Raw genomic sequence first — 115,343 nt, 5'->3', positions numbered from 1 at the left:
GCGCCTGGTCGAGCGATTCGCCCCACAGCGCATACACGTCGGCGTACTTGCCGGCCACGGGAATGGCGGCCTCCGATGCCCCGCCAAAATACACCGGCACGTGCGGCTTGCCATTGCGCGTCTGCACCGGCTTCACTTCGGAGAATGCATTCTGGAAGCGGTAGTGCGCGCCCTCGTGATCGAAGGGCTTCTCGCTGGTCCACACCTTGTGCAGCACCTCCAGGTATTCATCGGTGCGCGCGTAGCGCTGGTCGTGGTCGAGCCAGTCGCCGTCGCGGCGCTGCTCTTCGTCGGAGCCGCCCGAGATGTAGTGCACGCCGAGCCGGCCGCCGCTGAACTGGTCGAGCGACGCAAACTGCCGCGCGGCCAGCGTGGGCGCAACAAAGCCGGGGCGATGCGCCAGCATGAAGTGGATGCGCTCGGTGACCGAGGCGGCGTAGGCCACCGTCAGCGTGGCGTCGGGACTGGTGGAATGGTGCGGCACCAGCACGCGGTCGAAGCCCGCGTTCTCGTGCGCCTGTGCAAAGGCGCGCACATAGTCGCGGTCGATGGCCGGGCCCTTGGCGGCATGGATCTCCGAGACCTTCTGGCCCTGGATCATGCCGATGAATTCAACGTCGTTCTGGCTCATGGTGTCCTCGTTTTTTCAGGTGGATGCGGGTTGTTCAGGCGGCAGGCGGGCGCAGCACGTTCTCGAAGCTGCGGTCCCACAGGGGCTTCACGTCGGCGGGGCCGTCGAGCACGCCGATCTTCAGGAAGGTGTCGGCCACTTCCTGGTGGCTGCGCACCACCGCATCGGTCACGGGGCCCAGGCTGTAGTCGCCGCTGCGGCCGTTGAAGAGCTCGACCAGGTCGCCGATGGGCACACGCGTCTCGGCCGACTGCGCACGCGCATAGGCCAGGAAGTTGCCGTTGATCCACGCGAACGAACGCTGCAGGCGCTGCAGCAGGTCGCTCAATGCCGCGCGGCGCAGCGCGTCATCGAGCGCACGCGGGTTGGCGTAGATTGGAAAGTTGCCTGAGAGATAGCCCACGCCGGTCTTGATGGTGCGTGCGCCGTACTGCGTGCGCGCAAGCTGGCCGTTGTAGCCGTAGATGGCCCACGCATCGAGATCGCCGCGCGCAAAGGCCGACAGCCCATCCGCCGGCGTGAGGCTCACGGCCTGTATGTCGCTGAACGAGAGCCCCGCCTCTGCCAGCTGCCTGGCCAGGTAATAGTGCGAGGTGGTGGCGCGCACATAGCCCACGCGCTTGCCCTTGAAGTCGGCAATGCTGCGGATCGGCGAATCCTTGCGCGCCAGCGTGGCCTGGTTGTTCAGGTCTTCATGCGTTACGGCGACCAGCTTCACGCTCGATTTCTGGCGCGCCGCAAACACTGGCGGAATCTCGCTGCCCGAGCCCAGGTCGAGAGCATCGCCGTTGATGGCTTCGATGTGCAGCACGCCGTTGTTCAACTCGCGCCAGTCGATCTTGTAGGGTGTGCTGGCCTGGCCCGAAGCGTGCAGCAGCGGCCGCCAGAGGCCCTTGTAGGTGCCCACGCGCAGAGTCACGCCGGAGAGGTCGCGTGCCGGTGCCGCGGCCCGCGAAGCGCCGGTTGCAGCGGCCATGGCGCTCCAGGCCGCGGCGGCCTGCAGCAGGCGGCGCCTGTCGAGTGGCAATTCAGGTTTCATGCCCCGGACCGTACCGGCGCACACAACAAAAGCGAACGCAGAAAAACGAGTTTGCATATGCGGGATGCGTCGTTTCCGCCTTGGCACGGGGCCGGTACTGTGCGCAACCATGAGTGCACTTCCCTTGCGCCGCCCGCCGGCCACCAACGAAATTCCCGCGCCTGGCACCGCTTCGGCCGCAGTCGACAGCGCCCTTCTCGCGCGCCTGTCGGCCCGGTTCGCGGCCACGGCAGCCGACCACGATCGCAGCGGCGCCTTTCCGCGCCAGAACTTCGAGGCGCTGCAATCGCATGGCCTCGTCGGCCTGGTGGCCCCCGCGGCGTACGGCGGTGCCGGCGCCAGCCTGGCCACTGCGCGGCGCGTGATCGCGGCAGTGGCGCGCGGTGAACCTGCCACTGCGTTGATCCTCACGATGACCTACCTGCAGCACCACGCGCTTGCGCGCAGCGACAGCCGCTGGCCGCTGCACCTGCGCGAACGCGTGCTGCGCGATGCGGTGGAGCGCGGCGCGCTCATCAATGCGCTGCGCGTGGAGCCCGCACTAGGCTCACCGGCGCGTGGCGGGCTACCCGCAACCATTGCCCGCCGTGAAGGCAACGGCTGGAAGATCGACGGCCACAAGCTCTACACGACCGGCATCGAAGGGCTCTCGTGGCTTGCCGTATGGGCACGCACCGACGAAGCCGCGCCGCGCACAGGCGTGTTCCTGGTGCCGCGCCATGCGCCCGGCGTTCGCGTGATTGCAAGCTGGGACCACCTGGGCCTGCGAGCCTCCGGCAGCCATGAAGTGGTGTTCGAGGGCGTGGCGATCGACCTCGACCATGCGGTCGACCTGCGCGCCCCGGCCGACTGGGCGCCCGACGCGGGCAGCCAGACGGACATCGACGCGCACGCCACGCAGCAGGCCTGGATGACCGTGCTGCTTGGCAGCCTCTACGACGCAGTGGCACAGGCCGCGAACGACTGGTTGACCAGCTTCCTGAACCGGCGTGCGCCCGGCAGCCTGGGCGCGCCGCTTGCGAGCCTGCCGCGCGTGCAAGAGCACGTGGGAGAAATTGCCGCGCTGCTGCGCACCAACCGCGTGCTGCTCGACGACGCGGCCCGCGCGGTCGACCAGGGCCACGCGCAGCCTGCCACCGAGAGCGGTCTGCTCAAGTACACCGTGACGGGCAACGCGGTGCGCGCGGTCGAAATTGCGCTGCAGCTGAGCGGCAACCACGGCCTTGCGCGGCAGAACCCGCTGGAGCGGCATCACCGCGACGTGCTGTGCAGCCGCATCCATACGCCGCAGAACGACGCCATACTGATTGCGGCGGGCGCTCGCGCATTGCAGGCATCGGGAGTTGCCGCATGACCAGCCTGCTCCTGTCCAAGGCCTCGCGCCGCAGTTGGCTCCAGCATGGCACCGCACTCGCACTGGCGGCTGCCGTCCCCATGCGCGGCTTCGCGCAGCAGCCGCAGACCACACTGGTGCTCGGCGACCAGGCCGGAGGCCTGCGCGCACTCTTCGAGGCATCGAAGGCGCTAGAGGGCGTGCCCTTCGCCTATCGCTGGGCCAACTTCCAGGGCGCGGCGCCGCTGTTCGAAGCGCAACGCAGTGCGGCGGTCGATACCGCGGTGGCCGGCGACTTGCCGGTGCTCGCCGCGGCAGTCGGCCGCACGCCGCTGAAGATCGTCGCCACGCGCGTCGGCAAGGCCGATGCGCTGGGCATTGTGGTGCAACCCGAATCGCCGCTGCGCAATGTGGCCGACCTGCGCGGCAAGACCGTCATCGTTTCATCGGCCCGCGGCAGCATTTCGCAATACCAGCTGTATGGCGCGCTCGAGGAAGCCGGCGTACCGCGCAGCGAGGTCACGGTGAAGTTCGTGCTGCCGACGGATGCGGCCGCAGCCTTTGCCTCGAAGCAGATCGACGCGTGGGCCGTCTTCGACCCCTACTACACGATTGCACTGCAGCAGGGCGGGCGCATCTTGCGCGATGGACGCGGCATCAACACCGCGTTGGGCTTCATTACTGCAAGCGAGCCTTCGCTGGCGGACCCCGCCAAACGCATTGCCATCGTCCAGTTTCTGGACCGGCTGGCGCGGGCGGGCGAATGGGCGCTTGCCAACCCTGAGGCCTATGCGCAGGCCTACAGCCAACTCACACGGTTGCCCATCGAGTCGGCCCGCATCATCACCGCGCGGGCGTCGGTCACGGGCCGTCCGGTGGCCGAAGCCGACATCGTTGCCTTGCAGGCGGTGGCCGACCGTTCCGCGCGCGACGGCATCCTGCCGGTGCGCGTGGACGTGCGCGCGATTACCGATGCGCAACTCTGGAAACGGCCTGCATGACGGCACCCGAGGTTGCCGCTATCGCGCCGCTGCGCGATTTCGTGGGCGCGTTCGGCCGGCTGCTCGACAGCGCGCCCGATGAGCCGCGCATTCTTCTTGAAGGTCGCGCGCTGCTTCGCAAGCTGGTCGCGCAAGACGGCTGGCTGCCCCAAGCCTTCGCGCAGCCCGACCCTGTGCACTACCGGCAGTTTCTGCTGCATGCCGACAGCACCGAGCGCTTTTCTGTCGTGAGCTTTGTGTGGGGACCGGGCCAGGCGACGCCAGTGCACGACCACACCGTGTGGGGCCTGATCGGCATGCTGCGCGGCGCCGAATACAGCCAGGGCTATGCGGTGGGCAGCGATGGGCGGGCCCGGCCGCAAGGCGAGGCGGTGCGGCTCGACGCCGGTGCCGTGGAGGCGGTGTCGCCCACCGTGGGCGACCTGCACCGCGTGCACAACGCGCACGATGACCGTGTCTCCATCAGCATCCACGTGTACGGCGCCAACATCGGGGCCGTGCGGCGGCATACTTACCCGGCCGAGGGCGGACGCAAGCCCTTTGTTTCGGGTTATTCCAACACGCTTCTTCCCAACCTGTGGGACCGCTCCGCCGAACTCCGATCGACATCCGCATGACGACCACCACTGCCTTTCCCCTGCTGCCCTTTGCCGCCGTGCGCGCACGCCTGCTTGCACGCGAAGAAACCGCGCTGCTCGACGTGCGCGAAGAAGATCCCTTTGCGCAGGAGCATCCGCTGTGGGCCGCGAACCTGCCGCTCTCGCGCATCGAGATCGAAGCCTGGCGGCGCATTCCGCGGCCAAGCACCTTCATCGTGCTCTATGGCGCGCATGACGACGTCGACCTGGCGCCGCTCGCCGCGCAGACGCTGGCCGCGCTGGGCTACACCAACGTGCATCTGCTCGAAGGCGGCCTCGAGGGTTGGCGCGCGGCCGGCGGAGAACTGTTCCGCGACGTGAACGTGCCGAGCAAGTCTTTCGGCGAACTGGTGGAGCACGAGCGGCATACGCCATCTCTCTCCGCGCCTGAAGTTAAGGCGCTGGTCGAAGCCAAGGCGAACGTGGTGGTGCTCGATGCGCGCCGCTTCGACGAATACCAGACCATGAGCATTCCCTCGGCCACCAGCGTGCCCGGCGCGGAGCTGGTGCTGCGCGTGCGGGAGCTCGCACCCGACCCGGCCACACAGGTGATCGTCAATTGCGCGGGCCGCACGCGCAGCATCATCGGCACGCAATCGCTGGTGAACGCGGGCATTCCCAACCCGGTGGCGGCGCTGCGCAACGGCACCATCGGCTGGAAGCTTGCGGGGCAGGTGCTCGACCACGGGGCGAGCCGCCGCGCGCCCGGCGCGGTGACCGATGCGCACCGCGCGCAAGCCCAGGCCGATGCCCGCCGCGTGGCCGACAAGGCCGGCGTGCGGCGCATTGCGCTCGATGCGCTGCACACGCTCGAAGCCCCGGAGCGCACGCTCTACCGCTTCGACGTTCGCACACCCGAGGAATACGAGGCCGGCCACCTGCCGGGCTTTGCAAGTGCCCCCGGCGGGCAGCTGGTGCAGGAAACCGATCATCAGGTGCCAGTGCGCGGCGCGCGCATCGTGCTGGCGGACGACGACGGCGTGCGCGCATCCATGAGCGCATCGTGGCTCGCGCAGATGGGCTGGGAGGTGTATGTGCCCGATGCGGTGCCCGCGGCTTCATCGCTCACCGAGACAGGGTCGCCTGCGCCTGTCTATCCGCCCATTGCCGCTGCCGTCGCCCAGATCGAGCCCAAGGCGCTGGCAGCGCTGCTGGCACAGCCCGGCACTGCGGTGATCGACGTGACCACCAGCGCCAACTATGTGAAGCGGCACATTCCCGGTGCCTGGTACGCCATTCGCGCGCAACTGGCACAGGCCATAGGCACTGCAATCCCACCATCGCGGCGCTACGTGCTTACCTGCGGCAGCAGCCTGCTCGCGCGCTATGCCGCGGCCGATTTGCGCGCGTTGCTCGATGCGCGCGGCCAGGGCGATGCGGAAGTGCTGGTGCTGGCTGGCGGCAACGCGGCGTGGTTTGCTGCGGGCCTTGAGGCCGAATCGGGCGAGACGCGGCTGGCCACGCCGCGCACAGATCGCTACCGCCGCCCCTACGAAGGTACGGACGCGCCGGCCGAAGCGATGCAGGCGTATCTGGATTGGGAGTTCGGGCTGGTCGCACAACTGGCGCGCGACGGAACGCATCACTTCAACGTGATCTGAGCCTTTTTGCGCGGCACGGGGCCCAAACAAAAAAGCCGGCATTCGCCGGCTTTTTGTGAGCGAAGCCGTGCCGAAGCAGGCCTCTGGGCACGTCAGTTCGTCTCGGCGCTCTTGAACAGCGCGGCAACCTTGCGCTTGGTCTTGATGTTGCTCGAGATGCCGCGCGCGGGCGCGGCCTTGGCGGCGGCCTCCCAGTCGGGAGCGGCTTCGCGCTCGCCCGGCTCATAGGGCTTATCGAAGAACGGATCGCGCGGCGCGGCGGGGGCACGATGCGGGCGTCCGCCGCCGCGGCGCGCATCGGCACCGATGCTGCTGCGCTCGCGCGGCTGGTCGAGCACGTCGCGTGCGTCGCCGGCTTCGCCCTCTTCGCGCCAGTGCCGGCGTCCGTCGTTGATGCGGCCGCGCGGCTTGTCTTCTTCGAACTCGACGGGTTCGAGTTCGATCTTCTTCTTGATCAGCTTCTCGATGTCGGCCACCAACCGCGCATCGTTGCCGCCGCTGGCAAAGCTCACGGCCAGGCCCGAGGCGCCGGCACGGCCGGTGCGGCCGATGCGGTGAACGTAGTCTTCGGCGTTGAACGGAATGTCGAAGTTGAAGACCGCAGGCACGTCCTTGATGTCGAGCCCGCGGGCCGCGACGTCGGTACACACCAACAGGTCGACCTCGCCGGCCTTGAACGAGGCAAGCGCTTTCAGGCGTTCGTCCTGGCTCTTGTCGCCGTGCAGTGCGGTGGTGCGAAGGCCGTCGCGCTCGAGCGAGCGCGCGAGGCGTGCGCAGCCGAGCTTGCTGTTGACGAACACAAAGGCCTGCGTAATGCCGCGCTGCTTGACGATCTGCTTGAGCGCACGGCGCTTGTCGTCGTCGGACACGCTGTAGAAGTGCTGCTCGACTGTGGAGGCCGTTTCGTTCGGGCGCGCCACCTCGATGGTGACCGGGTTCTGCAGGTAGCTGCTGGCAAGGCGCTTGATTTCGGGCGAGAAGGTGGCCGAGAACAGAAGCGTGGTGCGCTGCTTGGGCAGGTAGCTCAGGATGCGCTGCAGGTCGGGCAGAAAGCCGATGTCCAGCATGCGGTCGGCCTCGTCGAGCACCACGTACTCAACCTGGTTGAGCACCGCGTTCTTGGCTTCGATGTGGTCGAGCAGCCGGCCGGGCGTTGCCACCAGCACTTCGACGCCCTTCTTGAGCTCGAGTGTTTGCGGCTTCATGTCGATGCCGCCGAACACCACCGTGCTGCGCAGGTTGGTGTACTTGGCGTACAGCTTGACCTGCTGGGCCACCTGGTCGGCCAGTTCGCGCGTGGGCAGCAGCACAAGTGCACGCACCGGGTGCCGCGCGGGCGAGGTGGACGCGTTCTCGTGCTTGAGCATGCGCTGCAGCAACGGCAGCGAAAAAGCCGCGGTCTTGCCGGTGCCGGTCTGCGCGGCGCCCATCACGTCCTGCCCCGAAAGCACGACCGGAATGGCCTGCTCCTGGATGGGAGTCATGGTCTCGTAGCCCATTTCGGCTACGGCGCGCGCCAGCGGTTCCGCCAGCGATAGATTGGAGAAGGAGCTTGTCATTAAGCCTTCTATTGTCGCATTGCCGCAAAAAATGGCAGTGACGGCGCCGTGACAACGTCCGCGCCGGTCGTATTGCTATTTATTTAATAGCATCATGCTCAATGTTTGCGCGCCCTGCGGCGCACAAGCGGTCAAAGGCTGCGTGCGCTGAAGGTGTCGCAAGACTTGATATCGCCGCTCTGGTACCCCGCGCCGAACCAGCGTTGGCGCTGTGCGCTGGAGCCGTGGGTAAAGCTGTCGGGCACCACGGCCCGGCCCGCAGAACGCTGCAATGCGTCGTCGCCGATCTTCTGCGCGGCGTTCATGGCGGCCTCGATGTCGCCCGGCTCGAGCCACTTCTTCGACTCTTGCGAATGGTGCGCCCAGATGCCGGCAAAACAGTCGGCCTGCAGCTCGACTCGAACGCTCAGCGCATTGTTCTGCGACTGGCTCAGCCGGCCACGCATGCCGTCCACCTTGGCGGTAACGCCGAGTTCGTCCTGCACATGGTGGCCGACCTCGTGCGCAATGACATAGGCCTGCGCAAACTCGCCCGGCGCGCCGAGCTGGTTCTTGAGCGTGTCGTAGAAGCCGAGGTCGATGTACACCTTCTTGTCGCCGGGGCAATAGAACGGCCCCATGGCCGACTGACCGGTGCCGCAGGCCGTGGGCGTGGCACCGCGAAACAGCACGAGCCGGGGCGGCTGGTAGCTGCCGCCGTTCTGGCGAAAGATGTTCGTCCAGACCACTTCGGTGTTCTTGAGCACTGTCGAGACGAATGCCGCCTCGCGGTCGCTCGATGGCGGCTTGGGTGCGGGCCCTTGTTGCTGCTGCACCTGGGCGGGGTCTCCGCCGCCGCTCAGCAGGCTGAGCACCGTGAGCGGATTGATGCCGAAGATCCAGCCGGCAACCAGCGCAACCGCAATGGTGCCAATGCCGATGCCGCGGCCGCCGATGAAGCCACCACCGCCGCCGCCCTCACTGCGGCGGTCCTCGACGTTGTCCGATTGTTCGTTGCCTTCCCATCTCATCGCAGTCTCCTTGCCGGGCGGTTGTGCCGGAGCGTCGCTGGATGGTACTTTGTCCGCGCGGGTGCCTTGTAAGCAAAACAGGCATTTGCATGCCTGTGGTGACGCCGTCGAAAGCGGGAGCCCCTCAGGTCTTGGGGAGCGTAACGCCGCGCTGGCCCTGGTACTTGCCGCCGCGGTCCTTGTAGCTGGTTTCGCAGACCTCGTCGCTCTCGAAGAACAGCACTTGTGCACAGCCCTCGCCCGCGTAGATCTTGGCGGGCAGCGGCGTGGTGTTGCTGAACTCGAGCGTCACGTAGCCTTCCCATTCGGGCTCGAACGGCGTCACGTTGACGATGATGCCGCAGCGCGCATAGGTGCTCTTGCCCAGGCAGATGGTGAGCACGTTGCGCGGGATGCGAAAGTACTCGACCGTGCGCGCCAGCGCAAAGCTGTTGGGCGGAATGATGCAGTAGTCGCCGTGCATGTCGACGAAGCTCTTCTCGTCGAAGTTCTTCGGGTCGACCACGGTGCTGTGGATGTTGGTGAAAACCTTGAATTCAGGCGCGCACCGGATGTCGTAGCCATAGCTCGAAGTGCCGTAGCTGATGATCTTGTGGCCGGCGGCCTCGCGCACCTGGCCGGGCTCGAAAGGCTCGATCATGCCGTTCTGCTCGGCCATGCGCCGGATCCATTTGTCGCTCTTGATGCTCATATGCGGTCGCTGATGCTGCTGCGGGGGAGGAATGGCACGAATTGTGGCATGTGCCATGCCCCGCCCTTCCCGCCTGCGGCTATTCCGCCTGCGAGATCACCGTGCGCTCGATCAGCCGGTCGTCGCCCAGCACGATCATCGAGAACAGCAGCTCCTCCAGGTTGTTGGCGCGGGCGGCCTTGCGCGCCATCAAAGGCGTTGCCTGGGGGTTGAGCACCAGAAAGTCGGCCTCGCAGCCCGGCTGCAGGTTGCCGATGACGCCTTCGAGCCCCAGCGCGCGCGCCGCGCCGCCGGTGTGGCGCCACCAGAGCTGCGAGGGCGCGATGCTCAGGCCGGTCTTGGTTTGCCCCTCGCGGCCCACGTAGTAGGCCGCCATCATCGTGTGGAAGGGGCTGAAGCTGGTGCCGCCGCCCACGTCGCTGGCCAGCCCGTAGGGATAGCCGACACGGTCCGCCGCACCAAAGTCGAAGAAGCCGCTGCCCAGGAACAGGTTGCTGGTGGGGCTTACGGCGGCGGCCGTCCGGGTGTCGCGCAGCAGCTCGCGGTCGGTGTCGTCCAGGTAGATGCAATGCGCATACACGGCGCGTTCGCGCATCAGCCCGAAGCCGGCATACACGTCGAGGTAGGAACGCGCCTGCGGATACAGCTCGCGCACCCACGCCACCTCGTCGCGGTTTTCGGCCACGTGCGACTGGATCCACGTGTCCGCATACTTTGCGGCCAGCTCGCCGGCACCGCGCATCTGCGCGTCGGTGCTCGCGGGTGCAAAACGCGGGGTAATGGCGTAGCCCAGGCGGCCGGTGTTGTGCCACTTGCGAATCAGCGCCTCGGAGTCGATGAGGCTCTGCTCGGTTTCGTCGCGCACGCCGTCGGGCGAGTGCCGGTCCTGCAGCACCTTGCCGCTGATCATGCGCAGGCCCCGGCGCTGGGCGCCTTCAAAAAAGGCATCGACCGACGCCACATGCGAAGTGGCAAAGGTGAGCGCCGTGGTAACGCCGTTGCGCAGCAGCTCGTCGAAAAACACGTCTGCCACTTCGTTCGAATGCGACGGGTCGATGAACTTGGCCTCTGCCGGGAAGGTGTAGTTCTCGAGCCAGGGCAGGAGCCCCGGCGAGGGCGAGCCGATGATGTCGGTCTGAGGAAAGTGGATGTGCATGTCCACGAAGCCCGGCGCAAGGATGCGGCCCGGCAGGTGGGTCAACCCGGCATCGGCGTGGCGCGGCGACAGCGCTGCGTAGCTGCCGGCATCGACGACGCGCTGGCGGCCGGCGCTGTCGGGTGCGACGACCAGGAGGCCGTCTTCATCGAAAACGGGCAGTCCGGCGTCGTCGAATCGCAGGAGGGAGGCGCGGTAGGCTTTTTTCATCGTGGTTGCAAAGGTTAATGCAGCAGCGCAGTGCCGCAATTTCCATGCGCATATGAGTGCTATATGCCAATGCCCAACCAGGCGCGGCCCGCCCGGCTACCGCGCCACGCGCCCTTGCACGCCTTCGGCCAGCCAGTTCATCTTCAGGATCTGCTCGTCGTTCAGCTGCGCACCTTTGGCAATGACGACATGGCCTTCGTTGTCGCGCAGGTCAGCGGCCACCGCGCGAAACGGCTGCAGCTTGCCCGCGGCAATGTCCTGCTGGCGGGCCAGCACCTCTTGCTGAACGGCCTTGGGCACCCTGGTGCCGAAGTCGCCGACGCGGATCATTCCTTCTTTCACGCCGCCCCAGATGTTGCCGCTCTTCCAGCTGCCGTCGAGCACCGCCTGTGCACGCTGCGTGTAGTAGCCGCCCCACTGGTGGGTGACCGCGACGATCTGCGCATCGGGCGCAATCTTGCGCATGTCGGAGTGATAGGCCACGGCCATCTTGCCGCGCTCCTGCGCCGCGGCCATGACCGCGGTGGAGCCGGTGTGAAAGGCCACGACGTCGGCGTTCTGGTTGAACAGCGCCATGGCCGCATCGCGCTCCTTCGGCGGATCGAACCACTCGTTGAGCCAAACCACCACCACCTTCGCATTCGGGTTGACCGAGCGCATGCCAAGCGTGAAGGCGTTGATGCCCTGCAGCACCTCGGGAATGGGAAAGCCCGCCACGTAGCCCGCCACGTTGGTCTTTGTCATGCGGCCGGCCGCAATGCCCGCGAGGTAGCGGCCTTCGTAGTAGCGCGCATTGGCCGTCGCCACGTTGGGCGCGGCCTTGTAGCCCGTGATCGATTCGAACTTCACATCGGGAAAGTCGCGCGCGACCTTGAGCGTCGGCTCCATGTAGCCGAAGCTGGGCGTAAAGATCAGCCGGTTGCCCTGCTGCGCAAGGTCGCGGATCACGCGCTCTGCATCGGCGCCCTCGGGCACGTTTTCGACGAAGGTGGTCTTGACCTTGCTGCCGAGTGCCGCATCGACGGCTTTGCGGCCCTCTTCATGCTGGCGCACCCAGCCGGCATCGGTGACCGGCGTCACGTAGACGAAGCCGATCTTCAGCGGCTCCCTGGGAGCCTGCGGTTGCGAAAAAGCGGGAGATAAAAAACAGGCGGCTGCCCACGCCAGAACGGCGCGGCCCGCGAGGTTTTTGTACATGGTGGTCCTCTACATGGCCCCGGAAAAGCAAAAACCCGCAGCCGGCCGGGACGCCCTGCTGCGGGGTGCGGATTCTACCGGGGCCGCTTTTAGCGGGCCTTCAGTGCAGCTGCGCGGGCTCCGGCTGCACATGCTGGCGCACCGCCTCCAGCAGCAGCGTTGCGAGCCGCCCCACCGGCGCCTCGGCCGTGGCCTGCGCGCGGTAGAGCATGAGCGACATCTGCGGCAGCGCCGGAAGACCCACCGCCGTGCGATCGATGGCGCGCACATGCGCAGGCAACCCGAAAGGCGTGCGCACCGAAAGCCCGAGCCCCGCCGACGTGGCCGCCCACAGCGCTGCAAGGCTGGCGCTGGTGAACGCATGCCGCCAAGGCGTGCCTGCGCGGTCGAGCGCTGCCGTGACTATTTCGCGCAGCGGGCACGGCGCATCGAGCAGTACCAGCGGCAGCGGTTCCCTGGTCTTACCGGCGCGGCCGCGGCGCTCGCGCTCTTTCCACCAGGGCGCATCGAGCGCATCGGGCGCACGGGGGCCGATCCATTGCAGCGGCAGCCGCGCCACGCGCTCGCCATGCGGCGTCATCTGCTCTCCGGTGTCCCACACCAGCGCAAGGTCGAGCTGCCGAAGCTCGAGCCGCTCACGCAGCTCGGCACTGCGCGCCACGCACGCTTCGATGCGCACCTTGGGGTGCGCGCGCGAAAACCGGCCGAGCACGGCGGGCAGCAGCGTCTCGCCAAAGTCTTCCTGCAGGCCGAGCCGCACCCAGCCCTGCAGGTCGGCCCCGCGCATGGCGGCACCGGCTTCTTCGTTGAGCTCGAGCATGCGGTGGGCATACGCGAGCAGTGTTTCGCCCGCATCGGTGAGCTCCAGCCCACGGCCCGCCTTGCGGAAAAGCGCCGTGCCGGCCTGCGCCTCGAGCTTCTTGAGCTGCGCGCTCACCGCCGATGTGGAGCGGCCCAGCCGGTCGGCCGCGCGCGCATAGCTGCCGAGTGCAATGCCGGTGGAAAAACTGCGCAGCACATCAAGATCGAACATCACCTGGGACATGGATTCACCCTTCAACGATCGTCCTGTTTTTTCGAACGGTTGGCTCATTATTTTCTGATTTTCAAAACCTTTGCAACGGCGGACACTGCACCGCCATGACTGCTTCAACCCCCTCTTCGTTCCCGCCCAGCCACCGCTGGAAGGTGCTGTCCGCGGGCGTGGCCGCCAACGCGGCCTTCTCCGTGGCTTTCAGCGGTATTCCAATGACCGCGGTGCTCATGCGCACCGGCTACCAACTCGACAACGCGACGCTCGGCCTGGTGCTGGGCCTGATGGGCCTGGGCATTGCGGTGAGCGAGCTGCCCTGGGGCCTCTTGACCGACCGCTGGGGTGACAGGCCCGTGCTGTTGACCGGGCTGGGCAGCACCGCCATTGCACTGCTGGCCATGGCGCTCTGGGCTGCCCCCAGCGCACAGCACATTCCCGGCCTGGGCTGGCTGGGAGCGGGCCTGCTGCTGGTGGGCCTGCTCGGCGGCAGCGTCAACGGTGCGAGCGGCCGGGCGGTGATGACCTGGTTCGACGCCGGCGAGCGCGGTCTTGCCATGAGCATCCGCCAGACCGCCGTGCCGCTGGGCGGCGGCATCGGTGCGCTGGTGTTGCCCTTTGTGGCGTTGCACTTCGGCTTTGCCGCGCTCTATGGGCTATTGGCGGCGCTGTGCATGCTGAGCGCGGCAATGAGCTGGGCCTGGGTGCACGAGCCGCCCATTGCGCCGCGAACAACGGCCAGCGTTGCGCAGGCTTCTGCCCCGCCACAGAGCGGCCCGCTGCGCGACGCGCGCGTGTGGCGCATCGTGGCCGGCATCGGCATCTTGTGTGCGCCGCAGTTCGCGGTGCTGTCTTTCGGCACGGTGTTCCTCAACGACTTCGGCCATGCGGGGCTCGCAACCATCACCGCCACGATGGTGTTCGTGCAGATCGGCGCGATGGTCATGCGCGTATGGAGCGGCCGCTGGACCGACCGCCGCCGAAACCGCCCCGCCTATCTGCGTGCCTGCAGCGCACTGAGCGTGCTGCTGTTTGCGGGCCTTGCCGGGCTGGTGGTGGCGGCCGGCACGCACACGGCCGACTCGGCGGCGCTGCGCATTGCGCTGGTGGTGCTGCTGTTGGCAAGCGGTGTGTGCGTATCGGCCTGGCATGGCGTGGCCTACACCGAGCTGGCTACGCTGGCCGGTGCGGCCCGCGCCGGCACCGCACTGGGCATGGCCAACACCAGCGTGTTCCTCGTGTGCTTTGTCACGCCCTTCTCCATTCCGCATCTGCTCACGCTGCACGGCTGGGCGCTGGTGTGGCTTGCGGCCAGCGCCTGCGCACTGGTGGCGATGCCGCTCCTGGCTCCGCGGCAACCTGCCGCGGGGGACGCCGGTCAGAAAGTTGCGAAGACGGCGTTGAGCCGGTCGACATAAGCGCGCTTGGCGCTGGCGTCGATGAAGCTGCCCTCGAAGCTGTTGGCCGCCAGCTGCCAGGCCTGCCGCGCATCGAGGCCGGTGGCCGCAAAGGTCTGCGTGAAGTTCTGGTTCATGTAGCCGCCAAAGTAGGCCGGGTCGTCCGAATTGACGGTGGCAACCAGGCCCGCATCGAGCAGCGCGCCGAGGTTGTGCTGCGCCAAATCGGGGAACACGCAGAGCTTGAGGTTCGACAGCGGGCACACCGTAAGCGGAATGCGTTCTTGCGCAAGCCGCTTCATCAGCGCCGGGTCTTTGGCGCTCTGCACGCCGTGGTCGACGCGCTCTACCTTCAGCACGTCGAGCGCGCTCCACACGTACTCTGGCGGCCCCTCCTCGCCAGCATGCGCGACAAGGTGAAAGCCCAGTTCGCGGCAGCGCGCGAACACGCGCGCAAACTTTTCGGGCGGATGGCCCACTTCGCTCGAATCGAGCCCCACGCCGATGAACTTGTCGCGGTAAGGCAGGGCCTGCTCCAGGGTTTCAAAAGCTTCCTCTTCGCTCAGGTGGCGCAAGAAGCACAGGATGAGAGCGGCGCTCACGCCCAGCTTGGGCAGCGCGTCGACGCAGGCCCGGTGCAGTCCGTTGACCACCACCTCCATCGGCACGCCGCGCGCGGTGTGCGTCTGCGGGTCGAAGAACATCTCGGTGTGCACCACGTTGTCGGCCGCCGCGCGCTCCAGGTAGGCCCAGGCCATGTCGTAGAAGTCTTGCTCCTTCAGCAGCACGCTGGCGCCGGCGTAGTAGATGTCCAGAAAGCTCTGCAGGTTGGTGAAGGCGTAGGCGCGGCGCAGGTCTTCCACGCTCGCGTAGGGAATGCTCACGCCGTTGCGCTGCGCGAGCGCAAAGATCAGCTCGGGTTCGAGCGAGCCCTCGATGTGCATGTGCAGCTCGGCCTTGGGCATGGCGCGCAGCAGCTCTGGCAGGCGCTCGGCGGCAATGCCGCCGAAGCTCTTGTCGAAGACGGGACGGAAATCGGTCATGGTGGGCAAATCTGGCGTTGTGATTGCGCACAGCATAAGCGCAGCCGTGCCTGTACGCGAGGCCGCCGCGGCCCGGATAATCGGGCCTCCACCCGCATGAGGATTCCATGAGAACCATTGCGCCTGTTGCAGCCCTGCTCCTGGCCGCCTGCTCGGCGGCCGCCGTGTCTTCCGCGTTTGCCCAGGCCCCCTACGGCGGCCCGCTCTTCGACACGCACCTTCACTACAACCAGGAAGCCTGGGACGGCAATACCGGGCCGTATCCCCCGCCCGAGGCGCTCGCGCGCATGCAGCGCAACAACGTGAAGGCGATCATTGCCAACTCGCGGCCCAACGCAGGCACGCAAACCCTGGCCGCAGCGCGCGAAACCCGCGAGGCGGGCGTCGCCGTGGTGCCCTTCGTGCGCCTGTACCGCAACCGCGACGACTACAGCAACTGGTTCCGCGACGAGAGCATCCACGAAATGGTGCAGGCCGAACTGGCGCGCGGCACCGCAAGCGGCCCCTACCGCGGCATCGGCGAGTTCCACCTGTACGAGAGCGCCAATGCCAACGGACCGGTCGCCAAGAAACTCATTGCGCTGGCAGAGCGGCAGAAGCTCGCCGTGCTTGCGCATGTGGACGACGTGGCAATCGACCTGCTGATGGCCAACGCCCCGTCGAAGGGCCAATCGCTGCGCCTCATCTGGGCGCACACAGGCATCGGCGGCGCGCCCATCGAGCGGGTGCAGGCGCTGCTGGAGCGCTATCCGCTGCTGATGGGCGAACTCTCCTACCGACCCGGTCTCACCTGCGAGGGCGGCAAGCTGTGCCCCGAATGGCGGACCCTTCTGCTCAAGTACCCCGAGCGTTTTGTCGTCGGCTCCGACACCTGGGTCAACCAGCGCTGGAGTGCCTACGACGAGATCATGCGCGGCTATCGCACCTGGCTTGGCGACCTGCCGCCCGATGTGGCGCAGCGCATTGCCTGGGGCAACGCGGCCGCGCTGTTCAACCTGCGCTGAGCGGGGCTGCTGCCTTCGTCTCTACCGGCAACTCGAGCGTGAACGCCGCTCCGGTGCCGGGCCCGTCGCTGTGGGCGGTGAGCGTGCCGCCCATTTCATGCGCGGCAATCACGGCGCTGTGCAGGCCGAAGCCATGGCCGGTTTTCTTGGTGGTGAAGCCGTGCACGAACACCTGGGTCAGCGTGTGCGAATCGATGCCTACCCCGTTGTCTGCAACGCAAATGCGAAGCCGCTGGCCAGGCGTCAGGTCTACCCGCAACGTGAGCTTCGGCTCGCGGTCGGCCAGGCCGTCCATCGCCTGCTCGGCGTTGCTGACGAGGTTCACCAGGATCTGAAGTATTCGTCCGTGGTCGAGCATCAGTTCGGGAACATCGGCAATCTCTTTTTCGACAACCATCCGGCGCCGTTTCAATGCCTCTTCATTGATGCGCAGTGCATCGTCGACCAGGTCGCGGATCTGCACCTTCTCCAGCAGCCTGGAAGCCCCGGCATGGGCCTGTTGCGCGGCGATGATCTCCTTGATGTGTTCCACGTTCTTGCCCAGCGCCGCAAGCTCCCTGATGGCGTCGTTCTGCTCTGCCTCCAGCGCCGATGCCAGCTGGCGCAAATAGCCGGGCAGCATCTTGCCCTTGGGGTCCGAAGCAAGGAACGCACCCAGGTCGTCCGCATGGTCGTCCAGCAGCTGCACCGCGCGCGACAACCCCGTCACCTTGGATGCACGAACGCGAGAAAGAATGAGCGCCGCCGAGACGTTCACGCTGTTGAGCACATTGCCCACGTTGTGCAGCACGTTGGTGGCAATCCGGGCCATGCCCGCCAGGTGCGAGGCTTCGACCAGTTGCTTGTGAACCTCGGCAATCTGGCGCTCGGCTTCCTTCAGGTCGGAGATATTCTTGGTGATGCCGAAGGTTCCGACGATCTCGCCCGCGCGGTTGCGCAGCGGCATCTTCGTGGTCAGGGCCCAGGTGTCGGGCCGGCCGTCGATCCAGGTCTCTCTTTCGACTTTGCCGATCATCGGCACGCCGGTGCGAATGATCTCCTGCTCGTCTTCATAGGCCGGCCTCGCGTGGTCTTCCGAAAAGACATCGAAATCGGACTTGCCGACCAGCCCTTCGGGCGTATCCATTCCAAACTCGAGCGCCTGGGCTGTGCTGGTCTTGATGAAGCGCGACTGCGCATCCTTGAAGTAGATATGGTCCGGGGAGTTGTCCAGCAGCGCGCGAAGAAGCTCGCGCTCGTTGGCCAGCATTTGCTCTTCGTGGTTGCGTCGGGTCACGTCGAACAAGACGCCCTGGCTGCCGATCATTTCGCCGCCAGGCCCCAGCACTGCCGACTCGACAACCTGCCAGGTCTGCGGTTGCCCGCCCTCGCCTGACGAGACTTCTTCCCGCTCGACCTGCTCGCCCGTTCGCATGATGTGCGCATGCCGCCGGTCTTCTTCTTCGGCAAGTTCCGGCCGCCACATCGAGCCCGGCTCCTGTGCCGATTCGAAGGCGATCTCGGCGGCAGTGCGGCCCAGCATGCGCCCCGCGGAAGTGCCCTTGAGTTCGCAGAACCGGGCATTCACGAAGACGAATCGCCCCGCGGTGTCCTTGCGAAAAATGCCGACGGGCAACTGCTCGACGATGGGCGCCGCGTCCTGCACGAGCGGCGTGCTTGCAATCGGGTCGGCTTGGCTTTGCATGGCGATGCGGCTCCCTGAAAATCGTTTTATAGCCCGTGCCGCAGGCGGACACCAGCCTTGGTTCGTTGGCCTGCGTGCTGCGGTACGTCACATATATGAACATCGTATAAACTTGAACGACGTTCATTTTTATAGATGCAGCTTGGCAGATCCGGAACTCCCGGGCAGGCGCGAACGGCGCCGCGCCCAAACGCTCGACAGCGTGGCAACCATAGCCATGCAGCTCTTCGAAGCCAACGGCTACAACGCGACCACCATGGAGCAGATCGCGCTGCAGGCGGACGTGGCCAAGGGCACGCTCTACAACCACTTTCCAACCAAGGAGGCGATCCTTGCGCACTGGGTGCACATGGAGTTGGCCGCCGACACGCAACGCCTGGGCCGCCTGATCGAGAAGCCCGGCAGCTTCGAAGCGCGGCTCATGCAGCTGCTCGAAGCGTCGGCCGAATGGTCGGAGCGCTACCGGGCCTACCTGCTCGACTACTTCCGTTTTCGATTTCTCAACATCGAAGATGAGCTCGACACCGCCAGGGCCCGAGAGGGACCGCGCGATCTCGCAGGGCTCTTTGCACTGCTGATCGAACAGGCGCAGCAAGACGGAACGCTGCGCACAGACCTGCCTGCCGGGCATCTGGCCTCGCTGCTGCACCACCTGTACTTCGGCGCGCTGATGAGATGGCTCACGCAACCTGGCCTGGTGCTCGGCGACGAGTTTGCGGCCATCGTCGAAATCTTTGTCAGCGGCGCCCGTGCCGCCGGCAAACCACTGCGGAGAAAGCGCGCATGAAGATCGCCGTCGTTACCTATGGCACCGAGGGCGATACCCGTCCGCTCGCGGCGCTGTGCCATGCACTCGACAAGGCAGGCCATGCATCGGTGCTGCTGGCGGATGCATCGACGCTGGGCACCGCAGAGCGGCTCGGCGTGCGCGCACACGCATTGGCGGGCGACATTCGCGGTGCGCTGGGCACGGGCGGCGCCATCGCCAACGTGGTGGCGCAGAGCCACCGGCCCGGCGCAGCTGCCAAGGCGCTCGCCGACATTGCCAACACCCAGGCAACGGCCTGGCTACGGCAGACGGTCGAAACCGCTCGCGGCTGCGATGCCATCGTGTGCTCGGGGCTCGCGGCCTTCGTGGGCCTCTCGGCGGCCGAGGCGCTCGGCCTGCCGCCCATCGGCGCAGGAATGTTTCCGCTCACCCCGACCCGCGAGTTCGCATCGTCCTTTCTGCCGCCTTCACGCGTGCCGCGCTTCCTGAACCGCGCGAGCCACCACCTGGTCACCGCCATGCTGTGGCGGGCATTCCGGCCCGCACTGAACGCGGCGCGCGCCAAGGTGTGCAGCCTGCCGCCGCGCCGGCGCATGTGGACCACGCACCCGGCGCTCTACGGCTTTTCGCCAAGCCTCGTGCCACGGCCGGCCGACTGGCCCGCCAACGCAGCTGTGTGCGGCCAGTGGATTCCACCGGCCACCGATTGGCAACCGCCGCAGTCGCTGAGTGCCTTCCTGGCGGCAGGCGACGCACCCGTCTACATCGGCTTCGGCAGCATGACCGGATTCGACGCTGGCCGGATGCGCCAGGTGGTGGTCGATGGCGTCGCGGGCCGGCGCGCCGTGTTCAACCCCGGCTGGAGCGGCATCGACGTGCAGCAGCTTCCGGCCAACTTTCATGTGGTGGGCGACACGCCGCACGACTGGCTGTTTCCGCGAATGTCAGTCGTGGTGCATCACGGCGGCTCGGGCACCACGCATTCGGCCGCGCGCGCAGGAGTGCCGTCGGTGGTGGTGCCCTTCGCTGGCGACCAGTTCTTCTGGGCGCACCGGCTGGCGCTGCTGGGCGTCGCACCCAGTGCCGTGGCGGGCGACCGCCTGGCCGCAGACGACCTGGCGCGCGCCATTGCATTTGCAGATCGCCAGGAGGTGCGTGGCAAGGCGCGTGCATTGGGCGAGCAGATGCGCGCGGAAGATGGCCTGGCGCGGGCCGTGGAGGCCATCGAGAAGATCGTGGCTACCGCGGCCTGACCCGGTGGTTGCCGCTAGTCCGCGGCCCGGCCTTGCACCTGGGCCTTGAAGCCGCGGTTGTTCTCGAACGCCACGTTCAGCTTGGCGCCATCGAAACGCAGCAGATACATCGACACATCGCCATCGCTCAGCGAGCGCGAAAAAATACGAAAGGCCTGCGGTTCGATCCACTCGCCTCTTACCGCAACCGGCGCGTCGGCCACCTTCTCGCTGATGCGGTAGTAGCCGTCGAGCCCCAGCGGCCCTGTAAAAGGCTCGGCGTCGGCGCGTCCGTTGTCGAAGAGTATCTGGTAGCTTGGGCTGGCCGCGGTCAAGTCGAGCATCAGCCGCTTCACGCCCAGAACATTGCGGTCGAACTGCCAGACCTTGCCGGAAACTACAGCCGCAAGGTCGGGCGCGGGCGCCACCGGGCCTTGCTTTTCAATGGACGCAGCCCGAATGCGATCGGCCAGCAGGGCCTGGGCAGTGCCGTCTTCGGGCAGCGGCGCGGCGGAGCGGGCAGCGGCCGTGATCATGTCGATGAATGGAGGCAACAGGTAGTTGCGCCTTCCGGTCACCACCGCAACCACGTCGATTTCGGGCAGCACGATGATGAGCTGCCGGTTCATGCCCGCGGCAATGTAGGCGCGCTTTTCCGGAATGGTCCACCAGCCATTCGCATACCGGAACACAGGCCCATCGCGAAACTCCATGTTCACCGAGGCGTTGAACACCTGGTCGACCCATGCGGCGGGCAGCAACTGGCGCCCTTCCCATCGGCCCTTACGCAAGTAGAGATAGCCGATCTTCGCCATGTCGCGCGGGTACAGGTAAAGGCCGAAGCCGCCGGTCTCGATGCCTTGCGGATCTTTGCGCCAGCGTACGTCGCCGATGCCCAGCGGCTGGAACAGCCTGCGCTGCGCATAGGCCAATGTGCTGCCCCCTGTTTTCCTGGCAAGAATGGCGGACAACAGGTGCGTGTTGCCGCTGTTGTAGTTGAAGCCGCTGCCGGGCGGCTGCGCCATCGGGCGGTCAAGCACAAAGCCCTGCCAGTCGCGACTGCGTCCGAACTGCAGGGCTGTCTCGGGCACCGAGTTGTCGAGCTTTTCCTTCCAGTCGATGCCCGAGGTCATGTCGAGCAGGTGCCCGATGGTCATCGTCTTCTTGGCAGCATCGAGATTTGCAATGGTGCGCTCGGGAAAGAAGTCGATCACCGCCTGGTCTCGCGAGGCGAGCAGCCCGTCCTGGATAGCCATGCCGGTGAGCGTTCCGACGACGGCCTTGGTGGTGGAGTTCACCGCATGCTTGAGATTGGCGCGGTACGGCGCGTAATAGGCCTCGGCAACCAGCCTGCCGTGGCGCGTGACAAGCAGGCTGTCCATCGCGTTTGCGGCGCCAAAATCGACCAGCCTGGCGACCGCGGCTGAATCCATGCCCTGCGCCTCGGGGGTGGTCGCCGCCCATCCGGCGGTCGGCCAAACGGCCGGTTCGTCCACGGGCGCGGCACCGAGCGGCAAGGCTGCAAGAAGCAGCGACGCCGCCATGCTGGCCAGGAGGCTTGTCTTGCGGTGCGCACGCATACCGGTCTCCCAGTGAGTTTGGCGCAGATCATATCGGCGTTGCTTCAATCGCCGAAGGCCCGCAGCATGGCCTTGCGCAACCACGACTCCGCCGAGTCCTTGTCGGTCACGGCGCGCCAGGCCAGCTTGATCTGGTAGCTCGGGCTTTCGAACGGCAGGGCCTCGTAGCGAAGGCCGCCCTGCGCCGACAGCGCCTGCGCCACGTGTTCAGGCACCGTGGCCAGCAGCTCGGTGCCGGCCAGCACTGCGGGCAGGCTGCCGAACTGCGGCACCGAGAAGGCCACGTCGCGCTGCCTGCCGATCTTGTGCAGGGTTTCGTCGACAGTGCCGCAGAGGTCGCCCGCATAGGTCACGAGCACATGCCGGCGGCGGCAGTAGTCGTCCATCGTGAGCCTTCCGGCGGCGGTGTCGGCGCGGAGCAGCGCAAAACGCGCCGAACGAACCTTGCGTACCTTCGCACCCGCGGGCAGGTCTTTCAGGAAGCTCATCACCGCGCTGACCTGCCCGTCGTCCAGATGCTGCGCAGCGTTGCGGTAGCAGACCGTGAGCGTAACCAGCCTGGCGCGCGGCGCCTCGGCACCGAGAGCCCGAAGCAGCCGCGGCAGCATGGCAATCTGCAGGTCGTCGGTGAGCCCGATGCGAAACACCGGCGCGGCGCGCTCTGGCACGAACTCCGCCTGCGCGCGGAAGGTTGCCTCGATCTGCTCGAGCGCCGGCCCTAGCCCTTGCATCAGCGCCAGCGCGCGTTCGGTCGGCTCCATGACCCGCCCTTGGCGCACGAGCAGCGGATCGCCCGTGAGATCGCGCAGCCTTGCGAGCGCGTGGCTCACTGCGGGTTGCCCCAGGTTCAGGCGCTCGGCGGCGCGGCTCACGTGCCGCTCGCGCATGAGCGCTGCCAACACGGTGAGCAGGTTCAAGTCGATTCGGCTGAGTTCGATGGGTTTCATCCAGGCGCTTTCAAGCTATCGATTGCGTGCATACCGAATATCGTATGAATCGATTTCCTTGATTGTCCAGTGGCCACTAGATTGGACTGGCCGGTTGCTCCGGTGTTGCAACCCCCGTTCTTTCAAGGAGTGTTTTTGTATGAGCAAGATGGTTCGCTTTCACGAGTTCGGCGGTGCCGAGGTGCTGAAGCTCGAGCAAGTGGCAACGCCACAGCCCGGCGCCGGAGAGGTTCGCATTGCGGTGCAGGCAATTGGCCTTAACTGGGCCGATGCGCTCTGGCGGCAGAACTCGTACATCGAAGACGCGACCCTGCCGGCAAGCCTGGGCAACGAGGCGGCCGGCGTCGTCGACGCGGTGGGCGCAGGTGTCGGCGGCTTCTCCATCGGCGACCGCGTTGCGGTTTTGCCCGGTGCCAACCAGGGCCGCTACCCTACCTACGGAGAAAGCATTCTTTTTCCAGCGACGCACGTGGTCCGCTACCCTGAAAGGCTCTCGCCCGAGCAAGCTGCCGGCGCCTACATGGCCTACCTGACGGGCTACTTTCCCATGTTCGAAATGGCGCGGCTGCAGCGCGGGCAGACGATGCTCATCACGGGCGCTTCATCGGGCACAGGCATTGCGGCACTGCAAATGGCGCGAGCGGCCGGCATCGTTGCCATTGCAACCACCCGCACGGCGGCCAAGCGACAAGCGCTCTTCGATGCGGGTGCGGCGCACGTGGTGGTAACGCAAGACGAAGACGTGGCCCGACGTGTGCTGGCGCTGACTGACGGCCGCGGCGTCGACCTGGTGTACGACGGCGTGGGTGGTGCGCAGCTGGAGCGGCTGGGCGATGCAGTCGCGCAGCGCGGCTGGTACGTGCTGTACGGGCTCTCCGGCGGAGCCGAGCTCAGGTACCCGGCCCTCGCGCAGTTTCGCAAGAGCTGGCGCTTCCATGTCTACACGGTGCTGGAGTTCATCGGCTCGCCCACCATGGGCCTGCCGCGCGACGAAGGCGCGTTCGGCCGCGCGCTGTGCTTCGTCGACGAGGGCCTTGCCAGCGGCGCCTTGCAGATGCGCATCGACCGCAGCTTTGCGCTCGACGATGTGGTGCAAGCGCACCAGTATCTCGAGCGCGCGGGCCACGTCGGCAAGGTCGTTCTCACGGTCTGAGCTACCAGGCCGCCTCTCCGCCCTGCAGCGCCCGGTGCGCAAGCAGGAAGGTAGCGGCGTTCCAGCTTTGCCCGGCCATGCCCATCGGCACCAGGGTGCGGCCGTGGAACCACTCGGTAAAGCGCCAGTCGCCGAGCTGGTTCACATGCGCCAGGCGCGCAAGCTCGGGCCAGGCCTGGTCATGCAGGCCCATGTGTGCAAGCGCCATCACCCAGAAGCCGCCCACAAAGGGCCAAATGCCGCCGTTGTGATACTGGTGCACCACGTTCTGCTGGTGGCGGGCCATGTATGGCCGCCACAGCGCATGCTCCCGCGTGAGCGGATGCAGCACCACGCGTACCGGGTAGGGATCGCAGGCACGCGCCGCCGCAATGGTCTTGACGATGCGGCGCGCCATGGAAGCGTCGGCCAGCCCGCTCTGTATGGCCAGCACGTTGCCGAACACATCGCCCTCGTTGCCCACGAACGAAAGATTGACGAAGCTGAGATACAGGCCCGGGTCGTCCCGGCCGCGTCGCGCGTAATGGCGAAGCAAGCGCGCGCGGTGGTATTCGGGCAGGTCTTGCTGGAAGGGGTTGAACAGGTGATTGAAGTGGTGCTCGGTGGCTTCGGCGTGCTCCAGCGCGAAGCGGCGCTTCACGTCGTACCAGAGCGCGTTGGTGTACAGCACGTAGCCCGAGCGGGGCATGATGTCGGCCCAGTCGCTGGCCTCGTTCTGCTGCAGCAGCCGAAAGTGCTGGTGCTCCTGCGCCAGCAGCCAGCCAATGGCGCGCTCCACCTCGCTGCCCCAGTGCGCGGCACCCACCTGGCCGTGGCGGCGCACGTGGTCCACCGCAATCAGCCACCACAGCGTGGCGTCGATGCAGCCCAGGTACCAGAAGTCGGCGTCGAGGCCTTCGGGGTCGACGTATTTGGGAATCTGCCCGTTGGCCGCCTGCTGCGCCGCCAGTGCATCGAGGCTGGCGACCGCGCCTTTCTCAAGCGCGGGCACGCCGCTGCCGCACATTGCCATCACGCAAATCGCGGCGTCGCGCCCGAAGATGCGCGTGTAGCGCCGCGCCACCGCAGCCTCCGTAGGGCTGGCGGCCAGAATGCCGTGCGGTGTGAGGTTGCGCTCCAGGAGCTGGGTCGAAGCCCGGGCGCAGTCGTCGATCAGCGCGAGGGCGGTAGCGTCAAGTTTGGTCATGGGTGCGATAGGCTTGCGGCGTGAGGCCGTGCTGCCGCGCGAATGCACGCTGCAGTGCATCCACCGACCCGAAGCCGCTGCGGCTTGCGATACGGTCTTGCGGCCACTGAGTCTGGCGCAGCAATTGCGCGGCGGCTGCCACGCGAATGTGTTCAACAAAGCGCGCCGGTGTGCGGCCGGTCTCGGCAGCAAAGGCACGCGCGAAATTTCTCGGGCTCATCTGCACACGATCGGCCAGCGCCTCCACAGAAAGATCGTCCTGCGGGTGCGTACCGATCCATGCGACGAGCTCGCGCAGCCGATGGCTGGCCGAGGCCTGCGCCTCGAGCGCCTGGCTCAGCTGCGGCTGCTCGGCGCCGCGCAGCATGGGCAGCGCCAGCGTGCGGGCAATCTCCATCGACACGGCATGGCCCAGGTCGTCCTCGACCAGCGCGAGCGCAAGCTCGATGCCGGTGGTGACGCCGGCCGATGTCCACACCGGCCCGTCGCGCACGTAGATGCGTTCGCGCTGCACCCGCACCTGCGGCCGCAGCGCTTGCAGCTGGTCGCAGGCGCGCCAATGCGTGGTGGCCTCCCGCCCATCGAGCAGGCCGGCGGCAGCAAGCGCGAACGCCCCGCTGCATACGCTGGCAACGCGGCGTATGCCGGGCGCAATCTCTGCAATCCATGCGCCGATGCCCTGTTCGACGATGGCTGCGCGCACGCCTGGCTCATCGCCACCTGCAATGACCAGCGTGTCGATTGAAGTGGGCAATTGCCGCAGGTTGCAAGTTCCGGCAAAGCTCAGGCCTCCGTTCGTCAGCACGTTGCCGCCCGAAGGCGACGCGATGCGCAGGCGGTAGCTGCCGGGGCGAAGCAGCTCGGCCTTGCTGAACACGCTGGCCGGGCCGGCGATATCGATCGCCTCTACGCCGTCGAACGCGACAAGCACCACATTGCTGGCAGAAACCGCGGCTTCTTCGTCCTTGTGGGTGGGGGTGGGTATTCGTAGGCTCAAGACATCACGGTCATCGAGGGACGGCATGTTTAGGTTACTACGAGTGCTGGCAGAGGCAAGTATTACAACGCTGGCCGTGCTGGCAGTAACAGCTTGCGTAAGCGCCACCCCGTTGCCGCCGCCACCGGCCGACGCGGCCATGTGGGAGCGCGGGCAGCAGGCCTTTGTCGATGCGCTCAAGCCCACTCGCGCGGGCAGGCCCGTGGTTGCCGTGCTCGCCTTGAACGAAGGCACCGAAATGACCGACCTGCTGCTGCCGCATGCGGTGCTCCGGCGTGCGGATGTGGCCGAGGTTCGGATCGTGGCGCCGCGGAGTGGACGGGTAAGCCTGTATCCCGCGCTGGAGATCGACGGTGCGCAGGACTTTGCGAGCTTCGACCGGCTTCATCCCTCGGGCGCCGACTACGTGATCGTGCCCGCGATGATCACCGACGACAACCCCGCGGTTGCCGCCTGGCTGAAGCGGCAGGCGGTGCGGGGTGCGCGCGTGATCGGTGTGTGTTCCGGCGCGCGCGTCGTCGGCCAGGCAGGGTTGCTTGACGGGCGGCGATTTGCGGGCCACTGGTATGACCGCGGCACGTTGCTCGAGCGCCACGCGGGCGCTACCTACGTGCCGCACCAGCGCTACGTGATGGACCGCGGCGTGGCCACGACCACGGGCATTACCGCCTCGGTGCCGACGATGCTCGCGCTGGTCGAAGCGATTGGCGGGCAGGCAAAGGCGAAAACACTCGCCGCCGAACTCGGAGTTGCATCGTGGAGCCCCGCGCACGACAGCTCTCCGTTCTATCTGGACACCGGCCGCAGGGCAAGTTTCCTGCTCAACAAGGCGGCGTTCTGGCGCCACGAACGCCGGAGCATCGACGTGCAGCACGGCACCGACGACATCGCGCTGGCGCTGGTGGCCGATGCGTGGTCGCGCACCGGCCGCACAAGCGTAGAAGCGGTGTCTGCTTCGGGCCCGGTAACGCTGCGCAGCGGGCTCGTGCTCATGGCCCGCACCTCCAGCGATAGGGCGGCAACACCCTTGCCGCTTTCAGCGGCTCTCAAGCCCGCGCAGCAACTGGACCGCACGCTGTGCGAGATCGGCGAGCGCTACGGGGCGTCCCGGCGCGAGTGGGTCGTTCTGGAGATGGAGTACCCCGCACCGGCGAGCGGCTGCCCAAGCTAATCTTCAGCCGCGCAAAAACAAAAAAAGGCCGCCCGGAGGCAGCCTTTTCTGAGATGCAAGTCGAAGAAGCGATTACTTCTTGTCGCCGCCCGGCACCTTGCCTTCGACGCCCTTGACGTAGAAGTTCACGCCAGAGAGAAACTTGTCGTCGGCCACTGCATCCTTGGCAACCACTTCCTTGCCGTCCTGGCCGAGGATCGGGCCCTTCCAGATCACGAAGCTGCCGTCCTTCAGGCCCTTCTTCACTTCTTCGACCTTGGCCTTGGTTTCGGCCGGCACGTCTTCAGCGATGGAGACGATGTCGATGGCGCCTTCCTTCACACCCCACCAGCTTTGGCCGGTAGCCCACTTGCCGTCGAGCGCATCTTGCGTGGCCTTGATGTAGTACGGCGCCCAGTTGATGGTGGCCGAGGCCAGGTGGGCCTTGGGGCCGTAGGCGGTCATGTCCGAATCCCAGCCGAAGGCGCGCTTGCCTTTTTCCTGTGCGGTCTTGAGCACGGCCGGCGAGTCGGTGTTCTGGAACAGCACGTCGGCGCCGCCGTTGATGAGGGCGGTGGCGGCTTCGGTTTCCTTGGGCGGGCTGAACCATTCGTTCACCCACACCACCTTGGTGGTGATCTTCGGGTTGACCGACTGGGCGCCGAGCGTAAAGCTGTTGATGTTGCGCAGCACCTCTGGAATGGGCACCGAGCCGACCACGCCGAGCGTGTTGGTCTTGGTCATGGCGCCGGCAATCACGCCGGCCATGTAGGCGCCTTCGTAGGTGCGGCTGTCGTAGGTGCGCATGTTCTCGGCGGTCTTGTAGCCGGTGGCATGCTCGAACTTCACCTCTTTGCTGTCGGCGGCCACCTTGAGCATGGGCTCCATGTAGCCGAAGGTGGTGCCGAAGATCAGCTTGTTGCCTTGCCCGACCATGTCGCGGAACACACGTTCGGCGTCGGCGCCTTCGGGCACGCTCTCGACGAAGGTGGTCTTGATCTTGTCGCCGAATTCCTTTTCGAGCGCCTTGCGGCCGTTGTCGTGTGCGAAGGTCCAGCCGCCGTCTCCCACCGGGCCGATGTATGCGAATGCGATGTTGAGCGGCGCGGCCGGGGCCGGTGCGGCGGCAGCGGGCGCCGGGGCTGGCGCGGGGGCTGCAGCGGGTGCGGCCGCCTCTTCTTTCTTGCCGCAGCCGATCAGGGCTGCCGAAGCCACCGCGGTGAGGGCGGCGAGCTTGAGCAGGGAAGAGCGCTTGTTCAGATCATTCATTGTCGGAAATCCTCAAAAAGGACAGGTTGGCGGAACACGAAAAAACGAGATTATGAGCCGGGGTAGAACGGCTTTCCGATGGATGCCGGCATGTTGATGCGAATGAACGCCGGGTTGCGCGAAATGAGCGCCAATACGACGATGGGCGCGATGTACTGCAGCATGCTGAGAAACTGCGGCGGCACGTCGACACCGCTGCTCTGCAGATGAAAGCCCAGCATCGAGACGCCGCCGAAGAGGTAGGCCCCCAGGAGCACGCGAATGGGCCGCCAGGTGGCAAAGGTGGTAAGCGCCAGCGCGATCCAGCCGCGGCCCGCGACCATGCCTTCGACCCACAGCGGGGTGTAGACGGTCGAGAGGTATGCACCCGCCAGCCCGCACAGCGCGCCGCCCGCAATCACCGCCATGAAGCGGATGCGCCGCACCGGGTAGCCGAGCGCATGCGCCGATTCGGGCGACTCGCCCACCGAGCGCAGCACCAGGCCGGCGCGGGTGCGGTACAGGAACCAGACCAGGCCGAAGGTCAGGATGACCGCGAAATACACCATGGGGTGGTGCCGGAACAGCGCGGGCCCGACGAGCGGAATGTCGCTGAGCACCGGTATGGCGTACGACACGCTTTCGGGCAGCTTTGCTTGCACGAAGTTGATGCCCGCAAAAGCGGAGAAGCCGACGCCGAAGAGGCTGAGGGCGAGCCCGGTGGCGTACTGGTTGGTGTTGAGCCAGATCACCAGCACACCGAAGAACGCTGCAAGCAAGGCGCCAGCCGCCATGCCGGCCAGGAAACCGAGCCACGGGTTGTGCGTGATGACCACGGTTGCAAAGCCGGCGATTGCGGCGCAGAGCATCATGCCCTCGGCGCCCAGGTTGACGATGCCGGCTTTCTCGTTGATCAGAAGGCCCAGTGCCGCGATGGCGAGCACGGTGCCGGCGCTGAGGGTGGAACCCAGCAGGAGTGCGTAGCTGTCCATGTCAGAGGGCTCCTTCGGTCGACCGCGCGGGCGGGGCCGTGAGCGGCGTGCTGGCTTGCAGCGAGCTCGTGGTGTGGGTAGCGGCCTTGGCGGCTGCCTTGCGGCGGATGCGGTAGGCAATGAGCGTGTCGCAGGCCAGGAGCGTGAAGAGCAAGAGGCCCTGAAACACGCCGGTGAGCGACTTGGGCAGGCCGAGGCGCGATTGCGCAAGCTCGCCGCCGATGTAGAACATGCTCATGAGGATGGCCGAGAACACCATGCCCACGGGATGCAGCCGGCCGACGAAGGCCACGATGATGGCCGCGAACCCGTAGCCTGCCGGCACATAGGGCGTGAGCTGGCCGAGGGGGCCGGCCACTTCGAGGGCACCTGCCAGGCCTGCCGCGCCGCCCGAGGTGAGCAGCGCGACCCAGATTGCGCGCCGGGCCGAGAAGCCCGCATAGCGCGCCGCGGCCGGCGCAAGCCCACCCACCTGCTGCGCAAAGCCTGCGCGGGTGCGAAAGAGAAACACCCACAGCGCGCCCACGCCGAGCAGCGCGATGATCAGGCCGATGCTCACGCGCGAGCCCTTGAAAAGCCGCGGGATCTGCGTCACGGCCTCGAAGGTCTTGGACTGCGGAAAGTTGTAGCCCTGCGGATCTTTCCAGGGGCCGAAAACCATGTAGCCGAGCAGCAGCGTGGCCACGTACACCAGCATCAGGCTCACCAGGATTTCGTTGGCGTTGAACTTGTCGCGCAAGAACGCCACGATGCCGGCCCACACCATTCCGCCAAGGGTGCCCGCAACAAGAATGGCCCCCACGATCCACGAGCCAGTGGTCTTGTCGGCCATGAGCGCAACGCCGCCCGCGGCAATGGCGCCGAACACGAACTGGCCCTCGGCACCGATGTTCCACACATTGGAGCGAAAGCACACCGCCAGGCCGAGCGCGATGATGAGCAGCGGCGTTGCCTTGATGGTGAGCTCGCCGATGGCGTAGCCGCTCTTGATGGGTTCGTAGAAGAACACCAGCAGGCCCTTGACCGGGTCTTTGCCCAAGGCGGCGAAAAGCGCCACGCCGATCAGCACGGTAATCAGCAGCGCCAGGATCGGCGAGGCGAAGGTCCAGAAGCGCGAAAGCTCCGGGCGGGGTGCGAGCTTAAGCATGGGCCGCCTCCTTGTTGTTGTTCTTCTTGTCCCAAAGGCCGCTCATCCACTCGCCGATCTGCGGCAGCGTGGCGGCTGCGCGGTCGATCGAGGGCGAGAGCCGGCCCTTGGCAATTACATGCAGCCGGTCGCTGATGTCGAACAGTTCGTCGAGTTCTTCACTCACCACCAGCACGGCGCAGCCCGCATCGCGCAACGCCAGGATTTCGCTGCGAATGAGTGCGGCGGCGCCCACGTCCACACCCCAGGTGGGCTGCGCGACGATGAAGAGCTTGGGGTTGGCATCGATCTCGCGGCCGACGATGAACTTTTGCAGGTTGCCGCCAGAAAGCGACCTCGCCGCAGCATTCGGCCCGCCGGCCTTTACGTTGAAGCGCTCGATGATGCCGCGGGCATGCTTTTCGAGCGCCGAGGTGCGTATCCAGCCGCCCTTGCCCACTGCGTTGCCGCGCGTGAGCAAGAGGTTGTGCGCAAGGCCGAGCGTAGGCACCGCACCGCGGCCCAGCCGCTCCTCGGGCACGAAGTGCAGGCCGAGCGTGCGCCGTGCGCGGGGCCGGAGGCGGCCGGCCGGCTTGTCGAACACCCGCACCATCGCGGGCTCGGCGCGCACGTCTTCGCCCGATAGCGCGTAGAGCAGTTCCTTCTGGCCGTTGCCGGACACGCCCGCAATGCCGACCACCTCGCCGGCGCGCACCTCGAACGAAATGCCGTCGAGGTCGACGCCGAACTGGTCTTCACGCGCAAGATTCAGTGTGTCGACGCGCAGGGCCACCGCGCCCGCATGCACCGGCCTGTGCTTGAGCGGCGGCGGCTCGCTGCCGATCATCAGGCGCGAGAGCGACTCGTTGCTTTCGTTCTGCGGGTTGCACACGCCCGTAACCTTGCCGCCGCGCAGCACTGTGCACGCCGTGCACAGCTCGCGGATCTCGTGCAGCTTGTGGCTGATGTAGAGAATGCTGCAGCCTTCGGAGGCCAGCTTGTTGAGCACCGTGAACAGCTTGATGACCGCCTGCGGCGTGAGCACCGAAGTGGGTTCGTCCAGGATCAGCAGCTTGGGGTTGGTGAGCAGTGCGCGGATGATTTCCACCCGCTGCATCTCGCCCACCGAGAGCGTGTGCACGGGGCGCGAAGGATCGATGTCGAGCCCGTATTCGCTCGCCTTGGCCGTGATGCTGCGGGCCACTTCGGCCAGCTGCAGAGACTTGTCCAGGCCCAGCCACACGTTTTCGGCCACGGTGAGCGTGTCGAACAGGCTGAAGTGCTGGAACACCATGCTGATGCCCAGCGCCCTCGCCTGCTGCGGGTTGCGCAGGTTGACGGCCTGGCCGTCGAAGACCACGGTGCCTTCGTCGGGCTTGACCGAGCCGTAGATGATTTTCATCAACGTCGACTTGCCCGCGCCGTTTTCGCCGAGCACGGCGTGGATTTCGCCTGGCGCCACGGCCAGCGAGATGTCGCTGTTCGCCACCACCGCAGGGTAGCGCTTGGTGATGTTCGCAAGCTGAAGTCTGGGGGTTGTCATGCCGGGTTTCGTGGGTTTGTCTCGTTCAACAGCAACAAGCGGGGCAGCTATGAGTTTAATAGCGTCCCCGCATCCATCGGCGCCCGACGGCGCTTTGCTCAGTGTCCGCCGATGTAGGCGAACTTGAACAGGAAAATCGCTGCGATCACCCAGACCATTGCATGCACTTCCCGTGCCCGCCCGGTAAAGAGCTTGAGCACCGCGTAGGTGATGAAGCCGAAGGCCAGGCCGTTGGCAATCGAGTAGGTGAAAGGCATGGCCAGCGCGGTCACCGCCGCCGGAATCACCTCGGTGGTGTCTTCCCAGTCGAGCTCGACCAGGTCGCGCAGCATGAGGCAGCCCACGAACAGCAGCGCCGGCGCGGTGGCATAGGCCGGCACCGAGCCCGCCAGCGGCGAGATCATCAGGCAGGCGAGGAACAGCGCCGCCACCACCACTGCCGTGAGGCCGGTGCGGCCGCCCGCCTGCACGCCGGCCGCGCTTTCCACATAGGCCGTGGTGCTCGAGGTGCCGAGCAGCGAGCCCGCAAAAATGGCGCCGCTGTCGGCCAGGAGCGCCTTGTTCATGCGCTCCATCTTGCCGGGCACCAGGAGGCCCGCGCGCTTGGCCACGCCCATCAGCGTGCCGGTGGCGTCGAACATTTCGACCAGGAAGAACACCAGCACCACGTTCAAAATGCCGCCCTTCAGTGCACCCATGATGTCCAGTTGCATGAAAGTGGGCGCAATCGAGGGCGGTGCGTCGAACACGCCATGGAACTTGTTGCCGCCGAAGAAGAACGACAGCACCGTCACCAGCATGATGCCGATGAGAATGGCGCCGCGCACCTTGAGCCGGTCGAGCGCCACGATCACCAGGAAACCCAGCGTGGCCAGCACCACCGGTGCCGAATGCAGGTCGCCCAGCGTGACGAAGGTGGCTGGCGAGGCGGCCACCACACCGGCACTCTTGAGCGCGATGAGCGCGAGGAACATGCCGATGCCCACCGTGATTGCCGTTCGCAGCGACTGCGGTATGCCCTGTATGAACAGCTCCCGCAATCCGGTGACGGTGACAACCAAAAACAGCGTCCCCGAGATGAACACCGCGCCCAGCGCGACTTGCCATGTATAGCCCATGCCCAGCACCACCACGTAGGCAAAGTAGGCGTTCAGGCCCATGCCGGGCGCCATGGCAATCGGGTAGTTGGCATACAGGCCCATGATCAGCGTGCCTAGCGCTGCGATCAGGCATGTGGCCACGAACACCGCACCCTTGGGCATGCCCGCGTCGCCGAGGATCGACGGGTTCACGAAGATGATGTAGGCCATCGTCAGGAAGGTGGTGAGCCCTGCGATGACTTCGGTGCGCACTGTGGTGTTGTGCTCGGTGAGCTTGAACACGCGCTCAAGCCAGCTCGCGTTGTGCGGCGCGCTGTGCGCGGCTGTCCCCGAGGCGCGGGGATCGGTGACCTTGGGCACCTCTTCAAACCTGTTCATGTCGCTTGTCTCCAGCTGTTGTATTTGGCGGTTCGTTCATCGTCGCCCCGGCCGCGACGCCGGCGCGGCCGAAGCATTCGTCAGGGCGGATCGGGAGCTTCCGCCGCAACAGCCCGCTGGGCCGCGGTGGTGAAGGCCGGCCGCAGCGAGGCGGCAACGTCCTTGATGCATTCGCGCAGCCAGCGCGCGGAGCTCGACGAATGGGTGCGCTCGTGCCAGAGCTGGTAGTACATGAGGCGCGGCAGCGCCACCGGGCAATCGAGAATCTTGACCGGCAGCCGCGCGGCAAAGCGCTCGCAATACTGGCGGCCGGTGGTAAGCACCAGGAGGCTCGAGGCCACCATGTCCGGAATGAGGCTGAAGTGCGCGCAACGCGCCGTGATGTTGCGCTGCCTGCCCAGTTCGTCGAGCATCTGGTCGATGATGCCGCGCCCCCCGGGGTGCATGGGCGTGGGCGCAATGTGCTCGGCCGCCAGCCAGGTTTCCAGGTCCCAGCCGCGGCGCACGGCCGGGTGGTCCTGGTTGACCAGCGACACCACCTCGTCGCCGAAGAGCCGCGCCATGTGCAGGTCTTCTGGCGGCTTGAGCCAGTTGCCGATCACCAGGTCGACCTGCCCGAGCGCAAGGTGCCCGTGGTAGTCCGAATCGGGCGTGAGCGCATGGATCTCTATCTGGCAGAGCGGCGCTTCGCGCTTGACGTGCGCCACCAGCATCGGCAGGAACAGCGGGTCCATGTAGTCGCTGGCCGCAATGCGGAAGGTGGTGGCCGCCGATTGCGGCTCGAAGCCGCGCGCATCGGAGAACAGCATCTCGGCCGCGCGCAAGATGCTCGCTGCGGGCTCGATCATGCGCAGCCCTGCATCCGTCGGCACCATGCCAGAGCCCGATCGCACCAGGAGCGGGTCGCCCGAGAGTTCGCGCAGGCGCTTCAGCGCAGCCGAGACGGCCGGCTGGTACATGCCCAGGCGAATGGCGGCGCGCGAAACGCTGCGGTCGGTCAGGACGGTATGCAGCACCCGGATGAGGTGCAGGTCGATCTTGTCGAACAGCGCCTGGTCACGCATGGCTTGGCCTCCCGGCGGCGGGCCGCAGCCGCGTCCCGGCAAAGCCGGTTCCGCGGTGTTTCGCGAAGAGGACGAGGGCGTAGGGCATTGGAATGACTTTGGACATGCGCCAAAGTCTACGAGTGGCTATGCGGACTGGACGGCCGTGATGGCGCGAAGAATCGATTCGCTCGTGGCCGGCGCCTTCAGCGGCGGATCGACCCTGTGGCCGCCCGCGGCAGACACTGCATCGCGGATGGCGAAGAACACCGAAAACGGCAGCAGCAGCGGCGGTTCGCCCACGGCCTTGCTGCGGTGGATGGAATCTTCGAAATTCTGGCCTTCGAACAGGCGCACGTTGAAGATGGGTGGGCAGTCGTTGGCCGTCGGAATCTTGTAGGTGCTGGGGGCGTGCGTAGTGAGCTTGCCGCTCTGCGGGTGCCACACCAGCTCTTCGGTGGTGAGCCAGCCCATGCCCTGGATGAAGGCACCTTCTACCTGCCCGATATCGACCGCGGGGTTCAGCGACTTGCCCGCGTCGTGCAGGATGTCTGCACGCAGCAGCTTCCATTCGCCGGTGAGCGTGTCGACGACCACTTCGCTCACCGCCGCGCCGTAGGCGTAGTAGTAGAACGGGCGGCCCTGCATCTTTTCCTTGTCCCAGCTGAGGCCAGGGGTGGCGTAGAAGCCGTCGGACCACAGCTGCTTGCGGTCGAGATACGCCTCGCCCACCACGGTGCTGAAGGCCAGCGTGCGACCGTTGACCTCGACCTTGTCGTTGGCAAAACGCACTTCGCTTGCTTTGCCGCCATGGCGCTCGGCAGCGCTTTGCGCCAGCCGCTCGCGAATCTGCCGGGCCGCGTCTTGTGCGGCCTTGCCGTTCAGGTCGGCCCCGGTCGATGCGGCAGTGGCCGAGGTGTTGGCCACCTTGGTCGTGTCGGTCGCGGTAACGCGCACGCGCTCGAAGCTCACGCCCAGCTCGTGCGCCACCACCTGCGCCACCTTGGTGTTGAGGCCCTGCCCCATCTCGGTTCCGCCGTGGTTCACGAGAATGGAGCCGTCGGTGTACACATGCACCAGCGCACCGGCCTGGTTGAAGTGCTTCACGTTGAACGAAATACCGAACTTGAGCGGCGCAAGCGCCAGGCCGCGCTTGAGCACCACGCTCTTCTGGTTGAACACGGCAATCTCTTCGCGCCGCGCACGGTAGTCGCTGCTCGTTTCAAGCTCGGCCACCAGTTCGTGCACGATGTTGTCGGTCACGGTCTGGCGATACGGTGTGACGTTGTTCTCCGCCTTGCCGTAGAAATTGACCCGCCGAACGTCGAGCGGGTCTTTTTTCAGCTCGCGCGCGACCGAATCGAGGATGTTCTCGATGGCAATCGCACCTTGCGGACCGCCAAAGCCGCGAAAGGCCGTGTTGCTCTGCGTGTTGGTCTTGCCCGAAAAGCCATGCATCGCCACGTTGGGCAGCCAGTAGGCGTTGTCGAAGTGGCACAGCGCGCGCGTCATCACGGGCCCCGAAAGGTCTGCCGAGTGCCCGGCGCGCGAGACCATGGTGACCTCCGCGCCGAGGATGCGGCCCTCGTTGTCGTAGCCCACTTCGTACTCGTACCAGAAGCAATGGCGACGACCGGTGATCATGAAGTCGTCGTCGCGGTCGAGCCTGAGCTTGACCGGGCGGCGCAGCTTGCTGGCCGCCACCGCGGCCACGCATGCGAAGAGCGCCGATTGCGACTCCTTGCCGCCGAAGCCGCCGCCCATGCGCCGGCATTCGACGTGCACTTCGTTCGACTGCAGGTGCAGCGCATGCGCCACCAGGTGCTGCATCTCGCTCGGGTGCTGCGTGGAGCAATGAATGTGCAGCGCGCCGCCCTCCTTCGGAATGGCGTAGCTGATCTGGCCTTCGAGATAGAACTGCTCTTGCCCGCCCACGTCGAGCGTGGCCTTGTGGCGATGCGGCGCCGCGGCAATGGCCGCGCGCACCGCCGCCTCGTCGCCTTCATTGGCCGCGCCGCCGCTGCGCACGATGTGCATTGGCGGCACCACGTACTGGCCACGCGCATGCGCATCTTGCGGCGTGAGCACGGGCGGCTCCACCTCGAGTGCGATAGCGTCTTTTGCCTTTGCGGCTGCGCGCCGGGCGGCATCGCGGCTTTCGGCGATTACCGCGAACACCGGCTGGCCCAGGTAGCGGATCTGGCCGCCGTCCTTAAGCGAAAGCAATATCGGGTCGTCGTGCACGATCGAGCCGCAGTCGTTGGTGCCCGGAATGTCGTCGGCGGTCAGCACCGACACCACGCCCGGCATGGCGCGGATGGCGTCGAGCGACAGCGCCGTCACCCGGCCGTTCGCTGCGGGCGACAGGCCCAGCGCGCAATGCAGCGTGCCGGCAATCTCGGGAATGTCGTCGATGTAGGTGGCCTCGCCGGCCACATGCAGGTGCGCCGATTCGTGCGGGCGGCTGATGCCGACTCGCGCGCCGAGTTCGTGCGCCACCGCTTCGGCCGCGGGGTCGATGCGCGCGGCGGTGTTCTTCAGGTAGTCGGCAAAAGGCTCGGCGGGCTGCAGCAGGCGGGCGTCGATGGGCTTGTTCATGGTCAGACTCCTTCCGCCGCTGCTTTGGCTGCGGCATGGGGCATCACGTTCCAGACGCTGGTCTCTTCGAGCGAGAGTGCGTCGTCGGCGCGGGTTTCGAGCCAGAGGCGCTGAATGAGGTTCTGCGCCACCTGCAGCCGGTAGTCGGCCGAAGCGCGCATGTCGGACAGCGGCTTGAAGTCTTGCGCGAGCGCAAGCTTGGCGGCGTTCACGCTGGCCTGCGTCCAGGGCTTGCCCACGAGTGCGGCTTCAGCCTGGACGGCCCGCTTCACCGTGGCGGCCATGCCGCCGAAGGCGAGGCGCACGGCCTTCACCGTGTCGCCGCCCTCTTCCAGCTCCACCGCAAAACCGGCGCACAGCGCAGAGATGTCGCAGTCGAAGCGCTTGCTGATCTTGTAGGCGCGCACCTGGCGGCGCATGGCCGCAAGGGGAACCGCGAGCCCCTGCACAAACTCGCCCGGCTGCAGCTGGTTCTTCATGTAGTCGATGTAGAAATCGGGCAGCGGCATGCGGCGCACCACATCGCCGCGGCGCAGTTCGATTTGCGCGTCGAGCGACATCAGCACGGGCGGCGAATCGCCGATGGGCGAGCCGTTGGCCACGTTGCCGCCCATGGTGCCCGCATGGCGGATGGGTGGCGAGGCGAAGCGCAGCCACACGTCCTGCAGGCTGGGAACGCGCTGCACCAGGGCTTCGAACGCGGATTCGAGCGAGGCGCCGGCGCCGATGTAGAGCTCCTCGGCACGCGCCTCGACGACCTTCATTTCAGCCACGTCGCCCACGTAGATGATGTCGCCCAGGTCGCGGAACTGCTTGTTGACCCACAGGCCGACGTCGGTGGAGCCCGAGAGCAGCTGCGCCCCCGGCTTCTGCACGCGCAGCGCCGCAAGCTGCGCGAGCGTTCTGGGCGCATGAAAGTGGTCGATGCGGGCGCCGAGCGGCGCGGCGTAGTCGAGGCCCACACCGCGCGAATCCCCTTGCAGCGCCGTGAGCGCGGCCACCACGGGCTGCGCATCGAGCCGCACCTGCGGCAGGTCGAACATGCGCTGGCCGGCATCCAGAATCGGCCGGTAGCCGGTGCAGCGGCACAGGTTGCCCGAAAGCTCGTCGGCCAGCTGCTGGCGGGTGGGCTGGGTGCCCTCGGCCTGGTGGTGCTCGTAGGCGGACCACAGAGACATGACGAAGCCGGGAGTGCAAAAGCCGCATTGCGAGCCGTGGCATTCGACCATGGCCTGCTGCACCGGGTGCAGGCGGTGCACGGGATGCGGTCGCTTGTCTTGGGCCTTCACTTCGGTCTCGCCGGCCGCCTGGGCCTGGCACTGGTCCTTGAGATCTTCGACCGTGAAGAGCGCCTTGCCGTGCAGGGTGGGCAAGAACTGGATGCAGGCGTTGACGGTCTGCAGCTTCAGGCCGCCGGCCTCGGCGAGTTCGCCGATGACCACGGTGCAGGCGCCGCAGTCGCCTTCGTTGCAGCCTTCCTTGGTGCCGGTGCAGTGCGCGTCCTCGCGCAGCCAGTCGAGCACGGAGCGCGTGGGGTGGACGCCGCTGACGTCGACGATTTTTCCGCGGTGGAAAAACCGGATGGGTTGGGTCATGTTGCTGCTCTCGGTGCTCATGCTCTTCGTGCTCGTGGGGCGGCTCGTTTCGGCCAGGCGTTGACGTTAGCGGCTTGCGCCGCCGGGCACATACCGCAGCGCCCATATTGCGTATGTGGGGGGCGGTATGCAAGCTACGGGGAAACCCTTGAGGCGGCGAGCAATTCCCAGGCCATACCGGGCCATTCCTGCGCGGCCGCCGCCTTTTTGCGTCAGGCGCCGTCCGAAAACAGATCTGCAATCACCTGCCGCAGCCACCGGTTGGCCGGATCGGCCTCGAAGCGCTTGCTCCAGTGCAGCGAAACCGTGAAGTCGCGAAGCGGAAAGGCCGGCTCCACGATGGCGTAGCCGCCTTCTTGCGCAAAACCGCGTGCAATGTTGCGCGGCATCACCACGGCAAGGTCGGTGGCGCGCACGATGGCGGGCAGCACCATGAAGTGCTCGGTGGTCAGCCGCACCCGCTCTTCCAGGTTGAGCAGTTGCAGGATGCGCAGCGTTTCCGCATGGGTGCGCACCGCCACGTATTCGAGCGTTTGCAGCGCCTCGATGAGCGCCTGGCTGTTTCGCCGCCCCCGCGCGAACGGATGGCCCTTGCGCAGCAGCACGATGTAGCGGTCTTTCAGCAGATGCTTGCGCTGCGTGTCGCGCACCTTGGGCAAGAAGCCGAAGGCAAAGTCGATGCGGCCGCTGTCGAGCGCAGGCGCTATTTCGGTGGGAGCCAGCGGCAACGTTTCCACGCGCACGCCGGGTGCCAGCTCGCCCAGGCGCGCCATGAGCGCAGGCAGGAAGCGGCCTTCGCCAATGTCGCTCATGTGAATGCGAAAGGTCTTGCGCGAGGCCTGCGGCTCGAAGCGGCCGGGCTCCTGCAGCGCTTCTTCCAGCGTGTTGAGCGCGGCCTGCACCGCAACTGCCAGCCGGTCGGCGCGCGGCGTGGGCGCAACGCCGCCGGGCGCGCGCGTAAAAAGCGCGTCTTTCAGCAGCAGGCGCAGGCGGCCCAGGCCGTGGCTGGCAGCGGGCTGCGTCAGGCCCAGCTCTTCGGCGGCGCGGCTCACGCTTCGTGCGCGATAGACCGCATCGAACAAGCGCAGCAGGTTGAGGTCTATCGTTTGTATATGCATGGTGTGCATATTACTTAGCTCGATTATTTTATTGAAGACCTGGCGCAGGGCTCGCACACTGGCCGCCGTTGCCGACCGACCGACCGGAACATTCGGCGAGCAAGAAGAGCCCACCCACGAGAAGGAGACAAGACATGGCCAGACTGCGTCCGCGTGCGGCAATTGCCGCCCTGCTTTGCGTTGCCACCACTGCCGCGTGGGCCCAGCAGCCTCCGGCCGAAGAGCCGGGCTGGGCCAAGGGGCGGCCCAAGACCGAGGCGGCCACGCGCATGGCGCCGGTTCCGTCGTTCCCCATTCCGACCGCGGTCGACCAGTTGCCCACCGCCAAGTTCAAGCTGCCGCCGGGCTTCAAGGTGGAGACCTGGGCCTCGGGCGTGCTCGACGCGCGGTCGCTCCGCCAGGGCGACAAGGGCACGGTGTTCGTGAGCACGCTGTTCGTGGGCAACAAGGTGTATGCCATTGCCGAGAAGGGCGACCGCAAGCCCAGGACCATCGTCGACAAGACCGAGTTCGCCACCGGCATCGAATATCACAAGGGCGCGCTCTACCTTGCCACCCACAAGCAGATCGTTCGCTACGACGGCATCGAAGACAAGCTGGACAACCCGGGCACGCCGGCCGTGCTCAACGACAAGCTTCCCGGTGGGCAAGACCACAGCTGGCGCTACCTGCGCGTGCGTGACAACAAGCTGTATTACGCGGTGGGCGCGCCCTGCAACATCTGCGACCCGGACGATGCGCATGCACGCATCTTTCGGATGAACCTGGACGGCAGCGGCATAGAGACCGTGGCACGCGGCGTGCGCAATACCGTGGGCTTCGACTTCGACCCGAAGACGGGCAACCTCTGGTTTACCGACAACGGCCGTGACTGGCTCAGCGAAGACCTGCCGAACGACGAACTGAACGTGGTGACCGCACCCAACCAGCACTTCGGCTACCCGTATTGCCACCAGGGCAACATTGCCGACCCCGAATTCGGCTGGGGCAAGAACTGCGGCGAGTTCACCAAGCCCGCCGCGCTGCTCGGCCCGCACGCCGCCGGCCTGGGCCTCGCGTTCTATAACGGAAAGATGTTCCCGACCAAGTACCGCGGCGCAATGTTCATTGCACGCCACGGCCCGTGGAACCGCACGGTCAAGTACGCCGACATTGCAGTGGCCTGGCCCGACGGCAAAGGCGGCGCCAAGGTCGAGCCTTTCATGACGGGCTTCGTCGAGAACAACAACTACCTCGGCCGGCCGGTGGACTTTCTGGTGCTGAAGGACGGCTCCATGCTCGTAAGCGACGACCACGCGGGCGCGATCTACCGCATCAGCTACGGCGGCCGATGAGCAAGGGGTTTGCTTTTGCAATTGCCGCGCGGGCAGTTGCGGCCATGGCCATGACGCTTGTCGCTTCGACCGCGCCACCGGCCAGCGCGCAGGGTGCGCAGGCCGCGCAGGGCACCTATGCGCAACGCTATGCGGCGGTGTGCGCCTCGTGCCACGGAGCGAACGGGCGCAGCGACATGGCGGGAACACCGGCACTTGCGGGCCAGCATTCTTTCTATGCCATCACGCAGCTGTTTCTGTTTCGCGAAGGCCGGCGCGACAACCCTGCGATGTCGGCAGTGGCCAAGACCATGAAGGACGAAGACTTGCGCGGCTTCTCGGAGTTCATCGCCACGCTTCCGGCGGTGCCCGCACCGCCGCCAGCGGCGCTGCCCGATGCCGCCCGCATGGCGCGCGGCCAGGCGCTGGCGCAAACGCATCGCTGCGTGATCTGCCATGGCGCCGACCTGAGCGGCGGGCAGCAGGTGCCACGCATCGCGCAGCAGCGCGAAGACTACCTGCAGATGACGCTGCACGGGTTTCGCACCGGCAAGCGGCCCGGCTACACGCAGGCGATGACCGAGGCCGTGAGCGGCATTCCGCCGGAAGACCTGGACACCCTTGCCTACTACGTGGCGCGCTTTCCCGGCTCCGCCGCCAAACCGCCCATCAAGTAGCAGCCGGCACAGCAACGCAACGCCGGCAACAAAGCGCGGCGCGGGGAAATGCGTGCCCCTTGCCCCTCAAACATCCAACCCACATCAACCCCTACGGAGCCGAATCGCTTGGAAGTTTCATTCAGCAAGGAAGTGCAATCGCTGCGCCTGGGCGCCGGCGACACGTTCCACGGCGAGGGCATCCTCGCAATAACCAAGGGCCTGCTGCAATCCGGCGTGGCCTACGTCGGCGGCTACCAAGGCGCGCCGGTCTCGCACCTGCTCGACGTGATGGTGCAGGCCAAGACGTACATGGACGAACTGGGCGTGCACGTCGAGGCCTGCTCCAACGAGGCCTCCGCGGCCGCGATGCTCGGCGCTTCCATCCACTACCCGCTGCGCGGCGCCGTCACATGGAAGTCCATCGTCGGGACCAACGTGGCGGCCGACGCGCTCTCCAATCTTTCATCGCCCGGTGTGACCGGCGGCGTGCTCATTGTGGTTGGCGAAGACTACGGCGAGGGCGCAAGCGTGATCCAGGAGCGCACGCATGCCTACGCGCTCAAGTCGAGCATGTGCCTGCTCGATCCGCGGCCTGACCTCGGGCAGATGGTGCGCATGGTCGAGCACGGCTTCCGGTTGTCGGAGGCGTCGAACATGCCCTGCCTCATGGAGCTGCGCATCCGCACCTGCCATGTGCGCGGCAGCTTCGAGTGCAAGGACAACATTGCGCCCGCGGTGTCGACCCGCGCGTTGATGACCGAGCCCGCGGGTTTCGACTACATGCGCCTTGCGCATCCGCCCGTCACCTTTCGCCACGAAAAGCTCAAGGGCGACGAGCGCATTCCGGCGGCGCGGCGCTACATCGTGGAGCATGGGCTCAACGAGCTGGTTCCGGGTGGCCGCCATGCCGACCTTGGCATCGTGGTGCAGGGCGGGCTCTACAACGCGTTGATTCGAAGCCTGCAGCAACAGGGGCTGGCCGATGCGTTCGGCGAGACGGAAATACCAATCCTGGTGCTCAACGTGACCTACCCGCTGGTGCCCGAGCAGGTGGCCGACTTTTGCGTGGGCAAACGCGCGGTGCTGGTGGTCGAAGAAGGCCAGCCCGAATACATCGAGCAGGACATGGCCACGCTGCTGCGCCGGCGCGACATCCAGACACCGCTGCACGGCAAGGACATGCTGCCTTCGGCGGGCGAATACGGGGTGGAAGTGCTTGCGGGCGGAATCGGCGTGTTCGCCGCAAAGTACATCGAGCCGGGCGAAGCGCTCTCGTCTGCCAGCGCATGGCTGGCCGGCAACCGCGAGCGCCGCGAGGCGGTGGCGCGCCAGCTCTCGGCGCCGCTGCCTGCAAGGCCGCCGAGCTTTTGCGTCGGCTGCCCCGAGCGGCCGGTGTTCTCGGCCCTGAAGCTTGCGCAGCAGGACACCGGGCCGGTGCACATTGCGGCGGACATCGGCTGCCATGCCTTCGGCACTTTCGAACCGTTCTCGATGGGGCATTCGATTCTTGGCTACGGCATGAGCCTGGCAAGCCGCGCTGGCGTGGCGCCGATGATGAATCGCCGAACGCTGTCGATCATGGGCGATGGCGGGTTCTGGCACAACGGCCTGCTCACAGGCGTGCAGAGCGCGCTCTTCAACGGCGACGACGCGGTGCTGCTCATCTTCAAGAACGGCTACACCTCGGCCACCGGCACGCAGGACATCATTTCAACGCCCGATGACGAAATGAAGGAGCGCGCGGTCGACAAGCAGCAAAGCCTGGTCGACAAGAACCAGACCATCGAAGCCACGCTGACGGGCCTGGGCGTGAAGTGGATGCGCACCGTAACCACCTACGACGTCGATCGCATGCGCAAGACGCTGACCGAGGCGCTCACCAGCGACTTCGACGGCCTGAAGGTGGTGATTGCCGAGGGCGAGTGCCAGCTGGAACGGCAGCGCCGCATCAAGCCGTGGCTTGCAAGCCTGCTGAAAAAAGGCGAGCGCGTGGTGCGCGTGAAATACGGCGTGGACGAAGACGTGTGCAACGGCGATCACGCCTGCATCCGGCTTTCAGGTTGCCCCACGCTCACGCTCAAGGACAACCCCGATCCGCTCAAGGTCGACCCGGTGGCTACCGTGATCGATGGCTGCGTGGGCTGCGGCCTGTGCGGCGAAAACGCGCATGCGGCCACGCTGTGCCCGAGCTTCTACCGCGCCGAGGTGGTGCAAAACCCGAAATGGCATGAACGCCTCTTGCACGGCCTGCGCGGTGCGGTGGTGCGTGCACTGCAACCCGCATGAGGTACGCCATGGAACAGAACCGGCCCATCACCCTTCTTGTCTGCGCCCTGGGCGGCGAAGGTGGCGGCGTGCTCACCGAATGGCTGGTAGACATTGCCCGCCACGCCGGCTATGCCGCGCAGAGCACGTCGATACCCGGCGTGGCGCAGCGCACCGGCGCCACAACCTACTACATCGAAGTGTTTCCGGTGCCGCTCGCGCAGCTTGCCGGCAGGCGCCCGGTGTTCAGCCTGAGCCCGGTACCGGGCGCGCTGGACGCCATCGTGTCGTCGGAGCTGCTCGAGACCGCGCGCCAGATCGGCAACGGCATGAGCGCGCCGCTGCGCACGCTGGTCATCAGTTCCTCGGCACGCATCTTCACCACGGCTGAACGCATGCAGCCCGGTGATGGCCGCGCCGACGCACAGCACCTGCTCGACGTGGTCAAGGCCTTCAGCCGCGAGCACCATGTGTTCGACATGAACGCCGTGGCACGCGAGGCCGGCACGGTAGTTAGCGCCGTAATGCTCGGCGCCATTGCGGGGAGCGGCCTGTTCCCGTTTCAGCGCGAAGCTTATGAGCACGTGGTGCGAGGCGGCGACACCAGCGCGCCTGAAAAGCTGAACAGGATGGCCGCCGCGAGCTTGCGCGGCTTTGCCGCCGCATTCGATGCGGTGAGCGCGCCACGCGCACAGGCCGCGTTTGTCAGCAGCGTAATGGCCGGTGACACAGCCGATGCACCGCCACCTGCGCGCGCCCTGCCCGACGACATGGCGCGGCGTTTTCCGCCGGCGGTGCACGACATGCTCACGCTCGGCCACGCGCGCGTGCTCGACTACCAGGACGCCGCCTATGCCGAGCTCTACGCCACGCGGCTGGCCAAGGTGCTCGACGCCGAGCGCGCCGCCGACCCCGCGGGCGCGCAGGGCTTTGCCATCACCCGCGAGGCCGCGCGCTGGCTCGCGCTTTGGATGGCCTTCGACGACATCGTTCGCGTGGCTGCGCTCAAGGGCCGTGCGAGCCGTGCGCAGCGCGTGCGGCAAGAAGTGCGCGCCGCCGATGAAGACATCGTGAAGGTCTACGACCACTTCAAGCCCGGCGCGCCCGAGTTCGCCGCATTGCTGCCGGCGGGCCTTTCGCGCCGCGTGACGGCGTGGGACCGGGGACGCCAGGCGCGCGGACGCGAGCCGTGGGCGCTGCCGCTCAAGGTGGGCAGCCACTCGGTGCTCGGCATGGCGTCGCTGCGCCTCTTGTCTTCGCTCAAATGGCTGCGTCGGCGTGGGCAACGCTTTAGCGAGGAGCAGGCGTTGATCGAACGCTGGTTGGCAGCCGTGGAAAGCGGCACGCGCGAAGCCTGGACGCTCGGGCGCGAGCTTGCGCTATGTGGGCGGCTGATAAAGGGCTACGGCAGCACCAACGAGCGCGGCAAGCACAACCTGCTGCACGTGATCGACGAACTCGCTGGCCGCACCGCCTTGCCCGCAACGAAGCGTGCCGAGGCAGTTGCGGCGGCACGCGAAGCGGCCCTGGCCGACGAAGGCGGCAAAGCGCTCGACGCCGCACTGGTGCGCCATGGCGCCGCACCGCGGCCGGTTCAGGCGCAGCCCATCCGCTGGATGAAGCGGCCGCCTTCCACCACCGCCTGACTTCCCCGATCTTCCCAATTCCATAACAACCAAGGAGACACGACACCATGCCTCATTCCGCCCTCCACTGGCGCCGCCGCCTTCTTTTCACCGCTGCCTGCGCGCTGCTGGCCTGCACGCATGCACAGGCACAGCCCGGCGCATGGCCCACCAAGCCGATCAAGGTGGTCGTCAACTTTCCGCCAGGCGGCGCAGCGGACCAGATTGCCCGCGCAATTTCGCAGCCGCTGCAGGAATCGCTCAAGCAACCCGTGGTCATCGAGAACCGCGCCGGTGCCAACGGCAACGTGGGCGGTGAATCGGTGGCGCGCGCGCCGGCCGATGGCTACACGCTGCTCATGAGTTCGGGCGGAATGGTGTCGGTCAACCCGCACCTCTATTCGCGCATGAGTTTCGACCCCGCGAAGGACCTGGTGCCGGTGGCCGCGGCCGCGCGCGTGCTGGTCTTTCTGGTGGTCAAGCCTTCACTGCCGCCCACCAATGTGCGCGAGTTCATTTCGTACCTCAAGGCCAACCCGGGCAAGCTCTCGTACGGTTCGCCGGGCAGCGGCAGTTCGCCGCACCTGGCGGGCGAAATGTTCAAGAGCCAGGCCGGCGTCTTCGCGCTGCATGTGCCCTACAGAGGCGCGGCCCCGGCGCTGCAAGACCTGCTCGCAGGCCAGATCGACTACACCTTCGACCCCGGCATTGGCCTGCAGCAGGTGCGCGCCGGCAAGCTCCGGCTGCTGGCAGTGGGCAGCCCGCACCGCGCGTCGCAGTTCCCGGACGTGCCCACGCTGGACGAGGCCGGATTGCGCGGCTTCGATGCCGACACGGTGTTCGGCTTTTATGCGCCGGCGGGCACGCCGCCTGACGTGGTGGCTCAGCTCAACACGCAAATCAACCGGGCACTTGCGCTGCCGGCCGTGAAAGAGCGCATTGCCGCGCTCGGGGGCGAGGCGTTGCCGGGCACGCCGGCCGAATTCCAGCAACGTGCCGCGGCCGATTCGCAGCGCTTCGGCGCGCTGATCCGCGACCGCAAGATCGTTGCCGACTGAGCACCGCGACAATGAACAGATGAGCAGCAGCAAAGAAATCATCTACACCGCGCGCGTCGAGTTCGGCGACTGCGATCCGGCCGGCATCGTCTGGTTTCCCAATTTCTTCCGCTGGATCGATGCGGCGTCGCGCCACTTCTTTGCGGAATGCGGCGTACCGCGCTGGGAAGAAACGACGAAGACGCTCGGCGTGATCGGCACGCCGCTGGTCGACACGCACACGCGCTTCGTTAAGGCCGCGAGCTACGGCGACACGCTGCAGATTGCGGTGCGCATTGCCGAGTGGCGCGACAAGAGCTTTGTGCAGACGTACCGCGTGGCGCGCGGCGACGAGCTCATTCTCGAGTGCGAGGAAGTGCGCATCTTCGCAGCCAGGCGCGAGGGCGGCGGGATCCGCGCGGTGCCAATTCCGCCGGAGATCCGCTCGCTGTGCGAATAAGAGGGCTGCGCCGCTTGCGGCAAACCGTCCGCGCGCACTCGCCCTTATCGCCCTTATCGCCCTTATCGCCCTTATCGCCCTTATCGCCCTTATCGCCCTTACTCGCACTCACTCGCACTCACTCGCTCTTACTTAGAATGGCCTGATGAACCGGCACCTTCTTTTTCCGCTCGCCTTGCTTGTTGTCACCGGCTGCTCCTCGCCCCCGAACCAGGTGGTGCCGTTCCGCGACGGCGCGTTGCGCGCTCTTACCTACGTGCAGGCTACCGACTATTGCAGTGCACGGAACGCAACCCCCAAGTGGCTTGGCAGGGCGCCCGCGGAGTCCGGCGTCCTGTTCCAGTGCACGCCGGACTGAGTTTCGCACCCCCCTCCCTGCACGTTCAAGGCCACCGCACTGGCAGCGTGGAATATGCCGCCGAGGGTTGACGCGCCTCATGACGCAGTGCAACAATCGCAAGATCTTCACTTCGGAGCCTCGTGCGTGGACAGTGCCAGTTGGATCAGTGACAAGACGCGTGCCTCGGCAGGCGTGACACATCCGGCCCTCTAGCGCAGGCTCTCTTGCGCTGCGGCCGCCGTGCACGCAGCGTGACCCGTTCGCCAATCAGGCCAGCGGTTCTCCCCTTCCGAATCCCGCCGTTCCCCGTCACTGACTTTTTCAGTCAGCTTGCGTGCGTCCGTGCGCGAGGCCCTTCAACGCGAAGGAGCCTTGCCATGCGTCAATTCGAATCTCGTCAGCAGCTGCAACAACAGCAGCAACAACAACCGGTGCACGAAAGCGTTCGCCCGTCGGCGCACGTGCCTGCGCGCTCGGCGACCACAAGGCAGGACGTGGACAACGAAACGCTGGACCGGGCCGCCGCGCTCTGGACCACGCGGCGCATCCGCAGCTTCTTCTTGCTGCTGGAGCAACCCTCCCGCACCACGCAACGCTGAAGCGCGGCACCGCACAGCTCGGCACGCACAAAAAAAGGAGGCCTTCCATGGACGACCCCGCTTCTCATTGGCGCCCCTGCGCGCCGCCCATGTTCCGACCGATCGATAACAACAATTTGCAGCGCACTGCGCCGCAAGGGGATTCCCACGCCTGAGTGACGCGGGAGGTTCTTCCCTTCGCGGCCGGCGCCGCGAAGGAAAAAAAATGAAGAACGTCCTGAAGTCCGTGTTCGAGAGCTTCCTGCGCAGCCGCCGCATGCTGCATCACTTCGAGCGCTGGCAGACCATGCTGGGCTCGAAGCCCGCCGGCGTAGCCTCCGCCGCCATGCCGCCGGACGTTGCGAACGCGCTGGCCGCCGCATCGCGTGCCGATGCAAGCATGCTGATCGTCACACTCGGCACCTCGCCACAGGGCCTGGGCGAAGACCAGGCACAGGCCCTGCGCAAGCGCCTTGGCAGCAACGAGGTGCGCCACGAGCAACCGTTGCCGTGGTGGACGCACCTGTGGCAGTGCTACCGCAATCCGTTCAACCTGCTGCTCACGGTGTTGGCGCTCGTGTCTTACGTGACCGAGGACATGAAGGCGGCCCTCGTGATCGGCAGCATGGTGGGGCTGTCTACGGTGCTCCGCTTCTTGCAGGAGTCGCGCTCCAACAAGGCGGCCGAGCGGCTGAAGGCGATGGTGAGCAACACCGCCACCGTGCTTCGGCCAGCGTCCGGCTCCGAAAGCGCGCTGCGCGTTGAAGTGCCGATGCGCGACCTTGTACCGGGCGACGTCATTGCGCTCTCGGCCGGCGACATGATTCCCGCAGACTGCCGCCTGCTGGGCGCCAAGGACCTGTTCATCAGCCAGTCCGCCCTGACGGGTGAAGCCATGCCGGTCGAAAAATTTCCTGTCGACCGGGGCGGCCGCGAGGCCGGCGTGCTCGAACGCGAGAACCTTCTCTTCATGGGAACCAGCGTGATCAGCGGCACTGCGACCGCGCTGATCGTGCATACCGGCAGCCGCACCTTCTTTGGTGCGCTCGCACAGCGTGTGGCCGCGGCCGACCAGGGCACGAGCGCGTTCCAGGCCGGCATCAACCGCGTGAGTTGGGTGCTGATCCGCTTCATGCTGGTGATGGCGCCGCTGGTGCTGGTGATCAACGGCGTAACCAAGGGCGACTGGTGGGAGGCGGCACTCTTCGCAATGTCGATTGCCGTCGGCCTCACGCCCGAGATGCTGCCGATGATCGTGACCGCCACGCTTGCCAAAGGCGCGGTGGTGATGTCGCGCCAGAAGGTGATCGTGAAGCGGCTCGAAGCCATTCACAACTTTGGCGCAATGGACGTGCTGTGCACCGACAAGACCGGCACGCTGACGCAGGACCGCATCGTGCTGGAGCGCCACACCAATGCGTGGGGCGAGGCGTCGAACCACGTGCTGCAGATGGCCTACCTGAACAGTTTTCACCAGACGGGGCTCAAGAACCTGCTCGACAAGGCCGTGCTGAACCACGCCGAGATGCAGCCCGAAACACGCCTGCAGACGGCCTGGCGCAAGATCGACGAAGTGCCGTTCGACTTTTCGCGCCGCCGCATGTCGGTGGTGGTGGAGAACGGCGGCAGCGAGCACCTGCTGATCTGCAAGGGCGCGCTGGAAGAAATTCTTTCGGTGTGCACCGCAGTGGAGCGCGGCGCAGAAGTGCTTGCGCTCGACGGTGATTTGCTGGCGAGCATCCACCGCGTGGCGTCTGAGCTGAATGCACAGGGGCTGCGTGTAGTGGCCGTTGCCAGCCGTGCATTGAAAGCCGAAGCGCGCAAACCTGCCTACGGCGTGGCCGATGAATCAGGGCTCACGCTACTGGGTTACGTGGCTTTCCTGGATCCGCCAAAGGAATCGACCGCGCCCGCGCTGCGAGCATTGGCCGAGCATGGCGTGGCGGTGAAGGTGCTCACGGGCGACAACGAACTGGTTGCGCGCAAGGTTTGCGGCGACGTGGGCGTCGAAGCCGGTCACGTGGTGCTCGGCCGCGAGATCGAGGCGCTGGACGACGCGGGTTTGCGGACGCTGGTCGAGCAGCACCAGGTGTTTGCCAAGCTCACGCCTGCGCACAAGGAGCGCATCGTGCATGCGCTGCATGCCAACGGACACGTGGTCGGCTTCATGGGCGACGGCATCAACGATGCGCCTGCGCTGCGTGCGGCGGACATCGGCATTTCGGTGGACGGCGCGGTGGACGTAGCCAAGGAGTCGGCGGACATCATCCTGCTGGAGAAGAGCCTGATGGTGCTGGAGCAAGGGGTGGTCGAGGGCCGCCGAACGTTCGCCAACATGCTCAAGTACATCAAGCTCACGGCAAGCTCGAACTTCGGCAACGTGTTCTCGGTGCTGGTGGCAAGCGCGTTCCTGCCCTTTCTGCCGATGCTCCCCTTGCATCTGCTGGTGCAGAACCTGCTGTACGACGTTTCGCAGATCGCGATTCCGTTCGACAACGTCGATCCAGAATTTCTGCGCAAGCCGCAAAGCTGGAACCCGGCCGACCTGGGCCGGTTCATGGTGTTCTTCGGGCCACTGAGTTCGGTGTTCGACATCCTTACTTACGCGGTGATGTGGTTCGTGTTTTCGGCAAACACGGTTGCACACCAAACGTTGTTCCAGTCAGGCTGGTTTGTCGAAGGCCTGCTGTCACAAACGCTGATCGTGCACTTGATTCGCACGCGGAAGATCCCATTCCTGCAAAGCCGCGCCGCCTGGCCGCTGCTGGCAATGGGCGGCGTCATTGCCGCAGTGGGCATCTGGGTGCCAATGGGACGGTTTGCGCACTATTTAAGGCTGCAGGCGCTTCCGCTGGCTTACTTTCCGTGGCTGGCGGCGATGCTGGCCGGGTATGCGACGCTGACGCAGACGGTAAAGGGCTGGTATGCGCGGCGCTATGGGTGGCAGTGATTTGTTTTCGGCCCTTGTTCTGGGGGCTGCTGTTCGGGGCGCTGTGGTTCAGGCTGGTGCACCGCTGATCAACCACCGCTCTGTGCAACGCTCCCGCCGGCGGGGTGCCTTGCGCAGCGAAATAAAGGAGGAGGCCGCAGGCCGGGGGACATTCGCGGAGAAAGGTACCCCGTCGGCGGGTGCGCCGCCCTGAACTGAAACAACCACATAAAAAAAGCGGCACCGCCGAAGCGATGCCGCCTTTTCAAAAGAACTAGAGCGATCTGAACGAACCGCTCAGATGCTCATGATCGAAACAGCCTTGGTGTTCAGGTAAGCCTCGAGCGCCTCGGGGCCGCCTTCGGAGCCGTAGCCCGAATCCTTCACGCCGCCGAACGGCATTTCCGGCGAGGGTGCGGCAGGCTGGTTGATCCACAGCATGCCGAGTTCGAGCCGCTGACTCAAGAGGTGCGCGTTCTTGATCGACTTGGTGAAGGCATAGCCTGCCAGGCCGAACGGCAGGCGATTGGCTTCGGTGATGGCTTCTTCCAGCGTGTCGAAGCCGCGGATTGCGGCGATGGGGCCGAAGGGCTCGTTGTTGAACACGTCGGCATCGAGCGGCACGTCGGTCAGCACCGTGGGCGCAAAGAAATTGCCCGTGTCGCCGACGCGTTCGCCGCCGGCCGCAATGGTTGCGCCCTTCTTGCGCGCGTCGTCCAGCACATGGGCCATGGCCGTCAGGCGGCGTGCGTTGGCAAGCGGGCCGATGGTCGTGCCTTCAGCGAGGCCGTCGCCGAGCTTCAGGCCTTCGGTGTACTTGACCAGCGTGCGGGCGAATTCTTCGCGCAGGCTGTTGTGCACCAGGAAGCGGGTGGGCGAAATGCAGACCTGGCCCGCATTGCGGAACTTGGCGGCGCCTGCGGCCTTGACGGCCAGGGCCACGTCGGCGTCTTCGGCCACGATGACCGGTGCGTGGCCGCCCAGCTCCATGGTCACGCGCTTCATGTGTGCACCGGCCAGTGCTGCCAGCTGCTTGCCGACCGGCGTGGAGCCCGTGAAGGTGACCTTGCGGATGATCGGGTGAGAGATCAGGTAGTTCGAAATTTCAGCCGGGTTGCCGAACACCAGGCCCACAGTGCCGGGCGGAATGCCGGCATCGACGAAAGCCTGCAGCAGCGCGGCGGGCGATGCGGGGGTTTCTTCGGGCGCCTTCACCAGGAACGAGCAGCCGGTTGCCAATGCGGCGCCGAGCTTGCGCACGATCTGGTTGATGGGAAAGTTCCACGGCGTGAAGGCGGCGACCGGGCCGAGCGGCTCCTTGATCACCAATTGCTGCGCAGCCAGGTTGCGCGAGGGCACGATGCGGCCGTAGACGCGGCGGCCTTCGTCGGCAAACCATTCGATGATGTCGGCGGCAGCCAGCGTTTCGCCCTTGGCTTCGGCCAGCGGCTTGCCTTGTTCCTGCGTGAGCAGCTTGGCGATTTCAGGGGCGCGCTCGCGAATCAGGCCTGCGGCGCGGCGCATGACGGCGGCGCGCTCGTTGGCGGGCGTGTTGCGCCATTTTTCGAAGCCGCGCTGGGCAGCAGCCAGGGCACGGTCGAGGTCGGCAATGCTGGCGTGCGCCACCTTGCCGATGGCCTTGCCGGTGGCCGGGTTCACGACGTCCAGCGTCTTGCCGCCGGCGGCGTCGACCCATTCGTTGTCGATCAGCAGGCGGGTGTCGGTGTAGGTGGCGGTCATGGCAAACTTTTCCTTCGGGGACTGGATGAGGGTGAAAAGGGGAAAAAATCTGGGGTGCGCTGCGCGGCACCCGTAAGGTGCGCTTGCGACAGGCGGCAATTTGCCGCCGGGTGCATAGATTAACCCGACTTCGCGAAGCTCGCAGGCGCCGGGAAACCGGCCCTTTTCGCCTCTACAGGATCAGCAGCGCCCGAAAGTCATTGACGTTGGTGTTCGTGGGCCCGGTCACGAACAAATCCCCGATGGCGTCGAAGTAGCCGTACGCGTCGTTTCGGTCCAGATGGTCCGACAGCTTGCGGCCGGCGGCGGTGGCGCGCGCCAGCGTGTCGGGCGCAACGAAGGCGCCGGCGTTGTCTTCCACGCCGTCGATGCCGTCGGTGTCCGCGGCCAATGCCCACACCTGCGGCTGCCCCATGAGCGCGCCGGCCAGGCCCATGCAAAGCTCGCCGGCGCGCCCGCCCCTGCCCTTGGCCTGCCCGGGCTGTCGCGGGCGGATCGTGACCGTGGTTTCGCCGCCCGAAAGAATGACGCACGGCCGTGCAAAGGGTTGGCCGCGGTTTGCCACGGCACGTGCCAGCGCCGCGTGCACCTTGCCCACCTCGCGCGATTCGCCTTCGATTTCGTCGCTGAGGATGTGCGCCTCGATGCCAGCCTCGCGTGCTGCCTTGGCCGCGGCTTCGAGCGATTGCTGCGGCGTGGCGATCATGTGGACCTCATGGCCCTTGAACACTGCGTCGCCGGGTTTCGGAGTTTCAAGCTTGCTGCTCTCGAGTTGAGCGCGAACTGGCGCCGGCACCTCGATGCCGTAGCGGTCGAGGATGGCCAGCGCATCGGCGCAAGTGGTGGCGTCTGGCACGGTGGGGCCGCTCGCAATGACGGCCGCATCGTCGCCCGGAACGTCGCTGATGGTGAGCGTGACCACGCGCGCCGGCGCGCAAGCCGCGGCAAGCCGGCCGCCCTTGATGCGCGACAGGTGCTTGCGCACGCAGTTCATCTCGCCGATGTGCGCGCCGCTGTCGAGCAATTGCTTGTTGATGCGCTGCTTGTCTTCGAGTGTGAGCCCTTCTGCCGGCAGCACCAGCAGTGACGAGCCGCCACCCGAAATGAGGCACAGCACCAGGTCGTCGGCCGTGAGGCCTTGCGTGAGCGCGAGGATGCGTTCGGCCGCCTGCTGCCCGGCCGCGTCGGGCACGGGATGCGCAGCCTCGACAAGTTCGATGCGCTGCGGCACGCCTTCGGGCCGCGGCGGAATGTGGTCGTAGCGCGTAACGACCAGGCCGGACAGGGGCGCGTCGGCCGGCCACAGCGCTTCGAGCGCCTGCACCATCGAGCCGCCCGCCTTGCCGGCGCCGAGCACCACCGTGCGGCCCTTGGGCGGCTTGGGCAAATGGGCGCCCAGTGTGGACAGCGGCAATGCGCGGTCAACCGCCACGCGGTACAGATGTTCGAGGAAGGCGCGCGGTGCTTCGCGCGGATCAGGCGCGGGCCCGAATGACGGAATCGATGCGGTCATGGCTTGCGTTGTCTCCATCCGGCGATTGTGCGGCGAAAGGCGCCCCCGCTCTCTTGACCGCGGTCTATGTGTGTGTGCGTCTAGTTGGTCTTTGCGCCGGCCTGGAACCAGCGGCCGATCAAGGCGCGCTCTTCGTCCGTGATGCCTGTTGCGTTGTTCATGGGCATGATCTTGGTGACGACCACCTGCTGGTAGATGGCCTGGGCATGCGCGGCCACCTGGTCGGGCGTGTCGACGCGCACGTTCTTCATTTGCGTGGCCGCGCCGTGGCACATGAAGCAGCGCTGTTCGAGCACCTTCTGCACGTCCTTGAACGCCACGGCGGGTGCCGCTGCCGAAGCTGCCGGAGCGGCGGCCGGTTCGGGCTTCATCCACACGATGGTGAGACCCAGCACCACGATGCCGATCAGCGCATAGGGCAGCGGGTTGCCCGCGTTGCCAAGCTTGAAGCGATGCCGCACCACGAAGAACTGCCGGATCGCCGCACCGCCCAGCATGATGAGCAGCAGCACGATCCAGTTGTACTTGTGCGTGTAGGTAAAGCTGTAGTGGTTGCTCAGCATGGCAAACAGCACCGGCAGCGTGAAGTAGGTGTTGTGCACGCTGCGCTGCTTGCCGCGCTGTCCGTGCACCGGATCGACCGGCCGGCCTTCGCGCAGTGCCTGCACATTCTTGCGCTGGCCCGGAATGATCCAGAAGAAGACGTTGCCGCTCATCGTGGTGGCCATCATTGCGCCCACCAGCAAAAAGGCCGCCCGGCCCGCAAACCACTGGCAAGCCAGCCAGGTGGCAAAGGCAATGAACACCGCGATCAGCACGCCCACGATGGTGTCGCCGTGCTTGCGGCGCCCGAAGATCTGGCAGATGCCGTCGTACACCATCCAGAACACGACGAAGAAAGCCAGCGCCACGCTGATGGCCGCGCCGGGCTGCCAGTCCATCTTGCTCTTGTCGATCAGGTAGGTGCTGGCGTTCCACAGGTACGACATGGTGAAGAGCGCAAAGCCCGTGATCCATGTGCTGTAGCTCTCCCAGTATGACCAATGCAGGTGGTCGGGCAGCTTCTTGGGCGCGAGCGCGTACTTCTGCATGTTGTAGAAGCCGCCGCCGTGCACCGCCCACTGCTCGCCGCCCACGCCCTTGTCGAGCGATTCCTGGTCCTGCGGCTTCTCGAGGCTGTTGTCCAGCATCACGAAGTAGAAGGAAGCGCCGATCCAGGCAATGGCGGTAATGACGTGGACCCAGCGCAGCAGCAGGTTGGCCCAGTCGAGGTAGTAACTTTCCATGTGTGGTGCTCTCTCTCAACCCCTAGGGCGCGTGGGGGCGCCGCGAAGGGGTCTCTTCAGCCTGCTCACCACTGCGGGCGCTGTAAGCAGAGAAAGTGCCGCGAACGCAGGCTCCATGAAATGGGCCTCGCTCCGCTGCGGCTTGTTGTGGACCGAAAGTGTATACAGTTTTGGCAAGTGGCGGGTTGCTTTTTTGAAGGCGTCGCCGCCGGGGAAAACCCTGTTCAACCCAGCGATTGCAACAACTGTGCCGCCACGGCCACGGCAATCACCTCCGGCTCCTTGCCGGTGATGCCGGGCACGCCGATCGGGCAGGTAATGCGGGCCAGTTCTTGGGGCGTGAAGCCCCGCGCCTCGAGCCGGTGGCTGAATGTGGCCCACTTGGTCTTGCTGCCGATCAGGCCGATGTAAGGAAGGTCGCCGCGTTCGCGCAGGCGCTTGAGGCACGCGATGACGATGTCCAGGTCTTCGGCATGGCTGAAGCTCATGATCAGCACGCGGCTCCCCGGTGCGAGTGCGGCCACGGCGTCTTGCACGGGCTCTGAGTGCTCGGTGTCGATCTGCGCCGGCAGTGCGTCGGGAAACACGCCATCGCGGCTGTCGATCCAGCGCACGGTAAAGGGCAGGCTTGCCAGCAGGCGCGCAAGCGCAGCGCCCACATGGCCGCCGCCGAACAGCGCCACGGGCTTGAGCTGCGCGACCAGGTCGCGCTGCAGCGCGGGCGCATCGGCGGCAGTGATGCGGCGGTACGAGAGAAACACCACGCCGCCGCAGCACTGGCCCAGGCTCGGGCCGAGCGGGTAGCGCTCGACGTTGTCGATGATGCGCCGCCCCGCGAGCAGTTCGCGCGCCTCTTGCGTGGCCTGGAACTCGAGCTGACCGCCGCCGATGGTGCCCGTGAGCCCTTCGGCCCACACCGCCATCCAGGTGCCGGCCTCGCGCGGCGCCGATCCCTGCGTCGACTCCACGCGCACCAGCACCGCGTCTTCGCGTGCAAGCCGCACCAGCAGTTGATCGACCATGCCGTTCATTTCCGATACCTTCGGTTGCGGGGTTGCACGAGACTCACGGTATAAACCCGGCGATGAATCGTCAGCTTACGCCCCGTCGCCTTGCCTTGGCAGCATCCGTTCTTTCTTGCGCTCTGTGGCTTGCCGGCTGCGGGAGCACCGGCACCGTTCCGGGACAGCTGAGCGACGCCAAAACCGACCGGGGTGCGGCGGGTGCCGTGCCCCGCGCGTCGAATGCCGCCACCGCGCGCGACTACCGCCGCGACGCAGCGCGCCACATCTACGAAGCCAACAGGTCGCGCATCTACAGCGGCCAGCTTCCGCCCATGCTCTACGCCGTCGGCACGCTGCAGGTCAACCTCGATGCGGGCGGCAAGGTGGTGTCGCTGCACTGGCTGCGCGCGCCCAAGCATGCGCCCGAGGTCATTGCCGAGATCGAGCGTTTCGTGCTGCAGGCGGCGCCCTTCCCTGCGGCCACGCGCCTCGGTGCGGTCACGTGGACCGACACATGGCTGTGGGACAAGAGCGGGCGCTTCCAGCTCGACACGCTCACAGAAGGCCAGCTGCAAGGCGACTGATCCTCAGGAGCCGCGGTAGGTGGAGTAGCTCCACGGGCTCACGAGCAGCGGCACGTGGTAGTGCTGGTCGGTGTGCGCCACGCCGAAGTCCAGCGACACCTTGTTCAGGAAATTGGGCTCGGGCAGCTCGACGCCGCGCGCCTTGAAGTAACCCGCCACGTCGAACACCAGCCGGTAGGTGCCGGTCTTGAGCGAGTTGTTGTCGTAGAGCGGCCCGTCGCTCCGGCCGTCTGAATTGAGCGTGAAACGCTTCACCAGCGTCGCATCGTCGCCTTGCGTGGTGTACAGCGCCACCTCCATGCCGGCGGCGGGGCCGCCGTGCATTGTGTCGAGTACGTGGGTGCTCAGGCCCATGGGGCGCTCCTTCAATGATGGAACCGTGAGGTTCTGGTCAGGGCGGGAAATTCCGGTGGACAAAAGTGTATACAGTTACCGCCTTTGGGTCTATCATGAAAAACATGGAGTCCTCCACCACCCGTTCGATCGTCGACGCGCTCACCAAAGCCATCGTCGAGCACCGGCTGCAGCCCGGCACCAAGTTGGCCGAGCAGAAGCTGGCCGACCACTTCGGCGTTTCTCGCACGCTGGTGCGCCAGGCGTTGTTCCAGCTGTCGCAAAACAAGCTCATCCGGCTCGAGCCCGCGCGCGGCGCCTTCGTGGCGGCACCGGCGGTCGACGAGGCCCGGCAGGTGTTCGCGGTGCGCCGCATGCTCGAGGCCGAGATGACGCGCGAGTTCGTGCGCACCGTCACGCCCGCGAAGGTCAAGGCGCTGAAGGAGCACGTGGCGCTCGAAAAGTCCGCCGTTTCGGGCGAAGACATTTCGGGCCGCACCGAACTGCTGGGCGACTTTCATGTGCGCATGGCCGAACTCATGGGCAACCAGGTGCTTGCGCAAATACTCGGCGAGCTGATTTCCCGCTGCGCGCTCATCACGCTCATGTACCAAAGCACGAGCGCGGCCGAGCACTCCAACGACGAGCACGCCGACATCGTCAAGGCACTGGCCGCCCGCGACGAAGAACGCGCCGTGCGCCTCATGACCGAACACCTGGAACACGTCGAGGCCAACCTCACGTTCGACCGCAAGGTTCCGACCAACGACATCTCGCTCGCACTGACATGACCCACCCCCGTTGCTGCTCACTTCGTGTAGCCGCCTCCCCCTCAAGGGGGCAACACCAGTGGCCCGGCAAAGCCGGTTCCACGGTGTTTCCCGAATGAGCCGCGACCACTGACACGTTCGCTCTTGATATGACCGTCTACGACACCACCCTGCCCTACCCGCGAGACCTCGTCGGCTACGGCCGCAACCCGCCGCATGCCCAATGGCCCGGCGGCGCGCGCATTGCGGTGCAGTTTGTCCTCAACTATGAAGAGGGCGGCGAAAACGCCACGCTGCACGGCGACGCGGGCTCGGAACAATTTCTCTCCGAAATGTTCAACCCGGCCAGCTTTCCTGACCGGCACATCAGCATGGAAGGCATCTACGAGTACGGCTCGCGCGCCGGCGTGTGGCGCATCCTGCGCGAGTTCGAAAAGCGCGGCCTGCCGCTCACCGTGTTCGGCGTGGGCATGGCGCTGGAGCGCTACCCCGAACTCACCGCCGCCTTCAAGGAACTGGGCCATGAAATCGCCTGCCACGGCTGGCGCTGGATTCATTACCAGAACCTGGACGAAGCCACCGAGCGCGAGCACATGCGCCTTGGCATGGAGGCCATCGAAAAGCTCACCGGCGAGCGTGCGCTCGGCTGGTACACCGGCCGCGACAGCCCGCGCACCCGCCGCCTTGTGGCCGACTACGGCGGCTTCGAATACGACAGCGACTACTACGGCGACGACCTGCCCTTCTGGATGAAGGTGCAAAAGACCGACGGCAGCGTGGTGCCCCAGCTCATCGTGCCCTACACGCTCGACTGCAACGACATGCGCTTTGCGCTGCCGCAGGGCTACTCGCATGCCGACCCGTTCTTCCAGTACATGAAGGACACCTTCGACGCGCTCTATGCCGAAGGCGACCCCGCCGGAGACAACAGCCCCAAGATGATGAGCATCGGCATGCATTGCCGGCTGCTCGGGCGGCCTGGCCGCATTACCGCGCTGCAGCGCTTTCTCGACCACATCGGCCGGCACGACCGCGTGTGGGTCTGCCGGCGCGTCGACATCGCGCGGTACTGGAAGCAGGCGCACCCCTTCGAATCTGCCGCCTCAGGAAGCTGACCATGAGCCTCACCATTGCCCAACTCAACGCGGCCGTACCGGCCGAAGCCGTGGCCCTTCTCGACGGCATCTACGAGCACTCGCCCTGGATTGCGCAGCGCGCACTCGCCGCGCGGCCTTTTCGCTCCCTTGCGCACCTGAAGCATGCGCTGGTGCAGGCATTGGCTGCTTCGTCGGCTGACGAAAAGATCGGCCTCATCCGCGCCCACCCCGAGCTCGCGGGCAAGGCCATGATCAGCAAGACGCTCACGGCCGAATCGACCAACGAGCAAAGCAAGGCCGGCCTCACCGACTGCACGCCCGAAGAGTTCGCGAAGATCCAGAAGCTCAACGCCGACTACAACGCGAAGTTCGGCTTTCCCTTCATTCTTGCGGTGCGGGGGCCGCGCGGCACGGGCCTTTCGAAGCGCGAGATCATCGACACCTTCGAGCGCCGGCTGTTCAACCACCCTGAATTCGAGCTCGGCGAGGCGCTGCGCAATATCCACCGAATTGCCGAGATCCGCCTGGACGACAAGTTCGGCGCCGACGTTTCGCTGGGCAACGACGTGTGGGACTGGCACGAAGCACTCTCGGCGCACACCGACCCGGGCTATGCCGAAAAAGGCCAGCTCACCGTGACCTACCTGACCGACGCGCACCGGGCCTGCGCGCAGCAAATTTCGAGCTGGATGCGCGACTGCGGCTTCGACTCCGTCCACATCGATGCGGTCGGCAACGTGGTCGGCCGCTACGAAGGTGCAACGCCCGATGCCAAGACCCTGCTCACCGGCTCGCACTACGACACCGTGCGCAACGGCGGCAAGTACGACGGGCGCCTGGGCATCTTCGTGCCGATGGCCTGCGTGCGCGAACTCAAGCGCCAGGGCAGGCGCCTGCCCTTCGCCTTCGAGGTGGTGGGTTTTTCCGAAGAAGAAGGCCAGCGGTACAAGGCCACCTTCCTGGGCTCGGGCGCGCTCATCGGCCACTTCGATCAGCGCTGGCTAGACCAGAAGGACGCCGACGGCATCACCATGCGCGAAGCCATGAAGCATGCGGGCCTGGACGAAGCCGACATCCCGAAGATCCAGCGCGACCCCGCGCGCTACCTCGGCTTTGTCGAGGTGCACATCGAACAAGGCCCGGTTCTCACCGAACTCGACCTGCCGCTGGGCATCGTCACCGCCATCAACGGCGGCGTGCGCTACGTGGGCGAGATCATCGGCACGGCCAGCCACGCCGGCACCACGCCCATGGACCGCCGCCGCGACGCGGCCGCCGCGGTGGCCGAACTCATTCTCTACACGGAGCAGCGTGCGGCAAAAGACGGCGACTCCGTTGGCACCGTGGGCATGCTCGAAGTACCCAGCGGATCGATCAACGTGGTGCCGGGGCGCTGCAAGTTCAGCCTCGACCTGCGCGCGCCCAACAATGCGCAACGCGATGCACTGGCCGACGACGTGCTTGCCCAACTCCAGGCCATCTGCGAACGCCGCGGCGTGCGCCATGAGCTTGAAGAAACCATGCGCGCCTCTGCCGCACCAAGCGCTCCAGACTGGCAGCAGCGCTGGGAAAAGGCGGTCGATGCGTTGGGCATTCCGCTCTTCCGCATGCCCAGCGGCGCCGGCCATGACGCAATGAAGCTGCACGAGGTCATGCCGCAGGCCATGCTCTTCGTGCGCGGCATCAACTCGGGCATCAGCCACAACCCGCTCGAATCGAGCACCAACGACGACATTCAGCTCGCGGTCGAAGCCTTCCAGCATCTGCTCGACAACCTCGCCGCCGAACAAGCGCACTGAAAAGAAAAGACATGACCGACTACGCCAAGCTCGACGCCTGGATCGACGCGCACTTTGATGAAGAAGTGCAGTTCCTGCAGCAACTGGTGCGCGTGCCCACCGACACCCCGCCCGGCAACAACGCACCGCACGCCGAACGCACCGCCGAACTGCTGAAAGACTTCGGACTCGATGCCGAGAAGCACGCCGTGCCGGAGCAGGAGGTGAAGGACTACGGCCTCGAATCGATCACCAACCTGATCGTGCGCCGCAGCTATGGCGCGGGCGGCCGCACCGTGGCACTCAATGCCCACGGCGACGTGGTGCCACCCGGCGAAGGCTGGACGCATGACCCCTATGGCGGCGAGATTGCCGATGGCAGCCTCTACGGCCGTGCCGCCGCGGTGAGCAAGAGCGACTTCGCGAGCTTTACCTTTGCGCTGCGTGCGCTGGAGGCCGTGGCCAAGCCGGCCAAGGGCAGCGTCGAGCTGCACTTCACCTACGACGAAGAATTTGGCGGCATCCTCGGCCCGGGCTGGCTGCTCAAGCAAGGCCTCACCAAGCCCGACCTGATGATTGCGGCGGGCTTCAGCTACGAGGTGGTTACTGCGCACAACGGCTGCCTGCAGATGGAAGTGACGGTGCACGGCAAAATGGCCCATGCGGCCATTCCGACCACCGGCGTCGATGCGCTGCAGGGCGCCGTAAAAATTCTCAATGCGCTCTATGCGCAGAACACGCTCTACCAGCAGGTAACGTCGAAGGTCGAGGGCATTACGCACCCGTACCTCAACGTGGGCCGCATCGAAGGCGGCACCAACACCAACGTGGTTCCGGGCAAGGTGGTGTTCAAGCTCGATCGCCGCATGATCCCCGAAGAGAACCCGGTCGAGGTCGAAGCGACGATCCGCAAGGTCATTGCCGATGCGGCTGCGGAGAGCACTGGCATCACGGTCGAGATCAAGCGCCTGCTGCTCGCCAATTCGATGAAGCCGCTCGCTGGCAACAAGCCGCTGGTCGATGCAATCCAGAAGCACGGCCAGGACGTGTTCGGCGAGCCGATCAAGGCCATGGGCACGCCCCTTTACACCGACGTGCGCCTCTACGGCGAGGCAGGCATTCCGGGTGTGATCTACGGCGCCGGCCCGCGCACAGTGCTCGAGTCGCACGCCAAGCGCAGCGACGAACGCGTGGTGCTCGAAGACCTGCGCCGCGCCACCAAGGTGATTGCGCGCACGCTGAGCGACCTGCTGGCCTGAATCCCGGGGCGCGTTGCGAGCGTCCGACGCAGCGCGTCAACCGCCACCTACATCCGCCGGCACGCACCGGCGTGCAGCATAGGGCGCATGACCGAACGCAGCCCCATGCCCCCGGTTCCCGCCGACGCCCAAGCGGTCGCGCACCGCTTCGTCGATGTCGACGGGATGCGGATCTTCTACCGCGAAGCCGGTCCGCGCGATGCGCCGGTGCTGCTGCTTCCGCACGGGTATCCGTGCTCCTCGTTCCAGTATCGGCGGCTCATGCCTGCGCTTGCGGACAAATGGCGACTGGTGGCACCGGACTATCCCGGCTTTGGCCTGAGCGATACGCCGCCTGCCGGCAACTTCGCTTTCGACTTCGATGCCTATGCGGCCTTTCTGGAGGCCTTCTGCAACAAGCTGGGGCTCGATAGATACGGCCTGTACCTGCACGACTACGGTTCGCAGATCGGGCTGCGCCTGGCCATTCGGCGCCCTGAGCGCGTGGCTGCGCTCATCATCCAGAACGGCGACATCTACGAAGACACGCTCGGCCCTAAGTACAAGGCCATCCAGGAATTCTGGCGCGATCCGTCGCCCAGGAACCGCGCGGTGCTTGAAGAAGCGGTAAGCGAAGAAGGTTTTCGCGCCGAGTTCGTCGGCGAGGTGCCAGAAGCGCAGGCGGCGCAGATTCCACCCGACCTGTGGAAGCTGCATTGGCCGCTGATGAACACGCCGCTGCGGCGGGAGGTTTCGCGCAAGCTGATGGAAGGCCTGAAGCAGAACCTCGAGTGGTTTCCGCGCTACCAGTCCTATCTGCGCGAACACCAGCCACCGGCGCTCATCGTGTGGGGTCCGAACGACGGCTACATGCCCGAGGAATCCGCGCGTGCCTACCTGCGCGACATTCCCAAAGCCGAACTGGTGCTGACGGACGGCGGGCACTGGCTGCTCGAGACGCACCTGGAACAGGTGGTTCCAGTCATCCGGCGGTTCTTGTCTTCAGCCCATTCGCGTTGACGGCAATTTCTTTTGTCACATGGAGAAATTCCTTCATGTCGGCAATGGAGTTGCAATGCAGCGGTGACACCCGCACCGTGCCTTCGAGCCCGAAAGAGTCGAGCATGCGCTTGGAGTAGATGCTGCTTGCCACGCGCTCGTACACCGTTACGCCGCGCTTGCCGTACTCGACCACTGCCTGCGTGCAGTCGAGATGGTCAAACCCTATGCCGATGATGAGGTCGCGCTTCGTCAGGTCCGGATGGTCCAGGAAGACCTTCACGCCTTCGATGTTGCGCAGGCCGGCGGCATCGTCGGTTCCGTCAAGCAGCGCTGCGAGCAGCGCCCGCTCGTGCAGTTCGATGTGCGCGATGCCCGCTTCGAAAAGCGCGCGCCTCTCGGTAGCGTCCGAAAAATGGCCGCCGAGCCAGCATACGTAGTCGACGATTTCGGTCACCACCGCAAACTGCCATGGCGCCGAGCTGCCCAGGTCCCAGAAGTCGGGCTTCTTGCCTGCCAGCTTGTGATGCGGCAGCAGCGCCGCGCGGTCCGACACCCATGACAAGCCCGAGCCCCGGCAGCCGAAGAACTTGTAGGGCGCCATGTTGATGCCGTCCACCGGCGTCTTCTGCAGGTCGATGAGCCCGTGCGGCGCATGCTGCACGGCGTCCACCACGATGTAAAGATCGGGCTTGATCTCCCTTGCGCGGCGCACGATCTGCGCCAGGTCGAGCTTGGCGCCCGAGATGTTCGATGCGTAGATGACGTTGAGCAGGCAGGTGTCCTTGTCCACCAGCCGCACGATCTCGTCGGCGTCGACTCCGCCGGTCTCGGGGTTGCTGCGTGCCACCCGCAGCTCACGGCCGGCCCGTTGGGCATACAAGCTCATCGCGTCGAACGACGAGGGATGCTCGAGCATGGTGGTGACCATGTTCGTGCCCGGCACGTTCTCGGCCACCGCACGCACCATGTCGAACATTGCGCCCGATGCGGTGAGCGACGCATAGACGCTGCCGCCCTGCGCATTGAAGATGGTGCGCACATCGGCAGTGCCCCGGGCCTGAATCTCTTGCAGTTCGACTGCGGCGGCGTGAATGCGCTCCGCGTTGTCGGGAATGGCATCGACCTGCGCGAAGCGCTCCACGGCCGCCTTCAGCCTGAACGAGCCGCCCGCGTTGTCGAAGTAGAGGCGCTCGCGCCCGTGGTGGTCGTGGTCGACGTTGAGAAAGCGCTGCTTCACCGCGCGCATCAGCGCATCGGGAAACGCAAGGCCGTTGGCGTGGAGTGTGGTGGCCGGCATCCTCAAACGCCTTTGTTGTTCGGGTTCTTGTAGGCCTCGCGCACGGCGTCGGACATCGGGAAGTTGAGGTTCACGTTGCGCGGCGGGATCGGTGACATGAACCACTTGGCGTAGAGCTTGTCGATGGCGCCCGACTTCATCATCTCGGTCACCGTCTGGTCGACGATGGCCTTGAACTCGGGGTCGTCCTTGCGCATCATGATGCCGTAGGGCTCTTGCCGCAGCACGTCCTTCAGCAGCTTGTAGTCGGATGCATTCGGCTGGTTGGCAATGAGGCCGGCCAGCTGCACGTCGTCCAGCACGTAGGCCACGGCGCGGTCGCTCGCCAGCAGCAAAAACGCATCGGCCGTGTCCTTGCCCGCGATTTCCTGCACCTCGATGTTCTCTGTCTTGCGGAAGCCGCGCAGCAACTGCATCGAGGTGCTGCCGGCCACGGTGGCCACGCTCTTGCCCTGAAGGTCGGCAATCGAATTGATGCCCGAGTTTTTCTTGACCGCGGCGGTAATGTTGGTGACGAAGTGGCTCGGCGCAAAGTCGACCTGCTGCTGGCGCTGCACGGTGTTGGTGGTGGTCGCGCAGTCGAGGTCGACCGTGCCGTTCTGCACCAGCGGAATGCGGTTGGTGGAGTTGAGGAGCGTGTAGCGCACCTCGATCTTCTGCATGCCCAGCCTGGCCTTGATGGCGTCGACCACCTTCAGGCAGATCTCGTTGGTGAATCCGATGGGCGCGCTCTCTGCACCCGTCTTGTAGGAGAACGGAATCTGCGTGTCGCGGCTGCCGATCTGCACCGTGCCGCTTTCCTTGATCTTGCGCAGCGTGGGGCTTTCTTGCGCCGCCACAGCACCGCAGGCCAGCGCAATGCCGGCGCCAAGCACGAGGGACAGTTTGAAGTTCATGGAATGTTCCTTTGAAGATGAAGCAGGAAGTACACGGGGCGACACGGTGCGAATCTTCAGCGCGGCCTCAAATTTCTAAAAGCGATTTTTTGTGATTGAATTACATGAATAAAAGTATTCAGTCCAGGAGTTCGAACGCACCGTGATGACCTTCAAGCAGCTCGAAGCCCTGTACTGGATTGCCAAGCTCGGCGGCTTTGCGCAGGCGGCCAACCAGCTTCATACCTCGCAATCGGCCGTGTCCAAGCGGGTGCATGAACTCGAGCTGCTGTTCGATACCGAGCTTTTCGATCGAACCCAGCGCACTGCGCGGCTGACCGAAAAAGGCGAGGAAATGTTCGTGCTTGCGGCGAGGCTGCTCGAGCAGCGCGATGCCGCCGTCGAGCAGTTCGGCAAGCCGGGCGTGGTGGAGCGACGGCTGCGCATCGGCGTGACGGAGCTCACCGCCATGACGTGGCTGCCGCGGCTCGTGGGCCTCATCCAGCGGCACTATCCAAAGGTCATCCTCGAGCCCGACGTTGACGACAGCCTGCAGTTGCGCGACAAGCTGCTGTCGGACGAACTCGACCTGGTGATCGTGCCCGACACGTTTGCCGATTCGCGCATGCAGAGCAAGGCCATCGGCAAGGTGCAAAGCGCCTGGATGTGCAAGCCGGGCGTGGTTGCCGCCCCCGGCACCGTTCGGCTGCACGAACTCGCGCGGCACCGCATGCTGGTGCAGGGCAGCAACTCGGGCACGGGCCGCGCCTACGACGCCTGGATGAAGGACCAGGGCGTGCAGCCGTCCGACACCATCGTGGTGAGCAACCTCGTGGCGCTGACCGGGCTCACGGTGTCGGGCCTGGGTGTGAGCTACCTGCCGCGCCAGTGCCTCGACCCGCTCGTTTCAGCCGGCATGCTCGCCGTGATCGACGTGGTGCCTGCCCTGCCGGCGGTGCACTACGTGGCCATGCACAAGGGCGAGCACCGCAGCGCACTCACCTCGTCGATCGTGATGCTGGCGCAGGAGTGCTGCGACTTCACGCGCATGTTCCAGGCCCAGGCTGAAGAAGAGCGCGAGGAGGAACGCAACGAGGAACGCAAGCAATGAGCAAGGTGGCTGGTGCACACTTGGGCACATGAAACGCCGCAAGCAAACCTCGTCCACGCCATTTATCCGCGTAGGGCCCAGCGGAGTGCACGGGCTCGGCGCCTTTGCAACGCGCGACTTGCCCGCCCATGCGTTCCTCGGGCTCTACGAGGGCCGGCGCTACACGCAGCAGGAAATCGCTGCCGGCGCGTGGAATGACCAGCTCACCTATTTGTTCACCCTCTCCAACCACGAGACCATCGACGGCGGCAAGGGCGGCAACGGTACGCGCCACCTCAACCATGCCTGCGATCCGAACTGCGAGGCCGTTGAAGAGTACGACGACGCGGGCGAGCTGGTGCTGAAGTTCCAGACCATCGTGCCGGTGGATGCGGGGGACGAACTGTTCATCGACTATTCGCTCACCGCCGACGACGGTTCGCCGGCCTCGAAATATCCTTGCCATTGCGGCTCGCCCAACTGCCGTGGAACGATGCTGGCTCCGGTGGAGGCCGAGTGACCGCACGCTGAGCCGGTGGGTTGGCGGCGGGGCGTGCTACGCTTGTACGGCCCCCAACAATGCCATGGCACTCGCACACCGGAAGCGAGCTTTCCACGAATGAAATCCGCCTTTCACATCGCGGTCCTCGACGACGAAGTCGACATCACCCAGCTGCTGGCCAACTACCTCCAAAGCCACGGCTTTCGCGTAACCCAGCTGCACAACGGCGCCTCGCTCATGCAGCTGATGGGCAGCGACCCGGCCGACCTCGTCCTGCTCGACCTCGGCCTGCCCGGCGAAGACGGCTTTTCCATTGCCCGCCGCATGCGCGAAAACTGGCGCTGCGGGCTCGTCATCGTCACCGGCCGTGGGGACGCGGTGGACAAGGTTGTCGGCCTTGAGGTGGGCGCCGACGACTACGTGACAAAACCCTTCGACCTGCGCGAGCTGGTGGCCCGGGTCAAGGCCGTGCTCAGGCGCCTGGCGCCCGACGACTCCCATGCTGCTGCAAACGCACCGGCATCGCCTGCTGCGAGCGCCACATCCGAACGGCTGCGCTTTGCGGGCTGGCAGCTCGATCTTGCCGCGCGCAGCCTTGCCAACCCGGAGGGGCAAGGCGTGCCGCTCACCGGCGGCGAATTCGACCTGCTGCGCGCATTTGCCCGGCATCCCGGCCGCGTGCTGTCGCGCGACTTCCTGCTCGAGCAGACTCGCGGGCGCGAAGCCGCTCCTTTCGACCGCACCATCGACGTGCAGGTCGGCCGGCTGCGCAAGAAGATCGAAGCCGACCCGGACGACCCGCAGATCATCAAGTCGGTGCGGGGCGCGGGCTACATCCTGGTTCCGCCGGTGACCCCAGGCTGAGCCCAGCGCGCATGGCCAGCCCCTCTACGCCCAGCCCCTCTACGCCCAACCCCTCTATGCCCAACGCTTCCGAGCCGGCGATTGCGGCCCTGCAAGGGCTGCCTTCGGGCATTGAAGAGAGCAGCGTCTTCCGCTCACTTTTCATCGCCTATCCCGATGCCCTGCTGCTGGTCGACCAGGCCGGCAGCATCGTGCTGGCCAATCCCTCCGCAGCCAATCTGCTGGGCTATGCGGTGGGCGAACTGGTGGGGCTGAACGTCGACGTCCTGGTGCCCGACAGCATTCGTCCGCGCCATGCCGCATACCGCGAGGCCTATGGCCGCGCGCCCCGTGCGCGGCCCATGGGCACGCAGATGGAACTGGTGGCAAAGCGCAAGGACGGCACCGAAGTCATGGTGGAGATCGCGCTCAGTCCGTTGCAAAACCACGGGTTGCCGTTCGTGGTTGCCGCCATCCGCGACATTGGCGCCTACCCGCGTGTGAAGCAGGCGCTGCAGCGGGCGCGCTACAGCGACTACCTCGCGCAACTGGGCCGCCTGGCAGTGGACACACGCGACCCGCAGGTAATGCTCGACCACGTGCCCACCATCGCGGCAGAAGCGCTCGAGGTGGAGGTGGCCGTGGTGCTGCTGCTGGAAAGCAGCCGCCTCGACTTCCGCGTGGCAAGCGGCGTGGGCCTGGTGCCTGGCGAAGAAATTGGCGCGCGCATTGCCAGCCACGCAAACACGCCGCCCGGCTTCGTGTATGCCGAAGGGCAGCCCGTGGCGGTGCCCGACTACGGCAAGGAGCGCCGCTTTGCGGTGCCGCAGGCCTACCTCGATGCGGGCCTCGTCAGTGCGCTGGCTGTGCCCTTTTATGACCGGGGCCGGTTCATCGGCGTGTTGACCGTGCACTCGCGGCAGGGCAAGCGCTTCGGCGACGAGGAGTTGCGGTTTCTGGAATCGCTTTCCAACCTGCTGGCCACCAGCCTGCAGCGGGTGCAGACCGAAGAGGCGCTCAGCCACGCCCAGCGGCTCGAAAGCGTCGGCCAGCTCACGGGTGGCATTGCGCACGACTTCAACAACCTGCTCACCGTCATCCAGGGCAACCTGCAGGTGCTCGAAGAACTGCCCGCCATTGCGCAAGATGGCTATGCCCAGCAACTGGTGGGGGCTGCGGCGCGGGCCTCGCGGCGCGGCGCCGAACTCACGGGCAAGCTGCTGGCGTTTTCGCGCCGGCAAATGCTGCAGCCCAACGCCGTGGACACGCATGCCATGCTGCATTCGCTGGCCGACATGCTGCGGCGCACGCTCGACCAGCGCATCGGCATCGTGATCGATGCGGCGCCTGATTGCCCGCCCGTGCTGGCCGACCCGGGCCAGCTCGAATCGGCGCTGTTGAACATTGCCATCAACGCGCGCGACGCCATGCCGGAGGGCGGCACGCTGCGCTTTGGCGCCGAAGCCTGTGGCGCCATACCCCAGGAAGTGCTCAACGAACTCGGCGACATCGGCGAGCACGGCAGCTTTGTTGCAATTTCTGTAGCCGACAGCGGCACCGGAATGACCGAGGAAGTGAAGGAGCGCGCGTTCGAGCCCTTCTTCACCACCAAGGAAGCCGGCCGCGGCACCGGCCTTGGCCTGAGCACGGTGTACGGCTTCGTGAAGCAGTCCAAGGGTGCCATTGCCATTGCCACGCGCCCCGGCGCGGGCACCACCGTGACGCTCTACCTTCCCCAGTTGTACGACGCCGCGCCGGCCGCAACGCCGGACGACGACGGTGAACAGTCGCTTCCCGCGGGTGTGCGCGTCATGCTGGTCGAAGACGACGCCGAAGTGCGCAAGGTGGTCTACACGTTTCTCACTACGCTCGGCTGCAGCGTGGTAACGGCGGAAAACGCTGAACAGGCCCTTGTGCAGATGGATTCGGGTGCCGGCGCTTTTGATGTGCTGCTGAGCGACATTGCATTGGGCCCCGGCATGCGCGGAACGCGGCTTGCCGCCGAGGCGCAGCAGAGGTTTCCGCAACTCGCAATCCTGCTGATGTCGGGCTTCTCGTCGGAGCTGCTCGACGCCGACCGCGAAGCGCCGCCAAGCTGGGAGCTGCTGCGCAAGCCCTACTCCCGCGCCGAGCTGGCGCGCGCGATGGCCCGGGTGCTTGCCGCGCGGCCCTGACTGCCAGGGAGTCTTTTTCGGCGAATGCGCCACGCAACGCCATGGGCATTGTCCGACGCGCGGATGCGCAAGCCTCGCGCGCACGCCGCCGGGCAGAAGACGAAAGGTGGAGCCTTCGCCACCGATCGCAGGAGCCTTCCGTGTCCCCACTCTCCCCAGCGAAACCCTCGCCTTCGAGCCGCTCATCCGGGCCCGCCGATGCCACGCCGAACAGGCTGCACCAGGTGGTGGTGCTCACCGGTGCTTCCAGCGGCATCGGCCGTGCCACGGCCCTTGCATTTGCCGCACAGGGCGCATCGCTTGTGCTGGCTGCCCGCAACCACGAATCGCTGCAGTCGGTTGCCGATGAATGCGCGCAGGCCGGTGCACGCACGCTAGCGGTTGCTACCGACGTGACCGATCCCTCGGCAATGTCCGTCCTTGCGCGGACCGCCATCGATCACTTCGGCCACGTGGACATGTGGATCAACAACGTGGGCGTCGGCGCGGTAGGACGGTTTGAAGACACCCCGCTCGAGTCGCACAGGCGCGTGGTCGAGGCCAATCTGCTCGGCCACATGCACGGTGCGTACGCCATCGTTCCCCACTTTCGGGCGCGTGGCGGCGGCACGCTGGTCAACATGATCTCGCTGGGCGGCTGGGTTGCCACTCCCTTTGCCACGGCCTATACGGCCAGCAAGTTCGGCATTCGCGGCTTTTCGGAATCGCTGCGGGCGGAGCTTTCGGACTGTCCGGGCATTCACGTCTGCGAGGTGTTTCCGACCTTTGTGGATTCGCCAGGCATGTCGCATGGCGCGAACTACAGCGGGCACCGTGTCGCGCCGCCTCCGCCGGTCGTCGACCCGCGCCGCGTGGCCAATGCGCTGGTGGCGCTGGCCACCCGGCCTCGGGCGCGCACCTACATCGGCGCACCGGCACGGCCGGGCATCCTGATGCATGCGCTCGCGCCCAACCTCATGGCGCGCGTGCTCGGGTGGGTGGGCGCCGTGGCAATGCGCCGAGCCGCGCCGGCGGGGCGCACAGACGGCAACCTCTTCGAGCCTTCGCGCGGCTGCGCCATCGACGGCGGCTTTCGGCAGAAGTCGCAGCCGGCCGGTGCGCTGTGGCTCGGCCTTGGCACGCTCGCTGCGGTGGCCGGGGCCGTTTACCTGTCAAGTAACGCAAGGAGCACACGATGAAGAAATCATCCATTCCTGATCCCGCGGCAGGCGGCCAGCGCGTGCAGGCGCCCGATGCGGTGAACGGCGAAGAGCCGGCCATCGGAAACCGCGGCGCGCAAAGTCTGAAGGACGGAATGAAGAAAGCTGCCGGGCGCGATGCCGCGGCCCCGGACGCCGACAGCGAAGACGCGCTGAAGCGCCGCGCCGCCCGCGGCACGCCGCGTGAAAACGATGCGGGTGCCTGAGAACCCGAAGAGACGGTCCTCTCCCTCTTGCATTGACGCCGGCAAGGTTCTCATCTTGCAAAGCGCCTTCGATATTCCACGAGGCTTACGCCCAGGCGGCGGCTGAACGCCCGCCGAAAGCCATCCACGTTGGCATAGCCGACCTCATCGGCCAAGCGCTTGGCCGGTAGATCCGACTCTTCGGCCAGGCGCCGGGCTGCGTCCATGCGGGCGTTCTCGACAAACTCTGCCGGCGTGGTGCCGGCCTCGCTCCGGAAGATCCGCGCGAAGCTGCGCTCGCTCATGCCTGCGCGGACCGCCAGCGCGGGCACCGACAGGTCTTCCTTCAGGTGCGAGAGCACGTGGTCCTGCACCTGGCGCACGCTCGAGCGCTCCGATGTCTGGGCCGCCAGATGGGCGCTGAACTGGCTTTGGCCGCCCGGGCGCTTCAGGAACATCACCAACTCGCGCGCCACCCGCAGCGCCAGCTCGCGTCCATGGTCCTCCTCCACCATTGCGAGCGCGAGGTCCATGCCGGCGGTCACGCCGGCGGAAGTGAACAGATTGCCGTCTTTCACGTAGATGGCGTCCGGCTCGACGCAGGCATGCGGGTAGGCCGCGGCCAGGCGTGCCGTGGAGTTCCAGTGCGTGGCCACCCGTTTGCCGTCCAGCAGCCCGGCGGCCGCAAGCACGAAGGCACCGCTGCACACGGAGCCATAGCGCCGCACGGTACGCGACTGCCGCCTGAGCCATTTGTGCAGTGCCGCGTCTTCGGCCATCCCGTCGATGTCCGGGCTACCCGCCACAAGCAGGGTGTCGATCGGTCCGCGATGCGCGCCTACTGTGGCGTCCACCGCAAGCCGCACTCCGCTGCTGCTCTTCAGCACGCCCGCTTCGGTGCCGATCACCTGCACCTGGTAGGCGCGCGGCTGTCCCAGTTGCCGCGCCGCCTCGGCAAACACATCGGCAGGACCGGCCACGTCGAGCAACTGGACACGGGGAAAGGCAAGGATCGCGACACGCATGGCAGTGAAGGCCCATTCATTGGCAGAAAACGTCATGCCGCGCCGGGCGCGGTGCGGCCAGTTTGGCAGAAACTACCTGCACCTGCAAATTCTGCCAAATGAGACCACCATGCACGACAACTCCCTCTCCCCGCCTTTTGCGGTTTTGCATCCTGCCGGCGAGGCTTCGCTGCGCAACCTGCCGGTCAATCTGTTCGGGTCGGTAATGGGCCTCTCGGGCCTTGCACTGGCGTGGCGGCTGGCGCACGAGAGCCTTGCCGTGCCGGCGTTCGTTGGCGAAGCCATCGGGTTCTTCTCGATCGCCGTCTTCGTGCTCCTGGGGCTGGCCTACGCGGCGAAGCTGGCGATGCACCCGCAGGCAGTGCGCGCGGAATTTCTTCACCCCATAACGGGTAACTTCTTCGGCACCATCGCCATCTCGATGCTGCTGGTGTCGGCGGTAGTTGCACCGCACAGCACAGTTGCCGCGCACGTGCTGTGGACCTTGGGAGCCATTGCGACCTTCGTGCTGGGTTTTGTGGTGGTCTCGCGGCTTCTCAATGGACAGGTGGATGCGTCCCATGCCGTGCCGGCCTGGCTCATCCCGGGAGTCGCCACGCTCGACATTGCCGTGACGGCGGGGCGCGACCAGCCGCTGGCATGGGCGGCGGAGCTCAACCTGCTCGCAATGGCGGTGGGAGCGGTGTTTGCGCTCGTGCTGCTCGTGCTCATCGTTGGCCGGCTGGTGCATCAAGCCCCGCTCGCGCCGGCCATGACGCCCTCGCTGATGATTCTTGTCGCGCCCTTTGCCGTCGGCTTTCTCGCCTACACCAACATGATGGGCAGCATCGACAGGTTCGCAGCCCTGCTTTTCTACTTTGCGCTCTTCATGTTTGCGGTGATTGCGCCCAAGGTGTTCCGCCCGAGCAACGAGTTCTCGCCGGGCTGGTGGGCAATCAGCTTTCCGATGGCCGCGCTGGCAAACGCAGCGCTGAAGTACGCGCAGTTGCGTGCAACCACGCCGCTGTGGGCTCTTGCGATCCTGCTGGTTGGGGTGCTTACCTCCGCGCTTCTGGTGCTCACCGTGCGGACCTTGCGCATCGCGCTCAATGGGAAGCTGTTTACCTGAGGCAAGGGCCTCTCTTCGCTTCTGATGGCGGCCGACGCGGCCGGGCCGGGTATCAGGGAATCTACGGATATATGAATTCCTGGATGGGGTTGATTGCACACGGTTTTTGTATACAAATAACGCACCCGATACCCGGCGGCGAATTTGCGCCGGACAAGCGGTCCCTCAATCCCATCATTCGCACGAGGAAAGACCATGAGCACAGTTGTCAGCCAGGCCCCTGCGGGGGCGAGCGAAGCCGGCCATGCACCGCACGCCGAATCCAACGCGCTGATCAAGCCGGGCTATCACCCGCGGCTGACCAACGAAGACCTGGCCCCTCTCAGGAAGCAGACCTGGGGCCAGTACAACATCTTTGCGTTCTGGATGTCCGACGTGCACAGCGTGGGCGGCTACATCACGGCGGGCAGCCTGTTCGCGTTGGGGCTTTCCAGCTGGCAAGTGCTGGTTTCGCTGCTTGTGGGCATCGTGATCGTGCAGTTCTTCTGCAACCTGGTGGCCAAGCCCAGCCAGGTGACGGGCGTGCCCTACCCCGTGGTATGCCGCGCCTCGTTCGGTGTGCTGGGCGCCAATATTCCGGCCATCATCCGCGGGCTGATTGCGGTGGCCTGGTACGGCGTACAAACATACCTTGCATCGGCCGCCTTCATGGTGCTGGCGCTGCACATGTTTCCCAACCTTGCGACGTATGCCGACGTGGCGCAGCACGGGTTTGCGGGGCTTTCGACGCTGGGCTGGGTGGCGTTCATGATCATGTGGGTGCTGCAGGCCTTCGTGTTCTGGCACGGCATGGAGGCAATCCGCAAGTTCATCGACTGGGCCGGCCCGGCGGTGTACGTGGTAATGGCCGTTCTGTGCGGCTGGCTGGTGTGGAAGGCGGGCTGGAGCAACATCGACCTGAACCTGGGCGGCGTCAAGTTCCAGGGCTGGGACGCGCTGCCGGTCATGCTCTCGGCCATTGCGCTGGTGGTGAGCTACTTCAGCGGCCCCATGCTCAACTTTGGCGACTTCTCGCGCTACGGCAAGAGCTTCGATGCGGTGAAGAAGGGCAACTTCTGGGGCCTGCCGGTCAACTTCGTGTTCTTCTCGCTGCTGACGGTAATCACCACCGCCGCCACGCTGCCGGTGTTCGGCGAGCTCATTACCGACCCGGTGCACACCGTGGGCAAGATCGACAGCACCACCGCCGTGGTGCTGGGCGCGCTGACTTTCATGATCGCGACCATCGGCATCAACATTGTTGCCAACTTCGTCTCGCCGGCATTCGACTTTTCCAACGTGGCGCCGCAGCACATCAGCTGGCGCACGGGCGGCATGATCGCCGCGGTGGGCTCGGTGTTTCTCACGCCGTGGAACCTTTACAACAGCCCCGAGGTCATTCACTACACGCTGGATGTGCTGGGTTCGTTCATCGGCCCGCTGTTCGGAATATTGATTGCCGACTACTACATCGTGCGCAAGCAGCGCATCGACGTGGACGCGCTCTACACGATGAGCCCGAAGGGCGAGTATTGGTATAGCGGCGGCTACAACCCGAAGGCCATACAAGCCGTGATCCCGTCGGCACTGGTGCCCATTCTTTGCGTGATGGTGCCCGCGCTGCGAGGTGGCGCGAACTATGCATGGTTCATTGGCATGGGGCTGGGCTTTGTCATCTACGCCCTGCTGAACCGCAACAAGAGTTGAACTGACAGAAAGGAAAGGGCCGCGCCGTGCGCATCAAGATCATCAACCCCAACACCACCTGGAGCATGACCGAGAAGATCGGCGCCTGTGCCCGCGCGGTGGCGCACCCCGGTACTGAAATTGTCGCGGTCAGTCCGGCCATGGGGCCGGTCTCCATCGAGAGCCACTACGACGAGGCGCTGGCCGTGCCCGGCCTGCTGCAAGAAATTGCCGCCGGTGAACGCGACGGCATCGACGGCTACGTGATCGCCTGCTTCGGCGACCCGGGCCTGAAGGCCGCACGCGAACTGGCGCGCGGCCCTGTGGTGGGCATTGCCGAGGCCGCCATGCACCTGGCCAGCATGGTGGGGAGCCGCTTCAGCGTGGTGACCACGCTGGGCCGAACCATGGGCCAAGCCTGGCACTTGGCCGAGATCTACGGCATGGAGCGCTTTTGCGCCAACGTGCGAGCCTGCGAACTGCCGGTGCTCGAACTCGAGGAGCCCGGCTCCAATGCGCGCGAGCGCATTGTCGACGAGTGCCGGCGCGCGCTGGAGGAAGACGGCTCCGACTGCATCGTGCTTGGCTGCGCGGGCATGACCGACCTGTGCGAGCACATCGGCGGGCTGCTGGGCGTGCCGGTGATCGACGGCGTGGCCGCGGGCACCAAGCTCATCGAATCGCTGGTGACGCTGAGGCTTTCCACCAGCAAGCGCGGCGAGCTGGCGCACCCACTGCCCAAGGCCATGAAGGGCGCACTCGAAGGCTTTACGCTGGCTGCGCAATAGTACGAACGCGGCGGGCGGCTCCAGCCACCCTGCTGAGCCACAATCCCGGCATGCCCCGCGCCAGTTCCAAATCTTCCGCCTCCCCCGCCACTGCCGCTCCGGCCGCGGGCGGCCCAGTCGCCACCGACAAGGGCAGCTCCATCGAGAGCATTGCGCAAGACATTGCCACCGCCATCGTCGAAAAACGCCTGCCTCCGGGCACCTGGCTGCGCGAGGAAGCACTGGGCCGCGTTTATTCGGTGAGCCGTACCAAGATCAGGGCGGCGTTGCTCACCCTGTCAAAGGACAAGCTCATCGAGATCATTCCCGACAAGGGTGCTTTCGTGTGCCAGCCCACGGTGCAAGAAGCGCGCGAGGTGTTCGCGGTGCGCCGCATCCTCGAAAGCGAAGTGGTGCGCCTTTTCATAGCCCATGCGCGCCCGCGCGACTACCAGGTGCTGGAGCAGCACATCCGCTTCGAGCGAACCGCGTTGCGCCAGACCACCACCACAGGCACCGTGCGCGAAAAAGTGCTGGGCGATTTTCACGTGGCGCTGGCGGAAGCCACCGGCAACAAGACATTGGCCGAACTGGTGCGCGAACTGGTGGCGCGCAGCTCGCTGATTGCCATGCTTTATCACTCGTCGAACGACCCGCATTGTTCTTCGGACGAGCATTCGGAGTTCTTGCGCATTTGCCGCAAAGGTGATGCGGAAAGCGCCGTGGCCTGCATGACCGGCCATCTGGAGCGCATCGAGGCGAGCCTGGAGCTTGGCACCGAAAAACCCGACCGCCAGCTCGACCTGGTGAAGGCACTGCTCGCGTAAGAACAAGCCGCTGCGATGCGGGTTTTCCTGCATCCAGATTGCGGCATAAATTGTATACAGTTTGGCGTACACACATTGTGGACGCCACGCACCGCCGCGCCGCCCACGCATGTTCCCCTTGCTCGCCAGGAGATACACGATGACGGCCGAGACCTCTTCCCCCGCTCACACAGTCCATCCGGTAGACCTGCGGCTGCCATCAGGCAAGCTCGCGGCCCTGGGCCTTCAGCATGTGCTGGTGATGTATGCCGGCGCCGTGGCGGTGCCGCTCATCGTCGGGCGCGCGCTCAAGCTGTCGCCCGACGAGGTTGCGCTGCTGATTTCGGCCGACCTGTTCTGCTGCGGCATTGCCACGTTGATCCAGGCGCTGGGCGCTACGCAATGGTTCGGCATCAAGCTGCCGGTGATGATGGGCGTTACCTTCGCTTCGGTTGCGCCCATGGTGGCCATTGCCAATGCCAACCCCGGGCAGAACGGCGCGCAACTGCTGTTCGGTTCCATCATCGGCGCGGGCGTGGTGTCGATACTGATCGCACCGCTGGTAAGCCGCATGCTGCGCTTTTTTCCACCGGTGGTCACTGGCACCATCATCGCGGTGATCGGCATCAGCCTGATGCGCGTGGGCATCAACTGGATCTTCGGCAACCCGGTGGGGCCGACCGCACCTGCGCTGGTAGACCCTGTGTACGCCAAGTGGCTCGCGGAGGTTACTTCGCCGGGTAGTTCGATTCCGGCGGTGCCCAAGGGCTTTGCCATCATGCCGACGGTGCCCAACCCCAAATACGCGGACCTGTCAGGCTTCGGAGTGGCGGCGCTGGTGCTGGTGTCCATCCTGCTGATCGTCAAATACGCCAAGGGCTTCATCGCCAACATCTCGGTGCTGCTGGGCATTGTGATCGGCGCGGTGGTTGCTTCAGCTACGGGCCTCATGACCTACGAGAAGGTAGGCAAGGCCGCCTGGGTGGACGTGGTGCTGCCCTTTCATTTCGGCATGCCGCAGTTCGACCCGATCCTGATTCTCACGATGACGCTCATCATGATCGTGGTGATGATCGAATCGACCGGCATGTTTCTCGCACTCGGCGAAATGACCGACCGCAAGATCACGCAGAAAGACCTTGCCAAGGGCCTGCGCACCGACGGACTGGGCACGCTCATCGGCGGCATCTTCAACACATTTCCGTATACGAGCTTTTCGCAGAACGTGGGGCTGGTGGCCGTCACGGGCATCAAGAGCCGCTACGTTTGCGTGGCCGGCGGAGTGATCCTGGTGGTGCTCGGGCTGCTGCCAAAGATGGCGGCGCTCATCGAGTCGCTGCCGACAGTGGTGCTTGGCGGTGCGGGGCTGGTGATGTTCGGCATGGTGGCCGCTACGGGCATCCGCATTCTTTCGGGCGTGGATTTCAAGGGCAACCGGCACAACGCGATGATCGTCGCTGTGTCGATCGGCATCGGGATGATTCCGCTCATTGCACCCAATTTCAAGCAATGGATGCCGCATGCGATTCACTCGCTGATCGAATCGGGCATTCTGCTGGCGTCGATCAGCGCGGTGCTGCTGAACCTGTTCCTCAACGGTGCCAAGCACGACGAGCAGGCAGTGATTGCCGCGGCCAAGCAGGCCGAAGCGCACTAGTCGCCGCCCGTCGGTTCAGATCATCGCCAGCGGCGCCTTGCGCCGTGGCGGCGGATGGAGGCGGTCGAGTTCGGCAATGGTGGCAGTGTCCAGCTCCAGCCTGGCAGCGGCCAGGTTCTCTTGCAGGTGCGTGCTGCGCACCGCCTTCGGGATTGCAACGACACCCGGCCTCGCGATCACGGCGGCAAGGGCAAGCTGGGCGGCAGTTACGCCAAGGCGCGCTGCCAATGCGCCCAGTGCCACATCCGATGCCAGCGCTCCCTGGTCGATGGGGCTGTAGGCCATCAGCGGCATGCCGCGTTCGCGCAGCCAGGGCAACAGGCTGAATTCAGGGCCGCGTTCTCCCAGCGACAAGTACACCTGGTTGGCCGAGCAACCGGCGCCCGGGCCAACGGCTTGCGCCAGTTCTTCCATGTCGTCCGTGTCGAAGTTGCTCACGCCCCAGCGCCCGATACGCCCCTTGGCGACCAGCGCCTGCATCGCATCTGCGGTTTCGCGCAGCGGATGATTGCCGCGCCAGTGCAGCAGGTACAGGTCGATCATGTCGAGCCCCAGGCGCTTCAGGCTGCGTTCGCAGGCCTCGGGTGTGCCACGGCGGCTTGCGTTGTGCGGGTAGACCTTGCTGACGATGAAGAGCTCGTCTCGCGTAACGTCGCCGGCCCGCAGGGCCTCTGCCAGTGCCTGGCCGATAACGGTTTCGGCTCCGCCCTCGCCGTACATTTCGGCGGTGTCGATCAGCCGGTAGCCCATGGCAATGGCCTCGCGCACTGCGGCCACTTCTGCCTTGCGCCGGTTTGCCGCTTCGCCCATGCGCCAGGTACCGAGGCCGAGTACCGGAATTTCGCCGGAGTTGGGGAGAAGGAGTGTTCGCATGGCCAAATCGTAGCGGGAGGCGCGCCCGGCAAGACCGCGGCGAGGCCAATTCCTACAAGGCTTCAGCGCCCCTCTTACAGATGGCAGCCTTTCAAAGACGCAATCTGGCTTCGGGTGTGGTGCGCTCCTCTGGACCCGGACAGTGCTTTTGCGAAACCGATCCGGCACGATGTACCCGCAGCCAGACATGCCGGCGGACAAGCCAATGAGCCGAGCTCGTGGGCCAAGCGCATGACATGAAAGGCGCACCACGCCCCTCGTTCGTTCGAGGCTAGGGAGCCTGCATCGCTCTTTTCTTGAGCGCGTCGATGTCGAGCACGGTGATCACCTTGTAGCTGACACTGATGGCGCCGCAGGCTGCCAATTGCGCGAGTTCCTTGTTGACGCTTTGCCTTGTCACTTGCAGGAGCGCGGCAAGGTCTTCTTGAGTCAGCCGAAGGCAAAGCCCCGTTTCTCCGCCTACTTTTCGACCATACAGCAACGCGAGCCGCTCGATGGTCGCGGCAATGCGGCGCTGGAACGAACCTATGCCCTGGCTCAGCAGCAGCTCGAACACCTGCCGGACTTGCTTCAGGAGCATCTTGGCCATGTCGCGCCAGAGAACGGGATCGTCGTCGAGAACCTTCAAGACCTGCGCCGCGGGCATGTGAACAACAACTGTGTCGTTCAGCGCGCGAAAGCAATAGTGATGGCTCGCCTGATCTTCGTCTTCCGGACTGCGCGTGAATCCCAGCACATAGCCGGGCCCGAGAAGAGCAACAACCGATCGATGCACCGCAGCCTGAACGCGTTCGACAACGATGTAGCCCGACACCACAGCCAGTATTTCCTTGGGCCCTTCTTCCGACGCAATGATTTCGCCGCGAGAGTAACGGCCCAGGGTCGAGATTGCGAGCACCTGCTGCATGGCAGCCGAAGGCCACATTGCAAAGCCAGGGGTCAGGCGCAGCGCTCTTTCGACCAATACCAGGTCGTCCGAAAAAATCGTCGCTCCTGTCGCTTGCTCACTGCCGTTCATCGAGAGATTGCCGTTTGGAACATGAGGGAGATGCCCCTGCCGTTGCCTTCGTTGCGATGCGATTGACGAAGCAGGCCACGCAGCGCAAAAACAGAAGTGAGTGTTGCGATCACCATGTGGTCGTTGCAGCCGTAAAGCAGGCGCAGTTCGGCGACAACATCGCAACGCGTCATGAATATCAGCATGTCTTGCAGGCGCATAACCTCGCGCACGGACGCGAGCTCCCGCTTGGCCCTTCCGGCGCCCAGCATGCAGGACACCAGCAACACGTCGCATCGAACTGCGCGCGCGCCGGCATCCCTCACCGCTTGCAGTTCAGTGAAGCCAAGAGGAATGAACCCGAGTCTCTGGACGACCTGATAGGTGAATTTTCTCGAGGCTGCAACGGGGTCGAGAATCCCAACGCGAAACGCATCGTTTGCACGTGGGCTCATCGATCATCGTTCGGAATAGACCTCGATCTCGACCCGGCGGTTGGGCTGGAGGCAGGTCACGAGAGCGGGCGTTTTCTGCTCGCCGGGGCACGTGGCCACCGGCTGGCTTTCACCCGCGCCCGCCGCGCGGATAACGCTGCGCTCGATACCGTACTGAACCAGGAGTTCACGAACCGTGTTCGCGCGCGAGAGCGAAAGGGCCTGGTTATAGCTGTCGGAGCCCAGTCGATCGGTAAAGCCGATGATGCTCAGGCGCTCGATGCGCTTGCCCTTGCCAGCCAGGCTGGCCGCCAACGCTTCGATCTGGCGCCGGCCATCGGGAAGAATGTCGGTCTGGCCCGATTTGTCGAAGGCAAACAATGCGTCGGCGCTCAATTTGAAGCGCTCAGGCGCCGTCGGAGCAACAGCGCGCGGCACTTCAGCCGGCTTTGTTTGGAGGAAGTTGGCGCAGGCCGGCTCCTTCCAATACATTGCATTCGAGACGCCGTCCTTGTAGACCACCTTGTACTGGCAGGTAACGAACTCGTCGCCGCTGCCGGTGCGAAAGTTGAACAGGTAGTCCCACTCCTTGGGGCCGAACAGGCCCTCGCTGAAATGCGGATAGCTGATGAGCTCTCGCACCTGGTTCTTCGTCATTCCGCGGCCGACTCGGCGCAGTTGCTCCACGTCGACGAACGAGCCGCCCTTGAGCCAGGCAGCGCCGACATCGGGAAACTGAACGTCCTGCTTTTCAGCGGAGGCGCCGTAGGCGACGTTGTTGGTGCTGACCGTGGAACCTGTCGAGCCGCAACCGGTCAAGGCCAGGGCCGATGCAAGCCCAAGGGCTGCCAGCGCAAATGAGTGGATGGATTTTTGCTTGTTCATGTTGTTTCTCCCGGATCAGTCGAACGAAAAGCCGAAGCCGACCCGCACGATGGCCTTGCTACCGCCCGTTGCCCAGCCCACGCCTGCATGCAAGGTGGTTTGCCCGTTGTCGGAGCGCTTGAGAACGTTGAAGCCGATACCGGCCTGCCCGTTGTAGCCAGCCACCGCCCCACTCACGTGATAGCGACCCGGCTCCACCGGCGTGACCACAGCCATTGCCGCCGATGCAGCAATGCCGCCCGAAAGCATCTTGGTGTTGCTGTTGATCTTGTCGTCCAGCCCGTTGATACGGTTGTTGACAGTGCCCACAGCCGAATTGAGCTGGTTCACATTGACCGCATCAGTGCCGGCAACACCAGGGGCCACGTTATGGACCGAAACCGGACCGGTCGAGTTGTTGCCGCCGAGTGACACGCTGTTGTAGTTGGTCGTGCCATCCACATTGGTGTCGTACTTGACCGTCGATTGGTCGATGACAGCCACGGTGCCTTGCACCGCCTTCAGTTGCGCGACGTTCACGGCATCGCTGTCGGCCGCGCCAGCTGCAACGCCGGTGATCTGGCGGAACTTGCCCGTGGCCGCGTCGCCCACCGACACTGCGGCCAGCGTGCTGGTCGTCGCGCCGATTGCGGTGCGTTGCGAGTCGGTGGCGGCGGGCGGCACATAGCCAGCCACGCCAGCGCCCGTCGATGCGACCGAGCCCGCGCCGAGCGCAACCCCGCCCGCTTGCGTGACATTGGTTCCCGCACCGATGGCCACGCCTTGCGCAGCCGCTGCCGACGCCTGGGTGCCCAGGGCAATGGAATCCGCGAGGTGCGAGGTCGCCGCCTGGCCGATGGCAATACCGCCTGGCGCGCTTTGGTGCACCACGGCGCCGTTGCCCATGCCGATGCCGTTGTCGCCGTTGACCACAGTCTGCGGGCCGACCGCTACCGACTCAGCGCCCACCGCAAGAGAGTCGGCGGCGCTGGAGTTCGCATGGAAGTACTTGATCGGCGTGACGGCGAAGGACTGCAGCGCGCCGGTCAGCTGACGGATGGTGACGGCATCCTGAGCCTGGGTTCCGTCGGCAACGTTGGTGATCTGGCGGTAGAAATTTGCGGCGCCGACCGTGCCGCCGACCGACACGGCGCCGAGCAAGAAGCTGTCCGTCGTGTTGTAGGGAATCAGCAAGCTGCCCGCGGCGATGGTGCCGGTCGTCGGCGCAAGCGCCCGGTTGGAGATGGATGTAGCGCCCAGCGCCACTCCGCCATTCACACTGGCGGTTGCGCCTGAGCCCAAGGCAACGCCTCTGTTGGCCGTTACGAGACTGTTGTTGCCGAGAGCCATGGTGTCGAACGTCCGAACTGTTCCAGGGCTGGCGACCGCGTTCATACCAATGGCGATTGCGCCCCATGTATCATTGACGCGGGTCGAATCGGCGCCGGCGCGCGCACCCGAGCCAATCGCAATCTGGCTGGAGTTGGTGCCAAGGTTTGAGCCCGGCGTCGGGCCCGCCACGGCATTGGGGCCGATGGCTACGGAAGCCACGGTGGCACGCGACGAGTCGCCGATTGCCACGGCGCCCGAGCCGGTCCCCTGAGCCTTGGCGCCGATTGTGACTGTGGCGTAGCCCACGGTGCCGCCAGGAATGCTGCCGGTGCCGCCCGCGGTAAATGCACCTGCGCCGATGACCACCGCACCCGAGCTGATGCCCCCGCCGCCCACGTCCTGAGCGCCGTTGCCGAGCACGACCGAACCGGCTCCCGTTGCGAAGGCGTTCGGACCCACGGCGATCGAGTTTGCGCCCACCGCCCCGGAGTTGGACAGCGTCGAGTTGCCAATCGCCGTCGAATTGACGTGAAGGTACGGCGTCTCGTCGACGCTGACCCAGCGGGCGTTCTTCCAGACTGCAAGTCCCTGCTGCAGGCCGTTGGCGCCGGTGGTTGCCGTTGTGTTGTAGACCACCATGCCTTCGACCGGCGTGCCTCCGGCGAGCCCCCAGGTGACGGCATTCGTCACCGCAATGCGCGGCGCCAGCAATCCGCGGGTCGTGCTGTCCAGGTCCAGCAGCGCACCCGGCGCCGGAAGGACACCCGGCGAGCCGGTGCCATCAGTGATCTTGGATTGCGCCAGCGCACCACCGGCGAGAGTTGCGATCAGCACCCCCACAGCCGCCGCGCGCGCATTGCGAGCTCCACTCCAAATGCAAGTTGTTTTCTTCATGTCTGATACCGCTATCGTTAAAAAATGCCATAAAAGGACGCCACCGATTGACCACCAAGTGCGGGCAATACTTGTTGCTCCAGTGTTGGCCGCTCGCATCGAACAAAATCGACGAAGCAATCAGACAAACCCCAAGAGCGGTGCGAATTTATCTTTATGGGAAACGAAAAAGTAATTCGTTTTAATGCAATCGTCGGGTACCCGACATTGCCGACAGCTGCATGCATTGGAATGTGAATAAAGTCCTGCATTCGCTCCGAGGCATGTTGGAGTGTCAGTTTCAGCCATCGCTCCAGCGGTTTGGGCTTGTAAATGCCCGAAATTTCCTGGCAGCTACAGTTGTCCGACGCTCAAGACCAGACATGTTTCTTTTTTGAGAATTAATCCTCAATCACGCAAAGTCGAGAACTCGCATTTCAAGAGAGGACACAAAACTCGTGCTTGGCGAACTTGATTCGAGTTAATTGAATCAATAATACGCAGATATATTTTCAACTGTAAGAATTTAACGTTAATATTTCTTCGCGATCACAATTGGTCGTATCGGCGTTCTCCCCGTTGACGAATATTTCCGAAAAGAAAACACTTCTATCGGGATGAACGGCGGCAACGAATCGTCGGCAAATGGAGAAGATCCATGGAATCCGGCGATGACGCTGAGTGCGTCGCGTTGATGGAACGTGCGCTGCGCCTGACTGAAGCGTTCACCAACTGGCCTGCGGCCGGAATGAGTCGGCTGCTTGCAGCGTCGCGCGTCGGCCGCTTTGCGCGGGGCGACTATCTGTTCAGCGAAGGAGATCGGCGCGAGGCAATTGCGGTCGTCTCGGGGTACATCACCATCCGAAGAGCCTCTGCCAATGGGGGCAGAACGCCAGTGGGCCTTGCCGGCCCGGGCATCCTGATTGGCGTTGCGCGAGCCATCGTCGAGGACGACGACGAGATCTATGACTACTCGGCCCTCGACGATTCAGTTGTTGTGCTGATGCCGACGCCCCTGCTCTTGCAGATCCTCGAGCAGTTTCCCTTGCTTTGGCGTGACATGGCACTGAAGCTGCTGAAGCAGAACAGAGCAGAAATGAGCACCCTGATGAAGCGGATGATCGGAACCTTGTCGTGCCGGCTTGCGGCAACCATAGAGCGCCTGGCAACCCTCTACGGCGTCAGGGAGCAGGGCAACCTGCAGGTTCGGCTCCGGCTCACCCAGGAAGACCTGGCTTCCATCCTGCAGGTTACCCGCCAAAGCGTGAACAAGGATCTCCGGATGCTGGAGCTCAGGGGCGTGGTTGCCCTGGACTACAACATCATCACCGTCCTGAACCCCGAGGCCTTGAAGAAGGCCGCGAGCGAGAGCAGGTAAAGGCCCAGGCTGCACTGCGTCCCATCAATAGGTTTCGAGAAACCTGGCGTGCTCGCGATGCATGTGAGAGCGTGCCACCAACCACTGTTGAAGCGCAGCCTGCGTATGGGGCGAGAGGTCTTTGGAGCATTGGTCGAATGCTTCCCCGAGGAGCTTGAACTCGACGCCCAGGTGGCGCTGCGGCCTGGATGAATCGGGCATCTGGCTTTTCACGAAAGCAAGGAGTCCGGCCTGGCCGAACGCCTCTATCTCGTTGACCAGACGCCATCGCTCCTGCATCAGCCTGCGGAATATTGCGGAACGGCGCCGCACGCCGAAGCGGCGGAGTATGGGGTTCGAATCATCTCCATGTACCGTCGCCATGATGATCTCGAGCTGCTGAAGCAAATGAATCCATTGCTCAGGACGAAAGAACTCTGTGGACACCGGAGGCGTCTTCTTCGCGACTGGCATGGTTGTCTCCCGCCGTCATTTTTTTGATACGCCCCGGCCCGGCCGGGAATCATCCGAAGCCAGGCCGAGGCTGCACTTGCACTGCGCGCGGCAATATCAGCCGCGCGCGATCAGATCACTTCAGGTCGAAGCGATCGAGGTTCATCACCTTGGTCCACGCAGCCACGAAGTCCTTCACGAAGAGCTTTTGGGAGTCGCTCGCGCCATACGCTTCAGCAAGCGCGCGCAACTGCGAGTTGGATCCGAACACAAGATCGCAGACGGTCCCGGTCCACTTGAGCTCTCCCGTCGTGCGGTCGCGGCCTTCGAGCAGGCCCTCGGCTGTTGCCGACTTCTTCCACCCGGTGTTCATGTCGAGCAGGTTCACGAAGAAGTCGTTGGTCAGGGTCTCTGGACGCTTGGTGAAGACGCCGTTCCGGGACTGGCCGACATTGGCGTTCAGCGCGCGAAGGCCGCCAACCAGAACCGTCATCTCGGGCGCACTCAAGGTCAGCAACTGCGCCTTGTCGAGCAGCAGCACAGCGGCCGTCCCTTCGAGGCCCTTGCGCAGGTAGTTGCGGAATCCGTCGGCCTTTGGCTCCAGGGCTTCGAAAGAGTTGACGTCGGTCTGCTCCTGCGAGGCGTCCATGCGACCCGGCGAAAAAGGCACCGTCACATCCTGGCCGGCGTTCTTGGCGGCGGCCTCGACCGCTGCATTGCCGGCCAACACGATCAGGTCGGCAAGCGAGATCTTCTTGCCGCCGGACTGCGCGCCATTGAAGTCCTTTTGAATGCCTTCGAGCGTTGCAAGCACCTTTGCCAGTTGAGCGGGTTGGTTGGCCTCCCAGTCCTTTTGCGGAGCGAGGCGAATGCGCGCCCCGTTGGCGCCGCCGCGCTTGTCGCTGCCGCGAAAGGTCGAGGCCGAAGCCCACGCGGTAGACACGAGTTGCCCAATGCCCAGGCCCGAAGCGAGGACCTTGGCCTTCAGCGCCGCAACGTCCTTGTCGTCGACCAGCGGATGGTTCACGGCAGGAATCGGGTCTTGCCAGATCAGCTCTTCCTTCGGCACCAGCGGGCCGAGGTAGCGCGGACGCGGACCCATGTCGCGGTGGGTCAGCTTGAACCAGGCACGGGCGAATGCGTCGGCAAACTCCTGCGGATTGGCCATGTAGCGGCGCGAGATCTTCTCGTAGGCTGGGTCCATGCGCATCGCCATGTCCGCTGTGGACATCATCGGAGCGTGGCGCTTGTTCGGGTCATGCGCGTCAGGCACGGTGCCCGCACCTGCGTCGCCCTTTGGCTTCCACTGATGGGCGCCTGCAGGACTCTTGGTGAGTTCCCAGTCGTAGCCGAACAGCGTCTCGAAGTAGCTGTTGTCCCACTTGGTAGGCGTGGGAGTCCAGGCGCCTTCCAGGCCGCTGGTGATGGCGTGCACGCCCACGCCGCTTTCGTAGGTGCTCTTCCAGCCGAGGCCCAGGTCCTCGATATCGGCACCTTCAGGCTCAACGCCAACGTGGCTTGCGGCGCCCGCGCCGTGGGTCTTGCCGAAGGTGTGGCCGCCGGCTGTCAGAGCCACGGTTTCTTCGTCGTTCATGGCCATGCGGGCAAAGGTCTCGCGAATGTCGCGCGCCGATCCGAGCGGATCGGGATTGCCGTTGGGGCCTTCCGGGTTCACGTAGATCAGGCCCATCTGCACGGCAGCGAGCGGGTTGGCAAGATCACGGTCGCCGCTGTAGCGCTCGTCTGCAAGCCACTTGCCTTCGGGGCCCCAGTAGATGTCCTCTTCAGGTTCCCAGATGTCGGCGCGGCCGCCGGCAAAGCCGAACGTCTTGAAGCCCATGGATTCCAGCGCCACGTTGCCTGTCAAGACCAGCAGGTCGGCCCATGAAAGCTTGCGGCCGTATTTCTGCTTGATAGGCCACAGCAGCCGTCGTGCCTTGTCGAGATTGCCGTTGTCCGGCCAGCTGTTGAGGGGCGCAAAACGCTGCGCTCCGGTGCCCGCGCCGCCGCGGCCGTCGCCGATGCGGTAGGTGCCAGCTGCATGCCAGGCCATCCGGATGAACAAGGGACCGTAGTGGCCGTAGTCGGCGGGCCACCAGTCCTGCGAATCGGTCATCAGGGCGTTGAGGTCCTGGATCACCGCGTCGAGGTCGAGGCTCTTGAACTCTTCCGCGTAGTCGAACGCTTCGCCCATCGGACTGGACTTGGCAGTGTGCTGGTGCAGAAGCTTCAGGTTCAGCTGGTTCGGCCACCAGTCTGAATTGGCAGGAGCCCCGGAAAAACTGTGTGTGCGCGCATGGCCCGGAAAGGGGCATTTGTTTTCTTCGGACAAGGGGTTCTCCTTTGGTTGTTGATCGGCGCGGCCAGTCTAGGTTTGTATTACTGTTTCACCAATCCAATTGATCGCATTCATTTCATAGCCATTAGCTATTAAATATTGGGGGCTGAGGCGTCTTGCAGCCAGTGCATTGATCATGGCCTCCATATGCATTGGACTCAATGCGTCAAGGCCAGAACAATCACGCCGCACAGAGCGCCGGAGTTCAGACACAGGGCCCGGCTTGCATCACAACCAAGGAGACAACCTGGTGAACATCGCCCAGAGCATTGCGGCTGGCCACGATCAATCTCGTTTCCACGACGCCGTCCGCCACATGTCGGTCGTTGATATGAATGGCGTCGTTTTCGTGCGGGCCCAAGGGAGCCCACCCAACACCTACCGCGGCTTGCCCAGCTGCATACAGGAATCAGCCGAGTACCCTTTGCACCTCCTGCTGAAGTTGAACAACGGGTTCATCACCTGCAAGCAGCAAGACCGAACCATCACCATCGGTGTCAACGACATGTTGATCATCGACTCCGATGAAGCGGTGCGGCTGTGCTCGCACCACGATACAGATGCGTGGATCATCAGTTTGTCGCAAGCGCTCGTGAAGCGTTGGCTGCCGGACGCAACGGATGCAGCGGCAGTTGTACTCACCGGCGACAAGGGGTGGACAAGCCTGCTCGCAAGTTACCTGCGTGCCATGAGCCTGGAGCATCTGCAAACCGTCACCAACCCATTCGAGCGCGGAATGCTCAGCGAGCATGTGTTGTCGATGCTGTCGATGGCGCTTTCTGAGAACAAGCTCGGACATGACCCGGAGGCGCCGTCCGCGCCCGACTGCACATTGCATGCTCGCATGCGCGCGTGGATTCGCGATCACTACGCCGATCCGGAAGTCAGCGCGGCCAAGCTTGCGGCCGATACCAATGTTTCGGTGCGCTACGTGCACAAGGCCTTCGCTGCCGAACGCGGCATGACTTTTCTGGATACGGTGCGGCACGAGCGCATGGAGGCCGCCATGCGCATGCTGCGCACGTCCGGCATTTCGAGAACCTACATCTCGCAGATCGCCTACAGCTGCGGCTTCACAGATCCTGCGTATTTCGGTCTGGTGTTTCGAAAGCACCAGGGATGCTCGCCAGGCGCCTTTGCAAAGCTGCACGGTACCGACCTGGCACCGCGAGGATCGCTCCCTGAATCACTGTCAAGGCACCGGGCGCCACGCTCGACGATGCCGGCCTGATTGCGCGTTGCAACGGCCAACTTATCTGGAGACAAGAATGAAAAAACCGTTCCGCCTCGTAGCCAGCGCATTGCTGGCAGCCATTGCGACTGGCGCCCAGGCGCAGCCCCAAGCCAACGCACCCAAGGAAGCCACCGAGACCACGCGCGCGGCCAACCAGGCGTACCTGGCCACCTTGCCGATGGCCGACAAGCAATCGTTCGACGACGCGAGGCGCGGCCTCGTCGAAAGCCTTGGCGGCGACCAGGTGATCACGAGCGCTCAGGGACGGCCCGCATGGTCGCTCAAGGGCTACGAGTTCCTGTCGAAGGAGCAGGCGCCGGACACCGTCAATCCTGCCCTGTGGCGGCATGCGCGCGTCAACATGGGCGCCGGCCTGTACAAGGTTACGGACGGCATCTACCAGCTGCGTGGCTTCGACCTGTCGAACATGACGGTCATCGAAGGGAAGACCGGGCTCATCCTCGTCGATCCGCTCATCACCACCGAAACGGCCAAGGCCGCGCTGGAGCTCTACTACAAGCACCGCCCTCGCAAACCCGTGGCGGCAGTGATCTATTCGCACAGCCACGTCGACCACTTCGGAGGCGTGCGCGGCGTTGTCAACGAGGAAGACGTGGCCTCGGGCAAGGTCAAGATCATCGCGCCGGTCGGCTTCATGGAAGAAGCCGTGAGCGAAAACGTCATTGCCGGCAACGCGATGTCGCGGCGGGGCATCTATCAATTTGGCCCACTGCTGCCGCGCGGCGAAAAAGGCCAGGTCGACGCGGGACTGGGCAAATCGGTCTCCTCCGGCACCATCAGCCTGATCCCGCCCACGATGCTGATCGAGAAGCCAACGGAAGCGCACACCATCGACGGCGTCGAAATCGTCTTTGAACTCACCCCGGGGGCGGAAGCGCCGTCCGAGATGATCATGTACTACCCGCAGTCGAGGGTGCTGAACATGACAGAGATTGCCGCCCAGACCATGCACAACCTGTTGCCCATGCGCGGCGCGCTGGTGCGCGATCCGCTGATCTGGTCCAAGCATCTTGGGGGCGCGTTGCAGCGCTATGCCGCCAAGAGCGACGTGATGATCATGCAGCACAACTGGCCGGTGTGGGGCGCCGACCGTGTGCAGGGCTTTCTGGCGAAGCAGCGCGACGCGTACAAGTACGTGCACGACCAGACGGTGCGCCTGATGAACCACGGCCATGTCGGCAGCGAGATTGCCGATACGCTGAAGATGCCCGCAAGCCTCAGCCAGGACTGGTCGACGCATGCGTTCTATGGCGACCTCAAGCACAACATCAAGGCCATCTACCAGCGCTATCTTGGCTACTACGACGGCAACCCGGCCAACCTGTACGCATTGCCGCCTGTGCCCGCCGCGCAAAAGACCATCGAGTACATGGGAGGCGCCGCCGCCGTGCTGCAACGCGCCAGGGCCGACTTTGCCAAGGGCGAGTTCCGTTGGGTGGCCCAGATGGCATCGCAACTGGTGTTTGCAGACCCGGCCAACCTGGAGGCGCGTGGCCTCGCTGCCGACGCCTACGAGCAATTGGGCTACCAGGCCGAATCGTCCACGGCGCGCAACGCACTCTTGCAAGGTGCCTCGGAGCTCCGCAACGGCCTGCCCAAGATGCCGGCCCTGAACACACAGGCCCCGGACGTGATTCGCGCGCTGACGCTGGACATGTTCTTCGACTACCTGGCCGTGCGGTTGAACGGCGACAAGGCCGCCGGGAAGGCAACCGTTCTGAACTGGCAGTTCACCGACACGAAGCAGAACTACGTGCTCAACCTGGAGAACAGCGCGCTCACTTTTGTTCCCGGCGCGCAGTCCGCCAAGGCCGATGCGACCCTTGTGTTGACACGTGCCACGCTGGACGAAATCTCGCTGCAGAAGACAACGTTTCCGGCCGCGCTGCAAGCGGGCCAGATCGTGGTCACGGGCAAGCGCGAAAAGGTTGGAGAGCTGCTGGGCATGCTCGACACCTTCCCGACAACCTTCCCGCTGATCGAGCCCCGCCCTGCGCATTGAGCCAGAGATGAACCAGACTTTCGACTACATCGTCGTCGGTGCCGGGTCGGCCGGCAGCGTGATCGCCTCCCGCCTGAGCGAAAACCCCGACATTCGCGTGTGCCTGCTCGAGGCCGGTGGGCCAGACAAGAGCATCCTGATTCACATGCCGGCTGCGGTAGTTGCAATGGTGCCGACCCGCATCAACAACTGGGCATTCAAGACGGTGCCCCAGCCGGGCCTGAACGGCCGACGCGGCTACCAGCCGCGCGGAAAGACATTGGGCGGTTCAAGTTCGATCAACGCCATGCTCTACGTGCGCGGACACCGCTGGGACTACGACCACTGGGCATCGCTTGGCAACCCCGGCTGGTCTTATGCCGAGGTGCTTCCGTACTTCAAGAAAGCGGAGCACAACGAGACGTATCGGAACGCCTACCACGGCCAGGGCGGCCCATTGAACGTTGCCGAGATCCAGCAGCCCAGCGCAATGAACCGCATGTTCCTGGAGGCCGCGCGCGAGTGCGGCCTGCCCCTCACGCCGGACTACAACGGAGCGGAGCAACACGGCGCCTTCATGTACCAGGTAACCCAGAAGAACGGCGAGCGCTGCAGTGCCGCCAAGGCCTATCTGACGCCCAACCTTGCCCGCCCCAACCTCAGCGTCGTTACCGGTGCGCTCACGCAGCGCCTGCTGTTCGAGGAGCTGCGTGCGGTGGGGGTGCAGGTTCGTGTCGACGGCCGCGAACTGCGCTTCGATGCGCGGCGCGAGGTGATCGTCAGCGCAGGCGCCTTCGGCTCGCCGCAGCTTCTGCAACTGTCTGGCATTGGCCCCGCTGCGCACCTGAAATCCAAGGGCATTGCGCCGGTTCTCGACTTGCCGGGGGTCGGCGAGAACCTGCAGGACCACATCGACTATGTCTACACCTACCGCACCGGCAGCGACACCGAGACCCTGGGCGCTTCGATGGCGGGCGGCTTGCGCATGCTCAAGGGCGTTTCGCAGTGGAAGAAGGAGCGCCGCGGCATGATGACGAGCTCCATTGCCGAATCAGGCGCTTTTTTTCGCAGCCGGCCGGACATCGAAGTGCCGGACTTGCAGCTGGTGTTCGTGCAGGCCATTGTCGACGACCACGCGCGAAAACTGCGGGTGGGCCACGGCTTCAGTTGCCACACCACCCTGCTGCGGCCCAAGAGCCGGGGAACGGTTCGGCTGCAGACAAGCGATCCGCGCGACGCACCTCGCATCGACCCTCAGTTCTTCAGCCATCCGGACGACATGGCGGTGCTCATCGAAGGTGCGCGCCAGCAGCGCCGCATTCTCGACGCCTCTCCGTTCGCACCTGTGCGGCGCAAGGGTCTTTATCCGCTCGACCAGAGCGATGCCCGCGCAGTGGAGCAAGACATCCGCAATCGGGCCGACACCCAGTACCACCCCGTGGGCACCTGCAAAATGGGCAACGATTCGATGGCGGTGGTCGACGCGCGACTGCGGGTACACGGCGTGCAGGGGCTGCGCGTTGCCGACGCTTCGATCATGCCGACGCTGATTGGCGGCAACACCAATGCGCCCAGCATCATGATCGGCGAGAAGGCCGCCGACATGATTCGCGCCGACCGACCGGACCACCGACCATGAACGCCATCCCCGTCCCCCTCGCCTCCACGCAAGCCACCGATGCGGCGGAGATCGAACGCATGCACAGCCTGTTCGACATGCAGCGCAGTGCCTTCGAGAAGGCGCCCTACCCCGACCTTGCGGCCCGCAAAGCCAAGCTGCGCCAGATCATCGGCGTGCTGCGCCGTCATCAGAATGCAATCGTCAAGGCGGTGAACGACGACTTCGGCGTTCGCGCCGGTGCCGAAACCAAGCTGGTCGAGGTCATGGGCCCGATCCTGGAGGCGCGGCACGCGCTCTCGCACATGCGCAAGTGGATGAAGCCGCGCCGTCGCAGCACCGAACTGCTGTTTCTCACCAACAGTGCGTGGGTCGAGTACCAGCCCAAGGGCGTGGTGGGCATCATCGGCACCTGGAACTTTCCGCTGTACCTGACCATCGGCCCGCTGGTTGCGGCGTTGGCTGCCGGTAACCGGGCGATGATCAAGACCTCCGAGTTTTCGCCCCGCACCACCGCGCTGCTGCGCACCATGCTCGGCGAGTGCTTTGCCGAAAACGAGGTGGCGATCGTCGGCGGCGCAGTCGAGGCGGCGCAAGCGTTCAACACGTTGCCCTTCAATCATCTCGTGTTCACGGGCTCACCGAGAGTAGGCCGAGAGGTCATGCGCGCCGCGGCCGGCAACCTGACACCGGTCACCCTCGAACTCGGCGGAAAGTCGCCGGCCATTGTCGGCCCCAATGCCGACCTTCGCGAAGCGGCGCTGCGCATTGCGCATGGCAAGGCCTTCAATGCCGGGCAGATCTGCGTCGCGCCCGACTACGCACTGGTGCCCCGAGGCAAGGCTGCAGAGTTTGCTGCGGCAGTGCGCGATGCATTCGGCAAGCTGTACCCGAGCACCAGCGGCAACCCCGAATACACCAGCATCGTGACTGAACGCCACGCGGCGCGGCTACGCCAATTGCTCGACGATGCCAGGAGCAAGGGCGCAACGCTGCTGCCCTGTGGCAACGTAGCGGACGCTGGACGCCAGATGGCATTGACCGTCGTCACCGGCCTCAATGGGCGTATGCAATTGATGCACGAAGAAATCTTCGGCCCCATCTTGCCGGTGCTCGAATACGACCGGTTGGATGATGCGATAGCGCTGGTGCGCAGCGGCGAGCGGCCGTTGTCGTTGTATGCGTTTGGTCTCGACCGCGGCGAGCAGCAGCGCGTTCTGCGGCACACCCACGCCGGCGGCGTGACGCTCAATGACTGGGGCTGGCATGTGTTCCAACACGACCTGCCTTTTGGCGGCACCGGCAATTCGGGCATGGGCACCTACCACGGACAAGAAGGCTTTCGCGAGCTTTCGCATGCGAAGTCGGTGTTCAAGCGGCGGCGATGGTTTCCGGTCGGCCTGTTCTATCCGCCGTACGGCAACCTGGTCCAGCGGCTTTCGATGCGCTTCTACCTGGGCAAGAGCGAATGACGCAGGGCCGCTTGCGGTGGGTTCAATCTGGCAAGAACTCCGGGGGCATTGCTTGCCCGACTGCAACAAGCCCAATAGACTGAGAGCCATGCCGATCGCCCACTTCGTCTTCACCCATGCTCGCACTGCCGCGCTGCTCGCTGCAGCCGAGCGCGCGTTTGCACGCGGGGGCTCGAAGGCGGGTCGCAGGAACCTGCCCGCACATCTCTAGGCCCGGCGGTCCGCTTACTTCCTTTTCAGCGCAACCATTCACCGCCGGGCACAAGCCCCGCGCGTTCGCGGCCGCCGTCCTTTGGACGAGTCCGCAAGAATGGAGTGCGTCAATGCATGCAACGATCCACGGCGAGCGCACGCTCACCGATCTTGACTTTGCCCGCCTGAGCAAGCTGCCGCAGCACCAACTGCCGCCCGCCTTTGCGGAGCTTCTCGACTGCGCAGAAGTAACCAGTTCCAGGGCCGTGCCCGGCAACGTCGTAACGATGAACTCGCAAGTCGAGACCGTCGACGTGTTGACCCGCCGGCGGCACACGCTGACAGTGTGCTACCCCGCGGACGCCCAACCGGCAGTGGGCCTCATCTCGGTGCTGTCACCGGTCGGAAACAGCTTGCTCGGCCTGAAGGTGGGCGACACCGCCAGGTGGCTTGCTCCGAACGGAGAGGCGTGCGCGGCGGAAGTCGCGGCGATTCTCTTCCAGCCCGAAGCGACCGGCGACTACGCCACGTAGCCCTCACGCATTCACCCGCGCCTGTCCGCGCCCGATGCCTCGTTGCGTGGCATGGGCGGGAGCGCGCCTGTCTTATCCAAAAAAGGTAGTCTTGCCATGACCCCCAGATCCATTCTTGCCATCACAGACCTGACCGCGCGTACCGCCTCCGCGCTCTCTCGCGCTGGCCAATTGGCCGCCGAGCACAACGCCGCACTCACGCTGGTCTACGCGGGCTGGGCCGGCGAAGGGCAACTCTCCCAGGCGGCATGCCGCCTCTCGCATCACGCCTTGCAGTTGGAGCAGCGCCATGGCCTGCGCGTGCGCACAGTGAGCCAGCCGATGAACACGCCGCAGGATCTCGCCAATCAAGCGCGAGACACTGACCTCGTGGTCATGGGTGCCATGAATTCGGAACGCGGCCTGCGATCGTTTTTCTGCGGAAGCGCGGCGGAACGCCTCATGCGAATGGTGCAGCGGCCTGTGCTTGTTGTACGCCAGCCAGCCGACGGGCCGTACCAGCGCCTGCTGATTGCAGTCGACTTCTCGCAGGTCTCGCGCAGCCTGGTGCAGCACGCTTTCGCACTCAACGCTTCCGCGCAAGTCGAGCTGTTTCACGCCATCAGTACAGTCAACGAGAGAAAGCTGCGCGGTGCGGATGTGCCGGAGCATGTTGTCGAGGCCTATCGGCATGAGTGCAGGCGGCATGCACAAGACCAGATGCTGAGCCTTGCCGACTCTACCGAGGCGCGCCGAAACCGCGTGTCGTGGGCACTTGGCCGTGGCGACCCGGGGCGCCAGGCTGCGGTGCAGCAGCAGCACAGCGGTGCAGAGCTGCTCGTCGTAGGCAAGCATCCGGCCTCTGCGCTTTCCGACTTCGTCTTTGGAAGCGTTGCGAAGCGCGTGTTGCGCACTGCCACCGGAGATGTCATGGTGGTGCCACACAATGCCATGCCAGCTACGAGAGCTGCGAATCTTCGACCGTCCGGTAGTAGCGAACCCATGACGCGGCGCGTGCGCGCAGGTGTCCGGACGCCCGTGTCATGATCGCGCTGGCGCGCGCGTTCGCGGCGTGCGTGTCGGCGTCTCGCCTGACGCTCGATGTTTTTGTAGAGTCAGGCCTTCGATGCAAAAAGCCTCCACGCCCCTGCCGCCCGAGACCGCGCCGGACACTGCCGTTGGTGCCGGGCCACCGAACGACGCGAACCCTTTCTCCCGGAAAACGGACACGCAAAGTAGCCGCGTCATCTTCGGTACTACTTTGTTTGTAGTGTTTGTGTGCGTGGCACTGCTCGTGATGAACGCGTGGCTGGTCGTGCGCGCACGCACGGCAGAAAACGAGCAGATCGCGCGGGCCAATACCAACCTGGCTCGCGCGGTCAGCCAGCAGATCGAGAGCACCGTCGCCCTTGCCGAACACATCATCTCGGGCATCGTCTTCGAGCTCGAGCGCGGGGACATCACGCCCGACACGCTGCAACGCCTTCAGCCGGTTCTCGTCAACCACGCCGCTGAAGTCCAAGCCATCAAGGGGCTTTTCATCTATGACGATCAAGGCCGCTGGCTGGTCCATTCCGAAGCATCTCCGGCCGGAACGAAAAACAACTCGGACCGCGAGTATTTCATTCGCCATCGAACGAGTCCGAGCGCACGAACGCTGATCAGCGCGCCCATCGTGAGCCGCTCTTCGGGCGAGTGGGTGATTCCGGTGTCCCGAAGGATCAATGACGCAGATGGCAATTTTGCGGGTGTCGTCCTCGTCACGCTCAGCGTCAAGCATCTGCTGTCCGTTCTGGATCGCTTCCAGATAGGCGAGCAGGGAGCGATCGCGCTGTTCGGTGCCGATCGGCTCCTTGTGCGCAGGCCCTTCAGGGAAGCCGACATGACCAGGCGCAATGGCGGCTCTCCGCTTCAGCAGCAGTTTCAGGCCTCGCGCTCGGGCACCGTCGAAGGAAGATCGACGATCGACGGCGTGACCCGGATCATCAGCTTCGAGCACCTGCTGGACTACCCCCTCTTCGTTACGGTGGCCGTCGGCAAGGGCGAGGCCTTGCAGGAATGGAAGTCCGCATCGATCTATCAAACAACCTGGGTGGTCCTCTTGTGCCTGATCGTTGCCGTGTCAGGGCGCTACCTGATCCGCTCTATGCGCAGGCGACTGGTGGCAGAGCTGAATCTGCGAAGTGCCCGCGATGCCCTGACAGAGGCCAATGAGCGCCTGGAGCATCTCGCCCAGGAAGACGGGCTCACGGGCCTGGCCAACCGCCGCTACTTCGATGCCCGCCTGGCCGTCAACTTTCAACAGGCATTGGAGAGCCAGACGCCGTTGGCAGTTGTCATGGTCGACGTCGACGAGTTCAAGAAGTACAACGACCTGTACGGCCACCTGGGAGGCGACGACTGCCTGCAGCGAATCGCCCAGGCACTGCGCACGGCAGTGTTGCGCTCGACCGATCTCGTCGCTCGCTATGGGGGCGAGGAAATGGTTCTGCTCTTGCCTGGAACAGACGCTGAAGGTGCGCTCGAGGTTGCGCAACGCGCAAGGCTCGCGGTGGTCGAGCTGCAGATTCCTCACGCGGCGGCAGTGCTGGGCACCGTGTCCATCAGCCTCGGCGCGGCGGCCTGGGTCCCGCAGCCAGGCAGCACGCCGTTCGAGCTATTGAAAGCCGCGGACGAAGCGCTTTACCGGGCCAAGCAAGGGGGGCGCAACACGGTCCGGGTCCACGCAGCTGCCCTGGAATAGCGCGACGGAGCCCTGATGACCCGGGGCCGAAGCATCACGTTGTTCTATTGCTGAGTCGCTTCCGTGCGAGTGGGCCTCGTCCGACGCTCGAATGCGCAAGCCTCGCGCCCACGCTGAAGTCTGAAAGGTGAATGTCGAGCCGGTTACCGCTCGCAGGAGCAGGAGAACACCATGGCTACCTACCCGGGGAAAATCGGTTTTGCAGACAGGTTGGGCGGGCCCGATCAGACTCAACAAGCGCAATCGAAAATCGCGCAAAGCCCCTGCCAGGAAACGGCAGTGAGCCATGTTCGGCGGATCGCCATCTATGTCGACGAACCGCACCCGGGGCACTTCTTCTGGGTGCTCGCGGAAGAATGCGACGACGTGAGCCTTTGGAGAGAACTCGAGTCCGCCGAGTTGTCCTACGCGATATGGCTCGACGCGCTGCATGCGGGCGTGAAAGCGCTGCAAGGCTACGCATTGGACGATCGCATCGGCCCTCGCGCGCCGGGGCCGGCAAACACGCCAGCCTGGCCAGGGTCGCCGCCTGCCTGAGTCGCATCAAGCCACTTTTCCACCCGCCACCACGTTGCTGCTCCGTTGCTTGCGGCGAGTCGCCTTGTCCACCGCGGCCTGCAGCAATTTCAAGCGATAGACCACGCGACCGATGTCTCCGGCCAACCCGAATTCTTTCGGGAAACTGCGATTGCGCCACGATGCAGTGCGCAGGCTCAACACGCGCTCTCCCGGACTCGTCGATTCGGCAAAACTGGCAATGCTCCCCGAAATATCCTGTACAGCCCCGTCGAGCAATTCCATTGCCAGCGCAATGTCCGCATCCCGCTTCGTCATCTGTTCCTTTACGGATGTGGGAGACGAAGAAGTCGCCTTCGCAAAGTCGCTTCTGTGGCGGGTGCTGCGCTCATACGTACCTTTGCCCATTGATCTTTTTGATGCAGTGAAGCCGCCGTGACCGGCGACCGCTTCGGACGGAAGCTGGTTCGGTTATGAACGCAACGTAGATCGGCAGGCACTTGCCCGGTGTCGGCAAAGTTCCTCAAACCAGTGAGGACGGCGAGACGCATCGCAAGGCGTCACCTCCGAACGCACCACTCGAAAAACTGTTCGAGCTCTTTCGACTTGTCGAACAATGCATCGGCGCCCAACTCCAGGCTGCGGCGGCGCATCTCTTCAGTTGGATAGTTCGTCAGCACAACCACCCTCTGGTGCGGCGCCCGCTGCTTGCAATGTCGCAATATCGTGAGGCCGGAGCCCACGCGCAGAAAGAGATCCACCACCGCCAGGTCCCAGGCATCGCCCAGCATTTGAAGCACCGAAACCGCTTCGCTTGCGGTCTCGGCAATGGCAACAACCCGTGCGTCGGCAAGATCGGCGAGTGCCGGAATCAGCGCTTCTCTGATGGTGTTGCTGTCCTCGATGAGAACCGTCTGGAGCGACATGGCATTCGAGCGGCGTTGCTCGGTTCGACTTGTTGCGATAGGTTGCTGGCTGTGAACGGTTATACGTGCCGGCTCCAGTGAGTGTGTAGGCCAAAAGCTTGAACTCGCAGTGGCGGCAGAGCCGCTTCCATACGCCCGCTACCATTGGATTTAAAGAGTGAAAGGTGTGCCATGACATCGTCCATCCCTCCCGCCGAAGATGCCGAAAGCGCCGAAGAGTTGGCCAAGGTGCTCGAAGAGAACAAGCAGGCCGCTGAAACGGTCCAGGAAGTTGCGGAGGATCTCTCGGTGGTCCACGCGGTGCTCGACAGCGGAGTGCCCAAAGAGACTCTTCACCCTGATGTCGATCACGCCATCGAGCAAACAGACCAGCTCAAGGGCAAGCTCAAGTCGGCTGAAGAAAAGTTGAAGACCGTGAATGAGGCGCTTGAACAGCAGGTCGCCCCCAAAGACTCCTAGGGCTGCGGTCCGGGCGCCACCTCGACCCGGGGCAAATCCAGCTCGAAGGTCGTTCCCCCCGCCGAACTCGAGCAACGCACCTTGCCCCCATGCGCGGCAGCGATCTGCTGCACGATGAAAAGCCCAAGCCCGAGGTTTGTCCGGTTGCCGGAAGCGTTGGCCGCAGAACCTCGCTCGAGTGCCTTGAATAACTTGGGAATTTCCGCGGAAGGAATCTCCTGGCCCGTATTCGCCACCTTGAGCGAGACCGCGCCAGCGCCGCCCGTCAATGTGACCGAGATAGGCCCGTCATCCCCATAGGTCGCGGCGTTGTTGACCAGGTTTCCCAATGCTTCGCGCACGGCCGATGCGTCGAACAATCCGTCCGTGTCCGCTTCGGCAGAAAAATCGATGTGCACGTCCGGAAGCGCAGCGCGCAACAGTTCGATTTCTGCGGCACATTGATCGCCCAGGTTGGTGAACTCCCGGTGGATCTTCATGCCCCCACCCAGCGCCGACCTGTTGTACTGAAGCAAAGTGTCCAGCAGCGACGCCATTCGCCGGCCACTGCGTATCAGCACGCCCACCTCTGACAGCGGCGATTCCTTGGTCTTTCTCGAAATGAGCTCTGCGGTGAGCAGGATCGCATTCAGGGGGCCTCGCAGGTCATGCCCCAGCACACCCAGGAATACGTTCCGGAGCTGATCGGTTTCCTCGGAGAAGAACTCGACGGACTCCGCCACGGCCTGGTCGATGGCTTCGTTGAACCTGATGACGTCGACCACCGAAACCGCAATCGGCTCCTTTTCTGCCCACAACCTGAGCACACCCGCTCTGAGCGCCCGGTACTCGGCGACCAGCTGGGACATTTGAAGCCCGCTTCTCGCTCTTTGCCGCCCATGCGTTTGAGCAGCCGAATCCCCGGGGCCCGAGAGGGCGGCGCCTTGGCCGAGGGACTTGGCGTGTGCTTCGTTGGATGACTGGCTGTTCTCCAGGTCGAGCACGATCGCTTCGAGGATCTTGGGAATGTGATCCCTGAGGGTCAGTTCCGACTCATGTGCAAGGGGCGCCAACGTTCGGGCGTATCGCGCCGCCTCGGCAACGATCGTCTCGCTATGGATGTTGATGAACTCAGCCAGACGCATAGGTGCCTTCGAGAGCAGTGACAAGAAGATGACCGCACATCCGAAGTGTGCACGGTCCGGTGGCCCGGGAATACCCTGCTGCGCATCTCCAAATTCTTGCCTACATTGCTTGCATACAAGATTTTGCAGATCTTGCATTCAACCAATGGAAGGTTCCTCCATGCCCCGCTTCGTCAAATCCCTCTTCGGCCAGGTTGTCATTGCACTGGTGCTCGGCGTGCTGGCGGGCCTCTTCGTGCCGGAGTTCGCCGTCAAGCTCAAGCCGCTTGGCGACGGCTTCATCAAGCTGATCAAGATGATCATCCCGGTGCTGGTGTTCTGCGTGGTGGTGCACGGCATCGCGGGCGCTGGCGACCTGAAGCGGGTGGGCCGCGTCGGCGTCAAGGCGCTTATCTACTTCGAGGTGCTGACCACCATTGCGCTGGCCATGGGCCTGGTGCTGGCCTTTGTGTTCCAGCCGGGCGTGGGCATGAACGTGGACCCGGGCAAGCTCGACGCCACCGCCATGAGCGCCTATGCCTCGAATGCCGACAAGCTCACCAGCGGCGGTACGGTCGAGTTCTTGATGAAGCTGATTCCCACCACGGTGGTCAACGCCTTTGCCACCGGCGACGTGCTGCAGGTGCTGCTGTTCGCGGTGCTGTTCGGCTGCGCGCTGTCGCTCCTGGGCGAGCGGGGCAAGCCGGTGGGCGCCGTGGTGGACGCGCTCTCGCTGGTGCTGTTCAAGATCATGGGCATCATCATCAAGCTGGCGCCGCTGGGCGTGCTCGGCGCCATTGCTTTTACGGTGGGCAAATACGGCATCGGCTCGCTTAAGCAGCTCGGCATGCTGGTCGCCCTCTTCTACGGCGCAGTGCTGATCTTCGTGTTCGTGGTGCTGGGCCTGGTCATGCGCATGTCGGGCTTCAGCCTGTGGAAGCTGCTGCGCTACCTGCGCGAAGAACTCGCCATCGTGTTTGCCACGACCTCGTCGGACAGCGTGCTGCCGCAGATCATGGCCAAGCTGCGCCGGATGGGCATCCGCGATTCGACGGTGGGCCTGGTGATTCCCACGGGCTACTCGTTCAACCTGGACGCCTTTTCGATCTACATCACGCTCGCGGCGGTGTTCATTGCGCAGGCCACCAACACGCCGGTCTCGATGGCCGACCTGCTGACCATCCTGGCCATTGCGCTGGTCACTTCGAAGGGCGCGCACGGCGTACCGGGTTCGGCCATCGTGGTGCTGGCAGCCACGCTGCACGCGATACCGGCCATTCCTGCCATTGGCCTGGTGCTGGTGCTCTCGGTCGACTGGTTCATGGGCATTGCCCGCGCATTGGGCAACCTCATTGGCAACTGCGTGGCCACAGTGGCGGTCGCGGCCTGGGAGGGCGACATCGACCGCGAACGCGCCCACGCGGTGCTCAATGGCACCTATGCACCCGCCGACGAACCGCTGGCCGAACCCGAACTGCCTTCGGCCCCGTTGGGCGCAGGCGCCGGCATCCACTGACGACGATGGCTGCCGACACCGTCAATCCCACATCCATTGCCGAGCGGGTGGTCGAAGCCATCCTGGCGCAAAAGCTCGCGCCGGGCGAGCGGCTCGGCGAGCAGGCCCTTGCCGAAAACTTTGCGGTCAGCCGCACCATGGTGCGCGAGGCGCTCATGCAGCTGCAGGCGCGGGGCTTCGTAGAGGTCCAGTCGCGCCGCGGCTGGTATGTGGTCGAGCCCTCGGCCGACGAGGCACGCGACGCCTTTTCGGCGCGGCGCATCGTCGAAGCGGGCATCCTCGCCGAAAGCGAAGGTCGGCCGCTGCAAAAAGTCATACGCAAGCTGCGCGACCACATTGCCGACGAGCGGCGCGCCATCGAGGGCGCCGACGCCGCCACGCGCGCCTTTCTCCTGGCCGACTTTCACGTCTGCCTGGCCGAACAGATGGGCCACCAGTTGCTGGTCGATGTGCTGCGCGACCTTACGGCCCGCACCACGCTTGCGGCCACGCTGTACCAGTCGAGGCACGAAGCCGGGCAGTCTTGCGCCGAGCATGACGCGATCGTGGCCGCCCTCGAGGCCGGCGACACGGCAAAGGCGCGCAAACTGATGATCGATCACATCGGCAATGTCGAGCGCTCCCTCGAGGTAGACACCGCCGCCGAGCCGGACGCACCGGCCCGCCTGCGCGCCACCCTCTCGCCGGTGGCGTTGCCGCGCAACAGGCGCTAGCCGACTAGGCATTTCGACCGACACAAACGCGCGTTCAGGCTCGGCTACAGTCCAAGTCACATATGAACTCACCCCAACTCCAGCGCGGCGTTTTCCTCGCCCTGCTTGCCATCGTCACTGTCGCCTTCCTGTGGGTGCTGATGCCGTTCTTCGGCGCGGTGCTGTGGGGGGTTGCGCTGGCCATCCTGTTCACGCCCCTCTACAAGTGGCTGCTCAGGAAAATGCCGGGAAGGCGCAACGCCGCTGCACTGTCGACGCTGACCATCTGCCTGTTCATCGTGATTCTTCCGCTGGCCATGGTGGGCGTGTCGCTGGTGCAAGAGATCGTGCAGGTCACGCAGAGCATCCGCTCGGGGCAGATCAACTTTGCGGCCTACTTCCAGCAGATTCTCAATGCCATGCCGCAATGGCTGATGAGCATTTTCGACCGCTTCAACCTGGGTGACATGGAAGCCTGGCAGGCCCGCATTTCTGCCGGCGCGGCGCAAGGCAGCCAGCTCATCGCAGGCCAGGCGCTCACCATCGGGCAGAACACTTTCGACTTTCTCATCAGCTTCTTCGTGATGCTGTACCTGCTCTACTTTCTGGTGCGCGACGGCTCGGAGCTGTCCAAGACCATGCGCGAAGCCGTACCGCTTGCCAAGCCGCACACGCACTACCTGCTCAATAAATTCACCACCGTGATCCGCGCGACCGTCAAGGGCAACGTGGCGGTAGCCATTGCGCAGGGCGCCATCGGCGGCATCGCCTTCTGGCTGCTGAACGTACAGGGCGCGCTGCTGTGGGCGGTGCTCATGGCGTTTCTGTCGCTGCTGCCCGCAGTGGGCGCGGCGCTCATCTGGGCGCCTGTGGCCATCTACTTTCTTGCCACGGGCCACTTCTGGCAGGGCGGCATCCTGATCTTCGTCGGCGTGTTCGTGATCGGGCTTGTCGACAACATCCTGCGTCCGGTGCTGGTGGGCAAGGACACGCAGATGCCCGACTACATCGTGCTGATGTCCACCATCGGCGGCATGGCGATCTTCGGCATCAACGGCTTCGTGGTCGGCCCCGTGATTGCCGCGCTGTTCATGGCGGCGTGGAGCCTGTTCGTGGAATCGGGCCAATGGGAAAACCCGGCCAGCGCCGCCGACGCAAGCGAAGACAAGAAGAGACACTGAACGGCGCGGCCCGCACCCGCCTTCTGCATTTCGCGCCGCCAGCACGCGTTTCGTCGCATGCCGCTGGGCAGCGCACGGCGGCTGCGAGATCGTCGAGACCTCCAACTTTCGAGATGAGGTTTCCGATGAATTTTTCTTCTCTCCTGCGCCGGCCTGGCGCGCGGGCCCTGTGCACCGCTGCACTCCTTGCGCCGCTGGGCGTCTTTGCCGCCGATCTGAGCCTGAGCGTGGCCGACGGGCCCGCGGCCGAAGCCACGCTCTACGTTGCGCTGTACGACAGCGCCTCGGCGTTTGCCGGCAGCAAGTCGCTGGCGGCGCAAACGGTGCCGTTGCGCGCCGGCACGGCCCAGCTCCGCTTCATTGGCCTGGCACCCGGCCGGTATGCGCTGCGCGTGTTCGCCGACGAAAACGGCAACGGCAAGCTCGACACCAACCCGGTGGGCATGCCGATCGAACGATACGGCTTCTCGAACGACGCCAAGGGCAACCGCGGCGCGCCTGATTTCGAGGCCGCCGCGCTCAACGTCGAAGCCGACGTGCAGACCGTCATTCACCTGCGCTGAGGCTCACATGGAACGACGCGAACTCCTGCGCCTGCTGGCCACGGCCGGCGCCCTGCCGCTGCTGCCCGCTCTCGCCCACGCTGCAGATGGGCCCGACGCTTGGCAGGCTGAATTCGAAGCCGCCGGCACGCCGTGGAAATCAGGCTTTGCCACGCCGGCCGGCGACCTGCCGCTCACTCGCGCCACGGTGCGCGGGCGCTTTCCCGATGCCGTTGCCGGCACGCTGTTCCGCAATGGCCCGGCGGGCCACGACCTTGGCGGCCAGCGCTACCACCATTGGTTCGACGGCGACGGCATGGTGCATCGCTTCGTGATCGACGGTGCCGACGTGCGGCACCAGGGCCGCTATGTCGCTACGCCCAAGCGCCTGGCCGAGACGCGGGCCGGCCGCCGGCTGGCCGAGGCCTTCGGCACGATGCCGCCGGGCGCCGAACCGCCGACCTCGCCCGACAGCATCAACGTGGCCAACATCAACGTACTGCCTATGCAAGGCGAAGTGCTGGCGCTGTGGGAAGGCGGCTCGGCCACGAGGCTCGACGCGCGCACGCTGGAAACGCTGGGCGTCAAAACCTGGCGGCCCGATTTCGCGGGCATGCCCTTCTCTGCGCACCCCAGGGTCGATCCGGACGGCACCGTGTGGAACTTCGGCGTGAGCGCCGCCCAGAGCATGCTGGCGCTTTACGAGATTGCCCCCGACGGCGCGCTGCGCCGTGCCACCGCGATGCCCGTGGCCGACCTGCCGATGATTCATGACTTTGCGGTGACCGAACGGCACCTGGTCTTCCTGATGCCGCCGCTGGTGTACGACAGCAAGCGCAAGGACGCCGGCGCAAGCTTTCTGGATGCGCACGTCTGGCGGCCCGAGCTGGAAATGCGCGTGCTGGTGATCGACAAGAAAGACTGGAACCGCCGCCAGCTGCTCACGCTGCCGGCCGGCTTTCTCTTTCATGTGGGCAACGCCTGGGAAGAAGAGACGCCGGGCGGCACGCTGATCCACCTCGACTACGTGCGCTCGGAAAACGCTGGCTCGGTGTTCACGACCAACCGCGAGGTAATGCGCGCGCGCTGGGCAAAGCGGGCCGACCCGCAGCTTACGGTGGCCACGCTCAACCTTCGCACCGGCGCCGCATCGCAAAGCGCGGTTGGGCTCGACGCGGAGTTTCCACGCGTCGATCCGCGGCGTGTCGGGCTGCGCCACCGCCAGGTCATTCATGCGACAAACGGCAGGCCCGACCAACCCGGCTTCGGCGCTGTGGCGCGCACCAACGTCGAAACCGGACGTAGCCAGCGCTACAGCTACGGAAAGCAGGCCCTTGTCGAAGAGCACATCTTCGTTCCCGATGGCACCAAGCCAGGCTGGGTGCTTGGCACCGTGCTCGACTTCGGCCAGCAGAAAACGCTGCTCTCGTGCTTTGCGGCCGATAGGCTGGCCGCCGGGCCTGTGGCGCAGGCCACACTGCCCTACACGCTGCCACTGGGCCTGCACGGCGCATTTGTGCCGGCCTGAAAAAAGACGATGGTGGGCGCGGTCAGCCGCCCCACCATCCTTCGGCAAACCGCCCCTGCAGAAAGGCCACAAAGCCCGACACCTTGCCTGGCACCAGCTTGGGCGAGGGAAAGACGGCGTGGATTTCCTGCTCGGGCAACGCGTGGTCGCCGAGCACTTCGAGCACCTTGCCCGAGGCCAGCGATTCGCTTGCCACGTAGCGCGGCATGAGCGCAATGCCAAGGCCGTCGCGCGCCGCGGCAAGCACGGCCGAAAGGTTGTTGGACCGAAAGCGCCCCGAGACGGGCACCGTCACCGCGTCGCCCTTGGGCGTGTGCATGCGCCAGAACTCGTCGCCCACCACGCTGCTGTAGATGAGCGCCACGTGCGCGCTCAGGTCTTGCGCGCGCTTGGGGGTGCCGTGCTTCTTCAGGTAGCCCGGCGCCGCAACCATGGCCCACGGGTTGGTGCCTAGATAGCGCGCGCCCAGCGACGAATCGGCCAGCTTGCCCATGCGGATGGCCACGTCGATGCCTTGCGCAATCAGGTCCACATAGCGGTCCTCGAAGCTCAGGTCGAGTTGTACCTGCGGGTGCCGGCGCATGTACTCGAGCGCCAGCGGCACCACCACCCGCCGGCCGAATGCCACCGAAGTTCCCACGCGCAAGAGGCCCTGTGCCTGGTTCTGCCGCAGCTGCACGATGCTTTCGGCCTCCTCGGCCTCGCGCACGATGTTCTTGCACTTTTCGTAATAGAGCGCGCCGGGCTCGGTAAGGCTCACGCCGCGCGTGTTGCGGTTGAGCAGCCGCACCTTCAGGCGCGCCTCGGTGGCCGCAACCTGCTTGGTGACGGTGGGCTGCGTGGTGTGGAACTCGAGCGCAGCTTTCGAGAAGCTGCCGGTTTCGACCACGCGCACGAACATTTCCATTGCCAGCAATCGGTCCATGGCCGGATGGTACTGACTTATTCCAAGGTGGAATAGGTTTTATGGTCCGCAGCCGTCTTCTTCGAATGGGCTGTGCTTCCTACAGTGGGCTCAACTCAAGGAGACAGTCCCATGGCAAAAATGAAAGCGGTCCAGGCCGCCGTGCTGGTGATGGAAAAAGAAGGCGTGACGCAGGCCTTCGGCGTGCCTGGTGCCGCCATCAACCCGATGTATTCGGCGCTGCGCCAGCGCGGCAGCATTTCGCACATTCTCGCGCGCCATGTCGAAGGTGCCTCGCACATGGCCGAGGGCTACACCCGCGCCGTGGCAGGCAACATCGGCGTGTGCATCGGCACCTCAGGGCCCGCTGGCACCGACATGATCACAGGCCTGTATTCGGCCTGGGCCGATTCGATTCCCATCCTTTGCATTACCGGCCAGGCGCCCCGCGCGCGGCTCTACAAGGAAGACTTCCAGGCGGTCGATATCGAGTCGATCTCCAAGCCGGTCACCAAGTGGTCGGTTACCGTGCGCGAGCCGGGCCAGGTGCCGCAAGTGTTCCAGCAGGCTTTTCACCTGATGCGCTCGGGCCGTCCCGGCCCGGTGCTGGTCGACCTGCCCTTCGACGTGCAGATGGCCGAGATCGAATTCGACATTGACGCCTACCAGCCGCTCGTTCCCTACAAGCCGGCCGCCACGCGGGCACAAATCGAAAAAGCCATTGGCATGCTCAATGCGGCCGAGCGTCCGCTGATCGTCGCGGGTGGCGGCATCATCAACGCCGATGCGGCCGACCTGCTCGTGCGCTTTGCTGAAACCACCGGTGTGCCGGTCATCCCCACGCTGATGGGCTGGGGTGCAATTCCTGATGACCATCCGCTCATGGCCGGCATGTGCGGGCTGCAAACCAGCCACCGCTACGGCAACGCGACCATGCTCGCGAGCGACTTCGTGCTCGGCATTGGCAACCGCTGGGCCAACCGGCACACGGGTTCGGTCGATGTGTACACCAAGGGCCGCACCTTCGTGCACGTGGACATCGAGCCCACGCAGATCGGCCGCGTGTTCACCCCTGACTTCGGCATCGTCTCGGACGCCAAGGCCGCGCTGGAGCAATTTGTGGCCGTGGCCGAGGAGATGAAGGCCGCGGGCAAGCTGCGCGACCGCCGCGAGTGGGCGAAATCGTGCATCGAGCGCAAGAAGACGATGCTGCGCAAGACCAACTTCGACGACGTGCCGATGAAGCCGCAGCGCGTGTACCAGTGCATGAACAACAACTTCAGCAACGACACCTGCTACGTGAGCACCATCGGGCTCTCGCAGATCGCTGCCGCGCAGTTCCTGCATGTGTACAACCCGCGCCACTGGATCAACTGCGGCCAGGCCGGCCCGCTGGGGTGGACCATTCCCGCCGCGCTTGGCGTGCGCGCCGCCGACCCGTCGCGCAAGATCGTCGCGCTTTCGGGCGACTACGACTTCCAGTTCATGATCGAAGAGCTGGCCGTGGGTGCGCAGTTCAAGCTGCCGTACATCCACATCGTGGTCAACAACTCGTACCTCGGGCTCATTCGCCAGGCGCAGCGCGGCTTCGAGATGGACTATTGCGTGCAGCTCGCGTTCGACAACATCAATGCGGGGCCCGATGCGGGCATTGAAAGCAGCTACGGCGTGGACCACCTGAAAGTGGTCGAGGGCCTGGGTTGCAAGGCGATTCGCGTCAACAAGCAGGAAGAGATCGCACCGGCCATCCAGCGCGCCGAAGCGCTGATGGCCGAGTTCAGCGTGCCGGTCGTCATCGAGGTGATGCTCGAGCGCGTGACCAACATCGCAATGGGCACCGAGATCGACAACATCACCGAGTTCGAGCCCCTGGCCGAGCACCCGGCCGATGCACCCACCGCCGTTGCGGCCGAGATGCTGGACTGAGCACGGAGAAACGCACCATGCCCAAGTTTGCAGCCAACCTCACGATGCTCTTTACCGAGCTGCCGTTCATGCAACGCTTCGAGGCCGCCGCCAAGGCAGGCTTCGAAGCGGTGGAATATCTCTTTCCCTACCCCTTCGAAAAGAAAGAGCTCACCGCCGCACTGCGCGCCAACGGTTTGCAGCAGGTGCTGCACAACCTGCCCGCCGGCGACTGGGACAAGGGCGAGCGCGGCATTGCCTGCCACCCCGATCGCACCGGCGAATTCCGCGAAGGCATTGCCATGGCCATCGACTACGCCACGGCCCTGGGCTGTCCGCAGCTCAACTGCCTGGCCGGCAAGGTGCCGGCCGGCGTGAGCACCGAAGCCGCGCACAAGACCGTGGTCCAAAACCTGCGCCTTGCCGCCAGCGAGCTCGAGGCGGCCGGCCTGCGGCTCTTGATCGAGCCCATCAACACCTTCGACATTCCGGGCTTCTTTCTCACGCGCACCGACCAGGCGCTGGCGCTGATAGACGAGGTGGGTTCTTCCAACCTGCGGGTGCAATACGACATCTATCACGCGCAGCGCATGGAAGGCGAGCTCGGCAACACGCTCTCGAAGAACCTCGCGCGCATCGGCCACATCCAGCTGGCCGACAACCCGGGCCGCGGCGAACCGGGCACGGGAGAAATCAACTACCCGTGGCTCTTCAGGCACATCGATTCGATCGGCTACGACGGCTGGATCGGCTGCGAATACAAGCCGCGCAGCGACACCGTCGACGGCCTCGGATGGCGCCAGGCCCTTACGCAGCAGCAGTGAACCCAGACAAAGCATCCAAGGAAATCAAAGACATGTCGCAATCGCAAAAAATCGGATTCATCGGCCTCGGCATCATGGGCGCGCCCATGGCGGGCCATCTGCTCGAAGCGGGTCACCAGCTGTTCGTGAACACCCAGGGCAACACGCCCGAGCCTTTCATCTCGAAGGCGACCATCTGCGCCTCGGCGGCCGACGTGGCGCGCCAGGCGGACGTGATCTTCATCATGGTGCCCGACACACCCGACGTTGAAAAAGTGCTGTTCGGCGAGCCGGGCACACAGGGCGTGGCCGAGGGCCTGAAAGATTCGCGCGGCAAGATCGTGGTCGACTGCAGCTCCATCGATCCCATTGCCACCAAGGGCTTTGCCAAGCGCATCCTCGCGCTCGGCTGCGGCTACATCGACGCGCCCGTTTCGGGCGGCGAAGTGGGCGCCAAGGCTGCAAGCCTCACCATCATGTGCGGCGGCGACGAAGGCACCTTCGGCCAGGTGCGGCCGCTGCTCGAGAAAATGGGCAAGAACGTCACGCTCGTGGGCAACGTGGGCGACGGCCAGGTCTGCAAGGTGGCCAACCAGATCATCGTGGCGCTCAATATCGCGGCGGTGGGCGAAGCCCTGCTGTTCGCTTCAAAGGCAGGCGCCGATCCGGCCAAGGTGCGCCAGGCACTGATGGGCGGCTTTGCGAGCTCGCGCATTCTCGAAGTGCATGGCGAGCGCATGATCAAGCGCACCTTTGCACCGGGCTTCCGCATCTCGCTGCACCAGAAAGACCTGAACCTGGCGCTGCAAAGCGCACGGGCCCTGGGCGTGGCATTGCCGCAGACGGCGGGCGCGGCGCAGCTGATGAATGCCTGTGCGGCGCTTGGACATGGCCAGCAAGACCACTCTGCACTGGTGCGCGCGCTCGAAGCGCTGGCGCAGCACACCGTTACGCCCGACTGAGCCTGCGGCTCAGGTCTTTGCAGCCTCGAGGGATTCCTTGAGGTTGCGCCGGCGCCATGCCCAGGTCTTGATGGCCTGCGGCAGGATGCCGATGCACGACGCGTAGTACGTGACCTTGAAGCCCCAGAAGCGCGGGCCGATGGGCGTGTCGCGGAACAGGTCGCCCGCCAGTATGGACAACAGCGCCTCCTGCATGCGCCAGATGTTGCGCGGCGCCATGAACAGCCGCCGAATGGCCGGCGAAGTAATGCGGTAGATGAACCACGAGAACATCTTCGGCCCGCGCTTCATCACCTTCTCGTAGTGGCGGAAGGCTTTTTCGGCCTCCTTCGCCTCGCCCTTGAGCCACAGGTCGGCCGCCTTGGCCGCCTCGAAGCCGCTGTTCATTGCCAGGTACACGCCTGAAGAAAACATCGGGTCGACGAAGGCATACGCGTCGCCCACCATCATGAAGCGGTCGCCGCGGCAGAACTTGGAGTCGTAGGCGTAGTTGCCGGTGGCGGTGGCGCCTTCCATCAGCGTGGCGTTCTTGAGCCGCGCGGCCAGCTTGGGCGCAAGCGCAATCGTTTCCATCAGGAAGTCTTCGAGCGACTTGCCCTGGCGGCGCTTGAAGTAGGCCGGCGAAGCCACGGCGCCCACGCTCACGGTGCCGTCCTTCAGCGGGATGTACCAGAACCAGCCGTGGTCGAACCAGAAGAGCGAAATGTTGCCCTCGAATCGGCCCGGACGGCGCTCTGCGTTGGCAAAGTGGCCATAAAGCGCTGCGCTTGCATGCTTGCGGTTGCGCTGCTTGGCGTCGAACTGGCTCGACAGCAGCGTGTCGCGGCCGCTGGCGTCGATGACAAAGCGCGGGCGCCACTCGGTCTCGGTGCCGTCGTCCGCCTTGACCTTCACCAGCGGGCGGTTGTCGGCCGAGCCTTTGCCTGCGTCCATGTCTACGCCGGCAACGCGCTGGCCTTCGAAGGTGCGCGCGCCGCGCTTTCCGGCGTGGCGGAACAGCAGTTCGTCGAACTCGGAGCGGCGCACGTGCACGGCATACGGAAAGCTCTTGTCCATCGCCTCGCCAAAGTCGAAGTGGCTCGAATGGTCGTGCCAGGGCGAGACAAACTCGGCGCCGTGCTTCTTGATGCCGATCGCCTCGACCTCGGTGCGCACGCCCAGCCGGTCGAACAGCGGCATGTTCATGGGCAACAGCGATTCGCCGATGTGAAAGCGCGGGTGCTGCGCCTTCTCGATCAGCACCACGTCGTGCCCCTTGTCCGCAAGCAGCGCCGCCACGGTGGAGCCCGAGGGGCCGCCGCCAATGACCACGACGTCGGGCTCGGTGGTGGTGAAAGATCCGGGTGTCATGCGCTGCCCCTCTGCTCTGTTGTCTTTGTGTGTATCGATTGACGATGGCCGGCCGGCTTGGCTGCACGGCCCTGCATTGCCTTGTTTAACTTTGGTTGCCCTTGGCTAACACTTTCGGAGTTTAGCGAACCGGCGCCTGGGTTACGCGCAAGCTATGGGGTCAGGCGTTTTCGGCATTTCCACTTCGGGAACAGGCCGCGCTTTTGCGGTAGCCTCATTCCCCGTCAGAAACAAGGAGACATTTCATGGCTGCACCCCTCTCCCCCGCAGAAGAAGCTCTTCGCGATGCAGCGCGCGAATACCACCGCTCGCCTGTCAAGGGCAAGATTTCGATCACGCCGACCAAGCCGCTCCTGAACCAGCGCGACCTGTCGCTGGCCTATTCGCCCGGCGTGGCCTACCCCTGCCTCGACATCGCGGCCGACCCGTCGCTGGCGGCCGACTTCACCGCGCGCGGCAACCTGGTGGGCGTGGTCACCAACGGCACTGCGGTGCTGGGCCTGGGCAACATCGGCCCGCTGGCCGCCAAGCCGGTGATGGAGGGCAAGGGCTGCCTGTTCAAGAAATTCGCCGGCATCGATGTGTTCGACATCGAGCTGGCCGAGACCGATCCCGACAAGCTGGTCGACATCATCGCGGCGCTGGAACCCACGCTCGGCGGCATCAACCTTGAAGACATCAAGGCGCCCGAGTGCTTCTACATCGAGAAGAAGCTGCGCGAGCGCATGAACATTCCGGTGTTCCACGACGACCAGCACGGCACGGCCATCATCTCGGCCGCGGCGCTGATCAACGGGCTCGAACTGGTCGGCAAGAAGATCGAAGACGTGAAGATCGCCGTCTCGGGTGCAGGCGCGGCCGCCATCGCCTGCCTCGACGTGATGGTGGGCCTGGGCGCCAAGCCCGCCAACATCTACGCCTGCGACTCCAAGGGCCTGATCTACATGGGCCGCGCGGGCGGCTTCGACGATTCGAAGGCGCGCTACGCGCAAAAGGACACCGGCGCCCGCACCCTGGCCGACGTGGTGAAAGACGCCGACGTGTTCCTCGGCTGTTCGGCCCCCGGCGTGATGAGCGCCGAAATGGTCAAGACCATGGGCACGCAGCCGATCATCCTGGCGCTGGCCAACCCCGAGCCCGAGATCCGGCCCGAGCTTGCCAAGGCCGTGCGGCCCGACTGCATCATTGCCACCGGCCGCTCGGACTACCCGAACCAGGTCAACAACGTGCTGTGCTTTCCGTACATCTTCCGCGGCGCGCTCGACTGCGGCGCCAGCAAGATCACGGAAGAAATGAAGCTGGCCTGCGTGCGCGAGATTGCCGAGCTCACCAAGGCCGACATCAGCGAAGAAGTGGCCACCGCCTACGCCGGGCAAGAGCTGTCGTTCGGGCCCGACTACATCATTCCCAAGCCCTTCGACTCGCGGCTCATCCTGCGCATTGCACCGGCCGTGGCCAAGGCGGCGCATGCATCGGGCGTGGCCGCGCGGCCCATCGAAGACATGGACGCCTACCGCCAGCACCTGACGCGCTTCGTCTACCAGACCGGCATGTTCATGCGCCCGGTGTTCAGCGCCGCCAAGATTGCCGCCGCCAAGCGCGTGGCCTATGCGGAGGGCGAAGACGAGCGCGTGCTGCGCGCCGCGCAACTGGCGGTAGACGAAGGCCTGGCGCAGCCCATTCTGGTGGGCCGCCCCGCGGTGATCGAAGCGCGCATCAAGAAGGCCGGGCTGCACATTCGCGTGGGTACCGACGTGGAAATTGTCGACCCCGAGGACGACCCGCGCTTTCGCATCTACTGGGAGAGCTTCCACAAGCTCATGGGCCGCCGCGGCGTAACGCCCGAGGCCGCCAAGACCATGGTGCGCCGCTCCAACACCATCATTGCCGCGCTGATGCTGCACCTGGGCGATGCCGACGCCATGATCTGCGGGCTGGTCGGTCGCTTCGACGTGCACCTGGAGCACATCCGCAACCTTATCGGCCTGAAGCGCGGCGCACCGGGCTTTGCCACGCTGAACGCACTCACGCTCGAGAAGCGCACGGTGTTCATTACCGACACCAACGTGAACGAAGATCCGAGCGCCGAGCTGCTCGCCAGCATTGCAATGATGGCGGCCGAAGAGGTGCGCCGCTTCGGGCTGCCGCCGAAGGTGGCCTTTCTTTCGCACTCGAACTACGGCACCTCGAGCCGCGGGTCGGCGCGCAAGATGCGGCTGGCGCGCGACCTGTTCGCGCAGATGGCGCCCGACATCGAATGCGACGGCGAAATGCACGGCGACTCCGCGCTTTCCGAAGAAGTGCGCCGCGTTGCGCTCCCCGAGACCACGCTCACAGGCGAAGCCAACCTGCTGGTGTGCCCCAACCTCGATTCGGCGCACATCCTCTACAACGTGCTGAAGATGACGGGCGCCAACGGCATCACGGTCGGCCCCATCCTGCTGGGCGCCTCGGGCTCGGCGCATGTGCTCACGCCTTCGTCCACCGTGCGGCGCGTGGTCAACATGACGGCACTGGCGGTGGCAAATGCGACGACCGCGCTGAAGTAAGGCGCCGCGCCGCTTTCCTTCCGGTCCAACGCCCCGCTGCATGCCGCAGCGGGGCGTTTTTCTTTGCGGGCCGGGCGGTGCATGCACCGTTTTCGCCCGCCCCATCATTTTTTCGGCTGGCATGCAATCTGCTAATACCCTGAGCGGATATTTTAAATATCTTCTTAATATATTTACAGTGATGCCGGCCACGCCGGCTGTTCGTCAACCCTGCAGACCTTCGGAACACTTCATGACCAATCCCCGCTGGCAAGGCATCTTTCCCGCCATCACCACCAAGTTCCACGCCGACGAAAGCATCGATGCCGAAGGCACGGCCCGCCACATCGACTTCCAGATCCGCAACGGCATCCACGGCCTGGTGACCTGCGGCTCGCTGGGCGAGGCGAG

General features: G+C 65.2%; 99 protein-coding genes (1 of these 99 running past the window's edge). 56 read left to right on the top strand and 43 right to left on the bottom strand.

All coding sequences use genetic code 11. The features are described 5' to 3' along the window. Together J2X67_RS25720 and J2X67_RS25715 are read right to left on the bottom strand one after the other, a co-directional pair. Positions 1-631: the 5' portion of an LLM class flavin-dependent oxidoreductase gene (locus J2X67_RS25720; protein WP_309957694.1), read on the bottom strand. It extends 479 nt beyond the left edge of the window; the window shows 631 of its 1,110 coding nt (coding positions 1-631); it begins with the start codon at positions 629-631; its stop codon lies beyond the left edge, outside the window. Between the two features lie 34 nt (positions 632-665). Then, positions 666-1,670 (bottom strand): ABC transporter substrate-binding protein, encoded by a 1,005-nt coding sequence (locus J2X67_RS25715; protein ID WP_309957693.1) that lies wholly within the window; start codon positions 1,668-1,670, stop codon positions 666-668. A 109-nt stretch (positions 1,671-1,779) separates the two neighbouring features. Here J2X67_RS25715 and J2X67_RS25710 point away from each other — a divergent pair, with 109 nt between their 5' ends. From J2X67_RS25710 to J2X67_RS25695, 4 genes are read left to right on the top strand one after another with little or no spacing between them, the layout of a single operon-like run. Then, positions 1,780-3,024, top strand: a complete 1,245-nt coding sequence (locus tag J2X67_RS25710) for an acyl-CoA dehydrogenase family protein (RefSeq protein ID WP_309957692.1) — start codon at positions 1,780-1,782, stop codon at positions 3,022-3,024. Then, positions 3,021-4,004, top strand: a complete 984-nt coding sequence (locus tag J2X67_RS25705; protein ID WP_309957691.1) for an ABC transporter substrate-binding protein — start codon at positions 3,021-3,023, stop codon at positions 4,002-4,004. The genes J2X67_RS25710 and J2X67_RS25705 overlap by 4 nt, the downstream gene beginning before the upstream one ends. Next, entirely contained in the window at positions 4,001-4,621 is a 621-nt protein-coding gene (locus J2X67_RS25700) for a cysteine dioxygenase (RefSeq protein WP_309957690.1), read from the top strand. The genes J2X67_RS25705 and J2X67_RS25700 overlap by 4 nt, the downstream gene beginning before the upstream one ends. Beyond that, positions 4,618-6,243: a rhodanese-related sulfurtransferase gene (locus J2X67_RS25695; RefSeq protein ID WP_309957689.1), complete on the top strand. Its 1,626-nt coding sequence runs from the start codon at positions 4,618-4,620 to the stop codon at positions 6,241-6,243. Before J2X67_RS25700 ends, J2X67_RS25695 begins: the two co-directional genes overlap by 4 nt. A 92-nt stretch (positions 6,244-6,335) precedes the next feature. Here J2X67_RS25695 and J2X67_RS25690 read toward each other — a convergent pair whose 3' ends face one another. From J2X67_RS25690 to J2X67_RS25665, 6 genes are all read right to left on the bottom strand, one after another. Next, entirely contained in the window at positions 6,336-7,802 is a 1,467-nt protein-coding gene (locus J2X67_RS25690) for a DEAD/DEAH box helicase (protein ID WP_309957688.1), read from the bottom strand. A 131-nt stretch (positions 7,803-7,933) separates the two neighbouring features. Continuing rightward, a complete protein-coding gene (locus J2X67_RS25685; protein WP_309957687.1) occupies positions 7,934-8,812 on the bottom strand; it encodes a neutral zinc metallopeptidase in 879 nt (292 codons plus the stop codon). Between the two features lie 124 nt (positions 8,813-8,936). Then, positions 8,937-9,503 carry a dCTP deaminase gene (gene dcd / locus J2X67_RS25680; protein ID WP_015866656.1) on the bottom strand — a complete coding sequence of 189 codons (567 nt, stop codon included), beginning with the start codon at positions 9,501-9,503 and terminating at the stop codon, positions 8,937-8,939. 79 nt (positions 9,504-9,582) lie between these two features. Then, positions 9,583-10,869 carry a guanine deaminase gene (guaD, locus tag J2X67_RS25675; RefSeq protein ID WP_309957686.1) on the bottom strand — a complete coding sequence of 429 codons (1,287 nt, stop codon included), beginning with the start codon at positions 10,867-10,869 and terminating at the stop codon, positions 9,583-9,585. Between the two features lie 96 nt (positions 10,870-10,965). Next, positions 10,966-12,066: a BMP family ABC transporter substrate-binding protein gene (locus tag J2X67_RS25670; RefSeq protein WP_309957685.1), complete on the bottom strand. Its 1,101-nt coding sequence runs from the start codon at positions 12,064-12,066 to the stop codon at positions 10,966-10,968. A 100-nt stretch (positions 12,067-12,166) separates the two neighbouring features. Further along, positions 12,167-13,111 (bottom strand): LysR substrate-binding domain-containing protein, encoded by a 945-nt coding sequence (locus J2X67_RS25665; RefSeq protein WP_309957684.1) that lies wholly within the window; start codon positions 13,109-13,111, stop codon positions 12,167-12,169. 95 nt (positions 13,112-13,206) lie between these two features. Between J2X67_RS25665 and J2X67_RS25660 the strand changes: the two genes are divergently transcribed. Next, positions 13,207-14,514 (top strand): MFS transporter, encoded by a 1,308-nt coding sequence (locus J2X67_RS25660; RefSeq protein WP_309957683.1) that lies wholly within the window; start codon positions 13,207-13,209, stop codon positions 14,512-14,514. On the opposite strand, the gene J2X67_RS25655 is transcribed toward J2X67_RS25660, so the two are convergent. After that, positions 14,475-15,536, bottom strand: coding sequence for an adenosine deaminase (locus J2X67_RS25655; protein ID WP_309957682.1), 1,062 nt, complete (start codon positions 15,534-15,536; stop codon positions 14,475-14,477). The genes J2X67_RS25660 and J2X67_RS25655 overlap by 40 nt on opposite strands. Positions 15,537-15,643: 107 nt before the next feature. Here J2X67_RS25655 and J2X67_RS25650 point away from each other — a divergent pair, with 107 nt between their 5' ends. Further along, a complete protein-coding gene (locus J2X67_RS25650; protein WP_309957681.1) occupies positions 15,644-16,540 on the top strand; it encodes an amidohydrolase family protein in 897 nt (298 codons plus the stop codon). On the opposite strand, the gene J2X67_RS25645 is transcribed toward J2X67_RS25650, so the two are convergent. After that, on the bottom strand, positions 16,527-18,224 hold the full coding sequence (locus tag J2X67_RS25645) for a PAS domain-containing protein (protein WP_309957680.1): 1,698 nt from the start codon (positions 18,222-18,224) through the stop codon (positions 16,527-16,529). The genes J2X67_RS25650 and J2X67_RS25645 overlap by 14 nt on opposite strands. Positions 18,225-18,366: 142 nt before the next feature. On the opposite strand from J2X67_RS25645, the gene J2X67_RS25640 reads away from it, so the two are divergent. Continuing rightward, positions 18,367-19,011, top strand: a complete 645-nt coding sequence (locus tag J2X67_RS25640) for a helix-turn-helix domain-containing protein (RefSeq protein ID WP_309957679.1) — start codon at positions 18,367-18,369, stop codon at positions 19,009-19,011. Then, a complete protein-coding gene (locus tag J2X67_RS25635) occupies positions 19,008-20,246 on the top strand; it encodes a glycosyltransferase (RefSeq protein WP_309957678.1) in 1,239 nt (412 codons plus the stop codon). The genes J2X67_RS25640 and J2X67_RS25635 overlap by 4 nt, the downstream gene beginning before the upstream one ends. Before the next feature lie 14 nt (positions 20,247-20,260). Here the strand turns inward: J2X67_RS25635 and J2X67_RS25630 are convergent, their stop codons facing one another. Next, positions 20,261-21,805, bottom strand: a complete 1,545-nt coding sequence (locus J2X67_RS25630; protein WP_309957677.1) for a serine hydrolase — start codon at positions 21,803-21,805, stop codon at positions 20,261-20,263. A 44-nt stretch (positions 21,806-21,849) separates the two neighbouring features. Beyond that, complete coding sequence (locus J2X67_RS25625; RefSeq protein ID WP_309957676.1) at positions 21,850-22,752, bottom strand: LysR family transcriptional regulator; 903 nt, start codon at positions 22,750-22,752, stop codon at positions 21,850-21,852. A 139-nt stretch (positions 22,753-22,891) separates the two neighbouring features. On the opposite strand from J2X67_RS25625, the gene J2X67_RS25620 reads away from it, so the two are divergent. Then, entirely contained in the window at positions 22,892-23,905 is a 1,014-nt protein-coding gene (locus J2X67_RS25620) for a zinc-dependent alcohol dehydrogenase family protein (RefSeq protein ID WP_309957675.1), read from the top strand. A gap of 1 nt (position 23,906) precedes the next feature. On the opposite strand, the gene J2X67_RS25615 is transcribed toward J2X67_RS25620, so the two are convergent. Together J2X67_RS25615 and J2X67_RS25610 are read right to left on the bottom strand one after the other, a co-directional pair. Further along, positions 23,907-25,091 (bottom strand): glycoside hydrolase 100 family protein, encoded by a 1,185-nt coding sequence (locus J2X67_RS25615; protein WP_309957674.1) that lies wholly within the window; start codon positions 25,089-25,091, stop codon positions 23,907-23,909. Beyond that, positions 25,078-26,076, bottom strand: coding sequence for a DJ-1/PfpI family protein (locus tag J2X67_RS25610; RefSeq protein ID WP_309957710.1), 999 nt, complete (start codon positions 26,074-26,076; stop codon positions 25,078-25,080). Before J2X67_RS25610 ends, J2X67_RS25615 begins: the two co-directional genes overlap by 14 nt. Positions 26,077-26,113: 37 nt before the next feature. Here J2X67_RS25610 and J2X67_RS25605 point away from each other — a divergent pair, with 37 nt between their 5' ends. Further along, entirely contained in the window at positions 26,114-27,259 is a 1,146-nt protein-coding gene (locus J2X67_RS25605; protein ID WP_354328603.1) for a DJ-1/PfpI family protein, read from the top strand. Positions 27,260-27,331: 72 nt separating this feature from the next. Here the strand turns inward: J2X67_RS25605 and J2X67_RS25600 are convergent, their stop codons facing one another. From J2X67_RS25600 to J2X67_RS25560, 9 genes are all read right to left on the bottom strand, one after another. After that, complete coding sequence (locus J2X67_RS25600) at positions 27,332-28,507, bottom strand: BMP family ABC transporter substrate-binding protein (RefSeq protein ID WP_309957672.1); 1,176 nt, start codon at positions 28,505-28,507, stop codon at positions 27,332-27,334. 50 nt (positions 28,508-28,557) lie between these two features. Next, entirely contained in the window at positions 28,558-29,478 is a 921-nt protein-coding gene (locus J2X67_RS25595; RefSeq protein ID WP_309957671.1) for an ABC transporter permease, read from the bottom strand. A 1-nt stretch (position 29,479) separates the two neighbouring features. Then, a complete protein-coding gene (locus J2X67_RS25590) occupies positions 29,480-30,625 on the bottom strand; it encodes an ABC transporter permease (protein WP_309957669.1) in 1,146 nt (381 codons plus the stop codon). Beyond that, entirely contained in the window at positions 30,618-32,147 is a 1,530-nt protein-coding gene (locus J2X67_RS25585; RefSeq protein WP_309957668.1) for an ABC transporter ATP-binding protein, read from the bottom strand. The genes J2X67_RS25590 and J2X67_RS25585 overlap by 8 nt, the downstream gene beginning before the upstream one ends. A 98-nt stretch (positions 32,148-32,245) precedes the next feature. Then, a complete protein-coding gene (locus J2X67_RS25580; protein ID WP_309957667.1) occupies positions 32,246-33,625 on the bottom strand; it encodes an NCS2 family permease in 1,380 nt (459 codons plus the stop codon). Positions 33,626-33,705: 80 nt separating this feature from the next. Beyond that, complete coding sequence (locus tag J2X67_RS25575) at positions 33,706-34,689, bottom strand: LysR family transcriptional regulator (protein WP_309957666.1); 984 nt, start codon at positions 34,687-34,689, stop codon at positions 33,706-33,708. A 126-nt stretch (positions 34,690-34,815) separates the two neighbouring features. Then, a complete protein-coding gene (gene xdhB, locus J2X67_RS25570) occupies positions 34,816-37,266 on the bottom strand; it encodes a xanthine dehydrogenase molybdopterin binding subunit (RefSeq protein ID WP_309957665.1) in 2,451 nt (816 codons plus the stop codon). A 2-nt stretch (positions 37,267-37,268) separates the two neighbouring features. Then, entirely contained in the window at positions 37,269-38,882 is a 1,614-nt protein-coding gene (xdhA, locus tag J2X67_RS25565) for a xanthine dehydrogenase small subunit (protein WP_309957663.1), read from the bottom strand. A gap of 191 nt (positions 38,883-39,073) precedes the next feature. Further along, positions 39,074-39,979 carry a LysR family transcriptional regulator gene (locus J2X67_RS25560; RefSeq protein ID WP_409050547.1) on the bottom strand — a complete coding sequence of 302 codons (906 nt, stop codon included), beginning with the start codon at positions 39,977-39,979 and terminating at the stop codon, positions 39,074-39,076. Positions 39,980-40,113: 134 nt separating this feature from the next. On the opposite strand from J2X67_RS25560, the gene J2X67_RS25555 reads away from it, so the two are divergent. The 9 genes from J2X67_RS25555 to mgtA all read left to right on the top strand — a co-directional run bounded on the left by J2X67_RS25555 (position 40,114) and on the right by mgtA (position 51,206). Continuing rightward, positions 40,114-41,313 carry a PQQ-dependent sugar dehydrogenase gene (locus tag J2X67_RS25555; RefSeq protein WP_309957661.1) on the top strand — a complete coding sequence of 400 codons (1,200 nt, stop codon included), beginning with the start codon at positions 40,114-40,116 and terminating at the stop codon, positions 41,311-41,313. After that, positions 41,310-41,969, top strand: a complete 660-nt coding sequence (locus tag J2X67_RS25550; RefSeq protein ID WP_309957660.1) for a c-type cytochrome — start codon at positions 41,310-41,312, stop codon at positions 41,967-41,969. Before J2X67_RS25555 ends, J2X67_RS25550 begins: the two co-directional genes overlap by 4 nt. 108 nt (positions 41,970-42,077) lie before the next feature. Continuing rightward, entirely contained in the window at positions 42,078-44,237 is a 2,160-nt protein-coding gene (locus tag J2X67_RS25545) for an indolepyruvate ferredoxin oxidoreductase subunit alpha (protein WP_309957659.1), read from the top strand. An 8-nt stretch (positions 44,238-44,245) separates the two neighbouring features. Next, positions 44,246-45,862 (top strand): indolepyruvate oxidoreductase subunit beta family protein, encoded by a 1,617-nt coding sequence (locus J2X67_RS25540; RefSeq protein WP_309957658.1) that lies wholly within the window; start codon positions 44,246-44,248, stop codon positions 45,860-45,862. A gap of 47 nt (positions 45,863-45,909) precedes the next feature. Further along, positions 45,910-46,899, top strand: a complete 990-nt coding sequence (locus tag J2X67_RS25535; RefSeq protein WP_309957657.1) for a tripartite tricarboxylate transporter substrate binding protein — start codon at positions 45,910-45,912, stop codon at positions 46,897-46,899. Between the two features lie 19 nt (positions 46,900-46,918). Further along, positions 46,919-47,338 (top strand): acyl-CoA thioesterase, encoded by a 420-nt coding sequence (locus tag J2X67_RS25530; RefSeq protein WP_309957656.1) that lies wholly within the window; start codon positions 46,919-46,921, stop codon positions 47,336-47,338. Between the two features lie 145 nt (positions 47,339-47,483). Further along, a complete protein-coding gene (locus tag J2X67_RS25525) occupies positions 47,484-47,696 on the top strand; it encodes a hypothetical protein (RefSeq protein WP_309957655.1) in 213 nt (70 codons plus the stop codon). Between the two features lie 359 nt (positions 47,697-48,055). Further along, positions 48,056-48,277: a hypothetical protein gene (locus J2X67_RS25520; protein WP_309957654.1), complete on the top strand. Its 222-nt coding sequence runs from the start codon at positions 48,056-48,058 to the stop codon at positions 48,275-48,277. 205 nt (positions 48,278-48,482) lie between these two features. Then, positions 48,483-51,206: a magnesium-translocating P-type ATPase gene (mgtA, locus tag J2X67_RS25515; RefSeq protein WP_309957653.1), complete on the top strand. Its 2,724-nt coding sequence runs from the start codon at positions 48,483-48,485 to the stop codon at positions 51,204-51,206. A 276-nt stretch (positions 51,207-51,482) separates the two neighbouring features. Here mgtA and J2X67_RS25510 read toward each other — a convergent pair whose 3' ends face one another. The 4 genes from J2X67_RS25510 to xdhC form a co-directional block, all read right to left on the bottom strand. Further along, positions 51,483-52,925 carry an NAD-dependent succinate-semialdehyde dehydrogenase gene (locus tag J2X67_RS25510; protein WP_309957652.1) on the bottom strand — a complete coding sequence of 481 codons (1,443 nt, stop codon included), beginning with the start codon at positions 52,923-52,925 and terminating at the stop codon, positions 51,483-51,485. A 172-nt stretch (positions 52,926-53,097) separates the two neighbouring features. Then, on the bottom strand, positions 53,098-54,438 hold the full coding sequence (locus J2X67_RS25505; RefSeq protein WP_309957709.1) for a glycerate kinase: 1,341 nt from the start codon (positions 54,436-54,438) through the stop codon (positions 53,098-53,100). Between the two features lie 80 nt (positions 54,439-54,518). Further along, positions 54,519-55,724 (bottom strand): urate hydroxylase PuuD, encoded by a 1,206-nt coding sequence (locus J2X67_RS25500; protein ID WP_309957651.1) that lies wholly within the window; start codon positions 55,722-55,724, stop codon positions 54,519-54,521. 224 nt (positions 55,725-55,948) lie between these two features. Next, complete coding sequence (gene xdhC, locus J2X67_RS25495) at positions 55,949-56,755, bottom strand: xanthine dehydrogenase accessory protein XdhC (protein WP_309957650.1); 807 nt, start codon at positions 56,753-56,755, stop codon at positions 55,949-55,951. 53 nt (positions 56,756-56,808) lie between these two features. On the opposite strand from xdhC, the gene J2X67_RS25490 reads away from it, so the two are divergent. Beyond that, positions 56,809-57,312 carry a hypothetical protein gene (locus tag J2X67_RS25490; protein WP_309957649.1) on the top strand — a complete coding sequence of 168 codons (504 nt, stop codon included), beginning with the start codon at positions 56,809-56,811 and terminating at the stop codon, positions 57,310-57,312. A gap of 3 nt (positions 57,313-57,315) precedes the next feature. Here the strand turns inward: J2X67_RS25490 and uraH are convergent, their stop codons facing one another. Beyond that, a complete protein-coding gene (uraH, locus tag J2X67_RS25485; protein WP_309957648.1) occupies positions 57,316-57,666 on the bottom strand; it encodes a hydroxyisourate hydrolase in 351 nt (116 codons plus the stop codon). Positions 57,667-57,761: 95 nt separating this feature from the next. On the opposite strand from uraH, the gene J2X67_RS25480 reads away from it, so the two are divergent. From J2X67_RS25480 to J2X67_RS25460, 5 genes are all read left to right on the top strand, one after another. Beyond that, positions 57,762-58,436, top strand: a complete 675-nt coding sequence (locus J2X67_RS25480; protein WP_309957647.1) for a GntR family transcriptional regulator — start codon at positions 57,762-57,764, stop codon at positions 58,434-58,436. 128 nt (positions 58,437-58,564) lie between these two features. Beyond that, positions 58,565-59,530: an allantoinase PuuE gene (puuE, locus tag J2X67_RS25475; protein ID WP_309957646.1), complete on the top strand. Its 966-nt coding sequence runs from the start codon at positions 58,565-58,567 to the stop codon at positions 59,528-59,530. 2 nt (positions 59,531-59,532) lie between these two features. Further along, a complete protein-coding gene (gene uraD, locus J2X67_RS25470) occupies positions 59,533-61,311 on the top strand; it encodes a 2-oxo-4-hydroxy-4-carboxy-5-ureidoimidazoline decarboxylase (protein ID WP_309957645.1) in 1,779 nt (592 codons plus the stop codon). A gap of 11 nt (positions 61,312-61,322) precedes the next feature. Beyond that, the gene (locus J2X67_RS25465) at positions 61,323-62,549 is read left to right on the top strand and encodes an ArgE/DapE family deacylase (protein WP_309957644.1); all 1,227 of its coding nucleotides are present in this window, start codon (positions 61,323-61,325) and stop codon (positions 62,547-62,549) included. Positions 62,550-62,636: 87 nt separating this feature from the next. Continuing rightward, positions 62,637-63,548, top strand: coding sequence for an alpha/beta hydrolase (locus J2X67_RS25460; RefSeq protein ID WP_309957643.1), 912 nt, complete (start codon positions 62,637-62,639; stop codon positions 63,546-63,548). Here J2X67_RS25460 and J2X67_RS25455 read toward each other — a convergent pair. Together J2X67_RS25455 and J2X67_RS25450 are read right to left on the bottom strand one after the other, a co-directional pair. Continuing rightward, positions 63,511-64,827, bottom strand: coding sequence for an aminotransferase class V-fold PLP-dependent enzyme (locus tag J2X67_RS25455; RefSeq protein WP_309957642.1), 1,317 nt, complete (start codon positions 64,825-64,827; stop codon positions 63,511-63,513). The genes J2X67_RS25460 and J2X67_RS25455 overlap by 38 nt on opposite strands. Before the next feature lie 2 nt (positions 64,828-64,829). Further along, positions 64,830-65,723, bottom strand: coding sequence for an amino acid ABC transporter substrate-binding protein (locus tag J2X67_RS25450; protein ID WP_309957641.1), 894 nt, complete (start codon positions 65,721-65,723; stop codon positions 64,830-64,832). 145 nt (positions 65,724-65,868) lie between these two features. Here J2X67_RS25450 and J2X67_RS25445 point away from each other — a divergent pair, with 145 nt between their 5' ends. The 6 genes from J2X67_RS25445 to J2X67_RS25420 all read left to right on the top strand — a co-directional run bounded on the left by J2X67_RS25445 (position 65,869) and on the right by J2X67_RS25420 (position 71,716). Continuing rightward, positions 65,869-66,813, top strand: a complete 945-nt coding sequence (locus tag J2X67_RS25445; RefSeq protein WP_309957708.1) for a LysR family transcriptional regulator — start codon at positions 65,869-65,871, stop codon at positions 66,811-66,813. Between the two features lie 28 nt (positions 66,814-66,841). Continuing rightward, positions 66,842-67,312 (top strand): SET domain-containing protein-lysine N-methyltransferase, encoded by a 471-nt coding sequence (locus tag J2X67_RS25440; protein ID WP_309957640.1) that lies wholly within the window; start codon positions 66,842-66,844, stop codon positions 67,310-67,312. A 99-nt stretch (positions 67,313-67,411) separates the two neighbouring features. After that, positions 67,412-68,158 carry a response regulator transcription factor gene (locus J2X67_RS25435; protein WP_309957639.1) on the top strand — a complete coding sequence of 249 codons (747 nt, stop codon included), beginning with the start codon at positions 67,412-67,414 and terminating at the stop codon, positions 68,156-68,158. 56 nt (positions 68,159-68,214) lie between these two features. Then, positions 68,215-70,311 (top strand): PAS domain S-box protein, encoded by a 2,097-nt coding sequence (locus J2X67_RS25430; protein ID WP_309957638.1) that lies wholly within the window; start codon positions 68,215-68,217, stop codon positions 70,309-70,311. Between the two features lie 140 nt (positions 70,312-70,451). Then, complete coding sequence (locus tag J2X67_RS25425; protein ID WP_309957637.1) at positions 70,452-71,489, top strand: SDR family oxidoreductase; 1,038 nt, start codon at positions 70,452-70,454, stop codon at positions 71,487-71,489. Beyond that, the gene (locus J2X67_RS25420; RefSeq protein ID WP_309957636.1) at positions 71,486-71,716 is read left to right on the top strand and encodes a hypothetical protein; all 231 of its coding nucleotides are present in this window, start codon (positions 71,486-71,488) and stop codon (positions 71,714-71,716) included. The genes J2X67_RS25425 and J2X67_RS25420 overlap by 4 nt, the downstream gene beginning before the upstream one ends. 50 nt (positions 71,717-71,766) lie before the next feature. On the opposite strand, the gene J2X67_RS25415 is transcribed toward J2X67_RS25420, so the two are convergent. Next, on the bottom strand, positions 71,767-72,720 hold the full coding sequence (locus tag J2X67_RS25415; RefSeq protein ID WP_309957707.1) for a GlxA family transcriptional regulator: 954 nt from the start codon (positions 72,718-72,720) through the stop codon (positions 71,767-71,769). Between the two features lie 109 nt (positions 72,721-72,829). Between J2X67_RS25415 and J2X67_RS25410 the strand changes: the two genes are divergently transcribed. From J2X67_RS25410 to J2X67_RS25390, 5 genes are all read left to right on the top strand, one after another. After that, complete coding sequence (locus J2X67_RS25410; RefSeq protein ID WP_309957635.1) at positions 72,830-73,828, top strand: SLAC1 anion channel family protein; 999 nt, start codon at positions 72,830-72,832, stop codon at positions 73,826-73,828. A 195-nt stretch (positions 73,829-74,023) separates the two neighbouring features. Then, positions 74,024-75,514 carry an NCS1 family nucleobase:cation symporter-1 gene (locus tag J2X67_RS25405; RefSeq protein WP_309957634.1) on the top strand — a complete coding sequence of 497 codons (1,491 nt, stop codon included), beginning with the start codon at positions 74,024-74,026 and terminating at the stop codon, positions 75,512-75,514. A gap of 26 nt (positions 75,515-75,540) precedes the next feature. Next, on the top strand, positions 75,541-76,281 hold the full coding sequence (locus J2X67_RS25400; protein WP_309957633.1) for an aspartate/glutamate racemase family protein: 741 nt from the start codon (positions 75,541-75,543) through the stop codon (positions 76,279-76,281). 50 nt (positions 76,282-76,331) lie between these two features. Beyond that, positions 76,332-77,087, top strand: a complete 756-nt coding sequence (locus J2X67_RS25395) for a GntR family transcriptional regulator (protein WP_309957632.1) — start codon at positions 76,332-76,334, stop codon at positions 77,085-77,087. Between the two features lie 139 nt (positions 77,088-77,226). Continuing rightward, a complete protein-coding gene (locus tag J2X67_RS25390; protein ID WP_309957631.1) occupies positions 77,227-78,723 on the top strand; it encodes a nucleobase:cation symporter-2 family protein in 1,497 nt (498 codons plus the stop codon). A 15-nt stretch (positions 78,724-78,738) separates the two neighbouring features. Here J2X67_RS25390 and J2X67_RS25385 read toward each other — a convergent pair whose 3' ends face one another. From J2X67_RS25385 to J2X67_RS25365, 5 genes are all read right to left on the bottom strand, one after another. Continuing rightward, complete coding sequence (locus J2X67_RS25385; RefSeq protein WP_309957630.1) at positions 78,739-79,596, bottom strand: aldo/keto reductase; 858 nt, start codon at positions 79,594-79,596, stop codon at positions 78,739-78,741. 271 nt (positions 79,597-79,867) lie between these two features. Further along, positions 79,868-80,614: a Crp/Fnr family transcriptional regulator gene (locus tag J2X67_RS25380; protein WP_309957629.1), complete on the bottom strand. Its 747-nt coding sequence runs from the start codon at positions 80,612-80,614 to the stop codon at positions 79,868-79,870. Beyond that, entirely contained in the window at positions 80,611-81,048 is a 438-nt protein-coding gene (locus J2X67_RS25375) for a hypothetical protein (RefSeq protein ID WP_309957628.1), read from the bottom strand. Before J2X67_RS25375 ends, J2X67_RS25380 begins: the two co-directional genes overlap by 4 nt. A 3-nt stretch (positions 81,049-81,051) precedes the next feature. Next, a complete protein-coding gene (locus J2X67_RS25370; RefSeq protein ID WP_309957627.1) occupies positions 81,052-81,912 on the bottom strand; it encodes an OmpA family protein in 861 nt (286 codons plus the stop codon). 15 nt (positions 81,913-81,927) lie between these two features. Beyond that, positions 81,928-84,057 (bottom strand): YadA-like family protein, encoded by a 2,130-nt coding sequence (locus J2X67_RS25365; RefSeq protein WP_309957626.1) that lies wholly within the window; start codon positions 84,055-84,057, stop codon positions 81,928-81,930. 697 nt (positions 84,058-84,754) lie between these two features. Here J2X67_RS25365 and J2X67_RS25360 point away from each other — a divergent pair. Then, positions 84,755-85,474, top strand: coding sequence for a Crp/Fnr family transcriptional regulator (locus J2X67_RS25360; RefSeq protein WP_309957625.1), 720 nt, complete (start codon positions 84,755-84,757; stop codon positions 85,472-85,474). A gap of 24 nt (positions 85,475-85,498) precedes the next feature. On the opposite strand, the gene J2X67_RS25355 is transcribed toward J2X67_RS25360, so the two are convergent. Continuing rightward, positions 85,499-85,927, bottom strand: coding sequence for a hypothetical protein (locus J2X67_RS25355; protein WP_309957624.1), 429 nt, complete (start codon positions 85,925-85,927; stop codon positions 85,499-85,501). A 115-nt stretch (positions 85,928-86,042) separates the two neighbouring features. Next, positions 86,043-88,238 carry a catalase/peroxidase HPI gene (katG, locus tag J2X67_RS25350; protein WP_309957623.1) on the bottom strand — a complete coding sequence of 732 codons (2,196 nt, stop codon included), beginning with the start codon at positions 88,236-88,238 and terminating at the stop codon, positions 86,043-86,045. A 256-nt stretch (positions 88,239-88,494) separates the two neighbouring features. Between katG and J2X67_RS25345 the strand changes: the two genes are divergently transcribed. From J2X67_RS25345 to J2X67_RS25310, 8 genes are all read left to right on the top strand, one after another. Further along, positions 88,495-89,475 (top strand): AraC family transcriptional regulator, encoded by a 981-nt coding sequence (locus J2X67_RS25345; RefSeq protein ID WP_309957622.1) that lies wholly within the window; start codon positions 88,495-88,497, stop codon positions 89,473-89,475. Between the two features lie 37 nt (positions 89,476-89,512). Continuing rightward, complete coding sequence (locus J2X67_RS25340) at positions 89,513-91,501, top strand: alkyl sulfatase dimerization domain-containing protein (protein ID WP_309957620.1); 1,989 nt, start codon at positions 89,513-89,515, stop codon at positions 91,499-91,501. A 7-nt stretch (positions 91,502-91,508) separates the two neighbouring features. Then, positions 91,509-93,119 (top strand): choline dehydrogenase, encoded by a 1,611-nt coding sequence (locus J2X67_RS25335; protein ID WP_309957619.1) that lies wholly within the window; start codon positions 91,509-91,511, stop codon positions 93,117-93,119. Then, complete coding sequence (locus J2X67_RS25330) at positions 93,116-94,570, top strand: coniferyl aldehyde dehydrogenase (protein ID WP_309957618.1); 1,455 nt, start codon at positions 93,116-93,118, stop codon at positions 94,568-94,570. The genes J2X67_RS25335 and J2X67_RS25330 overlap by 4 nt, the downstream gene beginning before the upstream one ends. Positions 94,571-94,893: 323 nt before the next feature. After that, the gene (locus J2X67_RS25325) at positions 94,894-95,295 is read left to right on the top strand and encodes a GreA/GreB family elongation factor (RefSeq protein WP_309957617.1); all 402 of its coding nucleotides are present in this window, start codon (positions 94,894-94,896) and stop codon (positions 95,293-95,295) included. A 96-nt stretch (positions 95,296-95,391) separates the two neighbouring features. Beyond that, complete coding sequence (locus J2X67_RS25320) at positions 95,392-96,321, top strand: universal stress protein (RefSeq protein ID WP_309957616.1); 930 nt, start codon at positions 95,392-95,394, stop codon at positions 96,319-96,321. Between the two features lie 79 nt (positions 96,322-96,400). Beyond that, positions 96,401-98,017 (top strand): sensor domain-containing diguanylate cyclase, encoded by a 1,617-nt coding sequence (locus tag J2X67_RS25315; RefSeq protein ID WP_309957615.1) that lies wholly within the window; start codon positions 96,401-96,403, stop codon positions 98,015-98,017. 279 nt (positions 98,018-98,296) lie between these two features. Continuing rightward, a complete protein-coding gene (locus J2X67_RS25310; protein WP_309957614.1) occupies positions 98,297-98,554 on the top strand; it encodes a hypothetical protein in 258 nt (85 codons plus the stop codon). A gap of 6 nt (positions 98,555-98,560) precedes the next feature. Here J2X67_RS25310 and J2X67_RS25305 read toward each other — a convergent pair whose 3' ends face one another. Together J2X67_RS25305 and J2X67_RS25300 are read right to left on the bottom strand one after the other, a co-directional pair. Continuing rightward, a complete protein-coding gene (locus tag J2X67_RS25305) occupies positions 98,561-98,851 on the bottom strand; it encodes a hypothetical protein (RefSeq protein WP_309957613.1) in 291 nt (96 codons plus the stop codon). A 242-nt stretch (positions 98,852-99,093) separates the two neighbouring features. Further along, complete coding sequence (locus tag J2X67_RS25300) at positions 99,094-99,459, bottom strand: response regulator (RefSeq protein WP_309957612.1); 366 nt, start codon at positions 99,457-99,459, stop codon at positions 99,094-99,096. A gap of 171 nt (positions 99,460-99,630) precedes the next feature. Between J2X67_RS25300 and J2X67_RS25295 the strand changes: the two genes are divergently transcribed. Continuing rightward, positions 99,631-99,918, top strand: a complete 288-nt coding sequence (locus tag J2X67_RS25295) for a hypothetical protein (protein WP_309957611.1) — start codon at positions 99,631-99,633, stop codon at positions 99,916-99,918. Here the strand turns inward: J2X67_RS25295 and J2X67_RS25290 are convergent. After that, positions 99,915-101,180, bottom strand: coding sequence for a HAMP domain-containing sensor histidine kinase (locus J2X67_RS25290; RefSeq protein WP_309957610.1), 1,266 nt, complete (start codon positions 101,178-101,180; stop codon positions 99,915-99,917). The two genes, J2X67_RS25295 and J2X67_RS25290, sit on opposite strands and share 4 nt — an antisense overlap. A 22-nt stretch (positions 101,181-101,202) precedes the next feature. On the opposite strand from J2X67_RS25290, the gene J2X67_RS25285 reads away from it, so the two are divergent. From J2X67_RS25285 to J2X67_RS25265, 5 genes are all read left to right on the top strand, one after another. Further along, on the top strand, positions 101,203-102,537 hold the full coding sequence (locus J2X67_RS25285; RefSeq protein WP_309957609.1) for a C4-dicarboxylate transporter DctA: 1,335 nt from the start codon (positions 101,203-101,205) through the stop codon (positions 102,535-102,537). A 5-nt stretch (positions 102,538-102,542) separates the two neighbouring features. Next, positions 102,543-103,250 carry a GntR family transcriptional regulator gene (locus J2X67_RS25280; protein ID WP_309957608.1) on the top strand — a complete coding sequence of 236 codons (708 nt, stop codon included), beginning with the start codon at positions 102,543-102,545 and terminating at the stop codon, positions 103,248-103,250. 62 nt (positions 103,251-103,312) lie between these two features. Next, on the top strand, positions 103,313-104,410 hold the full coding sequence (locus tag J2X67_RS25275) for an AI-2E family transporter (RefSeq protein ID WP_309957607.1): 1,098 nt from the start codon (positions 103,313-103,315) through the stop codon (positions 104,408-104,410). Between the two features lie 125 nt (positions 104,411-104,535). Then, the gene (locus J2X67_RS25270; protein WP_309957606.1) at positions 104,536-104,973 is read left to right on the top strand and encodes a DUF2141 domain-containing protein; all 438 of its coding nucleotides are present in this window, start codon (positions 104,536-104,538) and stop codon (positions 104,971-104,973) included. 7 nt (positions 104,974-104,980) lie between these two features. Beyond that, the gene (locus J2X67_RS25265; protein ID WP_309957605.1) at positions 104,981-106,480 is read left to right on the top strand and encodes a carotenoid oxygenase family protein; all 1,500 of its coding nucleotides are present in this window, start codon (positions 104,981-104,983) and stop codon (positions 106,478-106,480) included. 22 nt (positions 106,481-106,502) lie between these two features. Here the strand turns inward: J2X67_RS25265 and J2X67_RS25260 are convergent, their stop codons facing one another. After that, positions 106,503-107,405, bottom strand: coding sequence for a LysR family transcriptional regulator (locus J2X67_RS25260; protein WP_281146357.1), 903 nt, complete (start codon positions 107,403-107,405; stop codon positions 106,503-106,505). 111 nt (positions 107,406-107,516) lie between these two features. Here J2X67_RS25260 and gcl point away from each other — a divergent pair, with 111 nt between their 5' ends. Genes gcl through J2X67_RS25245 form a run of 3 tightly spaced genes read left to right on the top strand, consistent with a single transcriptional unit; the run spans position 107,517 to position 111,054 of the window. Beyond that, entirely contained in the window at positions 107,517-109,310 is a 1,794-nt protein-coding gene (gene gcl, locus J2X67_RS25255; RefSeq protein WP_309957604.1) for a glyoxylate carboligase, read from the top strand. Positions 109,311-109,327: 17 nt separating this feature from the next. Beyond that, on the top strand, positions 109,328-110,113 hold the full coding sequence (gene hyi / locus J2X67_RS25250) for a hydroxypyruvate isomerase (RefSeq protein WP_309957603.1): 786 nt from the start codon (positions 109,328-109,330) through the stop codon (positions 110,111-110,113). Positions 110,114-110,145: 32 nt separating this feature from the next. Continuing rightward, positions 110,146-111,054 (top strand): 2-hydroxy-3-oxopropionate reductase, encoded by a 909-nt coding sequence (locus J2X67_RS25245; RefSeq protein ID WP_309957602.1) that lies wholly within the window; start codon positions 110,146-110,148, stop codon positions 111,052-111,054. Between the two features lie 9 nt (positions 111,055-111,063). Here J2X67_RS25245 and J2X67_RS25240 read toward each other — a convergent pair whose 3' ends face one another. Continuing rightward, positions 111,064-112,404 carry an NAD(P)/FAD-dependent oxidoreductase gene (locus J2X67_RS25240; RefSeq protein WP_309957601.1) on the bottom strand — a complete coding sequence of 447 codons (1,341 nt, stop codon included), beginning with the start codon at positions 112,402-112,404 and terminating at the stop codon, positions 111,064-111,066. Positions 112,405-112,649: 245 nt separating this feature from the next. Here J2X67_RS25240 and J2X67_RS25235 point away from each other — a divergent pair, with 245 nt between their 5' ends. Both J2X67_RS25235 and J2X67_RS25230 read left to right on the top strand, forming a co-directional pair. Further along, positions 112,650-114,953, top strand: coding sequence for an NADP-dependent malic enzyme (locus tag J2X67_RS25235; protein ID WP_309957600.1), 2,304 nt, complete (start codon positions 112,650-112,652; stop codon positions 114,951-114,953). A 232-nt stretch (positions 114,954-115,185) separates the two neighbouring features. Beyond that, the coding region (locus tag J2X67_RS25230; RefSeq protein WP_309956121.1) for a dihydrodipicolinate synthase family protein at positions 115,186-115,343 on the top strand (158 nt) is incomplete at its 3' end.

This window comes from Variovorax sp. 3319 (genome assembly GCF_031456585.1).
GTDB lineage: Bacteria > Pseudomonadota > Gammaproteobacteria > Burkholderiales > Burkholderiaceae_C > Variovorax > Variovorax paradoxus_P.
This window is presented reverse-complemented; position numbering and strand designations above follow the sequence as displayed.

Coding starts and splice junctions, on each gene's coding strand:
- J2X67_RS25370 (WP_309957627.1), bottom strand. CDS start 81,912: ATGAACAAGCAAAAATCCATCCACTCATTTGCGCTGGCAGCCCTTGGG.
- J2X67_RS25560 (WP_409050547.1), bottom strand. CDS start 39,979: ATGCATATACAAACGATAGACCTCAACCTGCTGCGCTTGTTCGATGCG.
- J2X67_RS25705 (WP_309957691.1), top strand. CDS start 3,021: ATGACCAGCCTGCTCCTGTCCAAGGCCTCGCGCCGCAGTTGGCTCCAG.
- J2X67_RS25410 (WP_309957635.1), top strand. CDS start 72,830: ATGCACGACAACTCCCTCTCCCCGCCTTTTGCGGTTTTGCATCCTGCC.
- gcl (WP_309957604.1), top strand. CDS start 107,517: ATGGCAAAAATGAAAGCGGTCCAGGCCGCCGTGCTGGTGATGGAAAAA.
- J2X67_RS25385 (WP_309957630.1), bottom strand. CDS start 79,596: ATGCGAACACTCCTTCTCCCCAACTCCGGCGAAATTCCGGTACTCGGC.
- J2X67_RS25580 (WP_309957667.1), bottom strand. CDS start 33,625: ATGAACAGGTTTGAAGAGGTGCCCAAGGTCACCGATCCCCGCGCCTCG.
- J2X67_RS25480 (WP_309957647.1), top strand. CDS start 57,762: ATGAAAAACATGGAGTCCTCCACCACCCGTTCGATCGTCGACGCGCTC.
- J2X67_RS25555 (WP_309957661.1), top strand. CDS start 40,114: ATGGCCAGACTGCGTCCGCGTGCGGCAATTGCCGCCCTGCTTTGCGTT.
- J2X67_RS25505 (WP_309957709.1), bottom strand. CDS start 54,438: ATGACCGCATCGATTCCGTCATTCGGGCCCGCGCCTGATCCGCGCGAA.
- J2X67_RS25500 (WP_309957651.1), bottom strand. CDS start 55,724: ATGGAAAGTTACTACCTCGACTGGGCCAACCTGCTGCTGCGCTGGGTC.
- J2X67_RS25550 (WP_309957660.1), top strand. CDS start 41,310: ATGAGCAAGGGGTTTGCTTTTGCAATTGCCGCGCGGGCAGTTGCGGCC.
- J2X67_RS25695 (WP_309957689.1), top strand. CDS start 4,618: ATGACGACCACCACTGCCTTTCCCCTGCTGCCCTTTGCCGCCGTGCGC.
- J2X67_RS25360 (WP_309957625.1), top strand. CDS start 84,755: ATGGAATCCGGCGATGACGCTGAGTGCGTCGCGTTGATGGAACGTGCG.
- J2X67_RS25595 (WP_309957671.1), bottom strand. CDS start 29,478: ATGGACAGCTACGCACTCCTGCTGGGTTCCACCCTCAGCGCCGGCACC.
- J2X67_RS25685 (WP_309957687.1), bottom strand. CDS start 8,812: ATGAGATGGGAAGGCAACGAACAATCGGACAACGTCGAGGACCGCCGC.
- uraD (WP_309957645.1), top strand. CDS start 59,533: ATGAGCCTCACCATTGCCCAACTCAACGCGGCCGTACCGGCCGAAGCC.
- J2X67_RS25320 (WP_309957616.1), top strand. CDS start 95,392: ATGACCCCCAGATCCATTCTTGCCATCACAGACCTGACCGCGCGTACC.
- J2X67_RS25605 (WP_354328603.1), top strand. CDS start 26,114: ATGTTTAGGTTACTACGAGTGCTGGCAGAGGCAAGTATTACAACGCTG.
- J2X67_RS25395 (WP_309957632.1), top strand. CDS start 76,332: ATGCCCCGCGCCAGTTCCAAATCTTCCGCCTCCCCCGCCACTGCCGCT.
- J2X67_RS25655 (WP_309957682.1), bottom strand. CDS start 15,536: ATGACCGATTTCCGTCCCGTCTTCGACAAGAGCTTCGGCGGCATTGCC.
- J2X67_RS25455 (WP_309957642.1), bottom strand. CDS start 64,827: ATGCCGGCCACCACACTCCACGCCAACGGCCTTGCGTTTCCCGATGCG.
- J2X67_RS25445 (WP_309957708.1), top strand. CDS start 65,869: ATGACCTTCAAGCAGCTCGAAGCCCTGTACTGGATTGCCAAGCTCGGC.
- J2X67_RS25710 (WP_309957692.1), top strand. CDS start 1,780: ATGAGTGCACTTCCCTTGCGCCGCCCGCCGGCCACCAACGAAATTCCC.
- J2X67_RS25585 (WP_309957668.1), bottom strand. CDS start 32,147: ATGACAACCCCCAGACTTCAGCTTGCGAACATCACCAAGCGCTACCCT.
- J2X67_RS25270 (WP_309957606.1), top strand. CDS start 104,536: ATGAATTTTTCTTCTCTCCTGCGCCGGCCTGGCGCGCGGGCCCTGTGC.
- J2X67_RS25340 (WP_309957620.1), top strand. CDS start 89,513: ATGAAAAAACCGTTCCGCCTCGTAGCCAGCGCATTGCTGGCAGCCATT.
- J2X67_RS25325 (WP_309957617.1), top strand. CDS start 94,894: ATGCATGCAACGATCCACGGCGAGCGCACGCTCACCGATCTTGACTTT.
- J2X67_RS25670 (WP_309957685.1), bottom strand. CDS start 12,066: ATGTACAAAAACCTCGCGGGCCGCGCCGTTCTGGCGTGGGCAGCCGCC.
- J2X67_RS25520 (WP_309957654.1), top strand. CDS start 48,056: ATGCGTCAATTCGAATCTCGTCAGCAGCTGCAACAACAGCAGCAACAA.
- J2X67_RS25440 (WP_309957640.1), top strand. CDS start 66,842: ATGAAACGCCGCAAGCAAACCTCGTCCACGCCATTTATCCGCGTAGGG.
- J2X67_RS25355 (WP_309957624.1), bottom strand. CDS start 85,927: ATGCCAGTCGCGAAGAAGACGCCTCCGGTGTCCACAGAGTTCTTTCGT.
- J2X67_RS25690 (WP_309957688.1), bottom strand. CDS start 7,802: ATGACAAGCTCCTTCTCCAATCTATCGCTGGCGGAACCGCTGGCGCGC.
- J2X67_RS25590 (WP_309957669.1), bottom strand. CDS start 30,625: ATGCTTAAGCTCGCACCCCGCCCGGAGCTTTCGCGCTTCTGGACCTTC.
- J2X67_RS25540 (WP_309957658.1), top strand. CDS start 44,246: ATGGAACAGAACCGGCCCATCACCCTTCTTGTCTGCGCCCTGGGCGGC.
- J2X67_RS25300 (WP_309957612.1), bottom strand. CDS start 99,459: ATGTCGCTCCAGACGGTTCTCATCGAGGACAGCAACACCATCAGAGAA.
- J2X67_RS25265 (WP_309957605.1), top strand. CDS start 104,981: ATGGAACGACGCGAACTCCTGCGCCTGCTGGCCACGGCCGGCGCCCTG.
- J2X67_RS25330 (WP_309957618.1), top strand. CDS start 93,116: ATGAACGCCATCCCCGTCCCCCTCGCCTCCACGCAAGCCACCGATGCG.
- J2X67_RS25240 (WP_309957601.1), bottom strand. CDS start 112,404: ATGACACCCGGATCTTTCACCACCACCGAGCCCGACGTCGTGGTCATT.
- J2X67_RS25625 (WP_309957676.1), bottom strand. CDS start 22,752: ATGAAACCCATCGAACTCAGCCGAATCGACTTGAACCTGCTCACCGTG.
- guaD (WP_309957686.1), bottom strand. CDS start 10,869: ATGAAAAAAGCCTACCGCGCCTCCCTCCTGCGATTCGACGACGCCGGA.
- xdhA (WP_309957663.1), bottom strand. CDS start 38,882: ATGAGCACCGAGAGCAGCAACATGACCCAACCCATCCGGTTTTTCCAC.
- J2X67_RS25510 (WP_309957652.1), bottom strand. CDS start 52,925: ATGACCGCCACCTACACCGACACCCGCCTGCTGATCGACAACGAATGG.
- J2X67_RS25645 (WP_309957680.1), bottom strand. CDS start 18,224: ATGCAAAGCCAAGCCGACCCGATTGCAAGCACGCCGCTCGTGCAGGAC.
- J2X67_RS25600 (WP_309957672.1), bottom strand. CDS start 28,507: ATGAATGATCTGAACAAGCGCTCTTCCCTGCTCAAGCTCGCCGCCCTC.
- J2X67_RS25435 (WP_309957639.1), top strand. CDS start 67,412: ATGAAATCCGCCTTTCACATCGCGGTCCTCGACGACGAAGTCGACATC.
- J2X67_RS25295 (WP_309957611.1), top strand. CDS start 99,631: ATGACATCGTCCATCCCTCCCGCCGAAGATGCCGAAAGCGCCGAAGAG.
- J2X67_RS25535 (WP_309957657.1), top strand. CDS start 45,910: ATGCCTCATTCCGCCCTCCACTGGCGCCGCCGCCTTCTTTTCACCGCT.
- dcd (WP_015866656.1), bottom strand. CDS start 9,503: ATGAGCATCAAGAGCGACAAATGGATCCGGCGCATGGCCGAGCAGAAC.
- J2X67_RS25700 (WP_309957690.1), top strand. CDS start 4,001: ATGACGGCACCCGAGGTTGCCGCTATCGCGCCGCTGCGCGATTTCGTG.
- xdhB (WP_309957665.1), bottom strand. CDS start 37,266: ATGAACAAGCCCATCGACGCCCGCCTGCTGCAGCCCGCCGAGCCTTTT.
- J2X67_RS25630 (WP_309957677.1), bottom strand. CDS start 21,805: ATGCGTGCGCACCGCAAGACAAGCCTCCTGGCCAGCATGGCGGCGTCG.
- J2X67_RS25575 (WP_309957666.1), bottom strand. CDS start 34,689: ATGCGTGACCAGGCGCTGTTCGACAAGATCGACCTGCACCTCATCCGG.
- J2X67_RS25615 (WP_309957674.1), bottom strand. CDS start 25,091: ATGACCAAACTTGACGCTACCGCCCTCGCGCTGATCGACGACTGCGCC.
- J2X67_RS25635 (WP_309957678.1), top strand. CDS start 19,008: ATGAAGATCGCCGTCGTTACCTATGGCACCGAGGGCGATACCCGTCCG.
- xdhC (WP_309957650.1), bottom strand. CDS start 56,755: ATGAACGGCATGGTCGATCAACTGCTGGTGCGGCTTGCACGCGAAGAC.
- J2X67_RS25375 (WP_309957628.1), bottom strand. CDS start 81,048: ATGAGCCCACGTGCAAACGATGCGTTTCGCGTTGGGATTCTCGACCCC.
- J2X67_RS25280 (WP_309957608.1), top strand. CDS start 102,543: ATGGCTGCCGACACCGTCAATCCCACATCCATTGCCGAGCGGGTGGTC.
- J2X67_RS25260 (WP_281146357.1), bottom strand. CDS start 107,405: ATGGACCGATTGCTGGCAATGGAAATGTTCGTGCGCGTGGTCGAAACC.
- J2X67_RS25305 (WP_309957613.1), bottom strand. CDS start 98,851: ATGACGAAGCGGGATGCGGACATTGCGCTGGCAATGGAATTGCTCGAC.
- mgtA (WP_309957653.1), top strand. CDS start 48,483: ATGAAGAACGTCCTGAAGTCCGTGTTCGAGAGCTTCCTGCGCAGCCGC.
- J2X67_RS25420 (WP_309957636.1), top strand. CDS start 71,486: ATGAAGAAATCATCCATTCCTGATCCCGCGGCAGGCGGCCAGCGCGTG.
- J2X67_RS25620 (WP_309957675.1), top strand. CDS start 22,892: ATGAGCAAGATGGTTCGCTTTCACGAGTTCGGCGGTGCCGAGGTGCTG.
- J2X67_RS25245 (WP_309957602.1), top strand. CDS start 110,146: ATGTCGCAATCGCAAAAAATCGGATTCATCGGCCTCGGCATCATGGGC.
- hyi (WP_309957603.1), top strand. CDS start 109,328: ATGCCCAAGTTTGCAGCCAACCTCACGATGCTCTTTACCGAGCTGCCG.
- J2X67_RS25490 (WP_309957649.1), top strand. CDS start 56,809: ATGAATCGTCAGCTTACGCCCCGTCGCCTTGCCTTGGCAGCATCCGTT.
- J2X67_RS25275 (WP_309957607.1), top strand. CDS start 103,313: ATGAACTCACCCCAACTCCAGCGCGGCGTTTTCCTCGCCCTGCTTGCC.
- J2X67_RS25380 (WP_309957629.1), bottom strand. CDS start 80,614: ATGAACGGCAGTGAGCAAGCGACAGGAGCGACGATTTTTTCGGACGAC.
- puuE (WP_309957646.1), top strand. CDS start 58,565: ATGACCGTCTACGACACCACCCTGCCCTACCCGCGAGACCTCGTCGGC.
- J2X67_RS25235 (WP_309957600.1), top strand. CDS start 112,650: ATGGCTGCACCCCTCTCCCCCGCAGAAGAAGCTCTTCGCGATGCAGCG.
- J2X67_RS25650 (WP_309957681.1), top strand. CDS start 15,644: ATGAGAACCATTGCGCCTGTTGCAGCCCTGCTCCTGGCCGCCTGCTCG.
- J2X67_RS25290 (WP_309957610.1), bottom strand. CDS start 101,180: ATGCAAGATCTGCAAAATCTTGTATGCAAGCAATGTAGGCAAGAATTT.
- J2X67_RS25405 (WP_309957634.1), top strand. CDS start 74,024: ATGAGCACAGTTGTCAGCCAGGCCCCTGCGGGGGCGAGCGAAGCCGGC.
- J2X67_RS25335 (WP_309957619.1), top strand. CDS start 91,509: ATGAACCAGACTTTCGACTACATCGTCGTCGGTGCCGGGTCGGCCGGC.
- J2X67_RS25450 (WP_309957641.1), bottom strand. CDS start 65,723: ATGAACTTCAAACTGTCCCTCGTGCTTGGCGCCGGCATTGCGCTGGCC.
- J2X67_RS25530 (WP_309957656.1), top strand. CDS start 46,919: ATGAGCAGCAGCAAAGAAATCATCTACACCGCGCGCGTCGAGTTCGGC.
- J2X67_RS25460 (WP_309957643.1), top strand. CDS start 62,637: ATGACCGAACGCAGCCCCATGCCCCCGGTTCCCGCCGACGCCCAAGCG.
- J2X67_RS25315 (WP_309957615.1), top strand. CDS start 96,401: ATGCAAAAAGCCTCCACGCCCCTGCCGCCCGAGACCGCGCCGGACACT.
- J2X67_RS25715 (WP_309957693.1), bottom strand. CDS start 1,670: ATGAAACCTGAATTGCCACTCGACAGGCGCCGCCTGCTGCAGGCCGCC.
- J2X67_RS25285 (WP_309957609.1), top strand. CDS start 101,203: ATGCCCCGCTTCGTCAAATCCCTCTTCGGCCAGGTTGTCATTGCACTG.
- J2X67_RS25430 (WP_309957638.1), top strand. CDS start 68,215: ATGCCCAACGCTTCCGAGCCGGCGATTGCGGCCCTGCAAGGGCTGCCT.
- J2X67_RS25390 (WP_309957631.1), top strand. CDS start 77,227: ATGACGGCCGAGACCTCTTCCCCCGCTCACACAGTCCATCCGGTAGAC.
- J2X67_RS25465 (WP_309957644.1), top strand. CDS start 61,323: ATGACCGACTACGCCAAGCTCGACGCCTGGATCGACGCGCACTTTGAT.
- J2X67_RS25415 (WP_309957707.1), bottom strand. CDS start 72,720: ATGCGTGTCGCGATCCTTGCCTTTCCCCGTGTCCAGTTGCTCGACGTG.
- uraH (WP_309957648.1), bottom strand. CDS start 57,666: ATGGGCCTGAGCACCCACGTACTCGACACAATGCACGGCGGCCCCGCC.
- J2X67_RS25660 (WP_309957683.1), top strand. CDS start 13,207: ATGACTGCTTCAACCCCCTCTTCGTTCCCGCCCAGCCACCGCTGGAAG.
- J2X67_RS25525 (WP_309957655.1), top strand. CDS start 47,484: ATGAACCGGCACCTTCTTTTTCCGCTCGCCTTGCTTGTTGTCACCGGC.
- J2X67_RS25665 (WP_309957684.1), bottom strand. CDS start 13,111: ATGTCCCAGGTGATGTTCGATCTTGATGTGCTGCGCAGTTTTTCCACC.